Origin of the sequence: Methylobacterium sp. WCS2018Hpa-22, assembly GCF_031843785.1 — a bacterium.
Classification (GTDB): Bacteria; Pseudomonadota; Alphaproteobacteria; order Rhizobiales; family Beijerinckiaceae; genus Methylobacterium.
Map to the genome: position 1 here is coordinate 114,206 of NZ_JAVTJA010000001.1, position 113,342 is coordinate 227,547.

Here is a 113,342-nt window from a genome sequence, read left to right on the forward strand (position 1 = left end):
GGTCCGGGCAAAGCCCGCCGCCCATGCGCGGATCTTCTTCAAGGATCTGGCGCACCTGTTCCGCTGGGTCTCGCCGTGATCGGCGGTTACGAGACCGGCCCGGTCGTGGCTTCGGCGGCCGCCGCCCTCGTCACCGCCCTTGCCGGTGGTCTCCTGACGACGACCGGCCCCTGGTATCAAACCCTGCGGCGTCCCTCGTGGAAGCCGCCGGACTGGGCCTTCGGCCCGGTTTGGACAACGATCTTCACCCTCATGGCGATCTCCGCCGTGATGGCCTGGCACGCGGATGCCGGAACCTCGGCGCGCACCGCGCTGCTGGCAGCCTACGGCGTCAACCTCTGTCTCAACATCGCCTGGAGCGGCATCTTCTTCCGCCTGCGCCGGCCGGACTGGGCCTATCTCGAAGTCATCGCCCTCTGGCTCTCCATAGTGGCGCTGATCGCGGTGACCGCCCAGGCCTCGGGGATCGCGGCGTTGCTGCTGGCGCCCTACCTCGCCTGGGTCAGCGTCGCGACACTGCTCACCCGGGCGATCGTGCGGCTGAACGGGCCGTTCGGCCGGGCCGTACCGGTCCGCGATGTCGGAAGCCGGGTATGATTCCGGATGTGGCAACCCTGGCGTCTCTCTTCGCCTCCGGGCGGATCATCGACGTAATCCTCGGTCTCGTGGCCCTGGAGGCCGCCGCCCTCGTGGCATGGCGCCTTCATGGGCGAGATCGCCCGCTTCTTCCGCCCCTTTTCTGCAATCTCGCCTCGGGCGCGGCGCTGATGCTGGCGATCCGCGCCGCGCTGATCGGCTCGGATTGGACGGTGGTTGCGCTCTGCCTCATCGCCTCGCTGATGGCGCATCTAGGGGAGGTCGCGTTGCGCATGTTTGGGGGGTCGCGTTCCGCATCCGATCCGGCGATGCCCGATTTTCGCCAACCGGGCAGACCGGTCACGAGGCGTGCCTGAATTGCTGCTGTCCAACCTTCGGCTTCATGAGTGGAGAACCGGCATCATGCGTCGCATATCCGCCCTTCTGCTCGGTTCGGCCGGTCTCATCGCCGCCGTGACCGGTGTCTCGGCCCAAGATGCGGAACAGATCAAGCGGGGCGAATACTTGGCGACGGCGGGCGATTGCGTCGCCTGCCATTCGGCACCGGGCGGCAGGCCCTTTGCCGGGAACTATGTCCTCAACACGCCGATCGGGAAGATCCGCACGCCGAACCTCACACCGGACGACGAGACCGGGCTCGGCAAATGGACCGCCGACGACTTCTACCGCGCCCTGCACGAAGGCATCGACAACGAGGGCAGCTACCTCTATCCGGCCTTCCCCTTCGCCTGGTACACCAAAGTCACGCGCGACGATTCCGATGCGATCTTTGCTTATCTGCGCTCCCTCGAGCCGGTGAAGGAGCCCCGCAAACCTTCCGAGATCCCCTTCCCCTTCAATATTCGCAGCGCGCTCATCACCTGGCGCACCGCGTTCTTCACCGCGGGCGAGTTCAAGCCGGATCCAAACGCCAGCGCCGAGGTCAATCGCGGCGGCTACCTCGTGGAGGGCCTCGGCCATTGCGGCATGTGCCACAACGCCAACAAGATCGTCGGAAACAGCGGGTTGGCGGGCAAACTCGGTGGCGGGGTCATCGACGGCTGGTACGCGCCCAACATCACCCCCGACGACCACACCGGGATCGGCTCCTGGACCGACGATCAGGTGGTCGAATACCTCAAAACCGGCACGGCTCCGGGCAACCGGCCGGGCGTCGCCGCCGGGCCGATGCGTCAGACCATCGAGGAATCCCTCTCCAGGCTGACCGATGCCGACCTGAAGGCGATGGTCGCCTACCTGCGCACGCAGAAAGCCAAAGAGAGCTATAAAATCAAGGACATCCAGGCCTTCAACCAGGCCGATGCGCCGGGTGCTGCGACCTATCTCAGCTATTGCTCCTCCTGCCACAAGCCGGACGGCCAGGGCGTCGAGGGGGCGATCCCGGCGCTCGCCGGCAATACCTCGGTGCAGTCGGAAGGCCCCGAGACGGTGATCCGCATCATCCTCGGCGGCCTCGCTGCCCAGAACGGCTACGCGCCGATGCCTGCAGTGGGGGCCGGCATGACCGACCGAGAGGTCGCCGACGTCACGGACTACATCCGCAACGCGTGGGGCAACAACGCCCCCGTCATCGCCGAGCGCGGCATCGTCACAACCGCTCGCGCCGCCACTCAGACCATGCTCGCCGGAACGGCGCCCTGCGCGGAGATCGCGCAACCCGAGGTCGCAAAGGCCATCGCCGATGCGGGGAGTGCCGAGAGCCTCAAAGGCTTGGCGCCGGACAACTTCGTGCCGGTCATCGACTCTCTGCTACCCAAGGTAAAGGCAGCCGCCGGAGGGGCCAAGGACGACGACATCGTCAATGGGCTGACGACAGTGTTTTGCCAGGTTGCGCGCCATGATCCGGCCTACGGCAAGATCGGCTGGCACGCGGTCATCGGCAGCTTTTCGAGCGTCGTATATAGTCAGATCAGGAATCCCGAGAAACGTGTAGCCTTGCCGGCCCCCGCTGGTGTTGCGCCGACGCCGTGATTCAGCGCTAACGACGTCGCGGACATCAATACCTACGAGCGCTGCAAACGCGAAGCCGATGATTTTGATCTAACATTGGAAAGCGGTATCGCGGCAAGAGTACAAATAAATATTTTCGTCTATGCAGATAACGATCGCTGCTTTAATTTGTAGGTATTTCGCGAGAGAATTGCCCCTTTATCTATATGTGACCTTTAGGTGACATCCGCAGATGCGATGACGATACGTGGGGAATGAGATCCGGTGCTGGTGCGTCGATGAAGAAGAGCTTGCTCGAACGCAGCGCTCTTCCCATCACGCTCGAAGTAGAGGCACTGGATGATTCACGGTACCCGTCACGCGACATACACGCTCGGTCTCACCCTGTGCGTCGGCCTCGGCCTGACCACCCTGGCTTCAAGGCCGGTCCAGGCCGGTTCTGCGGCGCAACCGGGACAGACGGTCGGTCTCCCCGTTGGCGCCCAGCTTCCCGTCGGCCTCTACTTCGTGAACACGTCGAGCTTTGGTGTCCGCGATACCCGGCCGCTTGATTCCGAATCTAATATCAACCTGCCCACCTTCCTTTGGGCGACGCCCTGGAACCTGCTGGGCGCGCGCCTCAACCTAGCGGCGATCCAGCCGGTCGTAGCGTCGAGTCCGCGAGGCGCAGCCTATCAGAGCGGCATCGGCCAACCACTGCTCGCTACCCAACTTGCTTGGAACCTCGGCAACGATTTCGGCGTCAGTTATCTCTTCGGTGGATACCTGCCGATCGAGACGGAGTTCCTCACCCGGAACGCGTCCCTCAGCCACCGCTTCGCTGCGAGCTATACGGGTAACGGACTGAACCTGACCGCTAATCTGCTCTACGGAGTTTTCGTCGATCCGGTGACCGCCCAAGGTGTGGTCTATCCCGACTATCTCAACCTCGACCTCACTGCGACCAAGAAATTCGGTAAGTGGGAGGTCGGCCCGGTAGCCTTCGCCTCCACTGACATGCCCACCCGATTTCCCGGGTATCGCCGCCAGGGACAGATCGCCGTCGGCGGCCTCGTCGGCTACAATTTCGGGCCTGTGAACCTCCAGGCCTATGTCACGCGCGATGTGGTGGAGCGCAATTACGGTGGTCAAGAAACGCGCGGTTGGCTGCGGCTCATCGTGCCGATCTACAAGGAGAGCACCAATTCGGCGGCTCCCTCGATCCCGCTGAGCGGGCGGCAATCCCTGCGCTAGGGATTCCTCATAGAGCGTTCAAGCGAAAGGCCGACTCCAGCACGCTCCAGGCTCCGGTATCGATAAGGAGCGTGTTGCCGGTTTGAAGTCGGCATCCCCTGCTGGCGTCCATGCCTTCGAAGGCGGTCGTGACAAGGGGCCGTCGAGGAGGTGTCCTGCGAAGTTGGGACAGGTTGGCTGATGCAGGGGCACCGCCACGATGCGGGTAGCGCTTGCCCCCAGGTTCGACGTAGCCAACGCCATAAGGCGCAGCCCAGATCACCTCCATAGCCAAAGGTCCTCATTCCCAATGTTATGCATATAGATGCGCTCATCCGCGGCGAGAGCCTGCCGGTTCGGGTCGAACGTTGCAATAAGGCCTGCTATGAACGCCATACGTGGATATGTGCCAATTTTTAGACTTGAGATAGCCATTGTATCCCAAGATTAATTAGCCATAAAGTCATATTGCAAATAGGAACTTCGTCGGATAGTGCTACTTTGAGTCGAAACAGAATGGCAGAACGTCATCTGATAGAATAAATATTATTAATACACTGGAGTACGACGTATTTACACTAGCAAATGCTTTGCTCTGTTACTGTTTCGAAACATGTGTGTCCGGACGGGCGGGCATCGCCGTTCGGGCAGGTCGGCGTAAGGGAATTTCCTCTCTTTTGCGTGAAGTACAAGGCGGTGCGCCTTCGGGACAGGGCTGGGATTTACCGTAAACCGCCCATTAATCCGACTCGTCGAAACCTAGCGATCGTTGGGGCCGGGGCGACATGCGCTGGTTTCCGCGCGTGGTTTGTAAGGGTAACGGTGTATGCGTAGCGTTCACACGGCGATCGACAACGTGGTTCCCTTCCGACGTCCCGGCAGGCCCCAGCCCCAGGCTCCCGTCGTATCGCCCTCCCTAGCCGCGAGGCGGGTCGATCAGCGCGCGCTGATGGATGCGGTCTATGCCAGCGGAACGCTCGCGGTTGCGGCGGGTGATCGTGAGACTAAGCTGATCGCCGCCCGCCTGCAGGTCTACGGCTTCCTCACCGTCGAGGAATTGAGCGAAGAAGGGGCGTTGCGGCGCCTGCGTCCGTCCGAGGCTATCCGCGCCCAAGCCGACCGCCCCTGGCGCCTCTCAAAAGCAGCCTACGGCTCCGGCCTGTCTGTCACTGTCCCAGCCGCCGACGATTTCCTGTTCGACTCTTCCGCCGGCGCCTCAGCCTGATCCTTCCGTAAGAAGCACCTGCTGTCCTTGCTCATCGACGGCAGGCTCCGGAGGGAGCGGCTCTCCGGTGACAATGTGAATGGCAGCGGCGAGACAGCTAATTTCTTCGTCGCCGAAGATGCATCCCTGAACACCACCGGGGTAGATGCCCCGAGGTGCAGCTATCCGCTCTTGATAGTCAGCGTCTGCTTATACCCACGACGTTTTTCTTCACGAGCGACGACGTCAACCACCCGGCTCGACCATCGGCAGGTGGGTTCCTATGGCTAACCGGGAAATCTGACTGGGCCGAAGCATCGAGCCGAGCATCATCGAGCAAATCCACCGCACCGGCGTAAGGCCTGCTGTGGCGCACCTATACTTTGCTCGGCAGCGACCCAGGGGGGATGCCTCAGCGGTCGCGCTTATTTACCACCGCGCAGCCGGTCATTGGTCCACGGCTCCCGTTTATGACAGAGCACGTGACGAGAGATGTCGCCGCATCGGCATGGCTGTGGCGGGAGATGACCGCCTGCTCGCGGGCGCGGCGAGCTGCGGCTACGATCAGGTCTGGTGCAATCCCGGTAGCGATCCGCCCGGCCCGGCCGAACAGGTCATAGTAGTCATCGCTCGGCGTCTCCCCCTTGAATTGGACTCCGACAGCGGACGGGTCACCGCAGGCGAGTGTCAGCGTCATCCCGTTGGTGACCGACATTTCCGCGAAATCAACGGTGCGGTTGACGAGCGTGGCCTTCGTCTCAGCCACGACGCTGTCGATGAGATCCCCGCACGGATCTGCCTGGGCCGAACTGCTGAAGAATGGCACGAGGGCGGCGGTCAGAATCATGAAGCGCATGGGAGTTAAACTAGGAGCGCTGCTCATCCCGTCGAGGAGGGAGTCGGATAACATTATTAGCTCCTATTGAACGTTCATTCATTGACCTTTGAATGAACGTTCAATAGATTTGCGGAGAGACGGGAGGCCGCGATGGGCGATCTAGGTTGGTACGATGATGTGGATGCGCCTCGCGATGGGATCTCCCAGCGCATTGTGGTCTCGGCCCGCTCCGCTTGCCGGATGTCCAATCTTCTGCCGGGGCTCTTGATTCTCGTCGGTTGGCTCGCTTTCATTGGCTGGACGGGTGCAGGATCGGATGGGTGGCAGGCGCGGGTCTGCGCCGACCTTGGTGGACATGCGTACTCCTGCGGATCGATCAATGCTCAAGGTGTGGGCATCGTCGCGAACACGGGGGCCGCATCATGAGCGCCGGCGTCCTCACTGAGCCTCGAAGCAGCCAGTCGACCCGCCGCCAGGACATCCTCGATGCCGCCGAGATTTGCTTCGTCCGCAATGGCTTCCACCGCACAACGATGCAGGATCTCGCCCGTCAAGCCGGGATGACCGCAGGCAACATCTACCATTACTTCAAGTCGAAGGAGGCCGTTGTCTTAGGCCTCGCGGAGCGTGAGCGCGGGCATGGTATGACCCTCGTCGAAGAGATGGAGCGGGCCGGCGATCGCCGTGGGGCCCTAATGGGCATCCTCGAACGCTACTTCGCCCGGGCGACCCGCGAGAGCGCGGTCCTGCGCGTCGATCTCTGGTCCGAGGCCACTCGCAACCCCGACATTGCCGGCATGGTCGAGCGAGGCGAGACCGAGGCCCGCCTTTGGTTTGTCGAGACTCTTTCGTCTCTGGCAACCTCACCGGCCTGCGATGCCGCCATTCTCTACGACAAAACGCTGAACCCGCTGATGAAGGGCATTCTCGTGAACCTGGCGCTCTGGCCAGCCTTCAATCCAGCCCCCGCCGCGGCGCATTTGTGCGCCCTGATCGAGGCGGGACTGGACGGACGGCTGCCGACGGCGGCGCAGGAGGCGGAGGCCGGCGCGCTTCCCGTCTCGCTCGGTTTTCCGTCCCACTCTCTCTTGGAGGGTAGCCGATGAGTTCCGTCCTCAAGGTCGTTCGTCCCTTCGTTCTCATTCTTGGCCTACCGTCGGGTTCGGCCTTCGCTGAGGTCGCGCTGGCTCCAAACAAGCCGGCGCCGGCGGTGAGCACTGTCGAGGCGGCACGCCGCGAAATCGTCGAGCAGGTCGTCGTTACCGGATCTCTGGTTCCCCGTGACGAAATCCTGGTAACGCCCGAAATCGAGGGCTATCGGGTCACCGAAGTGCTGGTCGAGGAGGGCATGCGCGTAGAGCGAGGCCAGATCCTGGCGCGGCTCTCGCGCGATCTCATCGACCAGCAGATCGCTCAGCAGGACGCCCTGGTCAGCAAGGCGTCGGCCACCGTGCCGCAAGCACAGAGCAATATCGAGCAGGCGGAGGCCGCCGAGATGGAAGCGCGCCTTGCCTTCGAGCGAGCTAAGCAACTCATGAGTAGCGGCAACGGCACAGCGGCGATCATGGAGGGGCGCACTGCGTCCTTGCGTCAAACGGAGGGCAAGCTCGCCTTCGCGCGCAATGGTCTTGTCATCGCAAGGGCGGAACTCGCTCAGGCGCGGGCTCTGCGCGACGAACTCTCATTGCGCCTCGCCCGCACCGAGATCCGCGCGCCGGAAGCCGGTATCGTAAACCGCCGTACGGCCCGCGTCGGTATGGCAGCCTCTTCCTCTTCTGAGCCGTTGTTCAGGCTCATCGCCCGAGGCGAGATTGAGCTCGAAGGCGAGGTCATTGAGACCAAGCTGCCACTGTTGCGGGAGGGGGCACCCGCCTCGATGGAGCTTACCACTGGCGAGCGCGTGCGAGGGAGCGTGCGCGCCGTCTACCCGGAGGTCGATAAGGCAACCCGCCTCGGCAAGGTCCGCGTCCGGCTCGATCCCGATCCGCGCCTGCGTATTGGCACCTTTGCCCGAGGGGCCATTGAGGTCGCACGAACCCGTGGCATCACCGTGCCCCAGGCCTCCGTTCTGTATGGCGGGCCGCAACGCAGTAGCGTCCTCATAGTCGCCGATGGCCTCGTGGAGGCGCGGACCGTGCGCACCGGCATCTCAGACGATGACGATATCGAAATCCGCTCAGGCCTCAACCAAGGCGAGGCCGTGGTCGCGCGCTCTGGAAGCTTCCTGCGTAACGGCGACCGGGTCCGCGCCATCCCGGTTGCCGTTACGCCCGCTCCCGCCGTCGCGAACGGCCCGTCCCCGCGCGAAACCGCTGAAGCCGGCATTCCCTGAAACAGCGCCCGGAACAGCCGGGCTCTGTTGTTTCCATCTCGCGAACACGGTTTGTGCCGATGCGCCTCAACGTCTCCGCCTGGGCGATCCGCAAGCCGATCGGCCCACTGGTTCTGTTCCTCGTCCTGATCGTTCTCGGCCTCGTCAGCTTTCGTGGGCTTCCAGTCACGCGCATGCCGAATATCGACGTGCCCATCGTCTCGGTGGCGATCACGCAGGCCGGCGCTGCCCCATCCGAGCTCCAGACCCAGGTGACGAAATGGGTCGAGGATTCAATAGCCGGCGTACGCGGCGTGAAGCACATCACCTCGGCGATCACAGAGGGATCCTCCGTCACGACGGTAGAATTTCGTCTTGAGGTGAACACTGACCGCGCGGTCAACGACGTAAAGGATGCAATCTCGAAGATCCGCATCAACCTGCCACGCACCATCGACGAACCGGTGATCAGCCGTGTCGAGATCGCAGGCCTGCCGATTCTGATCTACGGCGTGAAGGCCCCGGCGATGACACCTGCCGACCTCTCCTGGCTGGTGGAGGACAAGATCGCCCGCTCGCTCCAGGGGGTGAAGGGCGTCGGTGGGGTCGAGCGTGTCGGCGGCGTCGCGCGCGAGATCCGCGTCGTGCTCCAGCCCGACCGCCTGCTGGCGCTCGGCATCACCGCTGCGGATGTTAATCGGCAGTTACGCTTGACCTCAGCTGACATGGCGGGCGGACGTGGCGAGGTCGGTGGTCGCGAACAATCGATTCGGACGCTTGCCGCCTCTCGCACGGTACGTGACCTCAAGGCTACGTCCATCGTCCTACCGGGGGGACGCAAGGTTCGTCTCGACGATCTCGCTGTGGTGCAGGACGCCATCGAGGAGCCGCGCACCTTCGCCCGTTTCAATGGCGAGCCGGTCGTCGCCTTCGCGGTCTCGCGCGGCTCGGGCGCCAGTGATGCCGAGGTGGCGACAGCCGTCGAGAAGCGCATCGACGAGTTCCGCAAAACCTATCCCGACGTGGCTTTCGACGTCATCGATTCATCGGTTTCGGCCACGATCGGAAGCTACGATTCGGCGATGCACACCCTGATCGAGGGCGCTGTTCTCGCTGTCATCGTGGTTTTCCTGTTCTTGCGGGACTGGCGCGCGACCTTGATCGCGGCGGTCGCCCTACCGCTCTCCGTCTTCCCGACCTTCTGGGCGATGGATGCGCTGGGTTTTACCCTCAACGGCATCAGCCTGCTCGCCATCACCCTCGTCACCGGCATTCTGGTGGATGACGCCATCGTCGAGATCGAGAACATCGTCCGGCACATGCGGATGGGGAAGTCAGCATACCGGGCGGCGATCGAGGGCGCCGACGAGATCGGTCTCGCCGTCATTGCCATTACCGCCACGTTGATCGCGGTGTTCGCGCCGGTCTCGTTCATGGGCGGTATCGCAGGCCGCTACTTCATGCAGTTCGGGCTCACCATCGCCGTCTCGGTGTTCATGTCGCTGCTCGTGGCGCGGCTGATCACGCCGATGCTCGCTGCCTATTTCCTACGCGACCACGGCCATCACCACGACGAACGTGAGGGATGGGTGATGCGCACCTATGGCCGGTTGGTGGGCTGGTCCGTGCGCCACCGCGTCATCACCCTCATCGTCGGCCTCGTGCTGTTTGCCGGTTCGCTCGCCTCCACCGGGTTGCTGCCCTCCGGCTTCGTGCCGAAGCAGGACAATGCCCGCACGCTGTTCATGGTGGAACTCGCGCCTGGCGCGAAGCTCGTAGACACCGTAGCTGTCGCTGACCGAGTGGTCGAACGCATCCGTTCCCTGCCGGAAGTCACCTCGGTCTTCGTCGATGGCGGTCGTCAGGTGGGGGGCAAGAAGGAGACCCGGCTCGCCACCCTCATCGTCAACCTGACTCCGAAGAACGCGCGCTCGAAGAAGCAGGCGGCGGTAGAGACCGACATCGCCGCGTTGCTGGCGGAGGAACCGGACATCCGCTCCTGGTCCCTGCGCGATTCCGGCCAGCGCGACCTCGCCCTTGTGGTTGGAGGGCCGGATGCCGAGATCGTCGCCGAAGTGGCGGCAAGGCTGCAGCGCGACATGGCGGCGATCCCACACCTCGTCTCCGTGATGTCGACCGCACCGCTCAACCGCACGGAAGTGCGCATCCGCCCGAAAGAGGGGGCCGCCGCCGATCTCGGCGTCTCCACAGAAACCATCGCCGAGACCGTACGAGTCGGGACGATCGGCGATATCGGCCTGAACCTGGCCAAGTTCAACGCCGTCGACCGCCAGATTCCGATCCGCGTTCAATTGCCCGAGGCGGCGCGCGGCGCGATTTCGCGGTTGGAGAACCTCAAGGTCCCAGCAAAGAACGGCGGCGCCGTGCCTCTCGCCGCTGTGGCTGATATCGAGCTCGACCAGGGACCGGGCGCCATCGAGCGCTATGACCGCGTAATCCGCGTGGCGGTCGAGGCCAACATGGAAGGGTCCGACGCGTTGGGCTCGCTCATCGCTCAAGCCCTGGAAACACCCACCGCGAAGTCGCTGCCGCCTGGCGTCACCATTCGCCAGACCGGCGACGCCGAGATCATGGGCGAGGTCTTCTCCGGCTTCCTGCTGGCGATGGGGGCCGGGATCATGATGGTATACGCCGTTCTCGTTCTCTTGTTCGGTTCGTTTCTTCAGCCACTGACGATCCTGTTCTCGCTGCCGCTTTCCATCGGTGGCGCGATCCTCGGCCTCCTCATCCTCAACATGCCGATATCGATGCCCGTGGTCATCGGTATCCTGATGCTGATGGGGCTGGTCACGAAGAACGCGATCATGCTGGTGGATTTCGCCGTGGAGGAGATGGCGCGCGGCGTCGACCGCGTCACCGCCATCGTCGATGCCGGCCGCAAGCGGGCGCGCCCTATCGTGATGACAACCATCGCCATGGCCGCCGGCATGGTGCCCTCGGCGATGGCGTTGGGTGTCGGTGGCGAGTTCCGCGCACCCATGGCGGTGGCGGTGATCTCCGGCCTCATCGTCTCCACCCTGCTCTCACTGGTCTTCGTGCCGGCCGTGTTCCTTTTGATGGACAGCCTCGGTGCCCTGCTCTGGCGTCTGTTCGGCCGCTTCGTTGGCGCCCGCGACGAGGCGCCGATTTCCGACGCGATGGCTGGCTCCGCCCGCTGACAGTCCGTCGGCATGCGAGCATCGGTACCAGGAACTTTCCCGATCGACCGGTCGGGAGAGAGCTCTCACCTGCGGAATGCGGGACATTTGGAAGCACATTTCGCGAGCCCTCACCTATAGTTTCGCCTGTCGACAAGTCTATCGGCTCGCTGCCGACGCGAGGGCGCAATGAAGATCCGTCACCCCAAACATAATCGTTGCCTTCACCATGCATGTCTCGCCGATCTCGGCGGCACTCATCATGGGACGATTCTGACGAATGGGGTTGATGGTCATGGGTTATCACGACGCGAGAATTGAAGCGGCTAGCTCCGCGAGCGCCTGGGCTTTTGCAGGCGCTATCGCGCCGAAGCATGTTCGCCGCACCTATGGCAGGGCAGCCGTGGCTGCTGCCATCGAGAACGGACTGATGCCCGAGGAGCTGTCCGAAGTGCTGGCTGGCCGCCGCGTCGTCGAGGCCTTTCCGGTCGATGGCGGAGAGAGCGTCTCCGACTACGCCCATCGGGCGGTGGCCGAGATGATGGTCGCCTATCTCAGTTACGCCCCGGCCTGACCCGCCGACTGCCTCCCCAGACATTCCATCGATCCATGAAGGCGGGCTGCTCGCAGCCCCGGAGACGACCATGACCGACGACCTGCTGTCCCGACGCCGCCTGCTGAGAGCGGGCGCCACCGTCGCGGCCGCCCTGCCCCTCGGCCTTACCGCGACGGCGGGGCGTGCCTGGGTTCCGGGCCCTGCTGTGCCCTTCGATCCCGGTCCCCTGTGCGCGCCGGCAGTGGCCACTGAGCCTTGGAGCGGCCCGCTGCGGCCTGTGAAGCTCGCCTGGAACGCCAATGCCATTTGCACCGCCGCGGCTCCCGTCGCCAAGGAGCGGGGCATCTTCGCGGCCTACGGGCTCGACGTGGAATTCATCAATTTCGGCGGCTCTACGGAGGCCCTGCTGGAGGCCATCGCCACCGGCAAGGCCGATGCCGGCATCGGTATGGCCCTGCGCTGGCTGAAGCCCCTCGAACAGGGATTCGACGTCAAGATCACCGCCGGCCTCCATGGAGGTTGCCTCAGGCTGCTCGGCGCAAAATCCGCAGGCATCAGCGACATTGCCTCTCTGAAAGGCAAGACCATCGCGATCAGCGACCATGCGAGCCCGGCCAAGAACTTCTTCGCCCTGCTCCTGTCGGATGCCGGTATCGATCCCGACAGGGAGATGGAATGGCGGCAATACCCAGCCGATCTTCTCAACCTCGCCGTGGAGAAGGGCGAGGCCCAGGCCCTGGCCGATGCCGACCCGCGCACCTGGATCTGGCTGAAGGACCCGCGCTTCACCGAAGTGGCCACCAACCTGACAGGCAGCTTCGCCACGCGCTCCTGCTGCGTGGTTGCCCTGCGCGGCAGCCTGATCCGTAACGACCGGGCGGTCGCCTCCGCCCTCACCCGCGCCATCCTCGAGGGTGGTCACCGCGTCGCCACCGATCCGCTGGATGCCGCCGGCATCTTCTCGAATTACGGTGGCAAAGGCTCGGTGGAGGATCTGGCCGCGATGCTGCGCAGCCATACGCACGATCACCGGCCGGTGGGCGTCACCCTCAAGCAGGAGATCGCCCTCTACGGCGACGAACTGAAGCGCGTGAACGTGATCCGCCGGTCCACCGACACGGCGAAATTCGCCGACCGGGTCTATGCCGACGTCCTGAGCTGAGGGGCATCCATGTCGAGTTCATTGACGGGGGCGTTCGGCGGAGGCTTCCGCCGGGCCGCCGAAGCGGATGCGGATGCCACGGTATCGAGTCGCTCCGCATGGCGAACTCGTCTCGCTGCCCTGTGGTGGGTCGGCCTCCTCGCCGGTTCCGTCTGGCTCGCCCTCGCGGCCCTCACGATCGGTCTGCCGGAGAACGGCGACTTTCCGTATTCCGCCACGTTCGGACATGGCGCCGGACTGATCGGTGCGGCCTTGCTTCTGGCGAGCCCCTTTCTCCCCGCCCTCGGCCGGGTCGGAGGCCGCCTTCGTCATTGGGGACCCTGGACGGTCGCCCTCGCCCTCGCCTTCACCGTCTGGGAACTGGTGACGGCCAAGTTCGAATGGCTGCCGATGCCGTTCTTCCCGCCTCCTCAGGCGATCCTGGAAGTCTTCGCAGAGGATTGGCCGAAACTCGGCGGCAGCATCGTCAATTCGCTGATCCTTCTGTCGGGCGGCTACCTCATCGGTGCCGCGGTCGGCTTCGTTCTCGGTGTGGCGGTGGGCTGGTCGCGGACGGCCGGCTACTGGGTCCATCCGGTCCTGCGCTTCGTCGGACCGCTCCCGGCCACCGCCTGGCTGCCGCTGGCCTTCTTCGTGTTCCCCTCGTCCTGGTCGGCGAGCACGTTCCTCGTGGCTCTGGCGACGGGTTTCCCGGTAACGGTGCTGACCTGGTCCGGGATCGCGGCCGCCAACAAATCCTATTACGACGTCGCCCGCACGCTCGGAGCCTCGCAGAGCTTCCTCATCCGCAAGGTCGCGATCCCGGCCGCGCTGCCTCACGTCTTCGTCGGGCTGTTCATGGGGCTCGGCGCCTCCTTCGCGGTTCTCGTCGTGGCCGAGATGCTGGGCGTGAAATCCGGCCTCGGCTGGTACCTGCAATGGGCGCAAGGATGGGCAGCCTATGCCAACATGTATGCCGCCCTCATCGCCATGGCGCTGATGTGCTCGACCCTGATCACCCTGCTGTTCCGCCTGCGCGACCGCGTCCTGTCCTGGCAGAAGGGGCTCGTCCAATGGTAGCGGTGACCCTCGAAGCGCCGACCGGCGCCTCCTCTTCCAGCCGGCGTGGAGCCCTCGCTGTCAGAGGTGTCTCCCACGCCTTCGACATCGGCGGTACGCGCCTGCCCGTTCTCGACGACATCGACCTGACCATCGCGCCGGGCTCCTTCGTCGCCCTGCTCGGGCCCTCGGGCTGCGGAAAGTCGACGCTGCTGCGCCTCGCCGCCGGTCTCGAACCGCCGGAATCCGGCACCCTCGCCCTCGACGGGGAGACGATCGCCGGACCCGATCCGGAACGGCTCCTCGTCTTCCAGGATCCGACGCTCTATCCCTGGCGCACGGTGCGGGGGAATGTCTCGCTGGGCCTGGAGGCGCGCGGGCTGCTTCGCCGCCATCGGCACCGCATCGACGAGGCGCTGGACCTCGTCGGGCTTGCCGACTTCGCCGAGGCCTATCCCCACCAGCTCTCCGGCGGCATGGCCCAGCGCACGGCGCTCGCCCGGGCTCTCGTCAACGATCCGAGCCTGCTCCTCCTCGACGAGCCTCTGGGCAAGCTCGACGCTCTCACTCGCCTCGCCATGCAGGGCGAACTCGTCCGGCTCTGGCAGGAGAGCCGCTTCACGGCGCTCCTCGTCACCCACGATGTCGAGGAGGCCCTCATCCTCGCCCAGCGGGTGATCGTGCTGAGCGACCGACCGGCTCGGATCAGGACCGAGATCGCGGTGGATGCCCCCTATCCGCGCCGCCGCGACGACCCGAAGCTCCTGAGCCTGCGCACCGAGATCCTCGGCATCCTCGCGGAGAAATGACCGCCATCGGAGGGGGCAAACGACCGCCATCGGACGGGCTCAACATGCGTCATGCGGCGGGCTTTACTCCAGCGCGGACGATCCGCCCGATCCTGCCTGTCCCGCGCTTGAAACCGGCTGGGATTCACGCGGGCGGAGGGTTGAATGAGCGACACGTCGAGTAGGGAGGAATGCCCCCGCCCGGCGATGGATGACGCCCTCGTCCACCCATCATCCCGCACTCGGTACGGTCTGCGACAAACTGGGGACAGATCGTGAATCTCGGGACCCGAGTCGCGTCGGCCCACGTTTGCCGACTCCCGACATCAATGATGGGCAGCGCACTCCCCGATGGCAAAACGCCGGACTAGGACGTCTCCCGACAACGCCTCCGAAGAGGTCGTCGCTCCCCTCGTTCCCATCGGCGCCCTGGCCGTGGCGCTCCTCGACCTCGTGGCACTGAACAAGCCCCTGATCCACATGGTGCGCGAAACGCACCGGCAGGAGGCCATCGCGGCGATCCTGCGCGCCCTGGCACCCGATCGCAGCGTTGCGATCTACCCGGAATGGGATTGCCTGCCCTTCGACCGGACCTCGCCGTCGCGCGGCGTCATGGGGCAGCGCACGGGCGTGTTGCGCTGGCTCACGGACACCGCCGCCCTGCCCGACATCGTCCTGACGACCGCCCCCGCAATGATCCAGCGGGTTCCACCGCCCGAGACATGGGCGGACGCCCATCTCGAGATCCGCGTCGGCGATGATTTCGACCCGACGGCGATCACCGCGACGTTGCAGCGACTCGGCTACATCCTGGACGACCGGGTCGACGAGCCGGGCGAGGTGGCGGTGTGGGGAAGGACGGTGGACGTGTTCCCCGCCGCCGCGCCGCGCCCCTGCCGGATCGAGCACGAGGACGGCCGCGTCATCGCGATCCGGTCCTACGATCCGGTCTCCCAGCGCTCCCTGGCGGAGGCCGAGCGACTGGTCATCGACCCGGCCACGGAGATCCTTCTGCCGGAGGGCTCGGAGAACCAGCTGCGGCCCTTCACCGGTCAGGAGCACCAGCTTCCCCGCTTCTACCCTACGCTCACGACGGTGCTGGACTACGTCCCGGATGCCCGCCTCGTGGTCGAGACCGGCGCCGAACAGCGCGCCGCCGCCTTCTTCGAACAGATCGCCGAAGGGCGCGATGCCGGCGACCGGAACCGTGACCTCGGGGACCTCTATCTCGACCCCCGGAGTTGGACTGCCCTTCAAGAGAAGCGACGTGTCGCCACCGCGTCGGCGGACGAATCCGAGGATCTCGCCATTCCGGCCTTCGTGCGGAAAACCCGTCCGAATGCGGCCCTCGCCGAGACCCTGCGCCGGCATCTCGAAAGCGGCGAACGCATCCTGCTGACGGGACCGGAGGAGCCTCTCGGTCGCCTGATCCGCGTCGCCGAGCGTGTGTTGGGTCGTAAGGCACGAAAGGTGACGAACTGGACGGAGGTTGCCCGTGCCGGGCCTGGTGCGATCCTGGCGCTGGCCGCTCCCATCGAGGCGGGGTTCAGGGTGCCGGGACAGGGTGTCTGTGTCATTGCAGCCGCCGACCTGTTCGGGAGCCACGCCGCCGCTGCGGCTGAGGGCGAGCCGACGGCGAGCCTTCCCATCGGCGAGGTCGAGCTGCGCATCGGCGATGTGGCGGTCGATCGCGACAACGGTCTGTGCGTCTTCGAGGGATTGGAGCATGTCGAGACCGGAGCGGAAGGCGGCGAGGACGCCCTGCGTCTGCGTTTTGCCGGAAACGCGATCCTGATGGTCCCGGTCTCCCAGGCCGACCGGATCTGGCGCTACGGCTCGGAGGCCGAGGCGGTGACTCTCGACAAACTCGAAGGCGGGTCCTGGGGGCGTCGGCGTCTCGAAGCCGAGGCCTGCATGGCCAAGGCGGCCCGCATGATGCTCGCCGATGCCGAGGCACGCCGGGAGGTCAAGGCGCCGGTTCTGTCACCCCCGGTCCGGGAGATGGAGCGCTTCGCCGCCGGTTTCGGATTCAACCTCACCGCCGATCAGGCACGCGCCGTGAACGGGGTGATGGGCGATCTCGCCTCGGGGCGGCCGATGGATCGGCTCGTCTGCGGCGATGTCGGCTTCGGCAAGACCGAGGTGGCCCTGCGTGCCGCCGCCGCCGCGATCTTCGCCGGCCGTCAGGTGGCCGTGGTGGCGCCCACCACCGTGCTGGCTCGCCAGCATGTGCAGACCTTTACCCGGCGCTTCGCCCGTTTCGGCATCGAGGTCGCCCATCTCTCACGGCTTGTCTCGCCGGCCGAGGCGAAGCGCGTGAAGGCCGGGCTCGCCGACGGCAGCATCCGCCTCGTCGTCGGCACCCATTGCCTCACCGCCAAGGGCGTCGGTTTCGCCGATCTCGGCCTCGTGGTGATCGACGAGGAGCAGCGCTTCGGGACCAAGATGAAGCAGGCGCTCCGCAACACGGCGGGGGACGGTCACGTCCTCACGCTCACGGCGACGCCGATCCCCCGCACCCTGCAATCCGCCCTCGTCGGACTGCAATCCCTCAGCGTCATCGCCACGCCGCCCGCGGTGCGCCAGCCCATCCGCACGGTGATCGCGCCGTTCGACGCAGATGGCCTGCGGGACGCGCTCCTGCGCGAGCACCGACGGGGCGGACAGAGCTTCGTCGTCTGCCCGCGGATCGAGGATATCGGCCCCATGGCGGAGCGCCTCGCCAAGCTCGTCCCCGACCTGCGCACGATGATCGCCCATGGCGAGCTCAAGGCGGCGGACATGGACGACGTGATGGTGCGTTTCGCCGATGGCGAGGGCGACGTGCTGCTGGCGACCAGCATCATCGAGAGCGGCCTCGACGTGCCCCGCGCCAACACGATGCTGGTCTGGGATGCGGAGCGTTTCGGCCTGTCGCAGTTGCACCAGCTGCGGGGCCGGGTCGGTCGCGGCCAACGCCGGGGCGTCGTTTACCTGCTTCACCAGCCGGAGAAGCCTCTCAGCCCGGCGACGGAGAAGCGGCTGCGCACCTTGGAGGCCCTCGACCGGCTCGGTGCCGGTTTCGCCATCAGCGCCCGCGACCTCGACCTGCGCGGGGCCGGCGATCTCGTGGGCGAGAACCAGGCCGGCCATGTGAAGCTGATCGGGCTCGGCCTGTATCAGCACCTTCTGCATCTCGCCCTGAGGGCCGCGAAGGGCGAGACCGCCGAGGATTGGACCCCCGAGATCCGGATCGGTCTCTCCGGCGGCGTGCCTGCGGATTACGTGCCGGAGCCGGAGGTGCGCCTGAGCCTCTATACGCGGCTCCTGCGCCTGACGACCGCCGACGAGGTCGAGGCGCTCCGCCACGAGGTTGCGGACCGGTTCGGCCCACCGCCGGAGGCGTTCGAGGCCCTCGTCACCCTGGCCCGGCTCCGGGTCGGGTGCCGCACGCTCGGAATCGCTCGGTTGAGCGGAGGACCTCAAGGCTTGGCGGCGGATTTCCGTGCCAACGCTCCGCCGATCCTGCTGCCGGTCAACGCGCATATCGAGCGCCGCGACCGCCGCGTGCTCCTGCGCGCGCAGTGCGAGGATGCCGTCGAGCGCGGCCATCTTGGCGCCCGCCTGCTCGAACGCCTGCAGGAGGCCAGCGCCCGGCGCCCGGCCAAGGAGGGAAGGATCGGATCCTCGCCGATGCGGAAGGCCGGGTGAGATCGGGGGGCTCGGACGGGAAGTGTCATCGCTTGCCCCGAGGCGTCTGAAGGAGGACGCCTCGGGGCAAGCTGCGGCGCATCATTCTGGCGGGGCCACGTCGTGACGACGATGGTGGGGCCGGGCGAGGCCGAGATTCTCACGAAGCGTGGTCCCTTCGTATTCCGTGCGGAACAGTCCGCGCCGCTGCAATTCGGGGATCACCAGCGTGGCGAAATCGTCGAGCCCGCCGGGTAGCGTCGGCGGCATGATGTTGAACCCGTCGGCGCCATAAGCTTCGAACCGCTCCTGGAGGGCGTCGGCGATCCGGGCGGGTGTTCCGATCAAGGTCCAGTGGCCCCGAGCGCCGGCGATGCGCAGGTAGAGCTCGCGAATGGTCAGGCCTTCGCGCCGGGCGATGGTGACGAGAAGATCCTGCCGGCTCTTGCCGCCCTCCGTCCCGCTGGCCGGCGGAACCGGCGCATCGTCGGGATAGCCGGAGAGGTCGAGCCCCGCGAGTTGTTCCAGGAGCGAGCGGCCGACGACGGGGTGGATCAGCTCCTGCAACGCGCCGTACTTGTCCTCGGCCTCAGCCATCGTGCGACCCACCACCGGAAAAGCGCCCGGCAGGATCTTGAGTGAGTCGGGCTCGCGGCCGTGCCGGCCGAGCCGGCCCTTCACGTCGGCATAGAACGCGGTCGCATCGTTCAGGGTCGCCTGGGCGGTGAAGATCACCTCGGCGGTCCGGGCCGCCAATGCCTTGCCGGCCTCCGAGGAGCCCGCCTGCACGACGACCGGGTGGCCCTGGGGCGGACGGGGAACGTTGAGCGGGCCACGCACGGAGAAATGCTCGCCCTCATGGCCGAGCACGTGCAGCTTGGCCGGATCGAAGAAGCGCCCTTCCTCGCGGTCGCGGACGAAGGCGTCGTCCTCGAACGTGTCCCAGAGGCCGGCGACCACATCCACGAATTCCTCGGCGCGGGCGTAGCGGCTCGCATGGGCGAGATGGCTGTCGCGGCTGAAATTGTAGGCCTCGCGCGGGTCCGCCGAGGTGACGAGGTTCCAGCCCGCCCGGCCACCGCTGAGATGGTCGAGGGAGGCGAACTTGCGCGCCACGTGGAACGGCTCGTTGTAGGTCGTGGAGGCGGTGGCCACGAGGCCGATGCGCTCCGTCACCGCCGAGAGATGGGAGAGCAGGGTCAGCGGCTCGAACTGTCCGACATAACGGATCGCCGTGCGGCTCAGGGCGTCGATGTCGTCGCCGCGGATGCTGACCCCGTCGGCGAGAAAGATCAGGTCGAACTTCGCCGCCTCGGCCACCTTGGCGAGGCGGCGGTAATGGGCGGGGTCGATCCCCGCATCCGCCTGCGACGAGGGGTGCCGCCACGCCGCGACGTGGTGCCCGCCCGGATAGAGGAAGGCACCGAGGCGCATCGTGTCCCGGCGTCGTGACATGGGTCTGTCCTTGATCTCTCGTTCCAATGGGCTTGCTTGGCAGGGGGCGCTTCAGGCCGAGCCGACCCGGTATTGGCGCGGCGGGGCCGTGCCGTTCACCGCGAAATTGCCCACCGCCCGGTCGCGGTAGATCCGGGGATTGTGCGAGGCGATGGTGCGGGCGTTGCGCCAGTGCCGATCGAGGCCGAGACCGCTCTTCACCGCCGAGGCGCCGAGCGCATCGAACAGGGTCGTGGTGGCTTCGAGAACGAGATTGGTGACCACGGTCACCGCCTGGTTCACCTCGATGTCGGCGATACCCGCCGCATGGTCCGCCGCTTCTCCCGTGCGGTGGATGTCGTAGGTCCGCTGCAGGGCCTCCGCCGCCTTGAGGACGATGGCGCCTGCCGCATAGGCCGCCCCGCGCACGCGCCCCACCACCTGCTGCACCTGGGGATCGTCGCCGGCCCGGCTGCCGTTGCCGTGGCTGTAGACCCGCTTGCGCTCGGCCACGAGCCGCGACACGTCGATGGCGGCCGAACGGCCGATGCCGGCCAAAGTCGCCAGATGGACGAGCTGGAAGAACCCCATCGCGTAGGGGAAACGCTCCGGATCGGGCTTGATCAGCTCCGGCCCGATGAGGACGTCCGTGAAGATCGCCGTGCCGCTCGCGGTGAGCGATTGGCCGAAACCGTCCCAATCGTCGACGATCTCGACACCCGGCGCCCGCGCCGGCACGGCCGCCACCAGGGATGCGCCCGCCTCGTCCTGGGCCGAGACGTGGATCCAATCGGCGAAGAGCGAGCCGGTGGTGTAGAATTTCCGGCCGTTGAGCAGCCATTGCCCGTCCTGCGGCCTCAGCACCGTATCGAACTGCCCGACCTTGGCCTCGCCGGTTTCGGACACGCCGCTGCCGACGGTCTGGCGATCGCCGATCCGGGCGGTCCAGCGCGCCCGCCATTCCGGCGAGGACGAGCACAGCATGTCCTCCGTGAAGCCGAAATGCGCGCGGAGGGCGTTGGTGACGTTGGGATCCGCCTCCGACAACTCGATGAGGAGGTTGAACAATTCGGGCAGGCTCGCGCCATGGCCGCCCTCTTCGCGTGCGAGGCGCAGGGTCGTGAAGCCCGCCTGTTTCAGCCAGTCGATCTCGTCATGGGGGAGCGTGTGCGCGAGATCGCGGGTGATGGCGGTGGCGCGGATGCGCGCGAAGACCGGCCGGAAACCGGCCGCGAGCGCCTCGTAGCCCGCGCTCGGTCCCGCGCCCCATCCCGCTTCCGTCTGTGACATTCCGTCGATCCCGTGCCTGTGATGCCGTGACGCCGAAGGGGCTCGCGCTCGATGGCCCCCGGCCTCGTGGTCGTCCTGATCGTCAATCCGGGCAGGGCAGACAAGTATAAATTATGATCAGATGGGCGATTTGGAGATGTTATGCTCTAATCAATCGTAAAATAGACGATGTATGCTTGGAAGGGGTGATCGTTGAAAGATCATTCTTGTTGACCGGGTCCGGTCTCCGGCTAGGCTCATGCGCCTGAAGGCCTCCCGCATCGCGTGAACGAGGCCTCTCTTCCCCATCGCACGATACCGTCGCCCCGGATTGCCTGGATCTGCCATGAGCCCACGCCGCGAATTGAGGCTGAACGCCTTCGAGATGGGGGCGCCGGGCCATACCTGGGCCGGGCTGTGGCGGCACCCGCGCGACGCGGCGGCGCGCTACAATACCCTCGATTACTGGGTGTCGCTGGCCCGCACCGCCGAGCGTGGCCTGTTCGACGGGATCTTCCTCGCCGATGTGGTCGGGGTCTATGACGTCTACGGTGCCTCCCCGGCCACCGCCCTCGCCCGGGCGGCGCAGGCTCCGAACCTCGACCCGTTCCTGCTGGTGCCGGCGATGGCCCATGCCACCACGCATCTCGGCTTCGGGGTCACGGCGAACCTCACTTACGAACACCCCTACACCTTCACCCGCCGGCTCTCGACCCTCGATCACCTCACCAATGGGCGGATCGGCTGGAACGTGGTCACCGGCTATCTCGAGAGCGGCGCGCGCGGCATGGGCCTGCCCCAAGCGCGCGAACACGATGCGCGCTACGATGCCGGCGAGGATTTCCTGGAGGCCGCCTACAAGCTCTGGGAGGGAAGCTGGGAAGACGGTGCGGCCCTGCGCGACCGGGCGAGCGGCCTGTTCACGCAACCGGACCGGGTCCACCGCGTCACCCATGACGGGCCGAGCTACCGGGTCGACGGGCAGCATCTCAGCGAGCCCTCACCGCAACGGACGCCCGTGCTCTACCAGGCCGGCGCCTCGTCGCGCGGACGTCTCTTCGCCGCCCGCCATGCCGAGAGCATCTTCCTCAACGGCCAGACCAAGGCCATCGCGGGCAAGGCCGTGCGCGCCACGCGGCAGGCGGCGAAGGAAGCGGGCCGCGATCCCTATGACATCCGGATGTTCCTCGGGGCCACCGTGATCGTGGCGCCCACCCGCGCCGAGGCGTTCGATCTGCGCGACGAGTATGCGCGGTATCTCGACGTGGAGGGCCAGCTCGCCCTCGTCTCCGGCTGGACCGGAATCGACCTGTCCGAACTCGATGCCCATGAGGGGCTCGCCTACGTCAAGACCAATGCCATGCAGTCCTTGCTGGAGAACCTGACGCTGCCCGGCGAACGCCCGTTCACTCGCGCCGATTTCGCTGAGTTCGGCCCGCGCGGGGCGAGGGCCCCCTTCATCGTCGGATCGCCCTCGGACGTCGCCGACGCGCTGCTGTCCTGGGCCGACGAGGCCGATATCGACGGTTTCAATCTCACCCGCGCCGTCGCGCCCGAGACGATCGAGGCCTTCGTCGATCTCGTCGTGCCCAAGTTGCAGGACCGGGGCGCGTTCAAGACGCGGTATCGCGAAGGCACGCTCCGCGAAAAGCTGTTCCCGGACGGCGGCGCCACCCTGAAGGCGACCCATCCCGGCGCCCGCTTCCGCCTGACCGGCGCCGAGGCCCGCGCCTCCGCCGCCTGACCGGCACCCTCTTCCCCTCCCCGATCACAGGCTTCCACGATGCCCCCGCTCCGTACCCGCCGCGGCCTCCTCGGCTTCGCGGCTGTCCTCATCGCTCTGGCGACCGGCCCCGCCTCCGCGGAAAAACCCCTGCGCATCGGCGCGACGCCGGGGCCGGTGGGGCAGACCCTGGCCTTCGCCGCCGATCTCGCCCGCAAGCAGGGGCAGAATGTCGAGATCGTCGAGTTCACCGATTGGGTGACGCCCAACGAGGCCGTGGCCTCGGGCGATATCGACGCCAACCTGTTCCAGCACGTGCCCTACCTTCAGAACGCGATCCGCGCGCGGGGCTACAAGCTGGTGGCGGTGGAGGGCGCCATGGTCCTGCCCGTGGGGCTGTTCTCGAAGACGGTGACCAGCCTCGACACGGTCCCCGACGGCGCTTCGGTCGCCATCGCGAACGATCCCGTCAACGCGGCGCGGGGCTTGCGCCTGCTGGAGACCGCCAGGCTGATCACCTTGAAGCCGGGCATCGGCGACGAGGCCTCCGTCGCCGACATCGTCGCCAATCCGAAGCGCCTGCGGATCATCGAACTCGAAGCGGCGCAATTGCCGCGTGCGATGGACGACGTGACCTTGGCGCAGGTGAGCTTCACCTACCTGATCGCCGCCGGCGGCGACCCCAGGACCTCCCTCATCACCGACGGGGCTGGGGATCGGCGCTACACGCTGAGCTTCGTCGCGCGGCCCGACAATCGCGACGATCCGCGTCTGGCCGCCTTCATCCGCAGCTTCCGGTCGGCGCCGGTGCGCGACTACATCGAGCAGACCTACAAGGGCTTCCTCGAGCCGGTCTGGTAGCGCGGTCTCAGACTCAAACTCCCGGCCCGCTCCGTTTCCTGAAGCGCGCCCGCCCGGAGCCCCGCGCTACGCTCGCTGGCGGTCGCGCCGGCAATCCCGAACAGGAAGGATCACCATGCCGCTGAACCGTCGCGCCCTGCTGGGCGGCACCCTTGCCCTGCTCACGGCCTCCGCGGCCCGGGCCGCGGCGCCCCTCAAGGTGGTCGCCTCCTCGGTGCCGCATGCCGAGATCCTGACCTATGTGCAGGACAAGCTCGCTCCGGACCTGCCCCTGCGGATCATCGAGATCAGCGGTGACATCCGCCCGAACCGCCTCGTTCTCGATGGCGATGCCGACGCCAACTTCTTCCAGCACGTGCCGTATCTGCGCAGCGAGGAGGCCGAACTCGGCACTCGCTTCGCCGTGACCGCGAGCGTGCATGTGGAGCCGCTCGGGCTCTATTCGCGCCGCGTCCGCAGCCTCGCCGACCTGCCGAAGGGAGCGACAATTGCCCTGTCGAACAACGTCACCAATTTCAGCCGGGGGCTGAGGTTGCTGCAGGAGAACGGCCTCATCCGTCTCAGGCCCGGCGGCGACGGCACCTTCGCCACGGCCGGGGACATCGCCGAGAACCCGAAATCCTTGAGCTTCATCGAAGTGGCGCCGCCGCAATTGCCGCGCTCCCTCGACGACGTCGCCCTCGCGGTCATCAACGGCAACTACGCCCTCGAATCCGGCCTCGACCCGGCCAAGGATTCCCTCGGGCTGGAACGGGCGGAGGGCAACCCCTACGCCAACGTGCTGGTGACGACCCAGGCCCTGGCCCAGGATGCACGCATCAAGACGCTCTCCTCCCTCCTGCAATCGGCGGAGGTCGCGGGATTCATCCGCGAGCGCTATCGCGGCGCGGTCATCCCGGTGAGAGGCGCCTGAACGGCGCGCGCCGGCACGTCGGGGCGGATATCGGCGGTGAACCCGTCCCGGTTCGGCATCCGCACCTTCGGCAGGGAGGCGGCATCGAGTTCGGCTTCCCTCGGCAGGATGCCGTTGAGATGCAGGACGTAGGCGCTGAGGGCGTAGGTCTCATCGGCACTCAGGGATTGCGGCGCGTCGTAGGGCATGGCGCGGCGGATATAGTCGAACAGCGTGGTGGCATGGGGCCAGAAGCTACCCACCGTCCGCACCGGCTTGCCCGTCGCGAGGCTGCCCTGGCCGCCCACGAGCCTGTCGGCGGATGCACCCTCCCCTTGCGCCCCGTGGCAGGCGGCGCAGCGCGCGCCGAACAGGGCCTCGCCCTGGCGCACGCTGCCATGGCCGGCGGGCAGGCCCCGCCCGTCGGCACGCACGTCGATATCCCACAGGGCGAGGATCCTTTGGCTCGCCGGCTGCCCAATCGCCAGAGGGCCGAGCCCGTTGCCAGGGAGGGAGACGGGCCCGGACGGGTCCGCCAGGGCGGCGCCCGTCACCATCAGGCAGGGGAGAAGGCCGAGGCCGCTAAACCGCATGGCTCACGTTTCCTCCGGCGGCGACACGCCAGCCGGCGATCGCATTGTTGTGGTAGAAGGATTGGGTGCCCCGGACGGAGAGCAGCGCCTCACGCGGTGGCTGGACGTAGCCCGTCTCGTCGGTGGCCCGGCTGAGGAGATGCGCGGGGCCGCCCTCCCAGCGCCAGGGGAGCCGGAACCGGGTTAGGCATCGCGGCAGGATCGGTCCTTCCAAGGCGGCCGCTTCCCAGCGCGCTCCGCCGTCGGTGGAGACTTCGACGCCCGCGATGCGGCCGCGTCCCGTCCAGGCGAGGCCGCGGATCTGGCGAAAGCCGGGGCTTCGCAACTGCTCGCCACCGGAGGGTGAGGTGATGACGGATTTCGCCTCCATCGCGAAGGTGAACTGCCGTGCCGATCCATCCGGCATCAGGTCGGTGTATTTCGAGGTCTCCTCGCGCGTCTGGAACGGCTGGTCTCCGACCTTGAGCCGGCGCAGCCATTTGATGCTGAGGTTGCCCTCGACCCCCGGCACGAACAGCCGCAGCGGGTAGCCCTGTTCCGGGCGGAGCCGCTCGCCATTCTGGGCATAGGCCAGGATCGCACCGTCGCGTGCGAGATCGAGGGGAATGCTCCGGGTCATCCCGGCCGCGTCCGCGCCTTCCGCAAGGATCCAGGCGGCACCTGGTTTCACCCCGACCTCGTCGAGGAGAGTCGCCAATTCGACCCCGGTCCATTCGGCGCAGGAGAGGAGCCCGTGACTGTCTTGGAGGGTCCAGGTCGGTTTGGCGCCGAGCCAGGGCGTATTGCCCGAGCATTCGAGGAAGTGGATGCGCGAGACCGAGGGCATCCGCACCAGATCGTCCATGGTTAGGACTAGGGGCCGTTCCACGAGGCCGTGGATCGCCAGCCGGTGGCGCTCCGGGTCGATGGCTGGAACGCCTGCGTGATGACGTTCGAAATGCAGACCGTTGGGCGTGATGATGCCATGCAGGTTCTGCAGCGGCGTGCCGGTGGAGGCGGCTCCCGGAAAGGTCGGTGGCGTCCGCGACTTGCGGCCCAGAACTTCGTAGGGCGATGGCCGTCCATAGGGTGGCGATGCGGACGGTGCGCCGGGCGTACGGCTCCATTCGGGAACGGCCAGGGGATCGCCGGCATCGAGGGCCTGCGCGGCCGACGCGATGCCGATCCCGCCCGCCGCGCCACCGGCCAGCCGAAGGAAGCCGCGCCGGCTCGATGACCGGCGCGGTTCACGCATGATATCAAACGACATGAAAACGGAGTCCGAATGGGCGTTCGTCAAAGAACGCGAAACATAAGATCAAGAGGTTCAGAGTCGTGCAAAGACACTGCCGCACTTGCCGATCTCAAAGCATTAAAGCGTAATCGTCTCTTGTATTCAATGAAATGAAATTCTGAACTCTTTCGAGAATTCGATAGCATCTTCTATCGAGCGGGTGTCTGACGGGGTGATTTTCGTGGGTCCGGCCTGCGCGGTCGAATAGTGCTGCCGAATGATGCCGCAGCGTCTTGGCTCGCGGAAATCGGTGCTCGGAAGTCCTGCTGCGAGAGCCGGGTCGAGTGGGCGGATGGAGGATCCTTCCCTTCCGGTGCGAATACGGGGATCGTTCTCTTCCAATCGGCGATCGATTTGATAACCGTTTTCATTGAGCGTCCAAAGTATAAGATGTAGGAATACATCTTCGATCCTAGTCATTCTGGCGAACCTGCATGGGCGATGCGTGTGCAGGTCCATGAGGTTCGTTGCGTGTCGTCAGTTCATCATGATAGCCCCGGCAAGGCCGGCCTCGCGCCGTCGGATGCACTCATCCGCTTCGACCGGGTCGCGAAGTCCTACTCGACCCGCGACGGCGTCGACGTCTCCGCGCTGAGTGGGATCGACCTCTCGGTGGCGGCGGGTTCGGTGCTGGGGGTGATCGGCCGGTCGGGCGCCGGAAAATCGAGCCTGATCCGTCTGATCAATGGGCTGGAACGTCCCAGCGCCGGGACGATCAAAGTCGGGGATGCCGAGGTCTCGTCCCTCGACGAGCGCGCGCTGCGCCACGTGCGCCGCCGCATCGGCATGATCTTCCAGCATTTCAACCTGCTCTCGTCCCGCACCGTCTCGGGCAACATCGCCCTGCCGCTGGAGATCGAAGGGCGCGGAAGGGCCGCGATCCGCGCCCGTGTCGGGGAGTTGCTGGCCCTGACCGGACTGGAGGATCAGCGCGACCGCTATCCCGCCGAACTCTCGGGTGGGCAGAAGCAGCGTGTCGGCATTGCCCGCGCGCTGGCCACCGGACCGAGCGTGCTCCTCTCCGACGAGGCCACCTCCGCCCTCGACCCCGAAACCACGCGGTCGATCCTGGCGCTGCTGCGCCGGATCAATCGCGAGCTCGGCCTCACCATCGTGCTCATCACCCATGAAATGTCGGTGATCCGCGCCGTGGCGGATCGCGTCGCCGTGCTGGAGGCGGGCCGTATCGTCGAGCAGGGCGACGTGTTCGAGGTCTTCACCCGTCCGCAGGCCGAGATCACCCGGACGCTGCTGGCGGGAGAGATGGGGCTGGCCTTGCCGGCCGGGCTTCGCGCCGAGATCGACACCCAGCCGATTCCCGGCGGCACCGCGGTTCTGCGGATCGCCTTTCGCGGAGCTCACGCCAGCGATCCGATTATCGCGCGGCTCGCGCGCGAGACCGGCATCGAGGCCAACATCCTGTCCGGCACCGTCGACGAGATCGCCGGACAGCCATTCGGCTCACTGACGGTGGGCCTGCCCGCGGGGCCGGATGTCGTCGGGCGCGCACGTGCGTTCCTCGACGCCCATGGTCTCGTCTCCGATCTCCTCGGCTACCTGCCGGCTCGCAGCGTGGAGGCTCGCCGTGTCGCCTGAAATGATCCGCCTGCTGCTCCAGGCGACCAGTGACACCCTCGCCATGGTGGCCGTCGCGGCTTGTCTCGGAACCCTGTTCGGCTTGCCGCTCGGGATCTTCCTGGCGACCAGCCGGCGCGGGGAATTGCTCGCCGCACCGTGGCTCAACGGCATCCTGGGTCTCGTCGTCAACGCCACCCGCTCGACACCCTTCATCATTCTGGTGGTGGCCATCATCCCGTTCACGCGCCTCATCGCCGGCACCTCCATCGGCCTATGGGCCGCCACGGTGCCGCTGACGGTGGCGGCGACCCCCTTCATCGCCCGCCTCGTGGAGGCCGCGATCCGTGAGGTCGATTCCGGGCTCGTGGAGGCCGCGCGCGCCTTCGGTGCCGGCCCGCTCACCATCATCCGCAAGGTGCTGATCCCCGAGGCGCTGCCCGGCATCCTCCTCGGCCTCACCCTCGCGGTGGTCTCGCTGCTCGGCTATTCGGCCATGGTCGGCGCCGTCGGCGGTGGGGGGCTGGGCGATCTCGGCATCCGCTACGGCTACCAGCGCTTTCGCCCCGAGATGATGCTCGCCGTCGTCGTCGTGCTGATCGTGCTGGTCCAGGCGGTGCAGACCATCGGCGAGCGTCTCGCTGCCCGACTCAACCGGCGTGTCCGCCGGGCGTGATCCGGGCCCCGTGCCGATCGGGCGAGATCGATCCGGCACCTGAGTTGGTGTGGCGGGGACGGTGACCGGCCTTGCATCCGACAAGCTACTCGGCATGTCCTATAAAACGAACGACTGTGGGGATGGTATGAACCGACAACCTCCAGCTTCCGACTGAAGCGCTGGAGATATCCTTCTTGTTATCGATGAAAGCTGGATAACTACTAAAGTATACGGCTTTTAGAGACGGATCATCTCCATCCGCTGTTCTATAAAGAGAACGATTTCATTGACGGGGCGAGCGCCGCCAAGCAGATTTGCAGGCGCCTTTCACGTCCCGGCTCCGCGTTCCGCGCCCGAATTCGACAGCAGGTTCCCCATGACGACCCGACGCATGTCCCTCTCGCGCCGCAAGGCCGCGTCCCTTTTCGGCGGGCTCGCCCTGTCCCTGGTGGCCGTGGGCCATGCTGCCGCCGGCGAAGGCCAATTGCGCATCGCCAAGCAATTCGGTGTCGTCTACCTGCTCCTCAACGTGGTCGAGGATCAGAAGCTCATCGAGAAGCACGGCAAGCAGGCGGGCGTCGATATCAAGGTGGACTACGTCCAGCTCTCCGGCGGCTCGGCGGTCAACGACGCCCTCCTGTCCGGCAATATCGAGATCGCCGGTGCCGGGGTCGGCCCGCTCTTCACCCTCTGGGACCGCACCAGGGGGCGGCAGAACGTCAAGGGCGTCGCGTCCCTGGGTAACTTCCCCTACTACCTCGTCACCAACAATCCGGACGTGAAGACCATCGCCGATTTCACCGAGAAGGACCGTATCGCGGTTCCCGCCGTCGGCGTCTCGGTTCAGTCGCGCATCCTGCAACTGGCATCGGCGAAGCTTTGGGGCGACAAGGACTTCGCCAAACTCGACAAGATCAGTGTCGCCGTCCCGCATCCCGAGGCCACCGCCGCGATCATCAAGGGCGGCACGGAGATCTCGGGCCATTTCGGCAACCCGCCCTTCCAGGAGCAGGAACTGGCCGAGAACCCGAAGGCCCGAATCGTCCTCAATTCCTACGACGTGCAGGGCGGGCCGGCCTCCTCCACCGTGCTCTACGCCACGGAGAAATTCTACAAGGACAGCCCGAAGACCTACAAGGCGTTCCTGGGCGCGCTCGATGAAGCCGCGACGTTCATTACCGAGAACCCGGAGAAAGCCGCCGACATCTATCTTCGGATCAACAACAGCAAGCTCGACCCGGCTCTCCTGACGAAGATCATCAAGAACCCTGCGGTGACCTTCAAGGTGAAGCCGGAAAACACGATCGGTCTCGGCAAGTTCATGCACCGGGTCGGCGCGATCAAGGCCGAGCCGTCGGCCATCGGCGACTACTTCTTCGACGATCCGCGCATCAGCAGCGGCAGCTGAGGCGCCACGCCATGAGTTTCGCAGCCCACCGCTCCGACTTTGCCATCGCCGAACATCCCGAATCCCGCGCGCGGGGTTCCATCCGGCGTGAAGACGCGCGCGCGCGTTCCCCGATCGCGGCCGAGGCATCGCCGCTTTTGCGGATCGCGGGTGTGACGCTCGAATACCGCACGCCGGAACGGGTGGTGCGCGCCACCCATCGCATCGATCTCGACATCCACCAGGGGGACCGCTTCGTTCTGCTGGGGCCCTCCGGCTGCGGTAAGTCCACCCTGCTCAAGGCCGCGGCCGGCTTCATTCGCGCCGTCGAGGGCGAGATCACCCTCGACGGCGTGCCCGTGCGCGAGCCGGGACCCGACCGGATCGTGGTGTTTCAGGAATTCGACCAGTTGCCGCCCTGGAAGACGGTGGCCCAGAACGTCGCCTTCCCCTTGCGCGCGGCACGGGCGCTGGGACGGCGCGAAGCGATGGAGCGGGCCCGCCACTACATCGACAAGGTCGGGCTGACGCCCTTCGCCGAGAGCTACCCGCACCAGCTCTCGGGCGGCATGAAGCAGCGCGTGGCGATCGCCCGCGCGCTCGCGATGCAGCCGAAGGTCCTGATGATGGACGAGCCCTTCGCGGCTCTGGATGCCCTGACCCGGCGCCGGATGCAGGAGGAGTTGCTGGCCCTCTGGGAGGACGCTCGTTTCACCCTTCTCTTCGTCACCCACTCTATCGAGGAGGCCCTGGTGGTCGGGAACCGGGTGGCGCTGCTCTCGCCCCATCCGGGCCGGGTGCGGGCCGAGTTCAACAGCCATGCTTTCGATCTGACCAGCATCGGGAGCCGCGATTTTCAGGACGCGGTGCAGCGACTGCACAGCCGCCTGTTCGAGGCCGCACCCGAAAGCCGCGCATCCACGGAGGCCTCCGCATGAGCAATGCCAGTCTCGCGGGCCGGCCCCTCGTGCCGCCGATCCGCCCGGAATACGACCATGTGCTCGCCCCCTTCGTGGAAGCCCCGGTGGAACGGGTGCTGCCGTTCTCGACCCGGCTCTGGCAGCAGGATTGGCTGCGCAAGGGCCTGATCATCGTCGCCCTGATCCTCCTCTGGGAGGGGTTGGCCCGGTGGCAGGACAACGACCTGCTGCTGCCCGGCTTCGGCGCCACGATGGCGGCCCTGTTCGATGGTTTGGTGAACGGCGAGTTGCTGGACCGGGTACGGATCTCCCTCGTCGTACTGCTGCAGGGCTATGTCTGCGGGATCGTCCTGGCCTTCCTGCTGACGACGCTGGCCGTATCGACACAGTTCGGCCGCGACCTGCTCTCGACCCTGACGGCGATGTTCAATCCGCTGCCGGCGATCGCACTGCTGCCGCTGGCCCTGCTCTGGTTCGGCCTCGGGTCCGGCAGCCTGATCTTCGTCCTCATCCATTCGGTGCTGTGGCCGATGGCGCTCAACACCTATGCGGGCTTTCAGGGCGTGCCCGAAACCTTGCGCATGGCCGGGCGCAATTACGGCCTGCGCGGCCCGTCCTATGTGATTCAGATCCTCATCCCCGCCGCCCTGCCGGCGATCCTGTCCGGCCTCAAGATCGGATGGGCTTTCGCCTGGCGCACGCTGATCGCCGCGGAACTCGTCTTCGGCGCGTCCTCGGGGCGCGGCGGTCTCGGCTGGTACATCTTCCAGAACCGCAACGAACTCTACACCGACCGCGTCTTCGCCGGCCTCGTCCTCGTCGTCGTCATTGGCCTCGTTGTCGAGAACATCGTGTTCGCGGCCTTCGAGCGACTCACCGTGCGGCGCTGGGGCATGGCGCGATGATCTGATCGACGGTGGAGGCTCGACGCGCAGCCGTCAGGGCTGAGCGAGATGGGGGCGGATGATCGTCAGCATTCGCTCGGCCGAGGTGCCCGGCGGGAAGAAGCCGAGATAGGCCCCCGACCGGTCCATCAGATAGATGAAGGCCGAGTGGTCGATCGTCCTGTCACCATTCACTCCCACGCCCGTTTCGAAGAACACCCGGTAGGCATCGGCGGCCTGACGGATCGCCGCCGGTTCTCCCGTCAGGCCCACGAGCCGGGGCGAGAAGTTCGGGACGTATTCGGCGAGATGCGCGACGGTGTCCCGCTCCGGATCGAGCGTGACGAACAGCGGCTGGACCGCCTCCGACTCCGCGCCCAGCAGGGTGAGGGCGCGGGCGATCTCCATGAGGTCGGTCGGGCAGATGTCGGGACACGAGGTGTAGCCGAAATAGACGAGGAGGAGCTTGCCGCGAAAGTCGGCCTCCGTGCGCCTGCGCCCCTCGTGATCGACGAGACTGAAGGGCCCGCCCACCGGCTCGCGGTTCCACATCAGCACGTCCATCAACTCCGCAGCCGAGCGTCGCGCCGGCTCCGCGCCACGAGCCGGCACCATGGCGTGCCAGGCCAGGAGCGACAGGAACAGCGCCGCGGCTGCGGACCTACGCACCGAAGGTGAGACGGCTGCCCGTGGTCGGCACGATCACGTTGGCGGGCATCTGCGCCTGGGCTTCCAGCGCGAAGTTGAGGCCGCTGCAATGCATGGGAATGACCACGTCGGGATCGAGCTTTCGGATCTCGGCCACGATCTGGGTGAGATAGTCTTTCGACGCCGGCCCGAGATGGAACCCGCCGACGATGGCATGGACCTTCTCGACACCCGAGACGGCCTGGGCCTGACGGACCGAATTGACGATTCCCACATGGCCGCAGGAACTGATGACGACGAGGCCCTTGCCCTTCACGTTGAAGCAGGTGGCGTGTTCGTGGACATGCTCGTCGGGAATGATTTGCCCCTGTAGTTCAGCCGGCGAATAGTGGGTGGCATCGCAGCCGAGACCGTCCTTGATGCCGCGTTCCACGAAGGTGTTGGGCAGGATGCGCTCGATGGAGGAGCGCTTGATCTGACCCGTGGTGAAGGCGTGCCCGGCCACCACCGTCGGCGTCTCGCACAGGACTGTCCTGATCTTCTGCGCCGTCAACTCACGCCGGTCGAGCTGGCCGAAATCCGTGAACTGCCCCTGCACCTTGCTCGGGCTGACGCGGTGACAGAAATTGTCCTCGCCGCCGGCATAGAGCGTCAGATCCGCGGGCAGGGATGCGCGGTACTTGTCCAGGAACCCGTTGAGGCCGCCGTAATGGTCGTGATGGCCGTGGCTGACGATGAGGGCGTCGATCTTGGACGGGTCGACCTTCAGGATCTCGATGTTGTTCAGCAACGCATCGGGGCTGTAGCCAAAATCGAGCAGGATCGTGCGTGCCTCGTCCGCGCGCCGCGATTCCACGAACAGCGACAGGCCCCATTGGTTGTGCAGAACCTTGCGGTAATCGCTGCCGCGCCCGTTCCCGGGTGGCTGGTGGACGACACCCTGAACCGTCGCGGGCTTGAGGAACTGATCGTGGGACGAGTCGATCAAGACGCGCAAGCTCAGCGTGTCGACCGTCGGTATCTCGATCGTCGCGGCATTCGCGATCTCGATACACGAAAACCCGGCCGTTGCGGTCGCGGCAAGAGCCGCCGAGGCCTTCAGAAAGCCACGCCTGCCGATCTCTCGGGCCATCCCATCCTCCTCGAAGCCGACGCGTCACGGCTCCTGCTCTGTATACATTATAGTCGAGCTTTTCGGGATGGGTTTGCTCTATTTCAGGATCGTGAGAGAAGGATGTCTCGTATTCGGCGACATCGGTGAAGCTCTGTTCCCGCGGGATACTTCGTCCGAGGTGGTGCGTCTGCTCAGTGCGCCGCAAGATCGTCGGCATCGTGCCGGTATGCTTGTCGCAAACCTTATCCGTCTCGCAGGTCCTTCAAACTCCAGCACCCCATCGGACACGAGCGAATCAAGGCGGACCGGCCGCCTCGCGATCGCCGTCTAACGAGCCATTGCCGAAGCGTTTTCGGCCCGATCCGGGTGGGACAAGAACCGGGGCGATTCCCGGTCGAGAATGGATCGAGTCCAGGTGCAGGGACCGGCCAGGAGCGGGCCCGCCTGGCCCGCCTCTGAACTCGCTCGGCTCAGTTTGTCATGGCCGCGGCCGCTGCGGCCAATCCCCAGCGTACCAATTCTTCAGCGTCCGCGGCCGATCCCGCCTCCGCGTAGCAGCGCAGTTCGGGCGCATTACCGGACGGACGGAAATGGATCGTCCGGCCGCCGTCGAGTTCGACCCTGACGCCGTCCTGTTCATCCACGCCCTGGGGCGTACCGATCGGGCGGAAGAATTCCCCACGGAACGAGTCCTGACCGAGTTGGCGCAGCAACGCGCCGCTTCGCTCTGCGGGCGTATTGGGAAGACGATCGCTCGCCGTCTCGCCGACATTCAGCGACGTGACGAGTTCAGCGAGGGTCAGGCGGGCTTCCTGCGCGGCCGCCAATGTCGCCACGATCGGAAGGATCGCATCACGCGTCGGCAGGGCCGGCAGTGTCTTGCCATCGATGACGACGTCCGAGCCAAGGAGGAACCCGCCATTGGCCTCGAAACCGACGACGGTGCTCGCGCCTTCGCTCTTCGCCCGGTCCATCCCGGCAATGACGAAGGGAGAGCCGACCTTGGTGCGCAACACGCTCCGGAACCCGCCCGCATGCTCGATCGCCGAGCCCGCCGTGACCGGCACCACCACCGTGTCGACGCCGAGGTAGCGAGCGGTGATCAGCCCGAGAACGTCTCCCCGCACGATTCTGCCGGCGGCATCCGCGAGCAGCGGGCGGTCCGCATCGCCATCAGTCGTGACGAGCGCGTCGAAGCCGCCCGACGCCATGGCATCGCGGATGAACGCGATATCCTCGGGACGGTGTGCTTCCGTGTCGATCGGAATGAAGCTGTCGGAGCGGCCGATCGGTACGATGTCAGCCCCGAGCGCGGCCAGCACGTCGGCGAGGAGGTCCCGCGCGACCGAGCTCTGCTGATAGACCGCGATCCTTTGACCAGCCAGGATGGTCGGTGCGAAGGCATCGGTATAGCGCTGCCGGTAGCGGTCGATGGCGCCAGGCTCCTGAATGGCTGAATCGGCCTTCGGCATGTCCCCGGCCTTGGTGATGTCGCCCAGGGCGGCGAGGATGGCGACCTCGTCGGTCTTGGTGATCTCTCCATCGGGCCGGTAGAATTTCAGGCCGTTGCGATCCGACGGGATGTGACTGCCTGTGACCATGACGGCGCAGGCCCCGCGCCGGATCGCTTCCAGGGCGAGAGCCGGGGTCGGTAGCGCGCCGCAATCGTACACGCTGAACCCGGCCGCCGCGGCGGCATTTGCCACCGTGGCTGCGATCCCCGCGCTGCTGTCACGCAGATCCCGCCCGATGACGACGATCCGTTCGGACGCGCCCTCGCCAGCCGTCGCGGCGACCGAGCGGAAGAACGCGCTGGCATAGGCGTAGCTCGGCCATCCTACGAGGTCCGTCACCAATCCGCGGAGGCCGCTGGTTCCGAATTTCAGACTGCTCATGAGCTTTCCACTTGCAAAGGGCGTGACCGCGCGCCGAGCGTTGCGGTAAACCCCGCTTCTAAGTGGGTTGCGCCGTCGTCTCAAATGGCAGGCTGGTCCTTTGCGCAACTTTTGGTCGCCCCATTCGGAGGGTGCGGTCCGGAGCGGGGTTCCGAACGGGCTCCACCTCACGATTGGGCTCGCTCGGGCGAGCATCGTCCGGGGCACTGGAGGTCGGATCAGAGCATGGATGATGCGATTGCCCTGCCCGCACGATGCTGCGTGCCATCACCCGTATGATCCGTCGAGCAAAGAGCGGCCTGCGAAATCGCCTCGACAGAGACGGTGCGCCTTGAGATAACCCTTCCGCGCATGCCCCATGACAAGGCACGTTAAGCCATTGTCATCGCATTGTAATTTTCCGAAACGCGGCTTCGGCTCGATAGCCGGTTCCGTAAGGGGGAGACCAACCTTGGCGAAAGAAGAAGAGTCGCTCGCGGAGAAAACCTTCCTGGCTTTTCTCAGGAGTGGAGAGCGAGATGCGTTCCTCGCGCTCGAGGCCGAGCTGTTGGGCCAGTCCGTGGAAAAATGGGGGGCTCTCGTATCGGCCTACCGCGCTCTGCTGACGCTCGATGATATCGCAGCGGAGGCGAAGCTCGACGAGCGGTTCCGTCCGAAGATCTGGTGGATGCGCAGTCCGTTTCCCGGAAATTTCGGCGATATCCTCACGCCTTACGTGCTGTGGCATGCTTTCGGCGTAATGCCCCGGTGGCACAATGCGACGGAGGCGGATGGTCTCTGTATCGGAAGCACCGCCAAGTTCGCCCGTCCCGGCATGCATCTCTGGGGTACCGGCATGCCCCGCAGCACCGATACTCTCTGCCCGACCGCGATCTACTCGGCGGTGCGCGGACCTTTGTCCCGCGCCGCCGTTCTGGCGGCAGGGGGGCAATGCCCTGAAATCTACGGCGATGCCGCCATCCTCCTGCCCGAGCTTTATGCGCCGGTGGTGGCGAAGACCCACAAGGTCGGCATCATCCCGCACGTGCTGCAGGAGAACCGTATCCGTGAGGCTCTCGAGGCGGTCGGCGCCGACCATGTCAAGGTCATCTCACTCCTGGGCGTGACGTTCGAGGATATCGAGCGGGTGGTCCGCGAGATCCTGTCCTGCGACGAGATCGTCACCACATCGTTGCACGGCCTCATCGTGGCCCATGCCTATGGTGTGCCCGCACAATCGGCGCGCCTGTCCGAGCCGAACGCCGAGGCGAAGGATTCCTTCAAGATGCGGGATTACAAGCAATCGGTGGGGCTCGCCGACGAAGCCCTCGAACTCCCGCGTCAGTTCAGCGACCTGTCATGGCTGGAGCGCCGCAGATGCGTGCTCCCGCCTTCCCCCCTCGACACGAAGCCGTTGCGCGCCGCCTTCCCGTTCCCCGTCCGGATCGAGGAGCCGCCGGCCGCACGAGGTTGAAACGCCTGCGAAACCTCTGCGGCGTCGACGAAAGAGGCTCCCGATGCGATCGCATCGGGAGCCTTTTGCAACGACCGGTCGGATTGTGCCGGGCCGGATTCAGGTCAACGCGACGGTGAAGGCCCCTTGGGTCTTCGACCGGATTTCATCCTCGGTGACACCGTCGGCGAGTTCGACCAGGACCATGCCGCCATCGCCCTTCTTGTCGATGGTGAAGACGCCGAGATCGGTGATCACCATGTCGACCACGGCGGTGCCGGTCAGGGGCAGGTCACAGGCAGTCAGGAGCTTCGGGCTTTCCGACCCATCCTTGCCTTTGGCGGTGTGCTCCATCACCACCACCACCTTCTTCACACCGGCGACGAGGTCCATGGCGCCGCCCATGCCCTTCACCATCTTGCCCGGGATCATCCAATTGGCGAGGTCGCCATTCTCGGCGACCTGCATGGCACCGAGGATCGACAGGTTGATGTGCCCTCCCCGGACCATGCCGAAGGAATCGGAGGACGAGAAATAGCTCGTGGTCGGCAATTCGGTGATCGTCTGCTTGCCGGCATTGATGAGGTCGGGGTCTTCCTCCCCCTCATAAGGGAAAGGCCCCATGCCGAGCATGCCGTTCTCGGATTGCAGCTGCACCGACATGCCCTCGGGGATGTAGTTCGAGACCAGGGTCGGGATGCCGATGCCGAGGTTCACGTAGTAGCCGTCGCGCAGCTCCTTGGCGGCGCGCGCAGCCATCTGTTCGCGGGTCCAGGCCATGGTGGTGTCTCCCTTGGATGTCAGATGGCAGCTGCGGAGGAATCGGCGGTCTCGCCACGCTTGCGCGTGGTGCGCTGCTCGATCCTCTTCTCGCGGATCGCCACGTGGATGATGCGCTTGACGAAGATGCCCGGCGTATGGATCGCGTCGCCGTCGATCTCGCCCGGCTGGACCAGATGCTCCACCTGGGCGACCGTCACCTTGGCGGCCGTGGCCATCATCGGATTGAAGTTGCGGGCGGTCTTCCGGTAGACGAGGTTGCCTTCGGTATCGCCCTTCCAGGCATGGACGATGGCGAGATCGGCGAAGAGGCCGCGCTCCATCACGTAATTCTCGCCGTCGAACTCGCGCACCTCCTTGCCCTCGGCGATGAGGGTGCCGACGCCGGTCTTGGTGAAGAAGGCCGGAATGCCCGCCCCGCCCGCGCGGATGCGCTCGGCCAGCGTCCCTTGCGGGTTGAACTCGATGGCGAGTTCGCCGCCGAGATACTGGCGGGCGAATTCCTTGTTCTCACCGACATAGGACGAGATCATCTTGGCGATCTGGCGGGTCTGGAGCAGCTTGCCGAGGCCGACATTGTCGATGCCGGCATTGTTGGAGATGACGGTGAGGTCCTTGACCCCTGACGCCTGGATCGCATCGATCAGCTCGTCGGGGATGCCGCACAGGCCGAAGCCGCCGGCCATGATCGTCATGCCATCCTTGAGCAAGCCGGCGACCGCCTGCGTGGCGTCGGAATATACCTTCTTCATCTCAAGCCTTCCTCCCGGAATCCGGTCCTTGGCGCCGTTTCGGGCTGCCCTGCGAAACGCGAGCCAATCCCAACCCGCCGGCCCGGCTTAGGTCAGGCTCAGGTATACCAGGGGCTGGCCGTGTCCGTCTGCCCTGTCTCTGCGCCAGGATAAGGCGTTTCGGCAAGATCCTGCGAGGGAACAACGGGCCTGAAAGGTGAGGGGTCACGAAAGCTGTAGCAGAATGGAGTGCCCGGAGAAGCGCGTGACGGCTTGCCGGGGTCTGCTCCTGAATGCTCCACGGCAGAGAAATGATGCATGGCAGACAAATGCTTTCCCGCTCGTTATGGAGAGAGTGGGGGGTAGGTTTTTAGAAGATCGATCGCGGCGGCTCGGCGAGGCCGCGCGCGCAACCGCGTGTCGCGGTTTTGCTCCGATAGGGAGAGACATGTCGCTCCGTCGCCTCCTGCCGGCCCTCTGTATCGGCAGCCTCGTCCTTGCCCTGATCGCCGCCTGTCTGCCCTGGTCGGTCGCGTCCGCGCGCCTGACGCGGGGCGTCGGCAAGGCACTGGCGACCAATTACGGAATTGCGATGAAGGCCGAAGGATCGGCGGGCGTCGCGCTTCTGCCCATTCCCCGGCTCGATTTCGAGGGCGTCCGGCTCAGCGCAGGGACATTGGACGGGCCGCTCCTCGCCGATGGCGGATCGCTCACCCTCAAGCTCGGGATCCGTGCCCTTTTCGCCGGCCGCATCGAGATTGACACCCTCTCCCTCGAACGCACCACGATCACCCTCCCCCAGGATGACGGGGATTCGCGCTGGGTCGAGCCGCTCCGGCGCCTGAGAGCGCGCCTGACCCAGGGGGGCGTGTCGCGTCCGCGTCGTATCAGCCTCACCGACGCGACGCTGTCCGGCCGAGACCCCCGCGACGGCAGCGCCCAGACCGCCCGCGATGTCGATCTGGTTCTGGCCTGGCCATTCTGGTCGTCCCAGATGAACGCGGCGGGAAGCTTTATCTGGAACGACACGCCAACCCAATTTTCGCTCTCCGGTGTCAGGCTGGACGAGTTGTTCTCCGGCCGGGAATCGTCCTTTTCCGCCAGCGCGACCTGGCCCGCCGGCAATCTGGCGGCTGAGGGAAGCGGCAGCTTCGCGGATGGATTGTCGCTTCGTGGACAGGGCAGCCTGCAATCGCGCTCCCTGCGCGAGACCCTGACCTGGGCGGGGACGGATATCGCCCTGTCGCCGTTCCTCGATAGCCTCGCCATCGACGGAACGTTCGAAAGTTCGGGCCGGACCCTCCTTCTGCCATCCATGCGAATGCGGCTTGGCGACAACAGCCTCGAAGGCGCGGGATCGATCAGCTTCGCCGAGAGCCGTCCGGCCCTTCAGGCGACCTTGGCGGCCGAGAGCCTGAATCTCGCACCCGCTCTTGCCACCCTGATCCGGGTCTTCGGCCCGGACGAATCCTTGAACGCCAGCGGCTGGAGCCGGCAAAGTCTCGCGCTGCGCCCCTTCACCGGAGGGGACCTCGATCTGCGTCTCTCCGCCGGCACTGCCCGGCTCGGGCCGCTTGTGATGGAGGATCTCGCTTCCAGCCTTCTGGTCCGCGAGGGCAGCGTCGAAGGCTCTCTGGCTCGCGCCGTGGTCAGAGGGGGCATCGTCAAGGGACGGTTCGGCCTCACGACCTCGGCCGCCGACCGCGGTGAGACGGAGTTGCGCGCCCAGGGTGCATTCGACCGGCTCGATCTCGGCGCCCTGCTGGTCGATTTCGGGCAAGAGGGCTGGCTTCTCGGAAACGCCCAGGGACAGTTCACGCTCGAGGGATCGGGCCGCACCGCGGCCAGCCTGATCGACCACCTCAACGGACGCTCGTCCCTCGCCATGGAGAACGGGACCCTCGCCGGGCTCGACCTTGCCGACGTGGTGCACCGCAATGGCGTTGCCGCCGACGGTGCCTTGGCCCGCCGGAACGCCCGCACCCCGTTCGACCGCGCGGGAATCTCCCTGCGCTTCGTCGATGGCGTCGGCGACATTGCCGATGGTATTTTGAAGACGTCGTCGCTCACTGCCTCGTTGCGCGGAACTCTGTCGCTGCCGGAGCGGACCCTCGCTGCACGGGCGGAACTGTTGCCGCGAAGCCCAGCCGATCCCGCCCTGCGGCCGATGTCGCCGCCGAACCGCTCTTCGAGCCTGCCTCAGGGCACCCTCTTGGACATCGAAGGCCCATGGGACGCGGTCGCTGTTCGCACCATCCCGCGCGAGGGTGGTTCCGATCTCGACTCCCGCGGCGGCTCGATCCTGAATCTCGATGACATGCAGGGACCGAGGACGGGTGCGCTCGATCTACCGACCAGGGTGCGCGCCTACGTGCCCTGATTTCCTACGCCGCGGCGTCCGGTGAGAAACGAGGCCGCGAGGACGACGACGGTGACGCCGCCGACGAGGAGCGTCGACGCGGCGTTGATCTCAGGGTTCACGCCGAGGCGAACCTGGCTGTAGAGCCGCATGGGCAACGTCGTCGCCCCCGGGCCCGAAACGAAGCTCGCGATGACGAGGTCGTCCAGCGAGAGGGTGAAGGCGAGGAGGAAGGCCGCCACCAGGGACGGCGCGATCAGCGGCAGGGTGACGGTCGCGAAAACCCGAAAGGGGCCCGCCCCGAGATCCGCCGCTGCCTCTTCCAGGGAACGGTCGAGTCCCTTCAGACGCGCTCCGACCACCACTGCGACGAAGCCGAGGCCGAGGGTGGCGTGGGCGATGACCAGGGTCACGAGGCCGCGGTCGAGCCCGAGCCCGACGAAGAGGAGCAGGAGCGATAGGCCGGTGATCACCTCCGGCATCACCATGGGCGCGTAGACGAGGCCGGTGAAGCCGCCGCGTCCGGTAAAGCGTCCGCTGCGGTTGAGAGCCAGCGCCGCCAGCGTGCCGAGGAGTGTCGCCACGAGGGCGGCGAGTGAGGCCACTTTCAGCGAGACCAGGGCGGCGGCGATCAGTGGGCCGTCATTGACGAGCACCCCGTACCAGCGCGTCGAGAATCCGCCCCAGACCGTCACGAGGGACGAGGCGTTGAACGAGAAGACGACGAGAACGGCGATCGGTGCGTAGAGGAAGACGAGGCCGAGCCCGAGGCTGAGTCGGTTGAGCACACTCACCGGCCGACGTCCTCCCGCTCGCGCTCCGCATCACGGAACAGCACGATCGGTCCGACGATGAGCACGAGCAGCAGCACCGCCACCGCGGAGGCGAGTGGCCAGTCGCGGTTTGAGAAGAACTCGCTCCACAGCACGCGGCCGAGCATCAGCGTATCGGAACCGCCCAGCAGGTCGGGGATGATGAACTCACCGACCATCGGGATGAAGCACAGGAGCGCACCCGCGGCGATACCGGGCCGGGCCAGCGGCAGCGTCACGGTCCAGAAGGCACGCGCCGGCGAGGCCCCGAGATCGGCGGCGGCTTCCGTCAAGGTCGGATCCAGGCGGGAAAGCACCGCATAGAGCGGCAGCACCATGAACGGCAGGTAGGCGTAGGTCAGGCCGATCATCACCGCGGCGGGTGTGTTCAGGATGTCCAAGGGGCTGGCGATGAGGCCGGTCCAGATCAGTCCTGCATTCAGCAGGCCCTCGGGCTTCAGGATCGCGATCCAGGCATAGATGCGGATGAGAAAGCTCGTCCAGAACGGTACGATCACCAGTGCCACGAGCAGCGGCTGAAGCCGGGCCGGCGAGCGGGCGAGCGCATGGGCGATGGGCGTGCCGACGATCACCAGGATGGCCGTCGCCATGCCCGCGTAGAGCAGGGACGAGAGGGCCGCGTCGCGATACAGGCTGTCGCCGGCAAGGGTCTCGAAATTGGCGAAATCCAGGGCTTCCAGGAACGCGCCCCATCCGTCGATACCCGCGCTCCAGTCGAGCACCGGCAGGTAGGGCGGCTGCGCCGTTGCCGGTGACGACAGGCTGATCTTCAGGGTGATGAGGCAGGGCAGCAGCACGAAGGCGGCCAGCCACAGATACGGAGCGACCAGGAGAAGTCGCTTCATCACGCCGCCATGACGGTCGCGGCATCCGGCGCGAAGGACAGGCGCACATGAGTCTCGCTGGCGATCCCGGTTCCGGCGGGCATGTTCGCGCGGATCGTGCTGCCATCCCGCATGCGGATGTCGAGGCGGATGTGGTCGCCGAGATAGGTCGAGGCCTCCACCTGGCCGTCGAGAGTATTGCGATCCCCGGCGGCCACCCCGTCGATGGTGGACGCCGCCAGACGCTCGGGGCGCAGGGCGATCAGCGCGTGGGTACCGGTGGACGGGGCGCTCTCACCGGACGCGAAGATGGGCCCAAGGGCGGTCTCGACCCGCACCAGCGCGCCGTCGGCGTCCCGGACCGTCCCCGAGATGAGGTTCACGTCGCCGAGCAAGCCGGCGACGAAGCGGTTGACGGGCCGTTCGTAGAGCGTCTCGGACCGGCCGACCTGGACGAGGCGGCCCTTGTCCATCACGCCGATCCTGTCGGCGAGCGCCATGGCCTCCGAAGGATCGTGGGTGACGATGACGAAGGCGGTGCCGAGGCGGCGCTGGATCGCGCGCAACTCGCCCTGGGTCTGCTCGCGCAGGCCCCGGTCGAGCGCGCCGAGCGGCTCGTCGAGGAGGAGCACCTTCGGTTCGCGCGCCAACGCCCGCGCGAGGGCGACGCGCTGGCGCTGGCCTCCGGACAAGGTCTCGGGACGCCGGTTCCCGAAATCCTCCAACTGTACCAGGCGCAGCAACTCCTCCACGCGGGCGGCAGCGGCCGAGCGGCGGAGGCCGTTCAGCCCGTAGGCGATGTTGCGGCTGACGCTGAGATGCGGGAACAGCGCATAGGACTGGAACATCATGTTCACTGGTCGCCTGTGCGGAGCGAGGCCGGTGAGATCGACGCTGTCGAGGCGGATTGCGCCACCTGTCGGCGTCTCGAATCCGGCGATCAGGCGCAGCAACGTGCTCTTGCCGCAGCCGGAGGGGCCTAGCAGGCAGAAAATTTCCCCGGCTGACACAGCGAGCGAAAGATCCGCGACCGCAACTTGTGCGCCGAACGTCTTGGTCAGCCCTTCGAGGGTGAGGAACGGAGCCACAGTGTTCCGCGCCGTCAATTGTCCTCGCGCAAGGCTTCGGCGACCCGTGCCTCGAGCAGGTCCGGCCGGCGGATGACCAGGGCGCCTCTGGTCCGGTCGATCAGGCCGTCCGCCGCCATCACGGTGAACTCACGGGTCACCTGCTCGCGCCGGCAGCCGATGCGGGCGGCCAGCACGTGGTGATAGGGCGGCGGCGTCACCACCCGTTCCCCGTCGCCGCCGGCGCGCGGCACGGACAGGCGCAACAACTCGGCATAGAGCCGGTGGCGCAGGTCGAGCAGCGCGTGTTCCATCAGCCGCGTGTTGAGCTCGCGCACGCGCTTGGCGAGAAGGCGGAACAGCCGGTCGGCAATGGCCTCCGAGGCGAAGATCATCTGCCGGAAGATCGGGGCCGGAACGACACAGACCTCGCCGCGGGTCAGGGCGGTGACGTTGGCCGAGCGGCCGATCCCGTCCAGAGCCGCGAGCTCACCGAAGAACGCGCCGCCCCGCATCTCGCCGAGGATCACTTCCTTGCCCGATTGAGAGCGATTCAGGATGCGGACCTCGCCGGAGGCGAGGAAATACACGTCGGTGGAGATGTCGTCGTAATCGACCAGGACTTCGTTCTCGTCGAACCGGCGCCAGTGGCAGCGGGTCTCATAGGTCGACAGCTCGATTCCCGGCTCCTTGAAGAAGGGGATTGTCGCCAGCCGTCCTGCAGTCACGGGTATCATCTCCTAAAGCGAGTGATCGTTAAGCTGCCGGTCCTGTGGGTCAACCCATTCCGTCGGACCATCCCTACCAAAAGTCGCGTGGTTGGATATTCCATTCATACCAGGTCTCGATGAGTCCGACCTATCGAGCGCCGGCATTGGCTGCGGCTTGGCCATCGGACAGGAGAATGAAAACCCTCATCGCGCGCAGTTTACCTGCCTTTGCAACTGATCTGGGTTAAGCTAAGCGCACGCACAGAATGAACCGCCTGTCTGATGACAATCCCGGTTGATCGCGCTGGGACCCGAGACATGCTGGTGAGCTCTGCGTCATCGACGGACGTTGAAGATTCAAACCATCTGCCGGGGCCATACGGGATTGGGCCGGGATTCACCGCGACGCCGCACGACGCCATAGCGATGTTCGCTGCCCCATCGATCCAGGCCGTGCGCGAGGTGGCGCTACCGTCCGCTCGCCCCCGGCAGGCGACGCTGTCCGCGAGCTTCTCTCTGACAGGTTACGGCCTGCATACCGGGCGTCGCGTCACGGTCACCGTCGCGCCCGCCCGTGACGACCACGGCATCGTCTTCCGGCGAAGCTTCAGGCGAGCGCGCACCGTCGATGTGCCAGCCTTATGGACCTTTCGCGAGACGCAGCCACTCTGCACCGCCTTGCGATCGTCCGAAGGACCGCTGGTCCGCACCGTGGAGCATCTCCTGGCCGCGCTCGCCGCGTATCGCATCGACAACGCACTCGTTTGCCTCGATGCGGAGGAACTGCCGATCTTCGACGGCGGCGCCCTGCCCTGGTGCCAGGCGTTGCGTGCGAGCGGTCGGACCGAAAGCGACACGCCTTTGCGCAGCATCCGCGTGCTGCGGCCCGTCGAGGTCCGCCAGGATCACAGGACGTTGAGGATCGAGCCGGCCGACGCGCTTCATCTCTCTGGCCGTCTCGAACTCTCCCATTTCGATGCCATGCAATGGTCGGGCACGATCACGCCGGAGGTGTTTACCCAGCAATTGGCCCCGTCGCGCAGCTTCGGACGGGCCAAATGGGCGATTCCGGCCAAGATCTACGGCACACTCCTGCGCAAGCCGCTGCTGCGGGGGGCGAACCTCTCCTCGACTGCCTGTATCGTCGGCGGGCGGATCATCGGCGGGATGACCGTGCCCGACGAACCGGTGCGTCACCGAATGCTCGACCTCGTCGGCGATCTCGCGTTGGCGGGACGGCCGATCCTCGGCCGTATCGAGGCGGCGCATACCGGGCATGAACTGAACCACGCCCTGGTCGCGGCCCTGATGAAGGATCCCGCCGCCTGGGAACTGGTCTGACGCGAATCCCGCGGGTGGGGCTCAGCCGATCCCGGTCAAAGCCAGAACGAGGGCCAGGACGAGGGGGAGCGCCGCCCCGGCGATCACGGTCTGGGTCGCCGTGATCCCCGCCATCAAAGGTGCGTCTCCTCCGAGCTGGCGCGACATGATGTAGGACGATGACGCGGTCGGCAGGGTCTGGAACAGCAGGGCCGTCACCGCGGCGGGACCCTTGAGCCCCATGGCGAGGCAGGCGAGGATCGTGGCGGCCGGCATCAGCCCGAACTTGATCAGGGACGCCACCGCGACCGGCCTGATCCAGCTGCGCGCCGACCCGAAATCGAGGGCGGCTCCGACGCAGAGCAGGCCCAGCGGCAGCGAGGCCTGGCCTAAGGCCCGCAGCATCGGCTCGAGTCCCGGTGGCAGGCCGAGCCCCGAGGCCTGGAGTGCGATGCCGCCGAGGCTGCCGATGACAAGAGGGTTGAGGACGATCTGCCGCGCGAGGCCGAGGGCCGAAGGCCTCCCTGCCGTGCCGAAACGGGCGAAGATCAGCACGCACAGGACATTGACCGTCGGGACGATCGCGGCGTTCGCCACCGCCGCCAGTGCGATGCCCTGAGCGCCGTAGAGACCGGCCGCCGCCGAAACTCCCACGTAGTTGTTGAAGCGGATCCCACCCTGGAACACCGAGGTGAAGGCCGGTCCGCCGAAGCCGAGGCGTGGTCCGGCCGCCAGCGTCAGACCCGCCACCGCCAGGGTCGAGAGAACCAGGACCAGGGCGAGCGCACCGACGGGGACATCGGCGAGTTGCGCGGTGGCGAGGCTGTCCAGAAGAAGGCTCGGCAGCAGGACGTAATAGGCAAGGCGTTCGGCCTGCGGCCAGAAGCTTTCGGCGAGGAAGCCGAGGCGGCGCAGGGCCGCGCCGAACCCAATCAGGAGAGCAATCGGAAAGAGGGCAGCGAGAAGCGTCAGCGTCATGGCCGCCCGATTACAACGCTCTGCCTCCGCCGGATACGGCACCCCCCTGCCCGTCCCTTGGCGACGCTCCCCTTGCAACCCTCGCCTTGCGCCGCCAGAAGCCTTCCATGCTCCGCGTCAACGACCTCACCTACCGCATCGGCGAACGTCTGATCCTCGACGGCGCCACTTTCGTCATTCCGGACCGGGCCCGCGTCGGGCTCGTGGGCCGCAACGGCGCGGGCAAGACGACGCTGTTCAAGGCGATCCTCGGTGAATTACCCACCGAGGGCGGCACCGTTTCGATGCCCAAGGGCATGCGCATCGGCGCCGTGGCGCAGGAAGCTCCGGCCGGCCCTGAAACGCTGCATTCCGTCGTGCTCGCTGCCGATACCGAGCGGGCGCGCCTGATGGCCGAAGCTGAGCACGCCGATGGCCTGCGCCGGGCCGAGATCGAGACCCGGCTCGTGGATATCGAGGCGCATTCGGCGCCCGCCCGCGCCGCCGCCATCCTGCACGGCCTCGGCTTCGACGCGGAGGCGCAGGGGCGGCCATGTTCCGATTTCTCGGGTGGATGGCGCATGCGCGTGGCGCTGGCCGCCGTGCTGTTCTCCGAACCCGACCTGCTCCTCCTCGACGAGCCCACCAACTACCTCGATATCGAGGGGACGATCTGGCTCTACGACTACCTGGAGCGTTATCCGCGCACCGCCGTCATCATCTCCCACGACCGTGACCTGCTCGACGAATGCGTCGATCACATCCTGCATCTCGACCGCGGCAAGCTCAGCATCTACCGGGGCGGCTACACCTCCTTCGCCCGGCAGGTCGCCGAGAAGCGCGTGCTCCAGTCGAAGGCGAAGGCCAAGCAGGATGCGGAGCGGGCGCATCTCCAGAGCTTCGTCGACCGGTTCAAGGCGAAGGCCACGAAGGCGCGCCAGGCCCAGTCCCGCGTCAAGCGTCTCGCCAAGATGGAGATCATCGCCTCGGTGATCGAGGACGACGTGCCGGCCTTCCGCCTGCCGAGCCCGGAGCGTCCGCTCTCGCCGCCCATCGTCGCCATGGAGCGGGTGCAGGCGGGCTACCCGGACCGGATCGTGCTCTCGGGGCTCAACCTCAGCCTCGCCCCCGACGACCGGGTCGCGCTGCTGGGCGCCAACGGCAACGGCAAGTCCACCTTCTGCAAGCTCATCGGCGGGCGCTTGCCCCCCTTGAGCGGCGAGATGCGGCGCTCGGGCAAGATGGAGGTGGCGTATTTCGCCCAGCACCAGCTCGACGAATTGCGGCCCGCCGAGAGCGCCTACGCCCATGTCCGCGACCTGATGCCGGACGTGCCGGAATCGAAGGCGCGCGCCGCCGCCGCCCGCCTCGGCTTCTCGGGTACGAAATCCGAGACGCCGGTCTCGCAGCTCTCGGGCGGTGAGAAGGCGCGCCTGCTGATGGGCCTCGCGGCCTTCAAGGGGCCGCATCTCCTGATCCTCGACGAGCCCACCAACCACCTCGATATCGAGAGCCGGCAGGCCCTGGTGGAAGCGATCAACGATTACGAGGGGGCGGTCATCCTGGTGAGCCACGACCGCTTCCTGGTGGAGGCCTGCGCCGACCGGCTCTGGCTCGTGGCGAACGGCAGCGTGAAGGCCTTCGACGGCGACATGGACGATTACCGCCGCTTCGTCCTCGCGGGTCCCGAACGCGAGGCGGAGAAGGGCGCGTCCGAGGCCGCCGGCGGAGTGAAGGCACTGGAGCGCCGCTCCAACGCCGACCGCCGCGTGGCTTTGGCCCCCCTGCGCAAGAAGCTGGAGGGCGTCGAGGCGCGGATGAAGAAGCTCACCGACGCCATGACCAAGATCGACGCGGCGCTCGCCGACGGCACCGCCTTCCAGACCAATGCCGCCAAGGCCGGAGAACTCGCAAAGATGCGCTCCGACGCCGCCGCCGCGCTGGAGGCGGCCGAGGAGGAATGGCTGGAGCTCAGCGGCGAGATCGAGGGCGCGACGGCGTGATGCGTCCGGCGGCCGGGATCAACCGGCGCCGCCTCGCGTTTCCCGCACCCGATCCATCACGCGGACGACCCTATGCCCGACCTGATCCGGCGCGATCGATCCCTGCCCCTCGCCGCCAAGCTCGCGTTGCTACCTCTCGGTGCTGCCGGCGCGTGGATCGCCTATAGCCGTTTCGGGATCGACCACCACCAGACGCTCCACCCGGCCCTGCCCGGCCGGCATGAATGCCTCGAGACGCCGGCCGGTGGGATCGGCCTATATGGGAGCGCGTCCGCGCCCGGCGTCCCGCTGCTGCTGATCCACTCGGTGAACGCGGCGGCCAATGCCTACGAGGTTCGCCCGCTCTACCGGCATTACGCGGGGAGCCGCCCGGTCTACGCGCTCGACCTGCCGGGGTTCGGTTTTTCCGAGCGCAGCGACCGGGTCTACACCCCACGCCTGATGTCCGATGCGATCCGGGCCGTCACCGCCGAGATCCGACATCGGCATGGTGGCGGGGAGATCGATGCCGTCGCCCTGTCCCTATCCTGCGAGTATCTCGCCGCTGCCGCTATCGAGGAACCGGGCGCCTATCGCAGTCTCGGCCTGATCAGTCCGACCGGCTTCGATGCCCGTTTCGTCGGCAGGCACCGCGACCGGACCCGGCACGGTGGGGCCGTCGCCCGCACCATGCTGAACGCCCCGCTCTGGGGGGAGCCGCTGTTCGATCTCCTGGTGAGCCGGCCGAGCATGCGCTTCTTCCTGGAAAAGACCTGGGGCTCGAAGGACATCGACGAGGGTCTGCTCGCCTACGACTACGCCTCCGCCCATCGTCCTGGCGCCCGGCATGCGCCGTTCTCGTTCCTGTCCGGGGCCTTGTTTCCCGATCCGCCGGGCCGGCTCTACGATGCGCTATCCCTCCCGGTCTGGATGATCCACGGGGTGCGCGGGGATTTCGTCGATTACCGCCATGCCGACCGTGTCGCCGGCCGCCCGAACTGGACCGTCGACGTGCTCCCCACCGGGGCCTTCCCGCATTTCGAGGATATGCCGGCGGTGGCACGACGCTACGATGCGTTCCTGGCCGATCGCGTCGCATGAGGCCGGGGCTGGTCCGGCGCCGCGGGGCGGGTTACGTCGGGACCGACCCGTAACAGATCGCCCCGGTAAGCCGATGCCCGACCTGACCCTCGCCGCCGCCCAGACCATCGTCGCCACCGCCCTTAAGACGGCCCGCTCACACAGCCTGAAGCCCCTCGCGGTGGTGGTCTACGATGCGCGTGGAGCCCTGAAGGCGCTGGGCGCCGAGGACGGGACGTCGCTGCGCCGCGCGGAGGTCGCCATGGGCAAGGCCAATGGCTGCCTGGCGCTCGGCCTCGGCGGACGCGCGATCCACAAACGGGCAGAGGAGCAGGCCTATTTCGTGGCGGCCGTGAGCCATCTCGTCGGTCCGGCCGCGCTGGTGCCGGTGCCGGGCGGTGTCCTGATCCGCGATGGCGATGCGGTCATCGGCGCCGTGGGCATTTCGGGCGATACCTCCGACAACGACGAACTCTGCGCGCTCGCCGGGATCGAAGCCGCTGGATTCACCGCGCAGACCGGCGCCTGAGCGCCGCCATGCGCCCCGACCGCCGGGCCTGCCTCCTCGGTGGCGGTGCTCTGCTCGTGGCTGGAACAAGCTCGGCGCGCGCGACCGGCGGGCCGGTCTACCGGCGCGGTAACGATGCCGATCCGGAAACTCTCGATCCGCATAAATCCTCCACCGTGGCGGAGGCGCATATCCTGCGCGACCTCTACGAGGGGCTGCTGACCTACGACAATCACGGGGCCATCATCCCGGGTGCGGCGACGCATTGGACCGTCTCGGACGACGCCCTGACCTACACGTTTCATCTGCGCGAGGACGGGCGCTGGTCGAACGGCGATCCGGTCGTGGCGGCGGATTTCGTCTTCGGCCTGCGCCGGATCCTGCACCCCGCGACGGCGGCGAAATATGCCGAAGTGCTGTATCCGCTGAGGAACGCCCGCGCCGTGAACCAGGGCGAGGCGGCGCCGGAGAGCCTCGGCGTGACGGCGCCGGATGCTCGGACCCTCGTCATCACCCTCGACCGGCCGACGCCCTACCTCCTCGAACTCCTCACTCACCAGACCTCGCTGCCGGTGCATCCGCCTTCCGTCTCGCGCTTCGGCGATGCCTTCACCCGGCCGGGCAACCTCGTCAGCAACGGTGCCTACGCCCTCGTCGATTGGGTGCCGAACGACCGTATCACACTGACACGCAACCGTTTTTTCCATGCGGCGGCCGGCGTCTCGATCGAGACGGTGGCCTTCCTGCCGACACCGGATCTCTCCAGCGCGGTCCGCCGCTACGCCGCCGGCGAGATCGATTCCCTCGCCGACCTGCCGGGGGACCAGATGGCCTCGCTGAAGGAGAGGTTCGGCGGTCAGGTCGTCCTCGGTCCGTCGCTCGGGCTCTATGCCCTGGCCGTCAATATCCGGAAGCCCCCGTTCGACGACGTCCGGGTGCGACAGGCCTTGTCCCTTGTGATCGATCGTGAATTCCTGGCCGAGAGGCTGTGGGGCGAGACCATGGCACCGGCCTATTCCCTCTGCCCGCCGGGCCTCGACAATTACCGCACGTCGCCGGAACTCGCCGGGCGGAACGCGATGCCCATCGACCGTGAGGAGGAGGCGCGGTCACTCCTCGCCGCGGCCGGCTTCGGGCCCGGCGGCAAGCCCCTCCGGGTCGAGTATCGCTTCAACAGCACCGACAACAACCGCAACGCGGCGGTCGCTCTCACCGACATGTGGCGGGGCATCGGCGTCGAGACGCGCCTCGTCTATACCGATGCCAAAACCCATTTCGCCCACCTGCGCGACGGCGGTGATTTCGATGTGGCCCGCATGTCCTGGGTCGCCGATTACTCCGATCCGCAGAATTTCCTGTTCCTGCTGGAGACCGGCAATGACGGGCTCAACCCCGGCCGTTACAGCAATCCGGCCTATGACGGGCTGATGCGCGAGGCGGCCGCCGAGCGGGATCTCGCCAGGCGGGCCGACCTCCTGTTCCGGGCCGAGGCGATCATCCTCCACGAGTTACCGTGGATCCCGGTGCTTCACACCCGGTCGAAGGCACTGATCTCGGCCCGTCTCACCGGCTATCACCCGAACCCGCGCAACGCGTCGCCGACGCGTTTCCTGAAGCTCGACGCGTGACGGGCGGGATCCCGGCATGATCGGCTTCGTCCTGCGCCGCCTCGCTCAGGCGATCCCGACCCTGTTCCTCGTCGTGACGGGCAGCTTCTTCCTGATCCGCCTCGCCCCCGGTGGACCCTTCGACCTGGAGCGTCCGCTGCCGCCGGCGGCGATGCAGAATCTCGCCCGTGTCTACGGCCTCGACCAGCCCCTCATCGTCCAATACGGCCGCTACCTCGCCGCGCTGATCCAGGGCGATCTCGGCCCCTCCTTCTCGTTCCGCGACCTGACCGTGGCCGACCTGTTCGCGCGTGGCCTGCCCGTCTCCATGACTCTCGGCGGCCTCGCCCTCCTTCTGTCCCTGAGCGTGGGAATCGGCCTCGGAGCCTGGGCGGCGTTCCGGCGCGGCGGAGGGATCGACCGGGCCATCGGCCTTCTCGCCGGGCTGACCCTGGCGATCCCGACTTTCGTCGTGGCGCCCCTGCTCCAGATCGTGTTCGGCCTGAGCCTGCGCTGGTTGCCGGTGGGAAGCTGGGAGGGTGGAGCGCCCTCGCATCTGGTGCTTCCCGTGCTCACCCTCGCGCTGCCGCAGATCGGCGCCATCGCCCGGCTGACGCGGACGTCCCTCAACGAGACCCTGAACGCCCAGCCGGTCCGCACCATGCGCGCCATGGGCCTGCCGCCCCGACGCGTCGCCCGCCATGCCCTGCGCGGAGCGCTGCTGCCCGTGGTCGCGATCCTCGGGCCCGTGGCGGCCGGGCTGCTGACGGGGTCGGTGGTGGTGGAGACGATCTTCGGCTTGCCCGGGATCGGGCGGGCCTTCGTCGATGGGGCGCTCAACCGCGACTACACCCTGGTGATGGGCACCGTGATCCTCGTGGGGTTGTTCGTCACCCTGCTCAACATCGTCGCCGACATCGCCTGTGCGCTCCTCGATCCGCGCCTGAGGCACGGGCGATGAGCCGCGTTTGGACCCGGTTCGCGCGCAACCGCGGTGCCCTCGCCGCCTCTTTGATCCTCGTCTCGATGATGCTCGCATGCCTCGTCGGACCGTTCCTCACCGGCCACGAACCGGGGCGGATCTATCCCGATCTCGTCCGCATCGCGCCCGGCCTCGCCGCTCATCCCGAACCCGGAGACGTCGGTCCGGCGCTGGCCCGCCTCGCCTTCCGCATGCGGGTCTCGGTCTCGGACGTCACCGTTTCGGGCGACCGCGTGCGCATGGTGGTGTCTGACCCGGCCAGGCCCGTCGACGAGCGCGTCCTCGCCTATCTCCCCCGGTCCGACCTGTTCGGCCACCCCCGCATCGTCGAGCGTCTCGACGAGGGTCGCCGCCTCGTCGTCGAGGCGCCGCTCGGCCGCCTGCGCTTCCTCATGGGAACCGACATGCTGGGGCGGGACCTCCTCACCCGCAGCCTCGTCGCGGGGCGGGTCTCACTCCTCATCGGTGGCGTCGCCACCGCCGTGGCGCTGCTGATCGGGATCGCCTACGGCGCGGCGGCCGGCTACCTCGGCGGCGTGGCCGATGCGGTGATGATGCGCATCGTCGACATCCTCTACGCCCTGCCCTTCGTGTTCTTCGTCATCATGCTGCTGGTGTTCTTCCGCTCCGGATTGGGGCTGATCCTGGTGGCGATCGGCGCGGTGGAATGGCTCGACATGGCCCGCCTCGTGCGCGCCCAGACCCTGTCGCTACGCGCCCGCGACTTCGTGCGTGCGGCCGAGGCGCTCGGGCTTTCGACACCGGCCATCCTCTGGCGCCATATCGTCCCGAACACCCTCGGTCCCGTCACGGTGGCGGTGACCCTGCTCGTGCCCAAGGTGATCCTGCTGGAGAGCTTCCTGTCGTTCCTCGGCCTCGGGGTGCAGGAGCCGGCCACCAGTTGGGGGGCGCTGATCGCGGACGGCGCACGCACCCTCGAATCCGCCCCGTGGATGCTCGCCGGCCCCGCCGCCTTCCTCGTCCTGACCCTCATCGCCCTCAACACGATCGGCGACGGTCTCGCGGATGCCCTCGACCCGCGTCTCTCCGAGACTTGATGGCCTGGCCGAGAACGCGCGAGCGCCCCTCGTCTGCCGCAGGCGGTAGCCCTGCGACGCGCGCCGGCAGGAGGCGGGCGGCCGACCCGTCGACGAACGGGGCTACGCGACCGAACGCAGATCGTCGATGTCGATCTCGAACGTATGCACGCAGTTGCGGCCGCGGGATTTCGCCTCGTAGAGGGCGCGGTCCGCGCGCTCGATGATGCGGTCGATGTCCGTGTCGAATTTCTCCGCCTCGGCGATGCCGATGCTGATCGTCGCCAGGAGGCGATCGTTGTCGGCCTCGAACACCGTGCTGGCCACGGTCTGTCGGATACGCTCCGCGATGATCGCGGCACCGGCGGCATTGTTGTCGTTGAGGAGAACCACGAACTCCTCGCCCCCGAACCGCGCCACCTTGTCCGTGGTCCTGATCGTATCGTTGATGATGGTGCCGACCTTCCGGATCACCACATCCCCCGCCGGGTGGCCGTAACGGTCGTTCACCCGCTTGAAATGATCGATGTCGATCATCAGCACCGAGAGGGGGCGCTGATAGCGTCTGAAATCGCCGAGGGCGTCCTTCGCGAGGGGCAGGAACGCACGCCGGTTCAGCAGGCCCGTGAGGGCGTCCCTGTTCGCGATCAGCTTCATGGCCTGAAGATCGGCGCCGATGCGCTCGATCCTGTCCTGGGCGGCTCGGACGGCCCGCGACGCTTCGAGTTCCACGTCGCGTGCATCGGCTTCGGCGGTGCCGATCCGTCGCAACAGGGACCTGACCGCGGCGGACAGGCGCAACACTTCGGGGGAGCCCTGGACGCGCTCCGTCATCGTCGCATTTCGCTCGCGGCCGATCCGGTCGACCGCATCCGTGAGACGCGCCAGCGGGCGGCTGAGGCGCGTCACCACGAGGAAAATGCCGAGCGTGCCGAGCGCGCCCGCGCCGAGGCCGACCAGGGTGATGAGGACGGTTAGCCTGTGGGCACCCGCGAGGGCCGTCTGCACCGGCTGGAGGGCCACGACGATCCATCCGAGGCCAGCATAATCGCCCCGCCCCCTCGTCGCCGAGACGGCCGCGAACTGGTCTCCGCCGGGGCCGCGCGCGATGAAATGGCCGGCGGCGAGATCGGCGGGCGAATACGGATGGGTGCCGAGCGCCGGTCCCATGAGGACGCGGCCGGTCCGGTCGAGGACGACGACCTCCTCCTTCAGTTCGGGGCGGCGGGAGGACAGGACCTCCCGGCGCACCCCGTCGGCCCAGCTCCAGCTGAGATGGCTTCCCAGGACGCCGATGGTCCGGCCCGACGCGTCGATGACGGGCGATGCGAGATCGACGAACCGGAAGGGCGTTCCGTCGGCATTGGGTTTGAGCAGAGTCTGCAGCAGGGCCGCGAGATGGACGTCCTCGGCCGCCGCGCCCTTGATTCCATCGATGAACCAAGGACGCTGGCCGACATTCGCACCTTCCAGGATACCGCCGGTCGCAGCCCGAACCTTTCCGGTCTCGTCCGCAAAGCCGATCCAGGCATAATCCGGGAAGGTCTTCTGCATCGATTGCAGGACGTTGCGGAGACTCCCGGTATTCTCCATCCAGTGAGGCTGCAGCGGATCGAGCGCGGCCACGTTGCGGATCTCGCGCAGGCGTTCCGCCATGTCCTGGTCCAGACGATCGGCAACGGAGCGTGCGACCTGCAATAGCGCGTTCTCGGCCATGTCGGTGGCCTGCGCGCGCGCCAGCAAGGCGGATCCCAGCGTGACCGCGGCCACGATCGTGAGGCCGACCGCCCCAGTGACGAGGCTGATCTGATGCCGCAGCGAGATCTTGTTGGCGAGCCGTTCCAGCATCGTTACCGATCCTTTAATCAGACCGGACCTTGCAGCCCACGGGCTTGCGAGACCGTCAACCGGTAGAGTCAATTTTTCCTATAACATGCAACTTCCGTCAGTGACCGGACAGTGCGGCGTCGCGTGGTCGAACGACAATCCGCGCTCGCCCCTCGTATCGGTCCTCAACCCGTTCGTGGGTGTCGAGATCTTAAGCGAGATGACGGAGCGAGGTCTTTGAATGATATCTTTGCGGTCGGGAGCCGATAGTGCCGATCGGCAAATGACAACGATGATTCTTGTTGTGTGAATCATCGCGACAACCATGATCGGTCTTGTCACGATGGGCTGCCGGCCGGGTCGTCATTGGGCAGGCAGGAGCCCGGGATAGACCACCCGCACGGCACGCCGTTCCGCCGGGATGTCGGCCGCCGGGCGATCCTTCGCCACCGTGCCGGTGCTTCCCGTCATCGTCACGTCGGCGGGGCGAAGGCGCCAGCGCTCGGCGCCGCTCGGTTGGCTGCGCGAGATCTCCGTGGCGCGTAGGGACGTCGGCACGATCGCGACGGCCGTAAGGGCCGTGGTGGCGAGAATGACGGAGAGGAGGCGGGAATACATCGGAGGCGGCACCCGGAGACGAGTACCGTGAGTGAAGCGTGAACAGGTAAAGACGCCGACGGAACCGCGACGCTTGGCCGTTCATTGCCAACAGCAATCGTATCCGGTGGTTAACGAGGCGTCGATGACGAGTATGGTCGAAGCAAAGTCGGGCTCTCCCGCGCCCGAGCGGGTTCCGATGGGCACGGTGATCGATACCGATATTTCCGCTCGTCTCGACCGTTTGCCCTGGGGACGCTTCCACGTTCTCGTCATCGTGGCGCTCGGCATCACCTGGGTGCTCGACGGCCTCGAAGTCACCCTGGCGGGCTCGCTCGTGGGCGCCCTGCGGGCCGAGCCCATGAGCTTCACCGAGTTCGATATCGGTCTGGCGGCGAGTTCCTATCTCGTCGGTGCCGTCGTCGGGGCCCTGGGCTTCGGCTGGCTCACCGACCGGATCGGCCGCAAGAAGCTGTTCTTCATCACGCTGGCTCTGTACCTCGCCGCTACCGCGGCCACCGGCCTGTCCTGGGACATCTACAGCTTCTGTATCTTCCGGTTCCTCACCGGCGCGGGCATCGGCGGCGAATACACCGCCATCAACTCCACCATCCAGGAACTCGTCCCGGCCCGCGTGCGCGGCTGGACCGACCTCGTCATCAACGGTTCGTTCTGGATCGGGGCGGCCTTGGGCTCCTTCCTCTCCATCGCGGTTTTGCGCCCCGGCATGATCGACCCGGCCTGGGGCTGGCGCATCGCCTTCTTCGTCGGCGGCGGTATCGGCCTCGTGATCCTGCTGCTGCGGACATGGATCCCCGAGAGCCCGCGCTGGCTCGCCACCCACGGCTACGTCGCCGAGGCGGACCGGGTCGTCACCAGCATCGAGAAACGCTTCATCGACGAGGGCATCACCCTGCCGCCGGTGGACGAATCGAAGCGGATGAAGCTGAGGACGCGCAGCCACACGCCGCTCAAGGAAGTCTTCGGCACCATGCTGGTCGGCTATCGAAAGCAGACCCTGGTGGGCCTCGCCCTGATGATCGCGCAGGCCTTCTTCTACAACGCGCTGTTCTTCACCTACGCCCTCGTGCTCCAGCGCTTCTACGGGGTGCCGGGGGACCATGTCGGCTGGTACCTGCTGCCCTTCGCGCTCGGATCGTTCCTTGGGCCGCTGCTCCTCGGTCGGCTGTTCGACACGATTGGCCGCCGCCAGATGATCGCCTTCACCTACGGCATCTCGGCGGTGCTACTCGCCATCACCGGCTACCTGTTCAAGATCGAGGTGTTCGGCCCCGTCGGCCAGACGGCGGCCTGGATGGTGGTGTTCTTCTTCGCCTCCGCCGCCGCGAGCGCCGCCTATCTCACCGTCGCCGAGACCTTCCCCCTGGAGATCAGGGCGCTCGCCATCGCGGTGTTCTACGCGCTCGGCACCGGCATCGGCGGCGTCTCCGGCCCGCTCCTGTTCGGCGCCCTGGTCGAGACGGGGTCCCGCGACAACGTGCTGATCGGCTACGGCATCGGTGCCGCTCTCATGCTGATCGCCGCCATCGTCGGCGGGGTCTGGGGCACGGCCGCAGAGGGCAAGTCCCTGGAGGATGTCTCGAAGCCGCTGGCGGCGGCCTGATCGCCGGCCGGTTCCGGGGCGCTCCCAAGTGCCTCAGAACCGCTCGACCCAGGGACGCAGCGCGATCTCGGAGGTCCAGGCGCTGCGGTCCTGGCGCAGGACGTCCCAATAGGCCGAGGCGATGGCATCGGGATCGAGCAGGCTGTCGGGCGCATCCGCCGGCTCCGGGCGCTTAGCGCTGCGGATCCCGCCGTCGATGACGAAATGGGCGACATGGATGCCCTTCGGCTGGAGTTCCCGCGCGAGGCTCTGCGACAGGCCGCGCAAGCCGAACTTGCCCATGGCGAAGGCGGCAGATTCGGCATGGCCCTTCACGCTGGCCGAGGCTCCGGTGAGCAGGATCGCGCCGTGGCGCCCCGGCAGCATGCGTCGTGCGGCGGCCTGGGCGACGAGGAAGCCGCCGAAGGCCGAGACCATCACCGACTGACGCACCGCGTCCGGGTCGAGATCGACGATGGGGCCGCGCAAGCGACCGCTGGCATTGTAGACCACCACGTCGGGCGGGCCCCCGAGCGCCGGCTCCATCCGGGCGAACAGAGCCTCCACCTCGGCCGGATCGGCGGCATCGCAGGCATGGATGGCTGCCCCCGTCTCGGCCGCCAGCCCTTCGAGTTTCCCGACGTTGCGCGAGGCGAGGCCGACCCGCAGGCCTTCACGGGTGAAACGCCGGGCCAGCGAGGCGCTCAGGCCCTCTCCGGCACCGACGATGAGGGCACGCAGATAGGTCGCGATCATGGGGTCTCTCCGGGACGCAGGATTCGGATGCTCGCCGTTTGTACGATGGGTAAGGCGTCTCGCGTCAGCCCTCCCGCCTGTCGCGAAAGAAGTCGCGCAGGAGCTTGGCCGCCTCCGCCTCGCGCAAGCCGCCATAGACGTCCGGCGCGTGGTGGCAGGTGGGCTGGTTGAAGACCCGTGGCCCGTGCTCGACCCCGCCGCCCTTCGGGTCGAGGGCTGCGAAATAGACCCGTCGGATGCGCGCGAACGAGATGGCGCCCGCACACATCGGGCAGGGCTCCAGGGTGACGTAGAGGTCGCAGCCGATGAGGCGCTCGTCGTCGATGGCGGCGCAGGCGGCGCGGATCGCCAGGATTTCCGCATGGGCGGTGGGATCGCGAAGCGCCCGTGGGCGATTGTGGGCAACGCTGAGGACGAGGCCGTTCCGTACGATCACGGCGCCGACCGGTACTTCGCCCTCCCCGGCCGCGCGGCGGGCGGCGTCGAAAGCGAGGCTCAACGGGTCGGTCGCGGCCTTCGAGGAAATGGGCGCAGTCACGATCGTCGAGCCCAAGCCTTTGTATTCGTTGAACGAAGGAAACGGTCGAGATCCCGTGATCCGGCCCGGCAGGAACATCGCTGAGGCTGAGCCGTTTCATCTCCAACGCGGCCAAGGCCGCAGGATCTTATCAGGAGCAGACGATGAGCAGCACCACTGACAAGATCAAGGGGCTCGCCAACGAGGCGGTCGGTAACGTGAAGCAGGGCATCGGCAATGCCACGGATAACGACAAGCTCAAGGCCGAAGGCAAGGCCCAGGAATTGAAAGGCGATGCCCAGAAGACCGTCGGCGACGCCAAGGACGGCGTCAAGAACGCTGCCGACACGGTGAAGAGCAAGCTCTGAACCTCGGCTTCCAGCCCGACTGGATCATGAAAAAGGCAGCCGAAAGGCTGCCTTTTTCATGAACGGCCGCAATGCCCCCTTGCGCGACGGGCAGGCCGCCCCACGCGCAATCGCTCGCAACCTTGCCTCCGCTCTGTTATGGGGCTCGGATGAGCGACAAGACAGACGAACAGACGGGCGGGTCCGAGGACGCGCCCGAGACCAACAGCGTTTCCGGCGAAGCCTGGACCCCGGCGACCGATGCGGGCGTGCCCGGCCCCTCGGCCGAGGAGCAGCCGAAGCCCCGCCGGGCCGCCGCGCCCGCCAGGGGAGGAGACGCCCCCCTGCGCCGCAAGGCCGCCCTGCCGAGGCCTGCGGCCAAGGCCGGGGACGATGCCGCCGCCGGTGATTCCGATTCGGCGACGCCCGAGGGCGACCGTATCGCCAAGGCGATCGCGCGTGCCGGCATCGCCTCCCGCCGCGACGTCGAGGCGATGATCGCCGAAGGCCGCGTCACCCTCAACGGCAAGGTGCTGACCTCGCCGGCGATCAACGTGACGGATGCCGACGAGATCACCGTCGACGGTGAGCCCTTGCCCGCCCGCGAACGGACCCGGTTGTGGATCTATCACAAGCCGCGGGGCCTCGTGACCACGGCGCGCGATCCGGAAGGGCGCCAGACCGTCTTCGAGGCCCTGCCCGAGGACCTGCCGCGCGTCGTCGCCATCGGCCGCCTCGACATCAACACCGAAGGCCTGCTGCTTCTCACCAACGACGGCGGCCTCGCCAAGGTGATCGCCCATCCCGATACCGGATGGCTGCGGCGCTACCGCGTCCGCGCGCATGGCGACACGAATCAGGCCGAGCTCGACAAGCTGCGCAAGGGCGTCACCATCGACGGCATGGATTACGGCCCGGTGGACGCGGTCCTCGACCGGTCCTCGGGCGACAACCTCTGGCTGACGCTGGGCCTGCGCGAGGGCAAGAACCGCGAGGTCAAGCGCATCCTCGAACATCTGGGTCTGGCCGTGAACCGGCTGATCCGCCTGTCCTTCGGCCCGTTCCAGCTCGGCGACCTCGAAGTCGGACTGGTGGAAGAGATTCGCACCAAGGTGCTCAAGGAGCAGCTGGGCCCGACCCTCGCCGATCAGGCCGGCGTCGATTTCACCAGCCCCAACCGTGAGCCCATCGCCCCGTTCGGCTCGCCGAAACCCGCGCAGCAGCAGGCGAAACAGCCCGCCCGCAGCGCCTCGGCGGCCGCGGCGCGAAGCGCCGGGCGCAGCTATGACGACGCCCCGCGCGGTTATGAGCGCGGCGGTGACCGTGATCGCGGCGGCGACCGCCCCCTGCGCAAGCCCGCCGAACCCGCACGGGTCCCCACCGGCGGCAACAGTGCCGGCCCCCGGCGCTCGGTCTGGCGCGCGGACGAGGCCGCACCACAGGAGGACGGCCCGCGCCGGGTCAAGATCCCCCGCCGTGGCGCCGATCCCAAGGCGGAGCGTGAGGCATCCGCCGCTCGCGGCCGGGAGCGCGTGGGCGCGATCAACACCGGCGAGCGCCGTGTCCTGGTGGAGCGACTGAAGGCGAGCCCGCAGGAGCCGGCTCCCGAGCCGCATCGCCGTGATCGCGGTGCACGGCGTGACGAGACGGGCGCCGCCGAGCGTCCGGTCCGGACGCTGCGCCAATCCGATGCCAAGGCGGCCCGCCGCGAGGAGGCCGATGCGCGGCCGCCGCAGCGCCGGTTCGACGGCGATGCAAGACCTCCGCGCAGCGATGCAAGGCCTCCGCGCAGCGATTCCAGACCCCCGCGCCGGGACGATGCTCCGCGCAGCGGCGGGTTCGGACGGCCCGATGGCGCCGAGCGGCGCGGTCCGCCTCGTGGCGGCGACGAGCGCCCCCGCAGCTTCAAGCCTCGCGATGGCGGCGGCTTCAACGACCGCGCGGAACGTCCGGCCTTCAATCGCGGCGAGCCGCGCGGGGACAGGCCGGCGGGATTCCGCAGCGAGAAGCCGGCCTTCAATCGTGGCGGGGACGATCGTCCCGGTGGCGGCCGGCCGGGTGGGTTCAAGCCGGGCGGCTTCAAGGGAGCGGGCTTCAAGGGCCGCTCCGACGACCGCCAGGGCGGCGACCGTGACATCGGCGCCGAACGCTCCGGCGCCGATCGTGGCGGCTTCCGCCCGGGCGGAAAGCCCGGTGGGTTCGGCAAGCCCGGCGGATCGGGCAAACCCGCCGTGGCCGGAAGGCCGGGCGGGTTCAAGGCGGGCGGCTCGTCCCGTCCCGGCGGTTCGGCCAAGCCCGGCGGTTTCGGCAATCGCGGCGGCGGCGCGGGCGGTAAGCCCGGTGGCGGGGGCGGACGTCCGCCCCGTGGCGGCTCGCGGTGAGGATCGTCGGCGGCGACCTGCGTGGACGCCGCCTCGCCACCCCGAAATCGGACGCGATCCGGCCAACCTCGGATCGCCTGCGCGAGGCGCTCTTCAACGTTCTCGCCCATGCCTATGACGACGCGGTGGCGGGCGCGCGGGTTCTCGATCTCTTCGCCGGAACCGGGGCGCTGAGCTTCGAGGCCCTGTCCCGCGAGGCGAGCTACGCGCTCCTGGTGGACGAGGGGGCGGAAGCGCGCGGTCTGATCCGCGAGAACATCGATGCGTTGGGCTGTGCCGGCAAGACGCGGCTGTTCCGCCGCGATGCGACCAAGCTCGGCCCGGCCGGCACCAGCGGGACCTTCACCCTCGTCTTCTGCGATCCCCCCTACAACAGGGACCTCGCGCCGGCCGCTCTCGCCAGCGCGTCCCATGGCGGGTGGCTCGCCCCCGGCGCCCTCGTGGTGGTGGAGGAGGCCGCCGGCGCCAACGTCGCGCTGCCGCCGGGCTTCACCGAGCTCGAACGACGGGTCTACGGAGACACCGTCCTGGCCTTCGCGCGCTTCCAGGCCTGACGCGTCGACCCTGCGACCCCGGCGCGCGCCGGGAACCCCGGGGCATCGCCGCCGCGTTGCTCCGCCATGGTCCTCGATGACGCCACACGCGATCCCGTCACGGCCGAACCGGCGAAGGCCGGGCCGGTAGAGGGGCTGCGTGACGCGCGCCTGTGGAGGCCGCGCCGTGTCCTGGTGACGCCGGCGGCCCTGGACCATGCCCATGGCCGTGCGATGCTCGCGCGGGCCGAGGCGCTCGGTCTCCCGGTGGAGCGCCTGAAAAGCAACCGTCTCACCGGCCTGCGCGACGAGGATCCGCGCCGGGCCTATCGCGAGGCGAAGGCGACCCTCGCCATCGTGGTGGCGCCACCGACCAAGCTGAGGCTGCAGCCGATTCCGCCCAGTGCCGACTGGCGCTTCGATCTCGCGGAGGGCTGCCCGGCCCATTGCCAGTATTGCTACCTTGCCGGCTCCCTGTCCGGCCCTCCGGTGACGCGGGCCTATGCCAATCTCGACGCCATCCTCGGGAATCTGCCGGCCTATCTCGGTGAGGGCAGCGTCACCTCGGCCCAGGCCGGCCGGGTCGAAGAGGGCACAACCTTCGAGGCCTCCTGCTACACCGACCCCCTCGGCATCGAGCACCTGACCGGCTCGCTCTCGGCGGCGATCACGCATTTCGGCGCCTGGGACGCGGCGGTGCAATTGCGCTTTACGACGAAATTCGCCGCCGTCGAGCCGCTTCTGGCCCTGCCCCATCGCGGCCGGACCCGCGTGCGGTTCTCCCTCAACGCGCGTCCCGCCGCGCGCTACGAGGGCGGCACCGCCAGTCTCGACGCCCGCCTGCTGGCGCTCGGGGCCATGGCCCGCGCCGGCTACCCGGTAGGTCTCACCATCGCGCCGATCATCGCCGTTCGCGATTGGCCGGACGCCTATGAGGGACTCCTGCGGGAGGTGGCGGAGGCGCTGTCCGGTGTGTCCAACCCCGACCTCACCGTGGAGCTCATCACGCACCGGTTCACGCCGGGGTCGAAGGACGTGCTCCAGGGCTGGTATCCCGGCTCCGACCTGCCGATGCGGGAGGACGAGCGCAGTCGCAAGCTCACCAAGTTCGGCTCGGTGAAATACGTCTATCCCCGCGATCTGATGCGGACCATGCGGGAGACGATCACCGCCGCCGTCGCGCGCGAACTGCCCTTCGCGCGGGTCCTCTACTGGACCTGATCGGCCGGTCTTCCCGCTGTCACGCCCGTCGAACGCCCCGGTCTCAAGCCGGGTCCGTCTCGCCGCCGGCATCGAAACGGGTCCGCGCGGCCTGGATCGTGGGCAGGTTCGCGAAGGCCCAGGAGCCGAGTGCCTGGACCGGCACCTGCAGCGAGCGGCCGAGCTCGGTGAGTTCATAATCCACCCGGGGCGGGATTGTCGGGGTGACCGTGCGCGAAACGAGGCCGTCTCGCTCCAGGCCGCGCAGGGTGAAGGTGAGCATCCGCTGGGAGATGCCGCCGATGATCCGCTTCAACTCGTTGAAGCGCCGGGGCCCGTCCGTGAGCGTCATCACCACGAGGATGCTCCATTTGTCGCCGACCCGCGCCAGCACCGTACCGACCACCCGGCAATCGCCGGGGCGGTGGGAGGCCTGTGCCTCGGTTACCTCCATGTGACCGGGTTCCACCAATGTGCCTCCTTGCGCGAGCACCGCTCCGGTACTCTATAGCGCCTCGGTATATTTCTGATACCGAGGATCGAACATGAACCTTCTGCACATCGACAGCAGCATCCTGGGCGAGCATTCCGTCAGCCGCGCGGTCTCGGCCGCCATCGTCGCCCGCCTTCAGGCAGGGGCAACGGACCTCGAGACGACCTATCGCGATCTGGCCGCCACGCCGATCCCCCATCTCTCCGGCGCCTATCTCGCAGGCCATCAGCCCAACGCCACCAACACGCCGGACATCCAGAACGACGTCACGCTCGGCCGCGCGGTGCTGGCGGAGTTCCTAGCCGCCGATATCGTGGTGATCGGCGCGCCGCTCTACAATTTCACGATCTCGACCCAGCTCAAGGCCTGGATCGACCGCATCCTCGTGGCCGGCCAGACCTTCAAATACACGGAGAGCGGCGCCGTCGGCCTCGTGCCCGAGAAACGCATCATCGTCGCCGTGTCGCGCGGCGGCCTTTACGGTGCGGGGTCGCCGACGGCTTCGGCGGAGCATGCCGAGACCTATCTGCGGGTCGTCCTCGGCTTCATCGGCGTGACCAACCCGGAATTCGTCATCGCCGAGGGGATCGCCCTCGGTCCCGAAGCCCGCGAGAAGGCCCTCGCCGGGGCGCTCGACGCCGCCTCCGCCCTGCCGACCGCCTGAGGACCGACGAGCCGGCGCCGCTCCCTAGAGCTGCGCCCGACCACGTTGGGTCGGGGCACATCTCCAGGCCTTTGTTTTGCCGCGCTCTTTTTCGCCGAACCGGCATCCACTTCGGCGGAGAGCGCTCTAGCGCCGGCCGAACAGCCGCTCGATATCCTGGAGCTTCAGTTCCACGAAGGTCGGGCGGCCGTGGTTGCAGGTGCCGGCGAACGGGGTGGCCTCCATCTCGCGCAGGAGCGCGTTCATCTCCTCTGGCCGCAGGCGCCGGCCGGCGCGGACCGAGCCGTGACAGCTGATGCGCGAGAGGATCGCGTCGAGGCGCCGCCCGAGCGGACCGCCCTCGGTGCCGTCCGCGCTCCCCTCCTCCAGCCCGCTCGCGTCGAGGGCGTCGAGGACGTCCTCCAGCAGGCGGCGGGTGGACGCACCGGCCAGCGCCGTCGGCATTTCACGCACCAGGACCGCACCGGTGCCGAAAGCCTCCAGGGTGAGGCCGAGCCGGTCGAGATCCGGGGCGGCGGCGACGAGGCGTTCGGCGTCCTGGGGCGCCATCTCCACCACGTCCGGGATCAGGAGGCCCTGGCGGGCGATGCCGCCGGCGGCGCGCTCGCGCTTCAGACGCTCGTAGACGAGACGCTCATGCGCTGCGTGCTGGTCGACGAGGACGATCCCGTCGCGGGTCTGGGCGACGATGTAGGTCTCGTGGAGCTGGGCGCGGGCGGCACCCAGCGGGTGATCGTCCGGCAGGGGCTCCACCTCCGGCTCGCGGATATCGGCGCCCGGCGGCGCGAGATCGCCGGAGAACAGCGCCTGCCCGGCTTCCTCGAACCCTGCGTCCTCGAACCCTGCCCCGGACCGATCGAACGCCGCCTGCGGGGCCTCGAACAGACCTCCGCGCGCACCGAAGGACGATGCCGGCACGAGGCCGGCGGGCGCGCCGAACGAGGGCAGGCCCGGCGGAAGCGGCGCCCTGCCCGACCAGGCGCCACGTCCCGAATGTGCGGTCATTGCCGGTCGCATCGTCGATGAGGGATGGCCCGGACGCAGGGCGTCCAGGGTGCGGGCGGCCCCCGTGCTGGCGTTGCGCGCTCCCACCTGCCGCAGGGTCTCGTGAATGGCGCTGACGATGAGGGCGCGCACGAGGCCTGGCTCGCGGAAGCGCACCTCCGTCTTGGCGGGATGGACATTCACGTCGACGAGGGCGGGATCGCAGGTGATGGCGAGGCCGAGCACCGGATGACGGTCCGAACTCATCGTGTCGGCATAGGCCCCGCGCACGGCGCCCAGCAGCAGGCGGTCGCGCACCGGGCGGCCGTTGACCGTGAAGTGGATCTGGTTGCCCGCGCCGCGATGGTAGCTCGGCAGGCCGATATGGCCGGACAGGTCGAAGCCTTCCCGCGCCATGTGGAGGGGGGCGGAACTCGCGCCGAAATCCGACCCCAGCACCGCCGTGAGCCGGCGCAGGTCGGCGTCGTCGCCGGTCTCGGCGGAAAAGACCAAGGGGCTGCCGCTCTCGGAGCGGAGGGCGAAGCGGATCCGCGGTTGCGCCACGGCGAGACGCCGCAACCCATCGGCGATGGCCAGCGCCTCGGCGCGGTCGGATTTCAGGAATTTCAGCCGTGCCGGCGTCGCGGAGAACAGGTCGGTGACCTCGATCCGCGTGCCGCGCGGGCTCGGTGCGGGACGGACCTCGCCCTTGATGCCGGCATCGACCACCAGGGTCGATCCGGTCTCGGCTTCGGCGGTGCGGCTGGTGAGGGAGAGGCGGGCCACAGCCCCGATGGAGGGCAGCGCCTCGCCGCGAAAGCCGAGGGAATCGATGCGGGTCAGGTCGCCGCCGGGAAGCTTCGATGTGGCATGACGCTCCACCGCGAGGGCGAGATCGTCGGCGCTCATGCCGGCGCCGTCATCCACCACGCGGATCAGCCGGCGGCCCCCCGCCTCGATCGTCACCTCGATGCTGGTCGCGCCCGCATCGATGGCGTTCTCCACCAGTTCCTTCACGGCGGAGGCCGGGCGCTCCACCACCTCGCCCGCGGCGATGCGGTCCACGAGGATCGGGTCGAGGCGGCGGACGGGGCGGAGCACGGGTGGCATTCCCCCGACCATAGGCGAGCGCGCCGCCGCCTCAAAGCGCTGCCGACGTCATCGCGGTGGGAAGGACGCGGTCAACCAAAGGGAAAGGCGAGGCCCTGACCGGCCTGGACCCAGGCGATTGCGATGACAATGCAGAGGAGGCAGGCCGCCAGCGTCACGAGCATCCGTCGCCTCGGCAGGCCGAGGGCGATGAAGCCGGCGGCTGCGAGCGGCACGATCTGTTCCCCATGCATGCCGAGGAAATGCGCGATCCTCAGATCGCCGCCCGCCCGGTTCCAGCCGAGAAGGGGCAGGCTTGCACCGGTCGGGCCGACCGCATGGCCGTGGTTGACGCTGAGGGCGATGCCGGTGGCGGCCCCGAGGATCACCGTCGTCGCGAGGCCGAGAAGGACGGCCAGGCGCAGGCTCGGCTCGAGGCCCGGACGTGGCCGGACCGCCACCGCGATGACCAGGGGAATCTTGGCAGTGAGCAGGGTCAGCGCCATGATCCCCATCGCGGCGTAGAGGGACGCGTGCAGCGGATCGCCGTCGTTGAAATGCGAGGCCTCGGCCCGCGCCGCCTGCAGAGTGATGTAGCCGAGTTCGAACCCGCCGGCGACGATGATCAGGAGCCGGCCGGCGCGCAGCGAGCGGGAGCGGCGCCGATCCGGCCGGACGTAGCCGGTGAACCAGGCGAAGGTCAGGGCGTACACACCGATCGAAACGAAGAACTTCGCGGGCTTCGCCCAGACGAAGGCGCCAGCGATGAGCCTCCCATCGACCAGGGGGAGTGCCAGGGTGACGGCGCCGGTCAGCAGACAGGCAAGGCCGAAGGCGGTGAGGACGGGATCGTCCGCCCGAAGCCGGGCGAGTGCCGTGGGGTGGGGAGCGTCTCCGCCGAGGGTGAAGGGGATCATGTCCGGGTCTCCAGGCCGAGCCTGCCGGTGCTGAATCCGATGACGAGGGCGAGGAGGAGACCGGCCGGGCCGACCAGGAAGGTGAGGACGAGGCAGGGCAGGAGCAGCAGCGGCGAGATTCCCGCTCCGATGCCGGTGCGAGCGATCCAGGTGCCGACGAAGAGGTCGAAGGCGAGAAAATGGATCCAGCCGGCGGTGAGCGCATGATCGTCCGCGAACAGGGCGCGGACCGCCTCTATGGAGTCGAAGCCGCCTTTCGCTCCCCCGGCCAACCCTGCCGCCAGGGCGCCGAGATAGGCCACCGCCAGGAATGCCGGCAGGACGAGGCCGGTGCCGATCCAGGTAGCCCTTCGGAGACGGGGAGCGAACAACGCGATGGCGAGGGCGATCCAGCCCAACAGGGCGATCGTGCTGCAGAGGGAGAACAGGCTGGCTGCGGGGATCACGTCTTGCCCATCCTTATCTTGACATCGTATAGATTGAGCATGAGCGAGCATCTTGACACTGTCAAGTCGTTGAAGGACGTCGGGACGACCGAGGCGGCTGCCTACCATCACGGCGATCTGCGGGCTGCCCTGATCCAGGCGACGACGGCCATCCTGCGAGAGCGCGGGATCGATGGATTTTCCCTGAGGGAGGCGGCACGACGCGCGGGCGTTTCGCCGGCGGCCCCGCAGCATCATTTCGGCGATGCGCGCGGACTTCTCACCGCCGTGGCGACGGAGGGGTTCCGGATGCTGGGCGACGCGCTGGCCGCTGCCGATTCCACCGCGACCGACCGCGACGGGCGCATCCGCGGCCAGGGCCGGGCCTATATCGGCTTCGCCCTCGACCATCCGGCCGAGTTCGACACGATGTGGCGCTGTGCGCGGATCAATACGGGCGACACGGCCTACGCGGCGGCCGCCGGTCGTGCATTCGGGCTCCTGAAAGCGGCGGTGGCCGGAACCCCTTTCGAGGATGGCGGACTACCGGCGGTCTCCAATCATACCGCCCCGGACCCGAAGGCCGTCGCCTGCTGGTCCCTGGTCCATGGTCTCGCGCGGCTTGCCCTCGACGGAGCGCTGGGGCCGGCCGAGGCGGCGCGTGGGGTGATCGACGGGATGCTGGAGCCTATCCTCGACTGCCTGACGGTGTGATGCCGGGACGACCCAGCTCGGTTCCCGCTCTCACCCCAAGACTCTAATGGGTCACACATCTGCTCGACATCCGTTCCCTTGATCCTGGCGGGTTCGACATGAGGCGCGACGGGCTCCCTCTCCTGGAAGGAGAGGGCTGGGGTGAGGTGTGGTCCATCTCCGGAGAGGTCACATACCTCACCCTGTCCCTCTCCTTCCGGGCAGGGCCATCGCATATGGTACCGCGCCGTCATTCCGGGTCGCCAGAGGCGAGCCCGGACCCGGAGGGCCGCGCCAGAGGCGTGCAATCCAGATCCGCTGACGGTGCAAAGTCCTGCACCGCCTGTGTTTCTGGATCCCGGGCTCCGCTGCGCGGCCCCGGGATGACGGGGTGCTGCGTTTCAATTTCTCGACGAGTAAATCGGCATATGCGATCACCCTGCCTTCCAAGAGAGGGGACCCTTGCTGCCCGCGAGATGTGCGAGTGCCGTGCCCCAAGACCGGGGGGCGGATACGCTCCGGTCTTCGCGGAGGAAAGGCCCGTGGTCAGGCGACCCCGGCCCGCAGCAGGTCGTGATAATGGACGAGGCCCACGGGGCGCTCGTTCTCCATGACGATGAGCGAGGTGATCTTCATCGATTCCTGGATTTCCAGGGCCTTGGCGAGAAGGGTCTCCGGGCTCACGGTGCGCGGCCGGACGCTCATCAGCGCCTCGACGACGAGGCCGTCGAGATCGGCCCTGAACACGTTGCGGCGCAGGTCGCCGTCGGTTAGGATACCGGCGAGGCGGCCGTCCTCTTCCACCACCACCACCGATCCGAATCCCTTGGCGTCGATCTCGGCGATGGCGGCGCGCATGCCCGTGCCGCGCCGGACCACCGGAAGCTGGTTGCCTGCATGCATCACCTCGCGGACCTGCCGGAGCGAGGCTCCCAGGCGTCCGCCGGGATGGTAGATGCCGAATTCGCGGGCTGAGAAGCCGCGGGCCTCGAGCAAGGCGACGGCGAGGGCGTCGCCCAGGGCGAGCTGCATCGCCGTGGAGGTCGTCGGCGCGAGCCCGTTGGGACAGGCTTCGCGGGCCTTGGGCAGGGTCAGGCAGATATCGGCCTCTCGCCCGAGGGTCGAGCCGGCATTCGCCGTGATGGCGATGAGGCCGACGCGGTAGCGCCGCGCATAGCCGATGATGTTGGCCAGTTCCGTCGTTTCGCCCGACCAGGACAGGGCGACGACGACGTCCTCCGGCTGGATCATGCCGAGATCGCCATGGCTGGCCTCGGCTGGATGAACAAAGAGTGCCGGCGTGCCGGTGGAGGCCATGGTCGCGGCGATCTTGCGGCCGACATGGCCGGACTTGCCCATGCCGGTGAGGATGGCCCGGCCCTTGGCGCCGGAGATCCGGGCGACGGCCTCGGAAAAGGCCGTGCCGAGCCCGTTGCCGATGGCCTCCATCAGGCAGCGCAGGCCCTCGCGCTCGGTCTCGATGGTTCGAAGGGCGGAGGCGACGGCGGGGAGGTGCCCGGCATCGGGCTCGGAAACCCGCTTCTCCGCTGCAGCAACGCCCATCCGAGATCCCCGTATCGTCCCCGGTGCGCCCGGCACCGTTCCAAGCCGCCTATGCAAGGGGAATGTGGTCGGATGGGGGCTTGGCGTCGTCGACGCTCCGAGCCCGTTGCGCCAACGGCGCAATCAGGGGCGCGGGGACGGATGCGTGTGAGGGGCGTGGGGCGGCACCTTCGGCTCATCGGCCCGAATGCCCCCGGCATCTTGCGGCACCGGAACGGCATCGCCGCTCCGGATGGCCTCGGCTTCGTTGCGAGGCCCGGCGACGCCTTCCGTTCCGCCCGGTGCGGTGGCGGCGTCGCGGCCCGAGGGGGCGCCGTAGCTCTGCGCGGCAGCGAGGCTCGCGGATGCGATCACAAGACCGGCGGCGAGAGTAACGGTGAAGAAGCGTGTCATCGGTCGTGCTGCCACGGTTGAATGTATCACGGTGATTGGTTGTCGGCCCGTCAAACGAAAGTCAATGCAGTGCAATCCGCATGCCGGAACAGATCCCAATGCGCGATCGTCCTGTTCCAGACGAATGGGGAAATGGGGCGAGGCACTGCCGGATTGGGCATCGCTCTGCAGATCTCTGACGATGACAGAAGAATACATGTGTCGCGAAGGGATGAGGCAGAGACAAGGCAATCAAAAGTGAACCTTAAGGATTCCGAGGGAGTGTCGACATTCGATCGCCCCACCGAATGACCGGATGGTGGTCTTGATGAGGTTCGTTGTGACGCTCCAGGCTCTCCCGATTCGCACGAAGCTCATCGTGGCTTTCTCGATACTCACCGTCTTCATCATGGGATTGGGGCTGCTCGGGATTCTGGGCACCCTGCGCATGCGTGAACAGGCTCTCCACATCGAGACCAACTGGCTTCCTAGTATCCGTGTACTTGGCGAGATCGATACACTCACGGCGAGAAACAGCGCCGTCATCCTGCGCCATGCCCAGGAGACCGATGCGCAGAAGCAGGCCACGATCGAGGGTGACCTCGTCCGTTTCGGAAAGAAGCTCGAGGAGAAGAAGAAATCCTACGAGACGATGATCGCGTCCCCCGGGGAGCGCGACCTCTACGACGCGTATACCCGTGAGGCCGCGAAATTCGCCGTGGTGCGCGACGCCATCATGGATCTCTCCCGCAGCGGAGAGAAAGCTCAGGCCTTCGCCCTGTACGAGACCAAGGGTCTCGCCATCCGCCGGGGCGTGTCGGAGGCCCTCGAGAAACTCGTGAACCTCAATAATGTCGGTGCGGATATGGCACAGGCGCGCAGCAAGGAAGTGTTCGAGCAGACCCGGACCCTAGGCATCTCCGCCATCGTCGTCGCCGTCGTGCTGTCCGTGCTCTCCGCCCTCGTCATCATCCGGGGCGTCACCGGAGGGATCGATTCCGTGGTGCGGCCGATGCAGACCCTCGCTGCGGGCGACCTCTCCGTGACCATCCCGCACCAGAAGGCCCGGACCGAGATCGGGCGCATCGCCGATGCCGTGCAGGTGTTCAAGGACGGCCTGTTGCGCATGAAGGCTCTGGAGGAGGAGACCGCCCTGGCACGGGCCGGCGCGGAAGCACAGCGCAAGTCGGCCATGCGAACCATGGCCGACGGTTTCGAAGCCGCGGTCGGCGGGATCATCCAGAGCGTCACGAGTTCGGCGACGCAACTGCAGGCGACAGCCCAGAGCATGGCCGGCACCGCCACGGAGACCGCTGCGCAATCCACCAGCGTCGCCGCGGCTGCCCATCAGGCCGCGTCCAACGTCACCACCGTGGCGGCCGCGGCCGAGGAACTCGGCTCATCGGTGCACGAGATCGGCCGTCAGGTCAGCGCCTCGGCCGACATGTCCCATGCGGCCGTTCAGGAGGCTGCCCGGACGACGACCTTCGTGAAGGACCTCAACTCGGCGGTGCTGAAGATCGGCGATGTGGTGACGATGATCACCTCGATCGCGGCCCAGACCAATCTCCTCGCTCTGAACGCCACGATCGAGGCGGCGCGCGCCGGCGAGGCCGGCCGCGGCTTCGCCGTGGTCGCGGCGGAGGTCAAGGAGCTCGCCAACCAGACGGCCAGGGCGACCGAAGAGATCGGCGGCCACATCGCCTCGGTGCAAAGGTCGACGGATCAGGCGGTCTCGGCGATCGGCGGCATCACCACGCGAATCCAGGAAATCAGCGGCGTCTCGACGTCGATCGCGGCCGCCGTGGAGCAGCAGGGCGCCGCGACACAGGAGATCGTTCGCAACGTGGCCCAGGCCGCTACCGGCACGAGCGAGGTGACGGTGAACATCGTGGGCGTGGCGGACGCCGCCGAGGAGACGGGAGCGGCGGCCAGCCAAGTGCTCGGCGCGGCATCGGAACTGTCACGCCAGTCCGAGCATCTCAACGTCGAACTCGGCCGCTTCCTCGCGACGATCCGCGCTGCCTGACCGGGGCGCTCCCTCGCGGGATCTGCGACTCACCGTCTCCACGGACGAGCTCAGCTCCCGCGATAGGTCTGGTAGCTCCAGGGGCTCGCCACCAGCGGGACGTGGTAGTGACCCTCCGGGTCGCTCACCCCGAAGCGCAGGGTGACGATATCGAGGAAGGGCGGTTCCGGCAGTCCGGGATTCGTCCGCCGGAAATGGTCGCCGATGCCGAACCGCAATTCGTAGGCTGCGATGGGCACCGGCCTCCCGCCGATGAGGGGCGCGTCGGTGCGTCCGTCGGCGTTGGTGACCGTGCGGGCCACGAGGGCGGCCCTGTCGTCGGAGACCCATTCGTACAGGGACACCGTAACCCCGGCCGCCGGCCTGCCGGAAGCGGTGTCGAGGACGTGAGTGGAGACGCGGCCGGTCGTGCGCAGCCTGCCCTCCCCCTTCACCAGAGCATCAAGGCGGATCGCGGCGATCCGGAACACCTCCTCCTCTGCTGTCGCCCGCTCCATCGCCGGCGTCGATATCAGGCGTTGCTCGAACGTGCGGAGCAGCGAGGCGCGGCCGTGTCGCTCGACGCACAGGATGAAGGGAAAGCCGAACGTTGCGCGATAGCGCGCGGTCAGGCTCTCGAACCGCGCAGACTCGTCCTCCGAAAGCCGGTCGAGCCCGGCCGAGGCTCGTTCGGCGTTTGCATCCGCAGCAAACGTGCCGGCGCGGGCGGCGTATTGGCCAAGCTCCGCGTGGTTGGCCAGGAGAGCGAGCCGATCCGTCTCCGGGGCCGCCTCCACCGCGGCCCGCATGGCGGCGAAGAGTTCGGCCAGCGTCGCATAGGGACGGCCTCGCACGGCGTCTTCGGCCACCCACGGCGCATGATCGAACACCGCCGCGAGGGCCGTCACGAAATGCGCGGCCGGTGCCGCGTTGAGGCTGGCGAGGTCGAGTTTGGCGAAGCCGGAGACGGCAGGCTCCGTGCCGCCAGCCCCGGCGGCCGCTGGAAGGGTCATGGCATCCCTCGCTGCTGGTTCATGCCGCCTCGACGGCTCCGGCGGAGGTGCCGAACCGAGCCGGTTTCATGCGCTTTCGTAGCAGGCAACGGACCAGATCGGGCAAGCGGCATCGGGACCCTATCCGCTCCGGGCCGTAGGCTCGGCCGATTCCGCTGGCATACCGCTTGCGGACGATTTTCCCGCTTGCAGACGATCTTCCGGAGAACCGGGACCCCCGCGCTCTGTCGGAGCGGCGGACCGAACGGCATCCGCTGGCCGGTGATGATCGGTCTGGTCTTCCCCGACAGGTCGTTCTCGCAGACTATCGCCCATGCGGCCGAGGCCTGAGGCAAACGAGAAGGAACCGATCATGGCCCTGACGGCGTCGACCTACGGCAAGGGACGGGTGCGGGTGATGCGGCTCGCCCGCGACGGCGACCACCATACCCCGCGCGAACTCGACGTGAAGGTGCTGATGAAGGGCGGTTTCGACCGTGCCTGGACGGCGGGCGACAACCGGGCCTGCGTCGCCACCGACAGCGTCAAGAACATCGTCAACGTCACGGCGGCGAAGCATCTCACGGCGGAGAAGGAAGCGTTCGCCGGCGCCGTGGCAGCGGTCTTCCTCGACGCCTACCCGCAGGTCGAAGAGGTCGTGATCGAGGCGCGAGAGACGCGCTGGCTGCGCCACGCCATCGCGGGCGTGCCGCATGGCCATACCTTCACCCTCGACGGCAACGGCGTCGGCTTCGTCGAGCTCACGGCGAACCACGCCGGATCGGTGCTGAAATCCGGCTTGCGCGGCTACACCTTCATGAAGACGACCCAGTCCGGCTGGGCCGATTTCGTCGACGATCAATACCGTACCCTGCCGGATACCAGCGACCGCATCGCCGCGACGAGCATGGACGCGACCTGGACCTGGGCCGGCATCCCGGCCGATTATGCTGCCGCCAACGCCCAGGTGCTGGCGACCCTCATCGCGGTGTTCGGCACGACGTACAGCTACGGTGTCCAGGACAGCATGTACCGGATGGGCGAGGCGGTCCTGGCCGCGATCCCGGAGATCGCCGAGATCGCCTTCGCCATGCCCAACAAGCACTACATCCCGATCAACCTCGCGCCTTTCGGCCTCGACAACCCGAACGCTGTGTTCCTGCCCACCGACGAACCGCACGGACAGATCGAGGCGACGATCGGGCGGGAGCGGTAGCGCGACGCACACTCTGGCGGCGGCGACCGCTCATCGGCTAAGCAGGTCCGCATGCAGCGCGTGATCGTCATGGGGCCGCCGGGTAGCGGGAAATCGACCCTGGCGAGACGCCTGGGCTCCGCCCGCAGCCTGCCCGTCTTCCATCTCGATCAGGCTTATTTCCGTCCGGGCTGGGAGCCCGTGCCGGCCGAGGCGTTCCGCGCCGAGGTGGAGCGTCTCGCGGCGCTCCCCCGCTGGGTCATCGACGGGAACTACACCGACACGATCGGGCCGCGCTTCGAGGCGGCGGACACCCTGGTCTATCTCGATCTTCCGGCCTGGCTCACGATGGCGCGGGTGATCCGCCGGCTGGCGGCGAGCTACGGCCGGGTCCGGCCGGATGCGGCGCTCGGTTGCCCGGAGCGGCTCGATATGGAGTTCCTGCGCTACGTCTGGACCTGGAACCGCAAGAGGCGGGCGAGGAACCTCGCTCTGATCGAACGGTTTCCCGGCAAGGTCGTCATTCTGGCGAGTCGCGCGGAGCAGCGCCGGTTCGAGGGAGCATGACTCTCCCCCGATAGGCGCTCGTGTCATCGGGGGTGGCTGCCTTCGGGGGTGGCTGTCATCGCCGCGCCGCTCTCGCTAGAGTCCGGCCTCCATCGCAGGAACCCGCGCTCGCCCATGCCATCACCCCGCACCGCCGCGAAGCACATGGAACTCGGCACCGACTTCTACGACGTCGTGGCCGCCGCCGATTTCCCGAAGACGATCCTGCGCTATCGCAACCGGCCCTGGTCGGCGCGGGTGGGACTCGACGGTCTGTCCGACGAGTCGTGGATCGCGCATTTCGGCCGTTTCCAGCCGCTACCCGGCAGCCTGCCCCAGCCGCTGGCGCTGCGCTATCACGGCCACCAGTTCCGTTCGTACAACCCCGATCTCGGCGACGGGCGCGGCTTCCTGTTCGCGCAGCTTCACGACCTCGTGGATGGGCGTCTCCTCGATCTCGCGACGAAGGGCAGCGGCACCACGCCATGGTCGCGCACGGCCGATGGACGCCTGACCCTGAAGGGGGGCATGCGCGAGATTCTCGCCACCTCCATGCTCGAGGCCCTGGGCGTCAACACCTCGAAGACCTTCAGCCTGATCGAGACCGGCGAAGACTTGGAGCGCGGCGACGAGCCCTCCCCCGCCCGGTCCAGCGTCCTGGTGCGGCTGAGCCATTCCCATATCCGCATCGGCAGCTTCCAGCGCCTGCTCGCGCTGGACGAGCCGCACAACATCCAGAAACTCCTCGATTACACGGTGGGGACCTACCTGCCCGACGCGTGGCGGGAGGAGACCGGGCCCCGCGCCGTCGCCTTCCTGGAGGAGGTCTGCCGCAGGGTCGCCCGCACGGGCGCCCAGTGGATGGCGGCGGGCTTCGTCCATGGGGTGCTGAACACCGACAACATCAACGTCACCGGCGAAAGCTTCGATTACGGCCCGTGGCGCTTCGCGCCCGCCAGTGATCCGAGCTTCACCGCCGCCTATTTCGACGTTCAAGGGCTCTACAGTTTCGGCCGGCAGCCCGAGGCGCTGTTCTGGAACCTCAGCCGGCTCGCCGAATGCCTGATGCCGCTCGCCGACCGCGAAGCCCTCGAAGGCGCGCTGAAGGTCTTCGGGACGAGCCTTCAGGATGCCTTCGCCGAGGCCCTCCTCGCCCGGCTGGGCCTGGCAAAGCCGGCGGACGAGGCGGATTTGCACCGGTTCGTCGCCGCCTTCTGGGGCTTCCTGGCGAAGAGCCGGGCGCCGTTCGAGCAGACGTTCTTCGACTGGTATGGCGGCCTCGCCAGCACCGACCGTGCGGCGGCGAGCCCCTCCTCCGCCTTCTACGAGCGCGAGGATTTCGCCCCCGTCAGAACCAGCCTCGCTTCCCTGTCCCCGGCGGAAGGAATCCGGCTCGATCATCCGTATTTTGCGCGGCGCGAGCCCTGCACGATGCTGATCGAAGAGGTCGAGGCGCTGTGGGATCCGATTGCCGAGCGGGACGATTGGTCGGCGCTCCATGCCAAGCTCGATGCCATCGCCGAGATGGCGGAGGCCTATGGTACGGCGCCCGCGCCGGCCGTCTGAGGCGACGCCCTGTTTCGGACACATGGCTGCGTAGGTTCGGGCGATGGCGGCGGTCGACGTCCGCCAGGACGGCACGATGACGGATATTCGGATCACGGCGGGCTCCTTCGGCGAGGGAGTGGCCACCTACGACAACGGCGTGTTTCGCTTTCCCAACGGCGATATCCGTGGCGTGGAGGATCTTTCCGATCTCGGCCTGCCGACCGACCCGGCGAAGGAGCCGCATTGGAGCGGCGACATCGTGCGCGGTCTCCAAGGCGCGCTCGCCACGACGACCAAGGCCCTGCCGTCGCCCTTCGGTTTTGCGGCCTCCTTCGTGGGGCTCGGGCTCGATGTGCTCGAATCCTCGGCCACGACCACCGCGACCCTGCCAATCACGTTCACCGACGGCGCCAGCGCGACGATGGCCGCCGACAACGCCATTGCGGCCATCATTCTGCGCGACCGTGAGGTGGTGCGCCTCGCGCTCGAACGGAGGGCTCCCACCCCGGCGGTCGAGCCTGCACCGGCCCCCGAGCCTGCGCCGGCGCCCGAGTTGGCGCCGATGAGCCCGGCATCGGATCCGGCTGATCCGACCCTGACCTCGATGTTCCAGTACGAGAAGCGCAAGGGTCGCCTGCGCCGCGTGGTGACCGAGACGACGCCTCAGGAGACGTGAGCAGGCGCTACCGCCCCGCACGTCGCTGACGCTCGCTCTCCTACGCGGTCTCCGCGAGAGAGGCAGGCCAGGGCTCTCCGCGCCTATCCGTCGATGACGCTCACATGCGCGGCGACGACCTTCCAGCCATCGGGAAAACGGATCCAGGTCTGACTTTGCCGACCCACCTTGCCGGGCGATCCGTCGCGGCGGAACAGGGTCATCGCCACGGCCGTATCCCGCCCATAGGCCGTGATCACCGTATCGGACAGGGTCCGTTCCAGCCCGGCCGGCGAGCGCGCGCGGCGGAAGGCACGGATCGCGTCCATGCCGTAGAGGTTCTCGCCCCCGCCATAGCGGATGGTCCGGGGATCGTCGTGGAACAGGGCTTCCAGCGTCGCCACGTCGTTGCCGGTCAGCGCCTTTTCATAGGCCGCGAAGGCGGCCTCGACTTCCGCGATCACGTCGGCTGCGTCGATGTCCATCGGCTCGCTCACAGGGTCGCATGCGGCGCGGAGACGACGCCGTTCCTCTCCAGGTGGCGCGCGACCCGGAGCGCCAGATCCTCGCGCCACGGAGCGGCGATGATCTGGACACCGAGGGGCAGGCCGTCATCGACCCGTACCGGCACCGCCACCACGGGCAGGCCGATGAACGAGATCGGCTGCGTGAAAACGCCGATATTCGCCCGCACCGGCAGCGTGACGCCGTCGAGCTCGAAGGTGACCTGGCCCGATTTCGGAGCCCGGCACGGGGTCGAGGGTGCCAGGATGATGTCGACCTCGCGGAACAGGTCGAGCATCGCCGCCCGGTACCAGCGGCGGAAGCGCTGCGCGCGCTCGACGAAGGGAGCCGGAATCATCGCTCCCGCGATGAGCCGGTCGCGCACGGCCGGGTCGAAATCGGCGGCGCGGGTGCGCAAGCGGTCGAGATGGAGGGCCGCACCCTCGGCGGCGGTGATGAGGTAGGCGGCGGCCCGCGCCCGTGCGGCTTCGGGGATCTCCACCCGGCGCTTGGCGCCCAGGGATGCGGCGAGGGTTTCCACCGCCACGAAGGCCTCGTGGTCACCGCCACGCGCGAAGTATCCGCCCGCCACGGCGATGCGCAGATCGCCGATGCCGTCATCGAGGCCCGGCATGGCGGGATCGGGCGCGCGGGTGGTCGCCACCGGATCGTCCGGATCGGCCCCCTGCATGGCATCGTAGGACAAAGCGAGGTCGGTGACGCTGCGTGCCATCGGCCCGAGATGGTCGAGGCTGCCGACGAAGGGGAAGCTTCCCGCCCGCGTCAGCCGGCCATAGGTGGGCTTCAGCCCGAAGCAGCCGCAGAAGGCGGCGGGGACGCGGATCGAGCCGTTGGTGTCCGAGCCGAGGGCCAGCGGGACGAGGCCCGCGCCGATCGCGCCGCCCGAACCCCCGGACGAGCCGCCGGACATGTGGCCGAGATCGTGCGGGTTGCGGGTCGCGCCGTCATGGACGTTCTCGCCCGTGAAATCATAGGCATACTCGCCCATGTTGAGACCGCCCACGAGGATGGCCCCGGCCGCTTCGAGCCGTCTCACCAAGGCGCCGTCGCGTTCGGCGGGGGCGAGATCGCGGTTGATCTTCGAGCCGGCCCGCGTCGGCAGGCCCGCGATGTCGATGAGGTTCTTCACCGCGAAGGGGACGCCCGCCAGCGGCCCCAGCGCCTCACCACGGTTCCGCGCCGTATCGATGGCATCTGCCCTGGCCAGCGCGCGCTCGGGCAGCACGTCGGTGAAGGCATTCACCGATGTGTCCACCCGGGCGATGCGCGCGAGCACGGCCTCGACCGTTTCGCGGGCGCCGATCACCCCGTCCCTCACGGACCCGGCGATCTTCGCCGCGTGCATCGTGCTCGGATCGTTCATCGTGTCGTTCGTCATTGCGTTCCGCTGCTCACGCTACGAAGACCGGAGCCGGCTCCGCCTCGTCGGGCAAGGGAAAGGCCGCGACGAGGCCGGCAGTGGCCTGAAGCACCGTGAGATTCGCCCCGATTGCCGCGATCCAGGCGGGGTCGAGGGGAATGCCCAGGAGCGAGGAGGCAGCGTCGATATAGGCGTCGAGCCCCCCCGGTGCGGGTTCGGTCTTCGGCATCTCGACCATGATCGTCTCCCTGTCTCTTCTATTCCGCTGGCAGTGCCGACGAGACCGGCATGAGCCGCTCCCCGGCGGTGGCGCGGGACGCTGCGTAGAGGAGCCCCGCCACCATGAGATAGGCAAGGGCCAGGCCGGGCTTCACCGCGATTCCGACCGCGGGGCCATGCATGAAGCCGAAAAAGGTCATCACCGCCCCGGCGCCCGAGAAAGCCGCCGCCTTGGCGAAATCGCGCTCGATGATGAAGACCGCGATGGCGCCGAGGATCAGCCCACCCAGGATCGCGCCCTCGCCGAGCACTTCGAGCCCGCCATAGAGCACGCCCACCTGTCCGAGCTTGTCGAGCCCCACCGCCGCCGCGCTGGTGCCCGCCGCGCCCAGCGCGCCGTCCACGAGGGTCTTGGCCCAGGCGGCGAGATGCGGCGCGAAGGCGAGCACGATCGCGGGTGCATGGGAATGCGGCGTCTCCTGGAAGGCCTGCGCCCCGATGAGCATGCCGATGTAGAGGAGGATCGGCGCGATCGCGACCACGGGTACGAGGCTGGAGAGCAGCGACACGAGATTGAGCCAGCACAGGGCCAGGATCACCAGACCCGTGGCCACCGAATAGCCGATCCGCCCGCCCATCGCCTTCCAACCGGGATGGCCGATATAGACCGCGTTGATGAAGGGGTTTCCCATCATGCAGCCGATCAGGCTGACGGCGCCGTCGGCCGTGAGGACGCGGGTGGTCGGATAGGCATCCCCGGCGACCTCGGCACTCTCGACATTGTCCATGGCCTCCACGAGATCGTAGATGCCGAACGGGATCGCGGTCACCAGGATCACGCCGAGGAACTCGAACCCGCCGAAGACGTGGCCGAAGGCCGGCAGGGGAATCGAGAAACCGATTCCCTGGATGGCGGCGAGGAAACCGGGACCGCTGACCCCGCCCATGTCGAGGCCGAACGGCTTGGCCCCCCAGGCCACCACCATCCCGAACAGGATGGCGACGAGGCCGGCGGGGATCCGGCCGGGATATCGCAAGCCGCCGAACCAGGCGAGGAGGATGATGGCGAAGGCGACGACACCGATCACGGGTGTCGTGATCATCTCCAGGGCCGGACGCATGGCGATGAAGGTGACCGAGACGCCGGCCAGCGTGCCGAGGAGCGCGGCGCGCGGCGTGACCCGCCGGATGACGGGGGCGACGAAACCGCCGATCATCAGGATGAAGCTCTGGATGAAGACCCAGGCGAGGCCGGCCTCCCAGCCCTTCACCGGATCTCCGGTGGCGAGCTTGATCGGCAGCATGATGACGAAGACGACGATGAACATGTGCGGGACGCTGATGCCGGATGGCAGGGCGCAGACGTCGCTCCGGCCCGTCGCCTTCGCCAGGCGGTAGGCCAGCCAGCCGTAATAGGCGGTGGAGAGGCACAGCATCAGCCCGATGGCCGGCAGGATGCGCCCGAAGGTGATGGCATCGGGCATGCCGAGGACGAAGCGCAGCAGGCCGGTGAGGACCAGGAGGTTCACCAGGATGTTGGTGCCGAAGCCGAAGAAGGCGTTCCAATCCCCCGGCACCCAGAGGCTGGGACGGAAGACGCCGATCCCGCTTGTCGTTCCGCCCGAAGCCGATCCCGCTGCCATGGTCCACCCTCCCCGTCCCGCCGCCATCAGCCCGTCCCGCCGATCGTCATCCGGGCGTGGCGAGGGCCGTCAGGACGGCCTCCGACGACGAGACCCAGCCGAAGATGCCGCCCTGCGCCTTGATCATCTCCAGGCCGATGCGGTGGAATTCCGGGAAGTAGGAGGCGTAGCAATCCGCGAGCGCGACGCAGCGATAGCCCCGGTCGTTGCCTTCACGGATCGTCGTATGCACACAGACTTCGGTGGTGACGCCGCAGACGAGCAAGGTGGCAATGCCACGCTCGGCCAGAACCGCCCCCAGTTCGGTCGCGTAGAATGCCCCCTTGCCGGGCTTGTCGATCACGATCTCGCCCGCCGACGGCGCGAGATCCGGCACGATGTCGTGTCCGGGCTCGCCGCGGATCAGGATGCGGCCCATCGGGCCGGGGGCGCCGATCCGCGCCGTCGGCTCACCCCGTTCGAGCTTGGCCGGCGGTGCGTCCGACAGGTCGGGCAGGTGACCTTCCCGTGTATGCACGACCAGCATCCCGGTGCGGCGTGCCGCGGCGAGGACGGACCGGCAGGGCGCGACGGCGGCCAGCAGGAGCGAGACGTCGTTGCCCAGGGTTTCGCCGAACCCACCGGGCTCCAGGAAGTCCCGCTGCATGTCGATGATGACGAGCGCGGTGGTGGCGGGATCGAAGCCGAGATCGGCGGGTTCCGCGCTGAGCGTGACACTCATGACCTGCACACCCGATCGTCCGATGCCGCGTTCTCGAATCCCGGCGGCGGTGCCGATTCGGTCGCGATGTCGTTGCGATCATGTATGCACGGTAGCTCCGGCACACGCCCAAATGATGCGCGATCCTGCGTCGTTGCGCGCCAGGTTGTGGAATCCTTGCGCTGGCTCAGCGGTTCGAGCGCTCCAGCCTGCCGATCCCCGCTTCCGGTTCGACGGCGGAGCGGCGGTCGTCATCGCGTTCGTGAGCGGCTTCGCGCTCCCGCGCCGGCTCGGCATCCACGCTCTCGAAGACGTCCTCGACGATGCTCATATGGATCAGCATCGCGGCATTGGCCGCCGCCGCGTCGCGCCCCAGCACCGCGCGAACGACGGCGCCATGCTCCGCATGCGATCGATGGAGACGGCCGGGGGCCTTAAACTGCGCCTTGCGGTAAGGTGTCAGCCTTCTGCGAAGGGAGACCGCGATCTCCTCGACGACGCTGTTATGGGCGCCGGCATAGAGGAGGCCGTGAAACTCCTGGTTGGCGGCCATGTAGCCCGCCCTGTCATCCGCATCCGCCAGCCGGGCCATGCCGTGATGGAGGGTCTGGAGCTGGCTCCGTTCCTTCGGCGCCATGCTCAGTGTCGCGAGCCGCGCGCAGGTGGCTTCGATCTCGCCCATGGCGATGAACAGCATGTCGAGTTCGTCGAGCGCCATCCTGCGCACCATGGCGCCCGCGCGCGGACGCAGGTCGATCAGTCCCGTCCCGCTCAAGAGGCGCAGGGCGTCGCGGACGGGCGTTCGCGACACGCCGAAGCGCTTGGCGAGGACCTGCTCATCGAGATGAAGGCCCGGTGGGAAAACGCCGGCCAGGATGTCGTTCGCGATCTGGTCCGCCAGGTGTTCGGCGCGGGTCTGTGATGCAGGCACCGGTCTCTCGATGAAGTGGGGGACGAAGACGACCCGAAGGGACGCGGTCGTACCCTAGCGCAGTTTCTCGTGCCGTGAATGCAGGGTGTTGCGAGAAGCAGACTTATCGAGACCGGCGTGGTGCTGCAACATTCCCCAGGACGACCACTATAGCCGTCGATTCGGGAGACCATGCCTTCCGGGTCGCGCTTGAAAGTACCGGAATTTTTTATATCGTTTTTAACGATGCCAGTTGGGTCGGGCCTCATGATCTTCAATGACTTGCCGGCGAAGAGGAATTGTTAAACTATCAAGTTCGAATCGATCTATGTGCATTGACTGCCGGTCGGACGGTGAACCCCTGTATTTGTTGTCGACTCGTACCCTCGGCGCTTCTGTTGCATATTTGCACATATCGGGTCGCCAATTCGCACATCCTCTCCGGCTCGCGTGTCCTGGCATATGGGTTGCAGCCTTCGATCCCCATGAGCGCGATGCTCGGAAGAGGGATTGAACATGTCGGGCATCCCGAAAGCGCTGATGGCGGGCGTGGTCTCGTTGCTGGTGACGGCGCCCGTTTTCGCCGCCGACCTCGTGAAGGCTCCCGCACCCGCACCGCTCCCCGATGCGCCCGGATCGTTCTTCCTCTTCTCGGATACGCAGTTCAGCTACCGTTATCAGTTTCCGTCGTCCGAGCCCGGCGTGCAGGTCCAGAATTCCGACGGCTCGTTCAGCACGCGCGGTATCCCGAAGCACATCTACAATATCTCGCATGCCAATGCCTGGGCCTACGGCACCAACTTCTTCACGCTGGACATCCTGAAATCCGCCTCGCAGGACCCCGGCGGCACCACCAACGCGCCGGGAGGCTTCGCGCAATACGATTATGGCGCCACGGAAGCCTACGGCCTCTATCGCGGTACGCTCAGCCTCAATGCGCTCACCGGCACGAAGGCCTTCGCGGTGCCGGGCATCATCAAGGACATCTCCCTGTCCTATGGTTTCGACGCCAATGCCAAGAACACGGCCTTCGGCCCGCGCAAGCGCGACGTGGTCGGCGGCCTGAACTTCGCCTTCGACGTGCCGGCCGGGTTCATCAACGCGTCCGTCCATGCCTACAAGGAGTGGAACCGGAACGGCTTCAACACCTACCCGAACCGCGACGTCAGCTTCGACACGGTCCCCGAATTCGAAATCGTCTACAGCCTGCCCCTGAGCTTCACAGGTCTGCCGCTCAGCATCGCGGGCTTCAACAACATCGTGCTGCCGAAGGGGCGCGGCGTCACCGACGTGACCGCGTTCGCCTTCAACGCGAAGACCGGTCTCGAATTCCTCTCCCGCACCAATCTCGTCCTCGACCTCGGCAAGCTCGTCTACGACACTCCCAACAAGGTCGATGTCTTCATCGGCTTTCAGTACTGGCTGAACAAGTTCGGCGCTCAGGAAACGGCGACGTTCAAGGGCACGGAGGAGAAGAGCTTCCTCGCCGGCGTCTCGTTCCACGTCTTCTGAGGCAACGTCTTCCGAGGAACGCGCCGGTCGGGAAGGTTCGCGGCCGGCGGGGAGCGCTTCTGGAAGGACGCGTCCGTCCACCTTACACCAAGGCGTGACGAGGCCGGGGCAACGCTCCGTCTTTCCTCCGGCGAAGGGACTGACGGGCACGATGGCAGAAGCGGGCACACCGAGGCGGGTCTGGATCCGCAATCCGCTGGCGATCCTCGCGGAGGATGCGGGCGGGGGCATCGTCGTCGAGGGAACGCGGATCGTCGAGCGGATCGCGGCGGGAGCGCAGCCTTCGCGAGCCGTGGACGAGACCTTCGACGCGAGCCGCCACGTCGTCATTCCCGGGCTCGTGAACACGCATCACCATTTCTTCCAGACGCTGACGCGCGCCCATCCGGTGGCGTTGAACAAGCCGTTGTTCCCGTGGCTGCAGGCCCTCTACACGGTGTGGGACAAGATCAACCCCGACGCGTTCCGCCTCGCGACCCGGCTCGCCTATACCGAGCTCCTGCTCTCGGGCTGCACCACGGCGGGCGACCACCACTACCTCTTTCCCAAGGGCCTCGAATCCGCCGTCGACATCCAGGTCGAGGAAGCGGGCCTGATCGGCATCCGCGCCTTCGTCACCCGTGGCTCCATGAGCCTGTCGGTGCGCGACGGCGGTCTGCCGCCCGAATGCCTGACGCAGGACGACGATACGATCCTGGCCGATAGCGAGCGGGTGCTGCGTCTGTTCCACGATCCGAAGCCGGGGGCGATGGTGCAGATCGGTCTGGCGCCCTGCTCGCCCTTCAGCGTGACGAAGCGCGTGATGCGCGAGAGCGCGGCGCTGGCCGAGCGCTACGATTGCCGCCTGCACACCCATCTCGGCGAGACCCTGGACGAGAACACATACTGTCTCGATGTCTTCGGCCAACGCCCGGTGGATTACATCGAGGAGATTGGCTGGATGCAGAGCCGGACCTGGCTCGCCCACGGCATCCATTTCGACGACGAGGAGGTGGTCCGGCTCGGCAGGGCGGGTGTCGGCGTGTGCCATTGCCCGACGTCGAACATGACGCTCGCCTCCGGCCAGTGCCGGACCTGCGAGCTGGAGGCCGCCGGCTCACCGGTGGGGCTCGGCGTCGACGGGTCGGCCTCGAACGACAATTCCAACCTGATGGAAGGCGTTCGCCACGCCCTGATGCTCAACCGCCTGACCTACGGCGCTCAGCGCGTCACCCATCTCGACGCCCTGCGCTGGGCGACGGAGGGCTCGGCCGCCTGCCTCGGCCGAAGGGATATCGGCCGGATCGAGGAGGGCCGCGAGGCCGATCTCGCCCTGTTCACCCTCGACGAACTCCGCTTTTCCGGCGCCCACGACCCGCTGGCGGCGCTGGTCCTGTGCGGCGCCCACAGGGCCGACCGGGTGATGGTGGCGGGGAGCTGGCGGGTGGTGGACGGGCAGCCGTTGGGCATCGAGACCGGGCAGCTGCGCGAGGCCCATACCCGCCTCGCCCATGCGCTGCGGAGCGGATCGTGACGGCGGCCGCGGGCAGGAAGGCGGGCGGGTTGCGTGCTCGCCCGATCCTGCGCTGCCCCCCGCAATGGCGGCGTGGTCCGATGGGCTCGCTATGGAATCGGGGAACCCAGCCCTCATGACGGATGCGACTCCGAGCCCGGCTCCCGCTACCCCGGCTCCCGCTACCCCGGCTCTTGCCGGCCAGATTGGCGCGACGCCGCTGTTCGGTGCCTACGGCATCGTCAAGCGCTTCGGCGACTTCACGGCAAATGACGGCGTCGACCTCGAAATCCGCGCCGGGGAGATCCATGCCCTGCTCGGCGAGAACGGGGCCGGCAAGTCGACGCTCATGAAGATCCTCTACGGGCTTCTGGAACCCACCGAAGGGGTCGTGACCCATCGCGGCGACATCGTGAAGCTCGCCAACCCCGAAGCCGCGCGGGCGCTCGGCATCGGCATGGTGTTCCAGCACTTCTCCCTCTGCGAGAACCTCACCGTGGCGGAGAACATCGCCCTGGTGATGCCGCCCGACATGAGCCCGAAGGCGCTCAGGGAAAAGATGTCCACGGTGGGCGCCACCTACGGCCTGCATCTCGATCCGCATCGCCCGGTCTGGTCGCTCTCGGCCGGCGAGCGCCAGCGTATCGAGATCATCCGCTGCCTGCTGCAGGACCCGCGCCTCGTCATCCTCGACGAGCCGACATCGGTGCTGACGCCGGGTGAGGCGGAAGGCCTGTTCACGGTGCTGGAGCGACTGCGCGACGAGGGCCGGGCGCTGCTCTACATCTCGCACCGCCTCGACGAGGTGCGACGGCTCTGCTCCCGCGCCACCATCCTGCGTGGCGGCAAGGTCGTGGGCGCCTGCGACCCGCGCCAGGAGAGCGCCCGGTCGCTGGCGGCGATGATGGTGGGCGTCCAGGTCGGCGAGGTGAAGCCGCCCTCCGGCATGCCCCTCGGGGCGCCCCGGCTCGTCCTCTCCAATCTCTCGCTGGCGACGTCGGGCCTGCACGGCACGGCGCTGAGCGACATCTCGCTCACGGTCTCGGGCGGGGAGATCGTCGGCATCGCGGGCATCGCCGGCAACGGGCAGGCCGAGTTGTTCGATGCGCTGTCCGGCGAGGCTTCGGCACCCGAGGCCGGCATGGTGACGTTCGACGGCGTTCCGGCCGGGCGCCTCGGCATCACCGAGCGACGCCGCCACGGGGCCTGCTTCGTGCCGGAGGAGCGCAACGGCCACGCGGCCGCCCCGACCCTGAGCCTGTCCGACAACGCCCTCCTCTCGCGCCACGCCACCGCCGGCCTCAGCCGCTTCGGTTTCCTCCGCAACGCCGCGGCCAAGGCCTTGGCGCAACGCGTGATCGCCGCCTTCGACGTGCGCAAGGCCGGGCCGGACCCCGCCGCCGGCACCCTCTCCGGCGGCAACCTGCAGAAATTCCTGATGGGGCGGGAGATCATGGCCGAGCCGGGGATCCTCGTCGTCAACCAGCCGACCTGGGGCGTCGATGCGCTCGCCGCCGCGCATATCCGACAGGCCCTGCTCGATCTCGCCGGGCGCGGGGCCGCCCTGCTGGTCATCAGCCAGGATCTCGACGAACTGTTCGAGATCGCGGGCCGCATCGCGGTCCTGCATGACGGGACGCTGTCGCGGGCGGTGCCCGCGAGCGAGACGAGCCGCGAGGCGGTGGGGCTGCTGATGGGCGGCGGAGGCATCGAATCAACGCCGCCGTCAGCGGCGAAGGAGGCGGTGGCCCATGCGCATTGACCTGTCGCCGCGCATCAACCGCTCCCCCCTCATGGACGGCCTCGCGCCGATTCTGGCCTTCGTCGTCGCCGTCGCCATCGGCGGCATCGTGGTCGCTGCCATGGGCCGTTCGCCGGCCGCCGCCTTCGTCACCTATTTCGTCGCGCCGTTGAGCGAGGTGTGGTCCCTGCAGGAGGTGGCGCTGAAGGCCGCGCCCCTCGCCCTCATCGCCATCGGCCTCGCCTTCTGCTTCCGCGCCAATGTCTGGAATATCGGCGCCGAGGGCCAGTTCGTCGTCGGTGGCCTGTTCGGCGGCTGGATCGCCGTGGCGACGCACGGGGCGGAGGGGAACACCCTCTGGGTCCTACCGCTGATGCTCGCCGTGGGCACGCTGGCCGGCATCGCCTATGCGCTGATCCCGGCTTTGCTCAAGGTCTGGCTCGGCGTCTCCGAGATCCTGACGAGCCTGATGCTGGTCTATGTCGCCGAATTGCTGCTCGACTACATGGCGCGTGGACCCTTGCGCGACCCGGCGGGCTACAACTTTCCCCAGAGCGTCACCTTCGACGACGCGGCCCGCCTCCCCTACCTGATGGAGGGCGACACGCTCCATGCCGGCGTCCTCATCGCCCTGGTGGCGGTAATCGTCGCCGCCATCGTGCTGGCGCGGACCTTGTTCGGCTTCGAGGTCCGGGTGGTGGGGGCGAGCCCGCGCGCCGCCCGTTTCGCCGGGTTCAGCGACGTCCGCCTGACGCTCGCGGTCTTCGCGGTCTCGGGCGGGGCGGCGGGGCTCGCCGGGATCGCCGAGGTGGCGGGCAAGATCGGCCAGCTCCAGCCGTCGATCTCGCCGGGCTACGGTTTCACCGCCATCATCGTCGCCTTCCTCGGCCGGCTCTCCCCGCTGGGAATCCTGGTGGCGGCCCTGGTGATCGCGCTCACGACCATCGGCGGCGAGGGCGCGCAGATCGACCTCAAGCTGCCCCTCGACCTCACCCGCGCCTTCCAGGGATTGCTGCTCGCCCTCGTGCTCGGGGCGGACGCCCTGTCGCGCTACCGCGTCCGTTTCGTGCCGGGGACGGCAACGTGACGGGCGTGACACCCCTGTCGGCCCGGCCCGCGCGCATGATCCGTCCCCGCGCTCCGTGGCGAGAGACGACCCGCAAGGCGGCTGGACGGACGGCGCGTCGAAGGAAGCTCGCACCATGACTCTCGACGTCCTGCAGATGGTGCTCGTCACCATCGTCGCCGCCGCGACGCCTCTGATGCTCGCGGCGCTCGGCGAACTCGTGGTCGAGCGGTCCGGCGTGCTCAATCTCGGCGTCGAGGGCATGATGGTGCTCGGCGCCGCGACGGGCTTCGCGGTGGCCGTGGAGACGGGCTCGACATTGGCCGGAGCGGTGGCGGGGGCGGGCGCCGGCCTCGCTCTGTCGGCCCTGTTCGGAATCCTCACCGTGGTGCTCGCCGCCAACCAGATCGCGTCCGGGCTCGCCATGACGATCCTCGGCCTCGGCCTCTCGGGACTGGTCGGCGCCTCCTATGTCGGCATGAAGCGGGAATCGGCGTCGCATCTCGCCATTCCCGGCCTCACCGACCTTCCCGGCATCGGCCGGCTGTTCTTCGGACAGGATGCGTTCGTCTATGCCGGCTTCGCTCTCGTGGCCGGAATCGCATGGTTCCTGTGGCGGACCAGGGCCGGTCTCGCGCTCCGCGCCATCGGCGACGACCACACCTCCACCCACGCGCTCGGCCTCAAGGTGCGCAAGGTCCGGTTCCTCGCGGTGCTGTTCGGCGGCGCCTGCGCCGGTCTCGCCGGCGCCTATCTCTCCCTCGCCTACACGCCGTTCTGGGCCCCCGCCATGACCGCCGGCCGCGGCTGGATCGCCCTCGCCCTCGTCGTCTTCGCCTCCTGGCGCCCGCTACGGGTGATGGCCGGCGCGATGCTGTTCGGCGGAGCCACGGTGCTGCAGCTTCACGCGCAGGCAGCGGGTCTCGGGCTGCCCGGCCAAGCCCTCTCGGCCCTGCCCTATCTCGCCACCATCCTGGCCCTCGTCTTGCTCTCCCTGGGGCGACGACAGGGCGGCTCGGTGGCCCCGGCCTCGCTCGGCCGCGTGTTCACGCCGTTCCGCTGAACGGCGCTTTTCGAAGAGGACGACGGTGATATGGGGATGATCAAGGGGGTCGCCGTCGCTGTGGCGCTCGCGCTGGGGCTCGGTGCGGCCCAGGCGCAGGAGAAGCCGGCGGGCAAGCTGAAGGTCGGCTTCATCTATGTCGGGCCGGTGGCCGATTTCGGCTACTCGTTTCAGCACGACCAGAGCCGCAAGGCGTTGCTGGCGGCCATGCCGGACAAGGTCGAGACGAGCTTCCTCGAGAACGTGCCCGAGGCGGACAGCGAACGCTCCATCGAGAGCCTGGCGCGCTCGGGCCATCAGCTGATCTTCACCACCTCCTTCGGCTTCATGGAGCCCACCCTGAAGGTGGCCAAGAAATTCCCGAAGGTGAAGTTCGAGCATGCCACCGGCTACAAGCGCTCGGCCAACGTCTCGACCTATTCGGCACGGTTCTACGAGGGCCGCTACATCTGCGGCGAGATCGCCGGCAGGCTCTCCAAGACCGGCACGGTGGGCTACATCGCCTCGTTCCCGATCCCCGAGGTGGTGAGCGGCATCAATGCCTTCATGCTCGGCGCGCAATCGGTGAACCCCAACATCAAGCTCAAGATCGTCTGGGTGAACACCTGGTTCGATCCGGGCAAGGAGGCCGAGGCGGCCAAGGCCTTGCTGGCGCAGGGGGCCGACATCCTGTCCCAGCACACCGATTCCGCCGCTCCGCTGCAGGAGGCGGAGAAGCAGGGCAAGTTCGCCTTCGGCCAGTCCTCCGACCAGATGCGCTTCGCCCCGAAGGCTCAGCTCACCTCCATCGTCGACGATTGGGATGGCTACGTGATCGGCGAGGCCAAGGCCGTTCTCGACGGCACCTGGAAAAGCCACGACACCTGGGGCGGGATCAAGGAGGGCATGGTGGTGCTGGCGCCCTTCGCCAACATGCCCGACGACGTGAAGGCCAAGGCCGAGGCCTCCAAGAAGGCGATCGCCGACGGTACGCTCCATCCCTTCAAGGGGCCGGTCCTGAAACAGGATGGCAGCGTCGCCGTGAAGGAAGGCGAGACCGCCCCCGACCCGATGATCCTCGGCATGAACTGGTATGTGAAGGGCATCGACGACAAGCTGCCGAACTGACCCCGTCGCACCTGTAGCATCGATCCATTCCGGCCCGAAGAACCGGCCGTCGCACCTCAGGTGACGGCCGGTTTTTTCGTGCCTGGGGCGACGGAAGCTCTGTGGCCGATTCCTTTTCCGGACGCAGTCGCCGGACGAGGCCGGAACCCTGGACCCCGGCGACGCACCTCTTGCCTTATATGCTCGATGCATCTAACTAAGATGCATCGAGCATATAAGGCTATCCCGTGACCGAAGCCGAGTTCCTGGCGGAGTATGATCCCGCCGCCTACGAGCGCCCTGCCCTCGCCGTCGATCTCGTCCTGCTGGGACTGCGCGCGGGCCGGCTCGCGGCGCTGCTGCTGAAGCGGGACCAGCTTCCGCATGGCGGCCGCTGGGCGCTGCCCGGCGGCTTCGTCGGCATCGACCAGACCCTCGATGCGGCGGCCCTGCATGTCCTGCAGGAGAAGGCCGGCATCGCCAGGGCGCATCTGGAGCAGCTCTACACATTCGGCGCCCTCGACCGCGATCCGCGGATGCGGATCATCAGCGTCGCCTATCTGGCTCTTCTGCCGGAGGCTGACTTCGCTGAGGCGCTGGAGCGCTCGGCGGCCCTCATGCCGGCCACCATCGCGGTGCCGTGGCCGGGCGAGACGGGCGGAGAGGTGACGGCCCTGTCGCCGAAGGGAGAGACGCTTCCCCTCGCCTTCGACCATGCCGCCATCCTGGCCATGGCGATCCTGCGGTTGCGCGGCAAGCTCGACTATTCGGATGTGGGCTTTGCCCTCCTGCCCGAGCACTTCACCCTGCGCCAGTTGCAGGACGTGCACGAGGCGGTGCTCGGCACCACGCTCAACAAGCCGGCTTTCCGACGCAGAATGCTCGACCGGGGCTGGCTGGCGCCGACCGGATTGCGTGAGGCCGGAACGTCGTTCCGGCCGGCCGAACTCTACCGATTTCAACCATCTCGCTGAACGCACAGGAGGATTTCCATGGCGACGATCCGCAATATCGGCCTGATCGCGCAACTGAGGAGCGAGGCGAGCAGCCACGTCATCCGCTATCGCAAGGGACGCATCCGGCAGAGCGGCCGGGGCCTCGTGTTCTGGTTCCGCCCCGAGACGTCGAGCATCGCCGAAGTGCCGATGGACGACCGCGAGATGACGTTGTTCGTGCGGGGCCGCAGCCAGGATTTCCAGGCCGTCGCCGTGCAGGGGACGATCGGCTGGCACGTGGTCGATCCCGAGCGGTTGGCGAACCGCATCGATTTCTCCATCGGCCTTCGCAACGGAAAGCTCCAGGGTGAGCCGATCGAGAAGATCGAGGCCCGCATCGCCGGCATCGCCAGTCAGGCGGTGCTGCAATATCTCGGTGGCAAGCCGGTGCGCGCCATCCTGGATGCCGGCCCCGAGCCCCTGCGCGGAGGATTGGAGACCGTTCTGGCGGCGGACCAGTCCCTGGCCGAGATCGGCGTCTCGGCGGTGTCGGTGCGGCTTACCAACCTCGCGCCGACGAGCGAGCTCGAACGCGCCCTGCAGACCCCGACCTTCGAAGCGCTTCAGCAGAAGGCCGACGAGGCGACCTTCTCCCGTCGTGCGCTGGCCGTGGAGAAGGAGCGCGCCATCGCCGAGAACGAACTCGCCACGCGCACGGAACTGGCGCGTCGGGAGAAGCTCCTCATCTCCGAGGAGGCCGAGAACGCGCGAAGCCGCGCCGCCGGTCTCGCCGAGGCGCAAGGCGTCGAGGCGATGGCGGAAGCGGAGCGCATCCGCCTCGTCGAAGGGGCCAGGGTCCTGGCCGAGGCGCAGCGCGTCGCGATCTACCGCGACCTGCCGCCCGCGGTTCTGCTCGGCCTCGCCGCGCAGGAACTGGCGGGCAAGCTCGACACGATCGAGCATGTCAGCGTGACGCCCGACCTCCTCGCCGCCGTGATGGGCGAGTTTCACAAGCCCCGTCCGATGGTGGGAGCGCGCTAGGCATGGCCGCCCTCACCCACCGCGCGGTCTTCGTCATCCGCGAGACCGATTACGAGGCCCTGATCGCCCGGCACGCCACGAGCGGTCAGGCGCGCTTCTTCCTCGAGAGCCGTGGGCAGAAGCTCGAGGACGTGGTGGAGCGCCACGAGCGTTTCCACGCCGTGCTCGCCCGTGCGCGGGCCTCGGTTCCTGACGAGTGGCGCCAAGCCCTGGTCCGGCGGGCCGATCTCGACCGTTTCCTCTTCGCCCCCAACGACGTGATCGTCGCCGTGGGGCAGGATGGGCTCGTGGCGAATGTGGCGAAGTATCTCGGAGCGCAGCCCGTCATCGGCATCAACCCGGCGCCGGACCTCTATGACGGTATCCTCGCCCGCATCGCCGTCGAGCGGTTGGGCGCTCTCCTCCCCGCCAGCGTGAACGGTGCGGCGGCGATCGAGCGTCGCACCATGGTCCGGGCAATCCTCGACCACGGCGAGACGCTGTTTGCCCTCAACGAGATCTTCGTCGGGCATCGCAGCCACCAATCCGCACGCTATCGGATCGAGACGGCGGACGAGGCCGAGGATCATTCCTCCAGCGGGCTCATCGTGGCCTCCGGGACCGGGATCACCGGGTGGGCCCGCTCCATCGCCGAGGCGACGCATCTGACCATCTCGCTCGGAACCGAGGAGGCGGCGGTGGGCTATTGGGTGCGCGAGCCCTTCCCCAGCGTCGCCAGCACCACGCGGCTGCGCGCCGGCAAGCTGAAAGACGCCGGGCTCCTCATCACCTCGCGGATGAACGACGGCGGTGTCGTATTCGCGGACGGTATCGAGCAGGATTTCCTGCCGTTCGGATGGGGTTCCCAGGTCAGGCTCTCGCCGGCGGACCGCACCCTCAACCTCGCCGTCGGTTAGATAGTCACGGGGTTACTGTTCCAGTCTCCGCCGTGATTTTATTTCGTCACAAGATCAGTAGCCATTGCCGCCATGATAGCCGTCATAGCCTATAGCCGGCGCGAAGCCATGTGACGCCGTCGATGGGCCGCCCCAGCTATAGCTTTGTCCCATCGGGTAAACGAGACTTTCGCTCAGAGGATGGGGCGCGACAGGAGAGCCTGACCGTAATGACTTTTGCGGAGGTTGTTCAGGATTGGCGCGCTTCCTGAAGATCGAGAGGACAGATGATACGCGACGCATGCATGCCTCCGACTTAAACTTGGAAGCAAGAAACAAGTTCGCGTCAATACCGTTCCTTCATCCGCCGATTATTCGATTATGGTCGTCGTTCCGTGTTCGCGACAGGAACCTGCGGCGTTTCTACATGCCGCAGGCCATTCCGAAACATTGGTCGTCCCATCGCCCGCTACGAGCTTGCGAGCATGCTCGTCGATTGGACGATGACGACCACCAGCGTGACGAGGGCCGCGACGGCCACGGCATAGGTGATGGCCTTGGTGAACTTGGTCATGGATCCGATCCGTTTCTCTGTGTTTTGCGTGTCGCACGTCCCTGACGCCACTCTCACCGGGCAAGACGGGGCACGCGCTGTCGTCTTACGTGTCAGTCTGCGGCGTCGTCGGAGGAGCGGCCACGCGACCGCTCATAAGCCGCGATGGCGCTCGAGCATCCTTCCGAAAGGTTCGGGCGATTGCGCTTGAAGCAGGCTTTCACTTCAGGGCCGCCGGGCTTCATTCCCGCGCAGAGTCGCAGGTAATCGCCGCCGCAGCTCGCCCGCATGGCCTCCATTTCGGGGCCCTCCTGCGCCGCGGATGGCTGGGTCATGGCTAGCGCTCCGACGAGAGCGAGACCCGTCAGGGCTAAGATACGGATGGTCATGCTGCGATCTTCATAGGGGACAGGGCCGGATGGACGACCCACGCAAGCAGTGCTCGCGTGGGTCGTTGTTGCCTCAACGAGACGGCTGATTGGTAGCGGGTTGGCCGGGCGCCACGGACGGCGGAGCGGCAAGCTGCTGGCGGGTCTCGGCGAGCTTCGCCTGCGCGGCGCTCAGATCCTGCCGGGCGGAGGCCAGGCGCTCGTCGATGGAGGCAGCCTCCTTGTTGCGGGTGGCCAGGGTCTCGGTGAGCGTGGCCAGCTCTCCCTGCGCATCGGTCTGGCGCTTGCGCAGCGCGTCGAGGGCAGCGGTGCCGGCATCGCGGTCGGCGGAGAGCTTCTGCAACGCCTGCTCGGCCTGACCACGCTCGGACACGACGCGGTCGCGTTGCGCCTGGACCTCGGCGAGGTCGTTGCGGACCGTCGCCAGGGCCTCGCGCGCCTGCTGGGCGTCGCGGTTGGCGAGACCGATCTCGGCAGTGAGCTTGTCCTTGTTGGCGCTCAATTCGGCGACGGCCTGATCGATTTCCGTGCGCTGCTTGGTGGCTTGCTCGGTCGCTGCCCGCGCGTCGGCCAGATCCTTCTGCGCGGCGGCGGCGGCCTCGCGGGCATTCTGCTGGCGCTCCTCGGCCTTGGCGAGGTCGGCCGTCTTGGCCGTCGCCTCCTGCGTCATGGTCGCGAGATCGGCGCGGAGCTTGGCCTCCTGCACGCGGGCGTCCTCGAGACGGCGACCGACCTCGGCGAGATCCCGGGCGCGGTCCACCGCCGACGTCTCCGCGGTGGTGATGGCCTCGCGCAACGGCGTCAGCTTTCTCTCGGCCTGCGTGACCTGGCTCTGCAGCTCGGTGAGCTTGCGGGCCTCGGCCTCGGCCGTCTGCTTTGCCTCGGCCGCCTTGGCCTCGGCCGTCTGCTGCTCCTGCGTCAGGGCTGCGCCGCGCGACTTCGCCTGCTCGGCGGCCTGGCTCGCCTGCTGGCCCTGCTGCTGGGCGGTGGCGATCTTGGCCTGGAGCGCATTCAGGGTTCCGACGGTCGAGACCTGCCGCTCCAGATCGGCGCGGAGCGCAATCTGCTGGCTCTGCAGATCTTCGATCCGATGGTCCCGGGCGCTGCGCTGGCGTGCGCCCGCGATAGAGGCGACGATGAGCCAGACCAGCAGGATCGCGGCCACGACAGCGAGGCTGAAGGGCAAGGGTCGGCGGAGTTCCGAGCGGTAGTCGATGGCCATGAGGGTCTCGCGGTGTCGGGGAAGGCGGTGGATCGAACCCCGGCGCGGCATCGCCCGGTGTCGTATGCGGCCGGCGCAGTCATGCGCCGGCCGCATCGTGGCTTCGTGTCGGGCAGGTCTGGCCTTAAGCCGGTTTGCGGCCGTCGGCGGCGTAGCGGTCGATGGCCGAGGGCAGCTCGCGCGAGAGGCGGGACAGGAGCGCGGCGCGGCTCAGCCCGGTCTGCTGGGTGAGGTGGTCGAGGGTGTCCGTGCCGATGGCACGTTCCAGATCCGCCTCGGGAATGTCGCGGTTGGCGCCCTGGTTGACCCAGGACGTCGCGGTCTCGCCATGACCGCCCTTGGTAAAGTGATCGACGAGTTCACTCAGGCCGCTGGCGATCAGCCCGCCCACGCCGGCCGTGCCGAGGCCGCCCAGAAGACTTCCGAGGCCGCCCGTGGAGCCGGTGTTCGCGCTGGTGTTGGGAATCGGCGGGACGGTGCCGTGGTTCGGGCTCAGGGACGGAGCCGACGGGGCATCGTGCCCCTTCAGCAGTTCGGCGAGCTTGTCGCGGTTCTGGTAGCCGGCCACGGCCAACAGGCCCAGCAGCGCGGTCATCGAGGGATAGCCCTTGCTCATCTGTCGTCCTTGTCGGTGGGGAGTGGGGGGCGGAAGGCAGTCCGCGGAAATCCGGCCCGGCATGGGAGCCGAGCCGGCGTTGGAAGGAGTTCCACGGGAGCCGGGGCGGAGCGACGCCGGCATTTTCCGGGCGTGTCCGGGCCCCATCGATGGATCAGGGGCAGGTGTGACGGTCGCCGTCGTTGCCGAGATAGGTTCCGCTGGCCGCGTCGTAAGAGCGGAAACGGCGGGCGCAGGCTGCGACGGCCTCGGCCGGGACCCCACGCGGGGCGGCCTGGGCCTGCGAGTTGGCGATGGCACCGCCGATGATGGCCCCCGCCGCAAGGCCTGCCACGCCTGCGCCGACGGCGGCGCCCACGCCGGGACCACGGCGGTAGCCGTAGCCACGACGATGGCCGTAGCCCCGGCCGTATCCACGCCCGCCACGCCAGCCGTGCCGATGACCGAAGCGACGGTGCTGCACGTACCCGGTCGGTAGGTCACCACGGACCAGCGCCTCGATCGGAGAGACGGTGGCCGGGGAGGCCTGGGCCGGAAGCCCGATCAGGGTTGCGGCCAAGGTGGCGGCGAGGGCGAAGGGCAGCTTCATCGTGAGGTGGTCTCCTGACGTAAGATGGGGAAATGCCGAAACCGGATCAGTAGCCCCGACGGTTCGGCGGGGCGGCGGACCTGCCGCCGAAGCGGCGGCTGACATAGGCGATGACCTTCGGAAGCAGGAAGGCAGTCAGGAGCTTGCGGATCATGGGATGGTCTCCGAGGACGAGGGATCAACGCTTGGAACGGGACAGCCATCCGACCGCGAAAGCGACGGCGGCGAGGCCGAACAGGGCGGAGGCTCGGTTGTTGTCGGCGTAGCGAACGGCCTGCCGGCCGTAGGTCGTGCCGCGCTTGCGGGCGTGACGCGCGAGGTCGCGCCCATCGGCAATGAGGTGTCCGGCCCGATCTCGCGCCTCGTCAACGAGGTGACGTCCGTCCTCGACGAGATTTCCGGCGCGATCCCGGATCTCATGGGCGATGTCTCGGCCATCCTGGGCCAAATCCTCGGCCCGGCCACGGGCCCGGCCGTAGGCGTATTGCGCACCGCCGGCCACCTGATTGACGGCGCCGCGCACCTGACGGGCGGGATCACCGGTGATTCCGCCGAGCGCGGTCTGGGCGCGGCCCGTGAGGTGGCGGGATGCGCCGCGGAACTGGTCGCCGTTCATGAGATACTCCCGAGTTCGAAATGGATGGAGGTGACGGGCCCCAGATCGGGTCGGGGCCCGCCCTTTCGGGTCAGCGTTTGCGGGGTCAGTGCTTGCCCGTGACCTTGTCGACCACCGAGGCGACGCCATCCTTGGCCTCGCCGACGGTGCGCTGGGCCTCGCCCTTGAGTTCCTGGGCCTTGCCCTCGGCGACCAGCTTGTCGTTGCCCGTGACCTTGCCGGCGGCCTGCTTGACGTTGCCGGCGGCTTCGTTGGCGAGGCCCTTCAGCTTGTCCGTGGTGCTGCTCATGGGGATGCTCCTTCGGTTCGGGGATGAGATCGCAGGGGGAGGTCCGGCCGGTCGCGGGTGACCGGCCGGGGATCGGCTCAGGCGCGGCGGGCGCCGTAGCTGTCGGCGAGGGTGTGGAGCTTCGGGGCGCCGAGGCGGCCGCCGAAGAAGCCGGCGAGCGCGCCGAGGATCAGGGCGAGCGCACCGTAGAAGGCGCCCTGGGTGGCGGCGGACTTGGCGGCCACGGCTGCGGCCTCGGCCTTCTGCTTGGCGGTGGCGACGGTCTCTTCGTACTGCTTGCGGTAGTCCTGGATCTGCGTCTTGGCCTGTTCGACCGGGATGCCCTGGGCCTTGGCCAGCGCGTCGGCGGCGCGGTTCTCGGCCTGGGCCTTCTGGCTCGGATCACCCGTGAACAGGGCGCGGATCGCGGCGACGGCGGCGTCCTTGGCGGCCTGCGGGTCCTGGCCGGCAGCCTGGTTGCGGACGCTCTGCTCGATGCCGTCGAGCGGGTTGGTGATCTTCGACAGCGACGGGGCAGCGGCCTGGGCCGCGGTCTGCACAGTGCCGCCGACCAGCGAGCCGGCTCCGCCCAGCGTGCTGGTCACGCCGGAGAAGGCGCCGCCGATGAGGCCGCCCGCAGCGGAGGTGAGAAGATACAGGACGACGAGGGTGGTCACCGCCCAGGAGACGAGGCCGTGCAGGCCGGCCGCGCCCGTGACGGGCTTGCCCGAGAGACGCCCGGCGATGAAGCCGCCCGCCAGGGCGGCCACGATGCCCGAGACGATGAACCAGATGCCGGCGCTGAGCGACAGGGTCGAGGCGGCCGGGTTATCGGCGGCCACCGGTCCGACGCTGGACAGGCCGATGCCGACGCCGACCATGTTGAGGATGACCTGGGTCACCAGGGCGGTGACGGCGCCGGCGAAGATCGCGCCCCACGACACCTGGTTCAGCAGGACGGTGCGGGTGTCGGCGGCGGCCGGGGTGGATGAGGTCGCAAGAAGGGGGGAAGTGGACACGATACTGGTACTCCGGGTCGTCGGTCGTCCGAGAAGCTCGGTCGTTCGGGGGTGGGTGAAGTCATGGGTCCGACCGCGCCGTCACGGCGCAGTCGGACCGATCGATCGCGGCGCTAGAGCTGCGCCCGACCACGTTGGGTCGCGGCACATCTCCAGGCCTTTGTTTTGCCGCGCTCTTTTTCGCCGAACCGGCATCCACTTCGGCGGAGAGCGCTCTAAGCGTCAGTCGCGGCCGTGGATGAGGAGGCCGATTCCGTAGCCGAGGAGGCCGGCGACCAGCAGGGCGGCGACAGGGTGCTCGGCGATCTGGTTGCTGGCTTCGCGGCCGCCTTGGCGCAGATAATTGCCGCCGTTTTCGTAGGCGTCCTCGGCCCGGTCATAGGCCTCGCCGCCAGCGCTGCGGACGGAGCGCTCGGCGCGGTCGTAGGTGTCGGCAGCGGCGCCCTGGGCGCGGCGCGCGCGGTCCTCGACGTCGTCGGACCCGATCAGGTTTCCGACCGTGTCGCGAACCTTGCCGCCGATGTCGCGGGCGGTATCGACCACTTGATCGGCCGCGTCGCGCACGGTGTCCTTGGCCTGGCCATACAGGTTCTCGGCAGCACCCTGTGCCTCACGGGCACGGCCCTCCGCCGAATCCCGCTTCGAACCAGTGAGGTCGCCCACCGTGCCCTGCACTTTGCCGCCGAGTTCCTTGGCGGCGCCCGTGATGCGATCCGCATCGACCATGATGTCTCTCCTGTTCTTGTCGTGAAGGATGTTCGTGAAGCGTGACGGTCCGCCGAAGCTACGACTTTGGGGTGGTCTTCGGTTTCACGTCGGGTTTCAGTAATTTCTGCTGAGATCTGCCATCGGCTTCGACTTCTGGGTCTCCGACCAGTTTTCCGATGGCCTCTTTCACCGAGGCCTTGAGCTTGTCGGAAGCATCGGTCGTCTTTTGCGCGCTCACGGGATGCTCCAATGCCTCAGCGACTGACACACCCCTCAAGTGGCCCGTGCTCACTACCGAGCAATGATGCAAATCTACTAGTAGAGTGATTTTTATTCGTCAGTTCAGAGCAAGGGGAAACTGTCGCTACGGCTCTGGACAACGTCTGCGGAATGCTCGTGGAGCTTCCGGCGGGCGGCCTCCGTGTGGCCGCCCGTCATGACGATCGAGACAAGACAGTCCTTGCGCCCGCCGACCCGCCGAAGCTCATGCCTGCCGCCGCCAACCACCTTCGACCGCCTTCCGTGCCGCCTGTATCAAGCCCGCCTCTAACAGGTGGGGGTGGCCGGCGGTTCCGATGTGTGAAAGCGAAAGACTGGTATATCTGGATCATTGACGTGAACGTGAGCGATCATCCAAAAGCGCGTACGTATTCTCAACCGTAGAAGCACGGCGACCTCCGGCCGCTATCCGGTACAAGGACGTATCTGCGGAATGTACGTCACCACAGAAGCTAAAGAATCTTCATATCCAGATGGCTCGAATCCCCCTGTGCAGGATGAGCTTGGACGAAGACTTGAAGAGCTCATTCCGAGAGCGGGCACGGTCGAGGCCGATACGCGGCTCGGTAGGGTTCTGCTCCGGCTCAGGGCCGCCCTGCTCGACGCGGAGGCGGAGCGGCAGGTCTCGAAGGCGTTCGGCGACGGGTTGATCGCCCTCGTGCCGCGCCTGCGCCGCTTCGCTCTCCTGCGCACCGGCAACATCGTGGAGGCCGACGACATGGTCCGGGCCACGCTGATGCGGGCCTGGGAACAGCGCTCCCGGTTCGCTGAGGGCACCAGCCTCGTGGCGTGGCTGTTCACGATCCTGCGCAATATCCACCACAACAAGCACAGGCGCGTGAGGCGCCGGATCTTGGATTTCGACGGTGCCGTCGCGGCCGAACACTCGGCTGCTGCCAACCAGCAGCAAGGGGCCGCCCATCTCGTATTACAGGCCGCCCTGGATGCCGTTCCCATGGAGGAGCGAGAGACGTTGTTGCTGGTGACGGTGGATGGACTCACGCATGAGGAGGCGGCCGCCGTGCTTGGCTGCCCCGTCGGCACCGTGAAGGGCCGGGTGAGCCAGGCGCGTTACCGCCTCACCCTTGCCCTGGGCCAATGACGACGATGTCCGCGCGCCTGCGCTGAGGGTGAGGAGTCGCCCGGCCGTTCGGTCCGGTGTCCGTCGCTCGGCTGGCCCTGTCGGGTCCCGGCGCTATCGTCGCGCCGCGATCAAACTGTCCGAAGCGTGGAGGATGGCCCCTCGTCAGCCGTGGTCGGAGGGTCGTAACGCGACATGTCGGGTGCCTTCGGCGCATTCGAGAACAGTTTTCCCGCGATACGCCGTGTGATGGGCATGCTGGCGAAGCGCAACGCACCGTGGAGGAGACGGATGCCGAGGCGGCTTTTCGGGTTCGCCAATTTCGGGGCGATCTTCGGGACGCCCTGGCCCTGCTCGACCATCGGTCGCATCGCCCTCTCGTAGGCATCGAAGCCCGAGCGAATATCGGCGGTCCGCGAGAGCTCGTGGGCCAGCACGAAGGCGCCGGTTATGGCGAGGGTAGTGCCGATGCCCGCGAGCGGCGTGGCGCACCAGGCCGCATCACCCACCAGTGAGACGCGGCCCTTCGACCAGTGCGGCATCCGGACCTGGCGAAGGACGTCGAAGTAGAAATCCTCCGTCGTGTCCAGGCCGGCGAGGACACGTCCGGTCTGCCAGCCGGCACCGGCGAAGCGCTCCCGCAGGAACGCCTTCTGCTGGTCGCTGTCCCAGCTTTGCTCGTTCCCCGGCGGCTGCCGGAGGGACAGCATCGCCCGCGTGGTGCCGTTGCGATCAGGTCGAAGCGAGACGCTCCGGCCACCGGTCGCGTTGTACCAGCGCCAGAGTCGGTCGTCGTCGGAGACGCGCGGGATGGTGAAATAGGCGATGACGAGATCCATCCAGCGCGGATCGTTCTCGCCGGGGAAGACGAGCTCGCGCGTCGCCGAACCGACACCCTCGGCGATGACGACGGCGTCGTAGCGCTCGGTGCGACCGTTCGCGAAGGTGACGGTCGCCGCCTCCCCGTCCTGGTCAATCCTGTCGATGCTGTCACCGAAGCGAAACCGTGCCGTGTCGCGCCCGGCCTCGTAGAGAAGGCGGGCGAGGTCCCCGCGCAGGATCTCCATCTCGGCCGTCGGTCCGTCGCCGCCGTCCCTGTCCACGAGGAATTGAGCGGCGATCCGGCCCTCGTCATCGACCCAAGCGGTTCCGGTTTCGCCCGTTCCGCGTTCGAGGGCGATCTGTTCCAGCCCCATCCGGCGCAGTACCTCACGGCCGACGCCGCGCACGTCGATGTTCTGGCCGCCGTCCCGGAAGGCGGGTGCCCGTTCGACCACGGTGACCTCGTTTCCGAGATGGGCGAGCCACCATGCGAGGGTACAGCCGGCCACGCTGGCTCCGGTGACGAGGATGCGATGAGCCATGAAATGTCCGGAGCGTGGTGACGATGTGGGGCTGGATCTAGGTTCCGAGCACGGAAGCACCAGCGGACGATCGATGTCAGGGGGCAGGCTTCCCGACTTCGACGCTAGGAATTCGCGAATGCCGCTTCGATCAGTCGACGAGCGCGTTCATCCGCTTCGTCGTCAATTGCCTCAGGATGCGCCCGAGCTGTTCGGCCGAGTACGGCTTGTGCAGAAGCTCGAATCCCTCCGTTCCATCCTGCGCCAGGACGTGGCTGTAGCCTGAGGCGAGCAGTATCGGCAGGCTCGGCAGCTGCGCGCGCAATCGCTTGGCCAGGGCGATGCCGCCCATGCCCGGCATCACCACGTCCGAGAACACGGCGTCGAATCCGTTGCCCTCGCTCCCCAACAGCTCCAGGGCTTCCTCGGCATTGACGGCCCAGGTGGTGCGGTAGCCGAGGTCTTCGAGGATCTGCGTGGCGAAGCGGCCCACCTCGATATTGTCCTCGACCACCAGGATGCGCTGGCCCGCACCCATCGGGGAGCCCGGGGCCGGCTGCGGTATCTCGCGGTCCGCGCCGTTCTGCTCGATCACGATCTCGGGCAGGTAGAGCGTGAACGTCGTGCCGTGCCCGAGCCTGGTCGACACGTCGACATCGCCGCCCGACTGCTTGGCGAAACCGAACACCTGGCTGAGGCCGAGGCCGGTTCCCTTCCCCACCTCCTTCGTGGTGAAGAACGGCTCGAAGATGCGGCCCAACTGCTCAGGCGCGATTCCGGTGCCCGTATCGGTGAGGGAGATCGCCGCGAAGGCTCCAAGGGCGACCGCATGCCCCCGGATCGGCGGCAGCTTTCCCCGGCGCACCAGAGTCAGGGTCAGGGTCCCCTCCCCGTCCATCGCATCGCGGGCATTCACCGCCATGTTGACGAGGGCGGTTTCGAACTGGCTCAGGTCCGCCTTGACGAAGCAGGGCTCGTCCGGCGTCTCGACCGTCAGGCGGATGCGGGCCCCGGTCACGGTGTCGATCATCTCGGAGACGGCGCGCAGGCGCTCGCCGACCTCGAACACTTCGGGCTTGAGAGCCTGGCGGCGGGCGAAGGCGAGGAGCTGCCCGGTCAGTTTCGCCGCGCGGTCGACCGTGTCCGAGACCGCATCCAGGTAGCGCCGCTTGCGCTCCTCGGGCAGCTCCGGCCGGCGCAGGAAATCGACGGAGGAGCGGATGATGGTGAGAAGGTTGTTGAAATCGTGCGCCACGCCCCCGGTCAGCTGCCCGACGGCCTCCATCTTCTGCGATTGGCGCAACGCTTCCTGCGTGTTGGCGAGTGCGGTCTCGGCGCGTAGCCGCTCCGAGATATCCTTGGCGTAGTGGAACGCCCCGACGATGTGTCCCACTTCGTCGCGCAAGGGCGAGTAGGACACCTCCCAATAGGGCTTCGCCAGGTCGGGGTCGCCGAATTCCTCGGTGACGGTGAATGTCTCGCCCCGGAGCGCGCGCTCCATCAACCCGCGCATGACCGGGGCCTGGTCCGGCGGGAACAGGTCGGGGAACACCTCGCCGACCTGCACGCGGTGGGCGAAGATGCGGAAGAACTCGTCGCTATGGGCCTGATTGAAGGCGATGAGCCGGTACGCGGTGTCGAAGGCGCAGATGGGCGCGGCGCTGGATTGGAGGATGTCGCGCGACAGACGAAGCTCCGCCGTCCGCTCCGCGACCTGCCGCTCCAGGTCGTCGTTCAGGGCTTGCAGGGCCTCCGCCCCAGCTTGCCGCGCGGTCTCGGCCCGGTAGCGCTCGGTGATGTCGCGGGAGATGCCGACGAGCTTGAGGGCACCGCCCTCGTCAGGCTGGAAGGGCGCGAAGCTCACCTCCCACCAGCGGAGGTCGCCATCGGCCGTCTGGGCGTGCCCCTCGATGCGTGAGACCTCTCCGGCGGCCGCCCGCCGGACGGCATCGCGGAGCTTGGCGCGCTCGCCCTGCGGCCAGAGCCCGGCATATTCCTGCCCCACCACGTCCTGCAGCGATCCGATCTGGTTGAGTTCCAGGCCCCGCGCGCTCATGAATTCCAGCGTGCCGTCGGCGGAGAGCACCTTCACGCAATCCGGGCTCGCCCTAAGGATGCCTCTGACGAAGGCGTCGCTGCGCCGGAGCGCCTCCCGGTCGGCGAGGCGCCTATGCGCGTCGAGATGGAAGCCGATGAGGTCGGCGAACATCCTGAACATGCCGACTGTCTCCGGCGTGTTCAGTCGGGCCGGACGAGGGTCGATGGCGCAGAGCGTGCCGAAGAAGCTGCCGTCCGGCAGGGTGATGGGCATCGAGATGTAGCTCTGGAAGCCGTACATCTCCGGGGTCGGATGCGCCTGGTACGCCGGGTCCTCGGACACGTGGTCGATGACCACGCCCGTCCCGGACGAGCGGATCGCGTCGCAGATCGTGGTGGCGACCGGCAGCTCGCCGCCCGGCGCCAGACCGAAGGCGATGTCGTCCTTGACGCTACAGGCGACCCAGCGGTCGTCCGTCACCCTGGCGATGGCGGCGAAGCCCATGCCCGTCGTCCGACAGACCACGTTCAGGATCGTCGGAACCGCGGCGATGCCCTCGACCGCAATGATATCCGCCTGGAAGTCGTGCGGGGCGGACGGAGCGGCAATCGAGGCGGTCATCATCTGTCCGCCGCTTTGGCGGAGCTATGGCCGCGGGAGCGAGGCACCGCGTGGTCACGCTCGATCAAAAGGCGAAGACCGGCGCGGACGACTTCGCTGGCATTTGCATAATGCCCACTCGCGACCTGACCCTTGATGTAGCTCTCCAGCTCATGGGTCAGGGCGATGTTGCGGGTCGGCGTGCTCGACATGACCGGACGGTGTCACAGGGCCATGAAGCTGTCAAAAGTTAGCAACTGTACCGGTCGCGGCGGCAGCGACAACGGTTCAATCAGCTCTGATCCCGCAGGCATCCGGGAGCGTGCCGAACCGGCCGTTCGGCCACATCCGGGGCATCCCGATCCGTTCAGCGCAGGGGCTGGAAGGCCTCCACGAGGCAACGTCCCCTCCATCGAGCGAAACCGAACCCGTCAAAAAGCGGCGGGTGGCATGTCCCGCCGCCTCATGTTTCAGATGACGTGTGCCATGCCCATGGCCCGAAGCATGTCGTTCTGGATCGGAGCCACTGCCTCATTGATGCGCGCGACGCCGAAATCCACGCCCTCGGGCATGACCACCGTGCGCAGGGGACGCCGCTCTGTTGCCTCGACCAGCCCGGCGATCGCATCGGCGACGAGTTGCGGGCGCGGAGGATGGGCGGGGTCGTACGACTTGTCGGCGTTGTCCTTGATCTGGCCCGGGATCGACGCCACTGCGCCATAGGCGGTCAGTACGTCCGTATCGGACGGCTCGGGGCTGGACGAGATCAGGTTGCTGGGGAACGGGCCCGGCTCCACGATGACCGAATCGATCCCGAAGCCGCTCAGCTCGTAGCGATAAGTCTCCGCCAGGGCCTCGAGCGCGAACTTGGTCGCCGCATAGACACCGAAGAACGGTATGACGAAGCGTCCCATCAGCGACGTGACCTGCACGATCAGTCCGCTGCCGGCGGCGCGCATATGCGGCAGGACGGCACGGTCGGCGCGGACCGCCCCAAAGACATTGACCGCGAACAGCCGTTCGACATCGGCGATCGTGTAGGCTTCCGTCACCCCGATGGGCATCAGGCCGGCATTGTTGACCAGAACGTCGATCCTGCCGTGCTGCGCGATGACCCGAGCGATGGCGGCCTCGACCGAGTCGTCGCTGACCACATCCATTTCGAGGACCTGCAGGGGATTCCCCTCCGCCTTCGCGGCCTCGATCAGTTCGTTCCGGACCGCGCTGTTCCGGCCCTCGACATCCCGCATGGTCGCGATGACGCTGTGACCGCGCCTCGCCAGTTCCAGGGCCGTGAGTTTTCCAAAGCCACTGCTCGCGCCGGTGACCACAACGACTTTCGCGCTCATCCTCAGTTCTTCCTTTTCCATCCGGGGCGCGCCTACGGGACTCGGCCTCTGCCGCCCTTTGGGCGGGGCCGCTCCTGTCGGGGCCTCGCCGTCCGTCCGCCCTTCCTCTAGCGTAGATTTTTCTGCGGCTTCAGATCTGAGTATTCGCTTCTTTGTTGCCTGTGGCGCTACAATCGACGGATCAGGATCGGCAGGATCGGGCGACCGATGCGGGACAAGTTCGACGGCGTGCAGATCTTCGTGGAGGCGGTAGAGGCTGGCGGGTTCGCGCGGGCGGCGGACCGGCTGTCCCTGTCCCGGTCCGCCGTCGGCAAGGCCGTGGCCCGGCTCGAGGAGCGGCTCGGCGTGCGCCTGTTCCAACGGACCACGCGCACCCAGAGCCTGACGGAAGCCGGGCAGCAATTCTACGAACATTGCCTGCGCGCCGTCGCGGAATTGCGGACCGGCGAGGCGCTCCTCGAATCGGGCCGCCAGGAGGTGGCGGGGCGATTGCGGATCTCGATGCCGGTTCTCCTCGGCCGGCGCTGCGCGGCGCCGATCCTGCTCGACTACGCCAAGGCGCATCCGAAGCTGGAACTCGACCTGAATTTCAGCGACCGGGTCATCGATCTGATCGCCGACGGCTTCGACCTCGGGCTGCGCTTCGGCGCGCTCGGCAACAACAGCTCCCTGCGTGCCCGGCGGCTGGTGACGGAACGTATGGTGCTCTGCGCCTCCCCGTCCTACCTCGATGCACGCGGACGCCCGGAGGAGCTCGCGGATCTCGCCGGGCACGACGCGCTCGCCTATGCGCGCGGCGACCGCGGCTATGCCTGGCGCCTGCCGGATGCCAACGGCGTCCTCGTCCCGGTTTCCCCACATTCCAGGCTGCGGTTCGACGACGTCGAAGTCATTCTGAGCGCCGCCAAGGCGGGGCTCGGCCTCTGCTGGCTCCAACACTGGCTGATCCGCGACAGCCTGCAAAAGGGTGAACTCGTCCAGCTCTGGGCGGAGCGGCCCTACGCGACCATGGATTGCTACGCCGTCTGGCCCGCGGCACGGTATCTGCCGTTGCGGTCACGCCTCGCCATCGATGCGCTCGCCAGCCGGATGCCGAGTGACGGTGTCGTCAAGCACCCTGGGTAGGATCGCGGAGCCCCCCGGGAGATATGCGGGAGTGGGCCGTTCAGGGGTCGGCCCGATTCGGTTCATAGGCTATCGACCTGTCTTGCCGACTCCTCTCCGAAGGGACGGCAGACCCCAACTTCGCCATAGACGGCAATTGACTGACTTCCCGAAAGCAGATGTCCACCGGTCCAAGACTGGCCGTGCTCCACGGGTATGCGGCTGTGATCGACGCACCCACGAGCTATGAGGTTTGCGCTCCGGTGAGATAGTCCCAAAGCTCGTCGGCGGCGTGATTGCGGCACTCGAGCGAGCGGAACAGTCTGATCTCGATGGGCACGTCGAACTGTTCGTGCCCCGCGCGGACGAGGCGACCGCGCGTCTGATCGTCGGCCGCGACCGTTTGTGGGAGCCAGGCGACGCCGTGCCCCTCGCGCGCCATGGTCGTCAGCGTCGCGGCGAGATGCGAGGTGAAGCGGGTGTCGAGGTGGAACGAATCCCCGTTGCGGCAGCTCGCCAGGATGCGCCCGAGGCCCGAGGCCTGGCTGTAGGCCAGGTAGGGAACCGGCTCGGCGGACGATCCCGGCAGCGACCACAGACCCGCGCCGTCTCCCGAGGGCGCGCAAAGCGGGATGAGACGATCGTCGCCGACCCGCACGCTCTCGAACCGGTCGGGCTCGAACCGCGTCGGGGCGTTCCCGTGGAAGTGGCAGAGCAGGAAGTGCACCTCGCCCGACAGCATGATCTGCTCGCAGGCTTCCATGCTGTCCGAAATGAGATTGAGCGTGCCCAGCGTCCGGGATCGCATGACCCGGCGGACCCAACTCGGAAAGAACGTGAACGATAGGGCGTGGGTCGCGGCGATGGAGAGCGTCGCCGTATCCTGAGCGCCCACCGCCCGCGTCTCGCGGCGGGCCCGCTCCAGGCTGTGCAGCAGAGCCTGGGCTGCCGGGAGGAAGGTGACGCCGGCCGGGGTCAGCGCCGCCCCTTGCGCGCCCCGTGCGAAGAGCGGCGTCCCGACCCAATCCTCGAGAGCCCGGATGCGCCGGCTGAAGGCCGGCTGCGTCACGCTCCGGGCCTCCGCCGCCCGCGAGAACGTCTTCTGCTCCGCCAGCGCGAGGAAGTCCTTCAGCCAGTCCAGATCCATCGATCAGCCCAGATCCATCGGTCGGACCATGTCCATCCGTCCGTCCAGCCCGATGCCGTTCGCGCATAGCCCGAACCGAACATGGCATTGGCCGGACGAGGGTGTCCAGGCGTACCCACAGCATCAAGCCCCACAAGAGGGATCACTAATCAAGCTGCCCGCTAAGTGGCAGATCAGGAGGAAACAGATCATGAAGTCATGGCTAAGCCGACTCTATGTTCAAGTCTTCATAGCAATCGTCATCGGCGGGTTCGTCGGGTATTTCCTGCCGGACGTCGCCGTCACGCTGCAGCCCCTGGCGGACGGCTTCATCAAGCTGATCAAGATGCTGCTCGCGCCGGTCATCTTCGGTACCATCGTGGTCGGCATCGCCAAGATGGGTAACATGAAGGAGGTCGGCCGCATCGGTGTGCGGGCGCTGATCTACTTCGAGGTCGTCTCGACGCTGGCCCTCGTCATCGGCCTCGTGGTGGTCAACGTGATGCAGCCGGGCGTCGGCATGAACATCGACGCCACGCATATCGACGGCAGCGCCATCGCCTCCTACGCCAAGCGGGCGGAAGCGCAGCCCGGCATCGTCGGCTTCCTCATGGACATCATCCCCTCGACGATGGTGGATGCCTTCGCCAAGGGCGCCATGCTGCAGATCATCCTGATCTCGCTGCTCTTCGGCCTCGCCCTGGTTCAGGCGGGCGAACGCGGCAAGCCGGTGGTCGTCGTCATCGACAGCCTGCTCGACGCGCTGTTCCGCATCGTCGCCATGGTGATGCGCCTGGCCCCCATCGGTGCGGGTGCCGGCGTCGCCTTCACCATCGGTAAGTACGGGTTCGGCACCGTCTGGTCCCTCGCCTACCTCATGCTCGGTGTCTACGCCACGTCGATCCTGTTCGTCGTGCTGGTGCTCGGCTCCGTCTGCGCCTGGACCGGGTTCTCGCTCTTCAAGGTCCTCGGCTTCTTCAAGGACGAGATCCTCATCACCTTCGGGACCTGCTCCACCGAGGCCGTGATGCCCCGGATGATGGCCAAGCTGGAGCGGGTGGGCTGCGAGAAGTCGGTGGTCGGCCTCGTTCTGCCGACGGGTTACACCTTCAACGCCGACGGCACCTGCATCTACCTGACCATGGCGGCGATCTTCGTCGCCCAGGCCACCAACACGCCGCTGGGCATCGGCGACCAGCTCCTCGTCCTGGGCGTGCTGCTCCTGACCTCGAAAGGGTCGGCGGGTGTCGCCGGGGCCGGGTTCGTCACCCTCGCCGCCACCCTGTCGAGCATCCACACCGTCCCGGTCGCCGGCCTCGTCCTTCTGCTCGGCGTCGATCGCTTCATGAACGAGGCACGGGCGGTCACGAACCTCATCGGCAACGCGGTCGCCACCATCGCGGTCGCCAAGTGGGAAGGCGCCTTCGACCTCGCCAAGGCGGAGGAGGCCTACCGCAACCGGGCCGCCGTCTCATCCGAGGACGTCGTTCCCGACACGGAAGCCGGGCATGCCCTGCCCCGCCCCGTGGCGGCCGCCCACTAGACCTTCCGGCTGCTTTCGTCCGCTTCCATCCCTTCCCCCCGCGCGAATCCCTTCGCATCTCAAGGAGAGCCACCATGCGTATCGTCGACGTCTGCGAGATCACCAAGCCGATCTCCTCGCCCATCCGCAACGCCTATATCGACTTCTCGAAGATGACCGCCAGCCTCGTGGCCGTGGTCACGGACGTGGAGCGCGACGGCCGCCGGGTGGTGGGCTACGGCTTCAATTCCAACGGCCGCTACGGCCAGGGCGGCCTCATCCGCGAGCGCTTCAAGAACCGCATCCTCGAGGCCGAGCCCGCTAGCGTGCTGAACGAGGCTGGCGACAACCTCGACCCGCACAAGCTCTGGGCGGCGATGATGACCAACGAGAAGCCCGGCGGCCACGGCGAGCGCTCGGTGGCGGTGGGCACCCTCGACATGGCGATCTGGGACGCCACCGCCAAGATCGCCGGCAAGCCGCTGTTCCGGATGCTCGCCGAGCAGAAGGGCGTCGAGGCCAATCCGCGCGTCTTCGTCTACGCGGCCGGCGGCTATTACTATCCCGGCAAGGACGACACCCAGCTGCGCGCCGAGATGCGCGGTTATCTCGACCGGGGCTACAACGTCGTGAAGATGAAGATCGGCGGCGTGCCGATCGAGGAGGACCAGCGCCGCATCGAGGCCGTGCTGAAGGAGATCGGCTCGCAGGCGCAGCTCGCCGTCGACGTGAACGGCCGCTTCAACCTCGAACAGGGCATCGCCTACGCCAAGATGCTGCGCCAGTACCCGCTGTTCTGGTACGAGGAGATCGGCGATCCCCTCGACTACGCCCTGCAGGCCGCGATTTCCGAGTTCTATCCCGGCCCGATGGCGACCGGCGAGAACCTGTTCTCGCACCAGGATGCCCGCAACCTCCTGCGCTACGGCGGCATGCGGCCAGACCGCGACTACCTGCAGTTCGACTGCGCCCTCTCCTACGGACTCGTCGAGTATCTCCGCACCCTCGACGTGCTGGAGCAGTTCGGCTGGTCGCCCAAGCGCTGCATCCCGCATGGCGGTCACCAGATGTCGCTCAACATTGCGGCCGGCCTCGGGCTGGGCGGCAACGAGAGCTACCCGGACCTGTTCCAGCCCTATGGCGGCTTCCCGGACGGGGTGAAGGTCGAGGACGGCCACATCGTCATGCCGGAGCTTCCCGGCATCGGCTTCGAGGGCAAGTCGGACCTGATCAAGGTCATGCGCGAACTCGCCGAGTAAGCGGCGACCGATCCGTGCGGGGCGCGATCCGGCCCCGCACGGCCTCCACCGCCGTCGCCCGGCTCCGGGCGGCGGCCGTCTTCCGGGAACCGACGTGCCGAGGAAATCCGTACGATGCGACCGCTCAGTGATGAGGAGCGAGCCGTTCTGTCCGCTTTGACCGAAGATTTCGTCAGCGCCACGGTGGTCAAAGTCAGGTCCGGCCTTCCGCGCGGCCAGAGGAACGAGACAGTCCTCGCGGCCTGTATGGGATTGGCGCAACGCGGTCTTGCCGAGCGGGTCGGCTCCGGGTTGCGGTCCACCCTCCGTTGGCGGAAAGCACAAGGTGGCTTCGCCCCGGAGCGGGAGCGCCACCTCCACGGAACACGCAACTGCGAAGAGGCCCCATGACAGCGCATGCGAAGGCGGAGATCCTGCTGCTGAAGGCGATCCTTCCCGATACGATCCGGGCCCTCGACGAGCGCTTCGTCCTCCACCGCCTCGATCGGGCCACCGATCGGGACGCGTTCCTGGCGGAGGTCGGCCCGGCCATCCGCGGCGTGGTGGTGGGAGGACAGGCGCCGGCGGGAGCCGATCTCTTCGCGCGCCTCCCCGCCCTGGAGATCGTCACCAATTTCGGTGTCGGCTACGACACGATCGACGTCGCGGCCGCCAAGGACCTGGGCGCCGTCGTCACCAACACTCCGGACGTGCTCACCGAGGAGGTCGCCGACCTCGCCCTCGGCCTGCTCCTCGCCACCGTCCGCCGCCTCCCACAGGCCGACCGCTATCTCCGCTCGGGCTCCTGGCCGAAAGCCCCGTTTCCGCTCTCGCCCTCCCTGCGCGGGCGCCGCATCGGCATCCTCGGCCTCGGGCGGATCGGACACGCCATCGCCACGCGCCTCGATGGATTCGGCTGCGCCATCGCCTATCACGGCCGCCGCCGGCAACCCGAGGTGGCCTATGACTACCACCCGAGCGCGATCGAGCTGGCGCGGGCCTGCGACGTCCTCGTGGTCGTGGCGCCCGGCGGCGGAGCCGGGCCCCTCGTCACCGCGGAGGTGCTGGGCGCCCTCGGCCCGGAGGGTATCCTCATCAACGTGGCGCGCGGCAGCCTCGTCGACGAGGACGCCCTGATCGCGGCCCTGCAGCAGGGGGTGATCCACTCGGCCGGCCTCGACGTGTTCGCGGACGAACCCCAGGTTCCCGACGCCCTCATCGCCTTGGACAACGTCGTCCTGCTGCCGCATGTGGGCTCGGCCACCCACCATACCCGCCGTGCCATGGGCAACCTCCTCGTGGACAACCTCGTTTCCTGGTTCGAGGGTCGGGGGCCGGTGACCCCCGTCGCCGAGACGCCCTGGCCGCCGAGCGCCGCCTGAACTCCCGAACCCAGCCGTCCCATCCGCGGAGAGCCGATCCCATGACATCACGCCACTATCGCATCGCCGTCATTCCGGGCGACGGGATCGGCAAGGAGGTCGTGCCGGAGGGCGTGCGCGTCCTTGAAAAGGCCGCCAAGCGCCACGGCTTCACCCTCGAGTTCGACTGGTTCGACTTCGCCAGCTGCGATTATTACGAGCGGCACAACCGGATGATGCCGGAAGACTGGAAGGCGCAGATCGGGGGCCACGACGCGATCTTCTTCGGGGCCGTGGGCATGCCGGACAGGGTGCCCGATCACGTCTCGCTCTGGGGCTCGCTGATCCTGTTCCGGCGGGAATTCGACCAATACGCCAACCTGCGCCCCGTGCGCCTGATGCCGGGCGTGAAGAGCCCGCTCGCCGACCG

106 protein-coding genes (2 of these 106 running past the window's edge) are annotated in these 113,342 nt (G+C 67.5%); 59 read left to right on the plus strand and 47 right to left on the minus strand.

Annotation, left to right across the window (positions count from 1 at the left end; genetic code table 11):
- The 6 genes from RQI43_RS00495 to RQI43_RS00520 form a co-directional block, all read left to right on the plus strand.
- On the plus strand, positions 1-79 hold the 3' portion of the coding sequence (locus tag RQI43_RS00495) for a geranylgeranyl diphosphate reductase (protein WP_311273858.1). The gene continues 1,106 nt to the left of window position 1, outside the view; only the last 79 of its 1,185 coding nucleotides appear in the window; its start codon lies beyond the left edge, outside the window; the stop codon is at positions 77-79.
- Positions 76-597, plus strand: a complete 522-nt coding sequence (locus RQI43_RS00500) for a TspO/MBR family protein (protein ID WP_311273859.1) — start codon at positions 76-78, stop codon at positions 595-597. The genes RQI43_RS00495 and RQI43_RS00500 overlap by 4 nt, the downstream gene beginning before the upstream one ends.
- The gene (locus tag RQI43_RS00505; protein WP_311273860.1) at positions 594-953 is read left to right on the plus strand and encodes a hypothetical protein; all 360 of its coding nucleotides are present in this window, start codon (positions 594-596) and stop codon (positions 951-953) included. Before RQI43_RS00500 ends, RQI43_RS00505 begins: the two co-directional genes overlap by 4 nt.
- Before the next feature lie 46 nt (positions 954-999).
- Positions 1,000-2,568, plus strand: coding sequence for a c-type cytochrome (locus RQI43_RS00510; RefSeq protein WP_311273861.1), 1,569 nt, complete (start codon positions 1,000-1,002; stop codon positions 2,566-2,568).
- Between the two features lie 318 nt (positions 2,569-2,886).
- Positions 2,887-3,780 carry a transporter gene (locus RQI43_RS00515; protein WP_056425239.1) on the plus strand — a complete coding sequence of 298 codons (894 nt, stop codon included), beginning with the start codon at positions 2,887-2,889 and terminating at the stop codon, positions 3,778-3,780.
- Positions 3,781-4,585: 805 nt separating this feature from the next.
- Entirely contained in the window at positions 4,586-4,984 is a 399-nt protein-coding gene (locus RQI43_RS00520) for a hypothetical protein (protein WP_056425232.1), read from the plus strand.
- 391 nt (positions 4,985-5,375) lie between these two features.
- Here the strand turns inward: RQI43_RS00520 and RQI43_RS00525 are convergent, their stop codons facing one another.
- A complete protein-coding gene (locus RQI43_RS00525; RefSeq protein ID WP_311273862.1) occupies positions 5,376-5,819 on the minus strand; it encodes a hypothetical protein in 444 nt (147 codons plus the stop codon).
- A gap of 404 nt (positions 5,820-6,223) precedes the next feature.
- On the opposite strand from RQI43_RS00525, the gene RQI43_RS00530 reads away from it, so the two are divergent.
- The 8 genes from RQI43_RS00530 (at position 6,224) to RQI43_RS00565 (ending at position 18,504) form a co-directional block, all read left to right on the plus strand.
- The gene (locus RQI43_RS00530) at positions 6,224-6,907 is read left to right on the plus strand and encodes a TetR/AcrR family transcriptional regulator (protein ID WP_311273863.1); all 684 of its coding nucleotides are present in this window, start codon (positions 6,224-6,226) and stop codon (positions 6,905-6,907) included.
- Positions 6,904-8,133 carry an efflux RND transporter periplasmic adaptor subunit gene (locus tag RQI43_RS00535; protein WP_056425227.1) on the plus strand — a complete coding sequence of 410 codons (1,230 nt, stop codon included), beginning with the start codon at positions 6,904-6,906 and terminating at the stop codon, positions 8,131-8,133. Before RQI43_RS00530 ends, RQI43_RS00535 begins: the two co-directional genes overlap by 4 nt.
- 59 nt (positions 8,134-8,192) lie before the next feature.
- Complete coding sequence (locus tag RQI43_RS00540; RefSeq protein WP_311273864.1) at positions 8,193-11,291, plus strand: efflux RND transporter permease subunit; 3,099 nt, start codon at positions 8,193-8,195, stop codon at positions 11,289-11,291.
- A 382-nt stretch (positions 11,292-11,673) separates the two neighbouring features.
- Positions 11,674-11,844 carry a hypothetical protein gene (locus RQI43_RS00545; protein WP_244477986.1) on the plus strand — a complete coding sequence of 57 codons (171 nt, stop codon included), beginning with the start codon at positions 11,674-11,676 and terminating at the stop codon, positions 11,842-11,844.
- A 70-nt stretch (positions 11,845-11,914) separates the two neighbouring features.
- Positions 11,915-12,988, plus strand: a complete 1,074-nt coding sequence (locus tag RQI43_RS00550) for an ABC transporter substrate-binding protein (protein ID WP_311273865.1) — start codon at positions 11,915-11,917, stop codon at positions 12,986-12,988.
- A 9-nt stretch (positions 12,989-12,997) separates the two neighbouring features.
- The gene (locus RQI43_RS00555) at positions 12,998-14,047 is read left to right on the plus strand and encodes an ABC transporter permease (RefSeq protein WP_156467711.1); all 1,050 of its coding nucleotides are present in this window, start codon (positions 12,998-13,000) and stop codon (positions 14,045-14,047) included.
- Positions 14,041-14,835: an ABC transporter ATP-binding protein gene (locus tag RQI43_RS00560; RefSeq protein WP_056425221.1), complete on the plus strand. Its 795-nt coding sequence runs from the start codon at positions 14,041-14,043 to the stop codon at positions 14,833-14,835. Before RQI43_RS00555 ends, RQI43_RS00560 begins: the two co-directional genes overlap by 7 nt.
- Before the next feature lie 330 nt (positions 14,836-15,165).
- Positions 15,166-18,504, plus strand: a complete 3,339-nt coding sequence (locus RQI43_RS00565; RefSeq protein WP_311273866.1) for a DEAD/DEAH box helicase — start codon at positions 15,166-15,168, stop codon at positions 18,502-18,504.
- A gap of 81 nt (positions 18,505-18,585) precedes the next feature.
- On the opposite strand, the gene RQI43_RS00570 is transcribed toward RQI43_RS00565, so the two are convergent.
- Positions 18,586-19,938 (minus strand): LLM class flavin-dependent oxidoreductase, encoded by a 1,353-nt coding sequence (locus tag RQI43_RS00570; protein WP_311273867.1) that lies wholly within the window; start codon positions 19,936-19,938, stop codon positions 18,586-18,588.
- 51 nt (positions 19,939-19,989) lie between these two features.
- On the minus strand, positions 19,990-21,207 hold the full coding sequence (locus tag RQI43_RS00575; protein ID WP_311273868.1) for an acyl-CoA dehydrogenase family protein: 1,218 nt from the start codon (positions 21,205-21,207) through the stop codon (positions 19,990-19,992).
- Between the two features lie 325 nt (positions 21,208-21,532).
- Here RQI43_RS00575 and RQI43_RS00580 point away from each other — a divergent pair, with 325 nt between their 5' ends.
- From RQI43_RS00580 to RQI43_RS00590, 3 genes are all read left to right on the plus strand, one after another.
- Complete coding sequence (locus RQI43_RS00580; protein WP_311273869.1) at positions 21,533-22,930, plus strand: LLM class flavin-dependent oxidoreductase; 1,398 nt, start codon at positions 21,533-21,535, stop codon at positions 22,928-22,930.
- Between the two features lie 39 nt (positions 22,931-22,969).
- Positions 22,970-23,770: a MetQ/NlpA family ABC transporter substrate-binding protein gene (locus tag RQI43_RS00585; RefSeq protein ID WP_311273870.1), complete on the plus strand. Its 801-nt coding sequence runs from the start codon at positions 22,970-22,972 to the stop codon at positions 23,768-23,770.
- Positions 23,771-23,885: 115 nt separating this feature from the next.
- Entirely contained in the window at positions 23,886-24,683 is a 798-nt protein-coding gene (locus tag RQI43_RS00590; RefSeq protein WP_311273871.1) for a MetQ/NlpA family ABC transporter substrate-binding protein, read from the plus strand.
- On the opposite strand, the gene RQI43_RS00595 is transcribed toward RQI43_RS00590, so the two are convergent.
- The 3 genes from RQI43_RS00595 to RQI43_RS00605 all read right to left on the minus strand — a co-directional run bounded on the left by RQI43_RS00595 (position 24,647) and on the right by RQI43_RS00605 (position 26,948).
- Complete coding sequence (locus RQI43_RS00595) at positions 24,647-25,255, minus strand: cytochrome c (RefSeq protein WP_311273872.1); 609 nt, start codon at positions 25,253-25,255, stop codon at positions 24,647-24,649. The two genes, RQI43_RS00590 and RQI43_RS00595, sit on opposite strands and share 37 nt — an antisense overlap.
- Positions 25,245-26,504, minus strand: a complete 1,260-nt coding sequence (gene soxC / locus RQI43_RS00600; RefSeq protein ID WP_311273873.1) for a sulfite dehydrogenase — start codon at positions 26,502-26,504, stop codon at positions 25,245-25,247. Before soxC ends, RQI43_RS00595 begins: the two co-directional genes overlap by 11 nt.
- Positions 26,505-26,630: 126 nt before the next feature.
- Positions 26,631-26,948, minus strand: a complete 318-nt coding sequence (locus tag RQI43_RS00605) for a hypothetical protein (protein ID WP_311273874.1) — start codon at positions 26,946-26,948, stop codon at positions 26,631-26,633.
- A gap of 51 nt (positions 26,949-26,999) precedes the next feature.
- Here RQI43_RS00605 and RQI43_RS00610 point away from each other — a divergent pair, with 51 nt between their 5' ends.
- The 5 genes from RQI43_RS00610 (at position 27,000) to RQI43_RS00630 (ending at position 31,973) form a co-directional block, all read left to right on the plus strand.
- Entirely contained in the window at positions 27,000-28,124 is a 1,125-nt protein-coding gene (locus RQI43_RS00610) for a methionine ABC transporter ATP-binding protein (RefSeq protein ID WP_311273875.1), read from the plus strand.
- The gene (locus RQI43_RS00615; protein ID WP_311273876.1) at positions 28,114-28,779 is read left to right on the plus strand and encodes a methionine ABC transporter permease; all 666 of its coding nucleotides are present in this window, start codon (positions 28,114-28,116) and stop codon (positions 28,777-28,779) included. Before RQI43_RS00610 ends, RQI43_RS00615 begins: the two co-directional genes overlap by 11 nt.
- A gap of 358 nt (positions 28,780-29,137) precedes the next feature.
- Entirely contained in the window at positions 29,138-30,169 is a 1,032-nt protein-coding gene (locus RQI43_RS00620; protein ID WP_311273877.1) for an ABC transporter substrate-binding protein, read from the plus strand.
- Between the two features lie 11 nt (positions 30,170-30,180).
- Complete coding sequence (locus RQI43_RS00625; protein WP_311273878.1) at positions 30,181-31,086, plus strand: ABC transporter ATP-binding protein; 906 nt, start codon at positions 30,181-30,183, stop codon at positions 31,084-31,086.
- Positions 31,083-31,973 (plus strand): ABC transporter permease, encoded by an 891-nt coding sequence (locus RQI43_RS00630; protein WP_056425186.1) that lies wholly within the window; start codon positions 31,083-31,085, stop codon positions 31,971-31,973. Before RQI43_RS00625 ends, RQI43_RS00630 begins: the two co-directional genes overlap by 4 nt.
- Before the next feature lie 33 nt (positions 31,974-32,006).
- On the opposite strand, the gene RQI43_RS00635 is transcribed toward RQI43_RS00630, so the two are convergent.
- The 3 genes from RQI43_RS00635 to RQI43_RS00645 all read right to left on the minus strand — a co-directional run bounded on the left by RQI43_RS00635 (position 32,007) and on the right by RQI43_RS00645 (position 35,609).
- Positions 32,007-32,621 (minus strand): SCO family protein, encoded by a 615-nt coding sequence (locus RQI43_RS00635; RefSeq protein ID WP_405030527.1) that lies wholly within the window; start codon positions 32,619-32,621, stop codon positions 32,007-32,009.
- A complete protein-coding gene (locus RQI43_RS00640) occupies positions 32,614-33,732 on the minus strand; it encodes an MBL fold metallo-hydrolase (protein WP_311273879.1) in 1,119 nt (372 codons plus the stop codon). The genes RQI43_RS00635 and RQI43_RS00640 overlap by 8 nt, the downstream gene beginning before the upstream one ends.
- Before the next feature lie 452 nt (positions 33,733-34,184).
- Complete coding sequence (locus RQI43_RS00645; protein ID WP_311273880.1) at positions 34,185-35,609, minus strand: phosphomannomutase; 1,425 nt, start codon at positions 35,607-35,609, stop codon at positions 34,185-34,187.
- Positions 35,610-36,060: 451 nt separating this feature from the next.
- Between RQI43_RS00645 and RQI43_RS00650 the strand changes: the two genes are divergently transcribed.
- Positions 36,061-37,062 (plus strand): polysaccharide pyruvyl transferase family protein, encoded by a 1,002-nt coding sequence (locus RQI43_RS00650; protein ID WP_311273881.1) that lies wholly within the window; start codon positions 36,061-36,063, stop codon positions 37,060-37,062.
- A 99-nt stretch (positions 37,063-37,161) separates the two neighbouring features.
- On the opposite strand, the gene RQI43_RS00655 is transcribed toward RQI43_RS00650, so the two are convergent.
- Together RQI43_RS00655 and RQI43_RS00660 are read right to left on the minus strand one after the other, a co-directional pair.
- Positions 37,162-37,821: a 3-oxoacid CoA-transferase subunit B gene (locus RQI43_RS00655; RefSeq protein ID WP_056425174.1), complete on the minus strand. Its 660-nt coding sequence runs from the start codon at positions 37,819-37,821 to the stop codon at positions 37,162-37,164.
- Positions 37,822-37,841: 20 nt separating this feature from the next.
- Positions 37,842-38,573 (minus strand): CoA transferase subunit A, encoded by a 732-nt coding sequence (locus RQI43_RS00660; RefSeq protein WP_056425171.1) that lies wholly within the window; start codon positions 38,571-38,573, stop codon positions 37,842-37,844.
- A gap of 427 nt (positions 38,574-39,000) precedes the next feature.
- Between RQI43_RS00660 and RQI43_RS00665 the strand changes: the two genes are divergently transcribed.
- Positions 39,001-40,932 carry an AsmA family protein gene (locus RQI43_RS00665; RefSeq protein WP_311273882.1) on the plus strand — a complete coding sequence of 644 codons (1,932 nt, stop codon included), beginning with the start codon at positions 39,001-39,003 and terminating at the stop codon, positions 40,930-40,932.
- Here the strand turns inward: RQI43_RS00665 and RQI43_RS00670 are convergent.
- The 4 genes from RQI43_RS00670 to RQI43_RS00690 are packed head-to-tail and all read right to left on the minus strand — an operon-like array spanning position 40,920 to position 44,363.
- On the minus strand, positions 40,920-41,705 hold the full coding sequence (locus tag RQI43_RS00670; RefSeq protein ID WP_311273883.1) for an ABC transporter permease subunit: 786 nt from the start codon (positions 41,703-41,705) through the stop codon (positions 40,920-40,922). The two genes, RQI43_RS00665 and RQI43_RS00670, sit on opposite strands and share 13 nt — an antisense overlap.
- A complete protein-coding gene (locus tag RQI43_RS00675; protein WP_311273884.1) occupies positions 41,702-42,589 on the minus strand; it encodes an ABC transporter permease subunit in 888 nt (295 codons plus the stop codon). The genes RQI43_RS00670 and RQI43_RS00675 overlap by 4 nt, the downstream gene beginning before the upstream one ends.
- The gene (locus tag RQI43_RS24520; protein WP_405030528.1) at positions 42,589-43,674 is read right to left on the minus strand and encodes an ABC transporter ATP-binding protein; all 1,086 of its coding nucleotides are present in this window, start codon (positions 43,672-43,674) and stop codon (positions 42,589-42,591) included. Before RQI43_RS24520 ends, RQI43_RS00675 begins: the two co-directional genes overlap by 1 nt.
- Positions 43,671-44,363, minus strand: a complete 693-nt coding sequence (locus tag RQI43_RS00690) for a Crp/Fnr family transcriptional regulator (protein ID WP_018043200.1) — start codon at positions 44,361-44,363, stop codon at positions 43,671-43,673. Before RQI43_RS00690 ends, RQI43_RS24520 begins: the two co-directional genes overlap by 4 nt.
- 408 nt (positions 44,364-44,771) lie before the next feature.
- On the opposite strand from RQI43_RS00690, the gene RQI43_RS00695 reads away from it, so the two are divergent.
- Entirely contained in the window at positions 44,772-45,686 is a 915-nt protein-coding gene (locus tag RQI43_RS00695) for a UDP-3-O-acyl-N-acetylglucosamine deacetylase (protein ID WP_311273885.1), read from the plus strand.
- A 21-nt stretch (positions 45,687-45,707) separates the two neighbouring features.
- Here the strand turns inward: RQI43_RS00695 and RQI43_RS00700 are convergent, their stop codons facing one another.
- Positions 45,708-46,643: an AEC family transporter gene (locus RQI43_RS00700; protein WP_311273886.1), complete on the minus strand. Its 936-nt coding sequence runs from the start codon at positions 46,641-46,643 to the stop codon at positions 45,708-45,710.
- A gap of 107 nt (positions 46,644-46,750) precedes the next feature.
- On the opposite strand from RQI43_RS00700, the gene RQI43_RS00705 reads away from it, so the two are divergent.
- The 6 genes from RQI43_RS00705 (at position 46,751) to RQI43_RS00730 (ending at position 53,839) form a co-directional block, all read left to right on the plus strand.
- Complete coding sequence (locus RQI43_RS00705; protein ID WP_311273887.1) at positions 46,751-48,625, plus strand: ABC-F family ATP-binding cassette domain-containing protein; 1,875 nt, start codon at positions 46,751-46,753, stop codon at positions 48,623-48,625.
- A gap of 72 nt (positions 48,626-48,697) precedes the next feature.
- Positions 48,698-49,705: an alpha/beta hydrolase gene (locus tag RQI43_RS00710; protein WP_311273888.1), complete on the plus strand. Its 1,008-nt coding sequence runs from the start codon at positions 48,698-48,700 to the stop codon at positions 49,703-49,705.
- Positions 49,706-49,778: 73 nt separating this feature from the next.
- Positions 49,779-50,213, plus strand: coding sequence for a heme-binding protein (locus RQI43_RS00715; RefSeq protein WP_056425465.1), 435 nt, complete (start codon positions 49,779-49,781; stop codon positions 50,211-50,213).
- Positions 50,214-50,221: 8 nt separating this feature from the next.
- On the plus strand, positions 50,222-51,820 hold the full coding sequence (locus RQI43_RS00720; protein WP_311273889.1) for a peptide ABC transporter substrate-binding protein: 1,599 nt from the start codon (positions 50,222-50,224) through the stop codon (positions 51,818-51,820).
- Between the two features lie 16 nt (positions 51,821-51,836).
- On the plus strand, positions 51,837-52,760 hold the full coding sequence (locus RQI43_RS00725) for an ABC transporter permease subunit (protein WP_311273890.1): 924 nt from the start codon (positions 51,837-51,839) through the stop codon (positions 52,758-52,760).
- Positions 52,757-53,839 (plus strand): ABC transporter permease subunit, encoded by a 1,083-nt coding sequence (locus RQI43_RS00730; RefSeq protein WP_311273891.1) that lies wholly within the window; start codon positions 52,757-52,759, stop codon positions 53,837-53,839. The genes RQI43_RS00725 and RQI43_RS00730 overlap by 4 nt, the downstream gene beginning before the upstream one ends.
- 102 nt (positions 53,840-53,941) lie before the next feature.
- On the opposite strand, the gene RQI43_RS00735 is transcribed toward RQI43_RS00730, so the two are convergent.
- Together RQI43_RS00735 and RQI43_RS00740 are read right to left on the minus strand one after the other, a co-directional pair.
- A complete protein-coding gene (locus RQI43_RS00735) occupies positions 53,942-55,666 on the minus strand; it encodes a sensor domain-containing diguanylate cyclase (protein WP_056453053.1) in 1,725 nt (574 codons plus the stop codon).
- A 342-nt stretch (positions 55,667-56,008) separates the two neighbouring features.
- Positions 56,009-56,263, minus strand: coding sequence for a hypothetical protein (locus RQI43_RS00740; RefSeq protein ID WP_056425126.1), 255 nt, complete (start codon positions 56,261-56,263; stop codon positions 56,009-56,011).
- Between the two features lie 124 nt (positions 56,264-56,387).
- Between RQI43_RS00740 and RQI43_RS00745 the strand changes: the two genes are divergently transcribed.
- A complete protein-coding gene (locus RQI43_RS00745) occupies positions 56,388-57,866 on the plus strand; it encodes an MFS transporter (RefSeq protein WP_056425122.1) in 1,479 nt (492 codons plus the stop codon).
- Between the two features lie 33 nt (positions 57,867-57,899).
- Here the strand turns inward: RQI43_RS00745 and RQI43_RS00750 are convergent, their stop codons facing one another.
- A complete protein-coding gene (locus tag RQI43_RS00750) occupies positions 57,900-58,601 on the minus strand; it encodes an SDR family NAD(P)-dependent oxidoreductase (RefSeq protein ID WP_311273892.1) in 702 nt (233 codons plus the stop codon).
- A 64-nt stretch (positions 58,602-58,665) separates the two neighbouring features.
- Positions 58,666-59,139 (minus strand): nucleoside deaminase, encoded by a 474-nt coding sequence (locus RQI43_RS00755; protein WP_311273893.1) that lies wholly within the window; start codon positions 59,137-59,139, stop codon positions 58,666-58,668.
- A gap of 143 nt (positions 59,140-59,282) precedes the next feature.
- On the opposite strand from RQI43_RS00755, the gene RQI43_RS00760 reads away from it, so the two are divergent.
- The 4 genes from RQI43_RS00760 (at position 59,283) to RQI43_RS00775 (ending at position 63,600) form a co-directional block, all read left to right on the plus strand.
- Positions 59,283-59,486, plus strand: coding sequence for a CsbD family protein (locus RQI43_RS00760; protein WP_056425115.1), 204 nt, complete (start codon positions 59,283-59,285; stop codon positions 59,484-59,486).
- 149 nt (positions 59,487-59,635) lie between these two features.
- Complete coding sequence (locus RQI43_RS00765) at positions 59,636-61,846, plus strand: pseudouridine synthase (RefSeq protein WP_311273894.1); 2,211 nt, start codon at positions 59,636-59,638, stop codon at positions 61,844-61,846.
- A complete protein-coding gene (gene rsmD, locus RQI43_RS00770; RefSeq protein WP_311273895.1) occupies positions 61,843-62,400 on the plus strand; it encodes a 16S rRNA (guanine(966)-N(2))-methyltransferase RsmD in 558 nt (185 codons plus the stop codon). Before RQI43_RS00765 ends, rsmD begins: the two co-directional genes overlap by 4 nt.
- Before the next feature lie 66 nt (positions 62,401-62,466).
- Positions 62,467-63,600, plus strand: a complete 1,134-nt coding sequence (locus tag RQI43_RS00775; RefSeq protein WP_311273896.1) for a spore photoproduct lyase family protein — start codon at positions 62,467-62,469, stop codon at positions 63,598-63,600.
- A 43-nt stretch (positions 63,601-63,643) separates the two neighbouring features.
- On the opposite strand, the gene RQI43_RS00780 is transcribed toward RQI43_RS00775, so the two are convergent.
- A complete protein-coding gene (locus RQI43_RS00780) occupies positions 63,644-64,048 on the minus strand; it encodes a winged helix-turn-helix transcriptional regulator (RefSeq protein WP_207411803.1) in 405 nt (134 codons plus the stop codon).
- 76 nt (positions 64,049-64,124) lie between these two features.
- Between RQI43_RS00780 and RQI43_RS00785 the strand changes: the two genes are divergently transcribed.
- The gene (locus tag RQI43_RS00785) at positions 64,125-64,736 is read left to right on the plus strand and encodes an NAD(P)H-dependent oxidoreductase (RefSeq protein ID WP_311273897.1); all 612 of its coding nucleotides are present in this window, start codon (positions 64,125-64,127) and stop codon (positions 64,734-64,736) included.
- A gap of 126 nt (positions 64,737-64,862) precedes the next feature.
- Here RQI43_RS00785 and mutL read toward each other — a convergent pair whose 3' ends face one another.
- From mutL to RQI43_RS00800, 3 genes are all read right to left on the minus strand, one after another.
- Positions 64,863-66,830, minus strand: coding sequence for a DNA mismatch repair endonuclease MutL (gene mutL / locus RQI43_RS00790; protein ID WP_311273898.1), 1,968 nt, complete (start codon positions 66,828-66,830; stop codon positions 64,863-64,865).
- Between the two features lie 71 nt (positions 66,831-66,901).
- Positions 66,902-67,726, minus strand: a complete 825-nt coding sequence (locus RQI43_RS00795; RefSeq protein ID WP_311273899.1) for a hypothetical protein — start codon at positions 67,724-67,726, stop codon at positions 66,902-66,904.
- The gene (locus RQI43_RS00800) at positions 67,723-68,172 is read right to left on the minus strand and encodes an abscisic acid-deficient protein Aba4 family protein (RefSeq protein ID WP_311273900.1); all 450 of its coding nucleotides are present in this window, start codon (positions 68,170-68,172) and stop codon (positions 67,723-67,725) included. Before RQI43_RS00800 ends, RQI43_RS00795 begins: the two co-directional genes overlap by 4 nt.
- A 39-nt stretch (positions 68,173-68,211) precedes the next feature.
- Here RQI43_RS00800 and RQI43_RS00805 point away from each other — a divergent pair, with 39 nt between their 5' ends.
- Entirely contained in the window at positions 68,212-68,865 is a 654-nt protein-coding gene (locus RQI43_RS00805) for a TetR/AcrR family transcriptional regulator (protein ID WP_311273901.1), read from the plus strand.
- A 525-nt stretch (positions 68,866-69,390) separates the two neighbouring features.
- On the opposite strand, the gene RQI43_RS00810 is transcribed toward RQI43_RS00805, so the two are convergent.
- Positions 69,391-70,407: a KpsF/GutQ family sugar-phosphate isomerase gene (locus RQI43_RS00810; protein ID WP_311273902.1), complete on the minus strand. Its 1,017-nt coding sequence runs from the start codon at positions 70,405-70,407 to the stop codon at positions 69,391-69,393.
- A 123-nt stretch (positions 70,408-70,530) separates the two neighbouring features.
- On the minus strand, positions 70,531-70,800 hold the full coding sequence (locus RQI43_RS00815) for a hypothetical protein (RefSeq protein WP_311273903.1): 270 nt from the start codon (positions 70,798-70,800) through the stop codon (positions 70,531-70,533).
- Between the two features lie 319 nt (positions 70,801-71,119).
- Here RQI43_RS00815 and RQI43_RS00820 point away from each other — a divergent pair, with 319 nt between their 5' ends.
- Positions 71,120-72,808, plus strand: a complete 1,689-nt coding sequence (locus RQI43_RS00820; RefSeq protein WP_311274096.1) for a methyl-accepting chemotaxis protein — start codon at positions 71,120-71,122, stop codon at positions 72,806-72,808.
- Positions 72,809-72,858: 50 nt separating this feature from the next.
- On the opposite strand, the gene uraD is transcribed toward RQI43_RS00820, so the two are convergent.
- Entirely contained in the window at positions 72,859-73,800 is a 942-nt protein-coding gene (uraD, locus tag RQI43_RS00825; protein ID WP_311273904.1) for a 2-oxo-4-hydroxy-4-carboxy-5-ureidoimidazoline decarboxylase, read from the minus strand.
- Between the two features lie 186 nt (positions 73,801-73,986).
- On the opposite strand from uraD, the gene RQI43_RS00830 reads away from it, so the two are divergent.
- From RQI43_RS00830 to RQI43_RS00850, 5 genes are all read left to right on the plus strand, one after another.
- A complete protein-coding gene (locus RQI43_RS00830) occupies positions 73,987-74,130 on the plus strand; it encodes a hypothetical protein (RefSeq protein ID WP_311273905.1) in 144 nt (47 codons plus the stop codon).
- A gap of 22 nt (positions 74,131-74,152) precedes the next feature.
- Positions 74,153-74,995, plus strand: coding sequence for a factor-independent urate hydroxylase (gene pucL, locus RQI43_RS00835; RefSeq protein ID WP_311273906.1), 843 nt, complete (start codon positions 74,153-74,155; stop codon positions 74,993-74,995).
- 51 nt (positions 74,996-75,046) lie between these two features.
- Positions 75,047-75,541: a hypothetical protein gene (locus tag RQI43_RS00840; protein ID WP_311273907.1), complete on the plus strand. Its 495-nt coding sequence runs from the start codon at positions 75,047-75,049 to the stop codon at positions 75,539-75,541.
- Between the two features lie 114 nt (positions 75,542-75,655).
- Positions 75,656-77,086, plus strand: a complete 1,431-nt coding sequence (locus tag RQI43_RS00845) for a protein adenylyltransferase SelO (RefSeq protein ID WP_056425074.1) — start codon at positions 75,656-75,658, stop codon at positions 77,084-77,086.
- 43 nt (positions 77,087-77,129) lie between these two features.
- Complete coding sequence (locus RQI43_RS00850) at positions 77,130-77,744, plus strand: hypothetical protein (protein WP_311273908.1); 615 nt, start codon at positions 77,130-77,132, stop codon at positions 77,742-77,744.
- Positions 77,745-77,827: 83 nt separating this feature from the next.
- Here the strand turns inward: RQI43_RS00850 and hpxZ are convergent, their stop codons facing one another.
- From hpxZ to RQI43_RS00880, 6 genes are all read right to left on the minus strand, one after another.
- Positions 77,828-78,208: an oxalurate catabolism protein HpxZ gene (hpxZ, locus tag RQI43_RS00855; RefSeq protein ID WP_056425448.1), complete on the minus strand. Its 381-nt coding sequence runs from the start codon at positions 78,206-78,208 to the stop codon at positions 77,828-77,830.
- Positions 78,209-78,216: 8 nt separating this feature from the next.
- Positions 78,217-79,626 carry an AtzE family amidohydrolase gene (locus RQI43_RS00860; protein WP_405030529.1) on the minus strand — a complete coding sequence of 470 codons (1,410 nt, stop codon included), beginning with the start codon at positions 79,624-79,626 and terminating at the stop codon, positions 78,217-78,219.
- A 13-nt stretch (positions 79,627-79,639) separates the two neighbouring features.
- The gene (locus RQI43_RS00865; RefSeq protein ID WP_056425068.1) at positions 79,640-79,846 is read right to left on the minus strand and encodes a DUF4089 domain-containing protein; all 207 of its coding nucleotides are present in this window, start codon (positions 79,844-79,846) and stop codon (positions 79,640-79,642) included.
- Positions 79,847-79,865: 19 nt separating this feature from the next.
- On the minus strand, positions 79,866-81,470 hold the full coding sequence (locus RQI43_RS00870; RefSeq protein ID WP_056425065.1) for a hypothetical protein: 1,605 nt from the start codon (positions 81,468-81,470) through the stop codon (positions 79,866-79,868).
- 46 nt (positions 81,471-81,516) lie between these two features.
- Positions 81,517-82,191, minus strand: coding sequence for an isochorismatase family cysteine hydrolase (locus tag RQI43_RS00875; protein WP_311273909.1), 675 nt, complete (start codon positions 82,189-82,191; stop codon positions 81,517-81,519).
- Between the two features lie 166 nt (positions 82,192-82,357).
- A complete protein-coding gene (locus RQI43_RS00880) occupies positions 82,358-83,101 on the minus strand; it encodes a GntR family transcriptional regulator (RefSeq protein ID WP_056425058.1) in 744 nt (247 codons plus the stop codon).
- Between the two features lie 519 nt (positions 83,102-83,620).
- Between RQI43_RS00880 and RQI43_RS00885 the strand changes: the two genes are divergently transcribed.
- The 9 genes from RQI43_RS00885 to RQI43_RS00925 all read left to right on the plus strand — a co-directional run bounded on the left by RQI43_RS00885 (position 83,621) and on the right by RQI43_RS00925 (position 93,912).
- Positions 83,621-84,592 carry a hypothetical protein gene (locus tag RQI43_RS00885; protein WP_405030539.1) on the plus strand — a complete coding sequence of 324 codons (972 nt, stop codon included), beginning with the start codon at positions 83,621-83,623 and terminating at the stop codon, positions 84,590-84,592.
- Between the two features lie 151 nt (positions 84,593-84,743).
- Positions 84,744-86,105: an 8-oxoguanine deaminase gene (locus tag RQI43_RS00890; RefSeq protein ID WP_311273910.1), complete on the plus strand. Its 1,362-nt coding sequence runs from the start codon at positions 84,744-84,746 to the stop codon at positions 86,103-86,105.
- 115 nt (positions 86,106-86,220) lie between these two features.
- The gene (locus tag RQI43_RS00895; RefSeq protein WP_311273911.1) at positions 86,221-87,846 is read left to right on the plus strand and encodes an ABC transporter ATP-binding protein; all 1,626 of its coding nucleotides are present in this window, start codon (positions 86,221-86,223) and stop codon (positions 87,844-87,846) included.
- Positions 87,836-88,912: an ABC transporter permease gene (locus RQI43_RS00900; RefSeq protein ID WP_311273912.1), complete on the plus strand. Its 1,077-nt coding sequence runs from the start codon at positions 87,836-87,838 to the stop codon at positions 88,910-88,912. The genes RQI43_RS00895 and RQI43_RS00900 overlap by 11 nt, the downstream gene beginning before the upstream one ends.
- A gap of 115 nt (positions 88,913-89,027) precedes the next feature.
- Positions 89,028-89,954, plus strand: coding sequence for an ABC transporter permease (locus RQI43_RS00905; RefSeq protein WP_311273913.1), 927 nt, complete (start codon positions 89,028-89,030; stop codon positions 89,952-89,954).
- A gap of 36 nt (positions 89,955-89,990) precedes the next feature.
- Positions 89,991-91,061, plus strand: coding sequence for a BMP family ABC transporter substrate-binding protein (locus RQI43_RS00910; RefSeq protein WP_311273914.1), 1,071 nt, complete (start codon positions 89,991-89,993; stop codon positions 91,059-91,061).
- A gap of 227 nt (positions 91,062-91,288) precedes the next feature.
- Positions 91,289-92,014 carry an NrtR DNA-binding winged helix domain-containing protein gene (locus RQI43_RS00915; protein WP_056453047.1) on the plus strand — a complete coding sequence of 242 codons (726 nt, stop codon included), beginning with the start codon at positions 91,289-91,291 and terminating at the stop codon, positions 92,012-92,014.
- An 18-nt stretch (positions 92,015-92,032) separates the two neighbouring features.
- Positions 92,033-93,016 carry an SPFH domain-containing protein gene (locus tag RQI43_RS00920; RefSeq protein WP_311273915.1) on the plus strand — a complete coding sequence of 328 codons (984 nt, stop codon included), beginning with the start codon at positions 92,033-92,035 and terminating at the stop codon, positions 93,014-93,016.
- Between the two features lie 2 nt (positions 93,017-93,018).
- The gene (locus RQI43_RS00925) at positions 93,019-93,912 is read left to right on the plus strand and encodes a hypothetical protein (RefSeq protein ID WP_311273916.1); all 894 of its coding nucleotides are present in this window, start codon (positions 93,019-93,021) and stop codon (positions 93,910-93,912) included.
- A 645-nt stretch (positions 93,913-94,557) separates the two neighbouring features.
- Here the strand turns inward: RQI43_RS00925 and RQI43_RS00930 are convergent.
- The 9 genes from RQI43_RS00930 to RQI43_RS00970 all read right to left on the minus strand — a co-directional run bounded on the left by RQI43_RS00930 (position 94,558) and on the right by RQI43_RS00970 (position 100,109).
- Positions 94,558-94,779 (minus strand): hypothetical protein, encoded by a 222-nt coding sequence (locus RQI43_RS00930; protein WP_311273917.1) that lies wholly within the window; start codon positions 94,777-94,779, stop codon positions 94,558-94,560.
- A gap of 127 nt (positions 94,780-94,906) precedes the next feature.
- Positions 94,907-96,055: a chromosome partitioning protein ParA gene (locus tag RQI43_RS00935; protein ID WP_311273918.1), complete on the minus strand. Its 1,149-nt coding sequence runs from the start codon at positions 96,053-96,055 to the stop codon at positions 94,907-94,909.
- Positions 96,056-96,179: 124 nt separating this feature from the next.
- Entirely contained in the window at positions 96,180-96,671 is a 492-nt protein-coding gene (locus RQI43_RS00940; RefSeq protein ID WP_056425030.1) for a YidB family protein, read from the minus strand.
- Between the two features lie 154 nt (positions 96,672-96,825).
- Positions 96,826-97,260 (minus strand): BA14K family protein, encoded by a 435-nt coding sequence (locus RQI43_RS00945; protein WP_311273919.1) that lies wholly within the window; start codon positions 97,258-97,260, stop codon positions 96,826-96,828.
- 178 nt (positions 97,261-97,438) lie between these two features.
- Positions 97,439-97,876: a CsbD family protein gene (locus RQI43_RS00950; RefSeq protein WP_311273920.1), complete on the minus strand. Its 438-nt coding sequence runs from the start codon at positions 97,874-97,876 to the stop codon at positions 97,439-97,441.
- Positions 97,877-97,961: 85 nt separating this feature from the next.
- The gene (locus tag RQI43_RS00955; protein ID WP_311273921.1) at positions 97,962-98,165 is read right to left on the minus strand and encodes a CsbD family protein; all 204 of its coding nucleotides are present in this window, start codon (positions 98,163-98,165) and stop codon (positions 97,962-97,964) included.
- 77 nt (positions 98,166-98,242) lie between these two features.
- Positions 98,243-99,163 carry a PhnA-like protein gene (locus RQI43_RS00960; protein ID WP_311273922.1) on the minus strand — a complete coding sequence of 307 codons (921 nt, stop codon included), beginning with the start codon at positions 99,161-99,163 and terminating at the stop codon, positions 98,243-98,245.
- 222 nt (positions 99,164-99,385) lie between these two features.
- On the minus strand, positions 99,386-99,889 hold the full coding sequence (locus tag RQI43_RS00965; RefSeq protein ID WP_311273923.1) for a CsbD family protein: 504 nt from the start codon (positions 99,887-99,889) through the stop codon (positions 99,386-99,388).
- A 58-nt stretch (positions 99,890-99,947) separates the two neighbouring features.
- Positions 99,948-100,109, minus strand: coding sequence for a CsbD family protein (locus RQI43_RS00970; RefSeq protein ID WP_200919214.1), 162 nt, complete (start codon positions 100,107-100,109; stop codon positions 99,948-99,950).
- A 531-nt stretch (positions 100,110-100,640) separates the two neighbouring features.
- On the opposite strand from RQI43_RS00970, the gene RQI43_RS00975 reads away from it, so the two are divergent.
- Entirely contained in the window at positions 100,641-101,252 is a 612-nt protein-coding gene (locus tag RQI43_RS00975) for a sigma-70 family RNA polymerase sigma factor (RefSeq protein WP_311273924.1), read from the plus strand.
- A 110-nt stretch (positions 101,253-101,362) separates the two neighbouring features.
- Here the strand turns inward: RQI43_RS00975 and RQI43_RS00980 are convergent, their stop codons facing one another.
- The 4 genes from RQI43_RS00980 to RQI43_RS00995 all read right to left on the minus strand — a co-directional run bounded on the left by RQI43_RS00980 (position 101,363) and on the right by RQI43_RS00995 (position 106,561).
- On the minus strand, positions 101,363-102,595 hold the full coding sequence (locus RQI43_RS00980; RefSeq protein ID WP_311273925.1) for an FAD-dependent monooxygenase: 1,233 nt from the start codon (positions 102,593-102,595) through the stop codon (positions 101,363-101,365).
- Between the two features lie 130 nt (positions 102,596-102,725).
- Positions 102,726-105,233 carry a PAS domain-containing protein gene (locus tag RQI43_RS00985; protein WP_311274097.1) on the minus strand — a complete coding sequence of 836 codons (2,508 nt, stop codon included), beginning with the start codon at positions 105,231-105,233 and terminating at the stop codon, positions 102,726-102,728.
- A complete protein-coding gene (locus RQI43_RS00990; RefSeq protein ID WP_056433188.1) occupies positions 105,233-105,424 on the minus strand; it encodes a type II toxin-antitoxin system ParD family antitoxin in 192 nt (63 codons plus the stop codon). Before RQI43_RS00990 ends, RQI43_RS00985 begins: the two co-directional genes overlap by 1 nt.
- A 258-nt stretch (positions 105,425-105,682) precedes the next feature.
- Positions 105,683-106,561: an SDR family oxidoreductase gene (locus tag RQI43_RS00995; RefSeq protein ID WP_311273926.1), complete on the minus strand. Its 879-nt coding sequence runs from the start codon at positions 106,559-106,561 to the stop codon at positions 105,683-105,685.
- Between the two features lie 207 nt (positions 106,562-106,768).
- Here RQI43_RS00995 and RQI43_RS01000 point away from each other — a divergent pair, with 207 nt between their 5' ends.
- Positions 106,769-107,686 carry a LysR family transcriptional regulator gene (locus RQI43_RS01000; RefSeq protein WP_207411838.1) on the plus strand — a complete coding sequence of 306 codons (918 nt, stop codon included), beginning with the start codon at positions 106,769-106,771 and terminating at the stop codon, positions 107,684-107,686.
- A gap of 223 nt (positions 107,687-107,909) precedes the next feature.
- On the opposite strand, the gene RQI43_RS01005 is transcribed toward RQI43_RS01000, so the two are convergent.
- Positions 107,910-108,812 carry a LysR family transcriptional regulator gene (locus tag RQI43_RS01005; protein ID WP_311273927.1) on the minus strand — a complete coding sequence of 301 codons (903 nt, stop codon included), beginning with the start codon at positions 108,810-108,812 and terminating at the stop codon, positions 107,910-107,912.
- A gap of 190 nt (positions 108,813-109,002) precedes the next feature.
- Between RQI43_RS01005 and dctA the strand changes: the two genes are divergently transcribed.
- The 4 genes from dctA to RQI43_RS01025 form a co-directional block, all read left to right on the plus strand.
- Positions 109,003-110,334, plus strand: coding sequence for a C4-dicarboxylate transporter DctA (dctA, locus tag RQI43_RS01010; protein ID WP_311273928.1), 1,332 nt, complete (start codon positions 109,003-109,005; stop codon positions 110,332-110,334).
- Between the two features lie 74 nt (positions 110,335-110,408).
- The gene (locus RQI43_RS01015; RefSeq protein ID WP_056433205.1) at positions 110,409-111,572 is read left to right on the plus strand and encodes a mandelate racemase/muconate lactonizing enzyme family protein; all 1,164 of its coding nucleotides are present in this window, start codon (positions 110,409-110,411) and stop codon (positions 111,570-111,572) included.
- A gap of 386 nt (positions 111,573-111,958) precedes the next feature.
- Positions 111,959-112,933, plus strand: coding sequence for a 2-hydroxyacid dehydrogenase (locus RQI43_RS01020; protein ID WP_311273929.1), 975 nt, complete (start codon positions 111,959-111,961; stop codon positions 112,931-112,933).
- Between the two features lie 41 nt (positions 112,934-112,974).
- A protein-coding gene (locus RQI43_RS01025) for a tartrate dehydrogenase (RefSeq protein WP_311273930.1) crosses the window boundary here: on the plus strand, positions 112,975-113,342 show its 5' end (the start). 706 nt of this gene lie beyond the right edge of the window; the window shows 368 of its 1,074 coding nt (coding positions 1-368); its start codon is at positions 112,975-112,977; its stop codon lies off the right edge, out of view.

Excerpts from the sequence above, each read along its gene's own strand:
- RQI43_RS00845 (WP_056425074.1), top strand. The coding sequence starts at position 75,656 with ATGCCATCACCCCGCACCGCCGCGAAGCACATGGAACTCGGCACCGAC.
- RQI43_RS00990 (WP_056433188.1), bottom strand. The coding sequence starts at position 105,424 with ATGTCGAGCACGCCGACCCGCAACATCGCCCTGACCCATGAGCTGGAG.
- RQI43_RS00805 (WP_311273901.1), top strand. The coding sequence starts at position 68,212 with ATGAGCGAGCATCTTGACACTGTCAAGTCGTTGAAGGACGTCGGGACG.
- uraD (WP_311273904.1), bottom strand. The coding sequence starts at position 73,800 with ATGACCCTTCCAGCGGCCGCCGGGGCTGGCGGCACGGAGCCTGCCGTC.
- RQI43_RS00540 (WP_311273864.1), top strand. The coding sequence starts at position 8,193 with ATGCGCCTCAACGTCTCCGCCTGGGCGATCCGCAAGCCGATCGGCCCA.
- RQI43_RS00875 (WP_311273909.1), bottom strand. The coding sequence starts at position 82,191 with ATGAGTGTCACGCTCAGCGCGGAACCCGCCGATCTCGGCTTCGATCCC.
- RQI43_RS00550 (WP_311273865.1), top strand. The coding sequence starts at position 11,915 with ATGACCGACGACCTGCTGTCCCGACGCCGCCTGCTGAGAGCGGGCGCC.
- RQI43_RS00605 (WP_311273874.1), bottom strand. The coding sequence starts at position 26,948 with ATGACTAGGATCGAAGATGTATTCCTACATCTTATACTTTGGACGCTC.
- RQI43_RS00760 (WP_056425115.1), top strand. The coding sequence starts at position 59,283 with ATGAGCAGCACCACTGACAAGATCAAGGGGCTCGCCAACGAGGCGGTC.
- RQI43_RS00700 (WP_311273886.1), bottom strand. The coding sequence starts at position 46,643 with ATGACGCTGACGCTTCTCGCTGCCCTCTTTCCGATTGCTCTCCTGATT.
- mutL (WP_311273898.1), bottom strand. The coding sequence starts at position 66,830 with ATGCCACCCGTGCTCCGCCCCGTCCGCCGCCTCGACCCGATCCTCGTG.
- RQI43_RS00950 (WP_311273920.1), bottom strand. The coding sequence starts at position 97,876 with ATGAACGGCGACCAGTTCCGCGGCGCATCCCGCCACCTCACGGGCCGC.
- RQI43_RS00530 (WP_311273863.1), top strand. The coding sequence starts at position 6,224 with ATGAGCGCCGGCGTCCTCACTGAGCCTCGAAGCAGCCAGTCGACCCGC.
- RQI43_RS00850 (WP_311273908.1), top strand. The coding sequence starts at position 77,130 with ATGGCGGCGGTCGACGTCCGCCAGGACGGCACGATGACGGATATTCGG.
- RQI43_RS00695 (WP_311273885.1), top strand. The coding sequence starts at position 44,772 with ATGTTCGCTGCCCCATCGATCCAGGCCGTGCGCGAGGTGGCGCTACCG.
- RQI43_RS00640 (WP_311273879.1), bottom strand. The coding sequence starts at position 33,732 with ATGGCCCGAGAGATCGGCAGGCGTGGCTTTCTGAAGGCCTCGGCGGCT.
- RQI43_RS00785 (WP_311273897.1), top strand. The coding sequence starts at position 64,125 with ATGAACCTTCTGCACATCGACAGCAGCATCCTGGGCGAGCATTCCGTC.
- RQI43_RS00935 (WP_311273918.1), bottom strand. The coding sequence starts at position 96,055 with ATGGCCATCGACTACCGCTCGGAACTCCGCCGACCCTTGCCCTTCAGC.
- RQI43_RS00860 (WP_405030529.1), bottom strand. The coding sequence starts at position 79,626 with ATGACGAACGACACGATGAACGATCCGAGCACGATGCACGCGGCGAAG.
- RQI43_RS00885 (WP_405030539.1), top strand. The coding sequence starts at position 83,621 with ATGGCGGGCGTGGTCTCGTTGCTGGTGACGGCGCCCGTTTTCGCCGCC.
- RQI43_RS00995 (WP_311273926.1), bottom strand. The coding sequence starts at position 106,561 with ATGAGCGCGAAAGTCGTTGTGGTCACCGGCGCGAGCAGTGGCTTTGGA.
- RQI43_RS00765 (WP_311273894.1), top strand. The coding sequence starts at position 59,636 with ATGAGCGACAAGACAGACGAACAGACGGGCGGGTCCGAGGACGCGCCC.
- RQI43_RS00890 (WP_311273910.1), top strand. The coding sequence starts at position 84,744 with ATGGCAGAAGCGGGCACACCGAGGCGGGTCTGGATCCGCAATCCGCTG.
- RQI43_RS00965 (WP_311273923.1), bottom strand. The coding sequence starts at position 99,889 with ATGGTCGATGCGGATCGCATCACGGGCGCCGCCAAGGAACTCGGCGGC.
- RQI43_RS00705 (WP_311273887.1), top strand. The coding sequence starts at position 46,751 with ATGCTCCGCGTCAACGACCTCACCTACCGCATCGGCGAACGTCTGATC.
- RQI43_RS00660 (WP_056425171.1), bottom strand. The coding sequence starts at position 38,573 with ATGAAGAAGGTATATTCCGACGCCACGCAGGCGGTCGCCGGCTTGCTC.
- RQI43_RS00810 (WP_311273902.1), bottom strand. The coding sequence starts at position 70,407 with ATGGGCGTTGCTGCAGCGGAGAAGCGGGTTTCCGAGCCCGATGCCGGG.
- RQI43_RS00510 (WP_311273861.1), top strand. The coding sequence starts at position 1,000 with ATGCGTCGCATATCCGCCCTTCTGCTCGGTTCGGCCGGTCTCATCGCC.
- RQI43_RS00595 (WP_311273872.1), bottom strand. The coding sequence starts at position 25,255 with ATGCGGTTTAGCGGCCTCGGCCTTCTCCCCTGCCTGATGGTGACGGGC.
- RQI43_RS00555 (WP_156467711.1), top strand. The coding sequence starts at position 12,998 with ATGTCGAGTTCATTGACGGGGGCGTTCGGCGGAGGCTTCCGCCGGGCC.
- hpxZ (WP_056425448.1), bottom strand. The coding sequence starts at position 78,208 with ATGGACATCGACGCAGCCGACGTGATCGCGGAAGTCGAGGCCGCCTTC.
- RQI43_RS00535 (WP_056425227.1), top strand. The coding sequence starts at position 6,904 with ATGAGTTCCGTCCTCAAGGTCGTTCGTCCCTTCGTTCTCATTCTTGGC.
- RQI43_RS00560 (WP_056425221.1), top strand. The coding sequence starts at position 14,041 with ATGGTAGCGGTGACCCTCGAAGCGCCGACCGGCGCCTCCTCTTCCAGC.
- RQI43_RS00590 (WP_311273871.1), top strand. The coding sequence starts at position 23,886 with ATGCCGCTGAACCGTCGCGCCCTGCTGGGCGGCACCCTTGCCCTGCTC.
- RQI43_RS01015 (WP_056433205.1), top strand. The coding sequence starts at position 110,409 with ATGCGTATCGTCGACGTCTGCGAGATCACCAAGCCGATCTCCTCGCCC.
- RQI43_RS01020 (WP_311273929.1), top strand. The coding sequence starts at position 111,959 with ATGACAGCGCATGCGAAGGCGGAGATCCTGCTGCTGAAGGCGATCCTT.
- RQI43_RS01005 (WP_311273927.1), bottom strand. The coding sequence starts at position 108,812 with ATGGATCTGGACTGGCTGAAGGACTTCCTCGCGCTGGCGGAGCAGAAG.
- RQI43_RS00865 (WP_056425068.1), bottom strand. The coding sequence starts at position 79,846 with ATGGTCGAGATGCCGAAGACCGAACCCGCACCGGGGGGGCTCGACGCC.
- RQI43_RS00740 (WP_056425126.1), bottom strand. The coding sequence starts at position 56,263 with ATGTATTCCCGCCTCCTCTCCGTCATTCTCGCCACCACGGCCCTTACG.
- RQI43_RS00715 (WP_056425465.1), top strand. The coding sequence starts at position 49,779 with ATGCCCGACCTGACCCTCGCCGCCGCCCAGACCATCGTCGCCACCGCC.
- dctA (WP_311273928.1), top strand. The coding sequence starts at position 109,003 with ATGAAGTCATGGCTAAGCCGACTCTATGTTCAAGTCTTCATAGCAATC.
- RQI43_RS00645 (WP_311273880.1), bottom strand. The coding sequence starts at position 35,609 with ATGAGCAGTCTGAAATTCGGAACCAGCGGCCTCCGCGGATTGGTGACG.
- RQI43_RS00710 (WP_311273888.1), top strand. The coding sequence starts at position 48,698 with ATGCCCGACCTGATCCGGCGCGATCGATCCCTGCCCCTCGCCGCCAAG.
- RQI43_RS00585 (WP_311273870.1), top strand. The coding sequence starts at position 22,970 with ATGCCCCCGCTCCGTACCCGCCGCGGCCTCCTCGGCTTCGCGGCTGTC.
- RQI43_RS00775 (WP_311273896.1), top strand. The coding sequence starts at position 62,467 with ATGGTCCTCGATGACGCCACACGCGATCCCGTCACGGCCGAACCGGCG.
- RQI43_RS00580 (WP_311273869.1), top strand. The coding sequence starts at position 21,533 with ATGAGCCCACGCCGCGAATTGAGGCTGAACGCCTTCGAGATGGGGGCG.
- RQI43_RS00945 (WP_311273919.1), bottom strand. The coding sequence starts at position 97,260 with ATGAAGCTGCCCTTCGCCCTCGCCGCCACCTTGGCCGCAACCCTGATC.
- RQI43_RS00905 (WP_311273913.1), top strand. The coding sequence starts at position 89,028 with ATGACTCTCGACGTCCTGCAGATGGTGCTCGTCACCATCGTCGCCGCC.
- RQI43_RS00505 (WP_311273860.1), top strand. The coding sequence starts at position 594 with ATGATTCCGGATGTGGCAACCCTGGCGTCTCTCTTCGCCTCCGGGCGG.
- RQI43_RS00955 (WP_311273921.1), bottom strand. The coding sequence starts at position 98,165 with ATGAGCAGCACCACGGACAAGCTGAAGGGCCTCGCCAACGAAGCCGCC.
- RQI43_RS00910 (WP_311273914.1), top strand. The coding sequence starts at position 89,991 with ATGATCAAGGGGGTCGCCGTCGCTGTGGCGCTCGCGCTGGGGCTCGGT.
- RQI43_RS00675 (WP_311273884.1), bottom strand. The coding sequence starts at position 42,589 with ATGAAGCGACTTCTCCTGGTCGCTCCGTATCTGTGGCTGGCCGCCTTC.
- RQI43_RS00630 (WP_056425186.1), top strand. The coding sequence starts at position 31,083 with ATGAGCAATGCCAGTCTCGCGGGCCGGCCCCTCGTGCCGCCGATCCGC.
- RQI43_RS00925 (WP_311273916.1), top strand. The coding sequence starts at position 93,019 with ATGGCCGCCCTCACCCACCGCGCGGTCTTCGTCATCCGCGAGACCGAT.
- RQI43_RS00870 (WP_056425065.1), bottom strand. The coding sequence starts at position 81,470 with ATGGCAGCGGGATCGGCTTCGGGCGGAACGACAAGCGGGATCGGCGTC.
- RQI43_RS00620 (WP_311273877.1), top strand. The coding sequence starts at position 29,138 with ATGACGACCCGACGCATGTCCCTCTCGCGCCGCAAGGCCGCGTCCCTT.
- RQI43_RS00730 (WP_311273891.1), top strand. The coding sequence starts at position 52,757 with ATGAGCCGCGTTTGGACCCGGTTCGCGCGCAACCGCGGTGCCCTCGCC.
- RQI43_RS00985 (WP_311274097.1), bottom strand. The coding sequence starts at position 105,233 with ATGACCGCCTCGATTGCCGCTCCGTCCGCCCCGCACGACTTCCAGGCG.
- RQI43_RS00895 (WP_311273911.1), top strand. The coding sequence starts at position 86,221 with ATGACGGATGCGACTCCGAGCCCGGCTCCCGCTACCCCGGCTCCCGCT.
- RQI43_RS00625 (WP_311273878.1), top strand. The coding sequence starts at position 30,181 with ATGAGTTTCGCAGCCCACCGCTCCGACTTTGCCATCGCCGAACATCCC.
- RQI43_RS00525 (WP_311273862.1), bottom strand. The coding sequence starts at position 5,819 with ATGCGCTTCATGATTCTGACCGCCGCCCTCGTGCCATTCTTCAGCAGT.
- RQI43_RS00900 (WP_311273912.1), top strand. The coding sequence starts at position 87,836 with ATGCGCATTGACCTGTCGCCGCGCATCAACCGCTCCCCCCTCATGGAC.
- RQI43_RS00575 (WP_311273868.1), bottom strand. The coding sequence starts at position 21,207 with ATGTCACAGACGGAAGCGGGATGGGGCGCGGGACCGAGCGCGGGCTAC.
- RQI43_RS01000 (WP_207411838.1), top strand. The coding sequence starts at position 106,769 with ATGCGGGACAAGTTCGACGGCGTGCAGATCTTCGTGGAGGCGGTAGAG.
- RQI43_RS00840 (WP_311273907.1), top strand. The coding sequence starts at position 75,047 with ATGCAGCGCGTGATCGTCATGGGGCCGCCGGGTAGCGGGAAATCGACC.
- RQI43_RS00940 (WP_056425030.1), bottom strand. The coding sequence starts at position 96,671 with ATGAGCAAGGGCTATCCCTCGATGACCGCGCTGCTGGGCCTGTTGGCC.
- RQI43_RS00565 (WP_311273866.1), top strand. The coding sequence starts at position 15,166 with ATGGCAAAACGCCGGACTAGGACGTCTCCCGACAACGCCTCCGAAGAG.
- RQI43_RS00520 (WP_056425232.1), top strand. The coding sequence starts at position 4,586 with ATGCGTAGCGTTCACACGGCGATCGACAACGTGGTTCCCTTCCGACGT.
- RQI43_RS00720 (WP_311273889.1), top strand. The coding sequence starts at position 50,222 with ATGCGCCCCGACCGCCGGGCCTGCCTCCTCGGTGGCGGTGCTCTGCTC.
- RQI43_RS00655 (WP_056425174.1), bottom strand. The coding sequence starts at position 37,821 with ATGGCCTGGACCCGCGAACAGATGGCTGCGCGCGCCGCCAAGGAGCTG.
- RQI43_RS00735 (WP_056453053.1), bottom strand. The coding sequence starts at position 55,666 with ATGCTGGAACGGCTCGCCAACAAGATCTCGCTGCGGCATCAGATCAGC.
- RQI43_RS00745 (WP_056425122.1), top strand. The coding sequence starts at position 56,388 with ATGACGAGTATGGTCGAAGCAAAGTCGGGCTCTCCCGCGCCCGAGCGG.
- RQI43_RS00795 (WP_311273899.1), bottom strand. The coding sequence starts at position 67,726 with ATGATCCCCTTCACCCTCGGCGGAGACGCTCCCCACCCCACGGCACTC.
- RQI43_RS00725 (WP_311273890.1), top strand. The coding sequence starts at position 51,837 with ATGATCGGCTTCGTCCTGCGCCGCCTCGCTCAGGCGATCCCGACCCTG.
- RQI43_RS00665 (WP_311273882.1), top strand. The coding sequence starts at position 39,001 with ATGTCGCTCCGTCGCCTCCTGCCGGCCCTCTGTATCGGCAGCCTCGTC.
- RQI43_RS00515 (WP_056425239.1), top strand. The coding sequence starts at position 2,887 with ATGATTCACGGTACCCGTCACGCGACATACACGCTCGGTCTCACCCTG.
- RQI43_RS00815 (WP_311273903.1), bottom strand. The coding sequence starts at position 70,800 with ATGACACGCTTCTTCACCGTTACTCTCGCCGCCGGTCTTGTGATCGCA.
- pucL (WP_311273906.1), top strand. The coding sequence starts at position 74,153 with ATGGCCCTGACGGCGTCGACCTACGGCAAGGGACGGGTGCGGGTGATG.
- RQI43_RS00980 (WP_311273925.1), bottom strand. The coding sequence starts at position 102,595 with ATGGCTCATCGCATCCTCGTCACCGGAGCCAGCGTGGCCGGCTGTACC.
- soxC (WP_311273873.1), bottom strand. The coding sequence starts at position 26,504 with ATGTCGTTTGATATCATGCGTGAACCGCGCCGGTCATCGAGCCGGCGC.
- RQI43_RS00570 (WP_311273867.1), bottom strand. The coding sequence starts at position 19,938 with ATGTCACGACGCCGGGACACGATGCGCCTCGGTGCCTTCCTCTATCCG.
- RQI43_RS00930 (WP_311273917.1), bottom strand. The coding sequence starts at position 94,779 with ATGACCCAGCCATCCGCGGCGCAGGAGGGCCCCGAAATGGAGGCCATG.
- RQI43_RS00750 (WP_311273892.1), bottom strand. The coding sequence starts at position 58,601 with ATGATCGCGACCTATCTGCGTGCCCTCATCGTCGGTGCCGGAGAGGGC.
- RQI43_RS00920 (WP_311273915.1), top strand. The coding sequence starts at position 92,033 with ATGGCGACGATCCGCAATATCGGCCTGATCGCGCAACTGAGGAGCGAG.